This window comes from Anaerovorax sp. IOR16 (genome assembly GCF_017168145.1).
Taxonomy (GTDB): Bacteria; Bacillota; Clostridia; order Peptostreptococcales; family Anaerovoracaceae; genus IOR16.
Window position 1 is genome coordinate 576,714 of the sequence record NZ_JADQTL010000010.1, and the last position, 114,435, is coordinate 691,148.

Here is a 114,435-nt window from a genome sequence, read left to right on the forward strand (position 1 = left end):
AATATAAACCAGAGGTAAGCATATGGTAACAAAATACGATAATGATAATTTACTTGAAATATTAAATCATATTAACCCGGCAGATCTTGATTATCAAGAATGGATAAATGTAGGTATGGGGTTGAAGGAGGCGGGATATACCGCCTCTGATTGGGATAATTGGAGTTGTAGAGATGTGCACCGATACCATAAAGGAGAATGCTTTCGTAAATGGGAAAGTTTCCGAGGTACTCCAAATCCCATTACAGCAGGTACCATTGTACAGATGGCACTTGATCATGGCTGGCAACCAGAGAAAGATTCCGGTCACGAATTAGATTGGAACGATATTATAGGAACAAAAGAAGAACTTGTAGCAGTAGATAAAAATTGGATTGAAGGTAGAGATATTATTGAACCGGAAAAATGGAATCCAGTTAATGATCTCGTTCGGTATCTGGAAATCTTATTTGAAGCATCTGAAAATGTTGGTTATGTAACTGATAGCTGGGAAAAAGACGGAAAATACTTTCCATCTAAGGGGTGTTGCGACCGAACTGCTGGGCAGCTTATTGAACAATTAAATAAGTGCAATGGAGATATTGGAGCGGTTCTTGGTGATTATAAGTCAGAAGTAGGTGCATGGATAAGATTTAATCCTCTTGATGGAAAAGGCGTAAAAAATGAGAATGTAACGGATTATAGGTACGCTCTTGTGGAATCAGATAATCTTGAATTAGACAAGCAAAATGCCATAATTCGTGAATTGGAATTACCGGTGGCTTGCCTTGTCTACAGTGGAGGGAAAAGTATTCATGCAATCGTAAGAACAGACGCAGCAAATTATGATGAGTATCGTAAACGTGTAGATTACCTTTATAATGTTTGTCAAAAAAATGGGCTTAAAATTGATACACAAAATAGGAATCCTTCTCGTTTATCCAGGATGCCTGGAGTTACAAGAAATGAGCATAAGCAATTCCTTATCGATACCAACATTGGTAAGGAAACTTGGAACGAATGGTACGAATGGATTGAAGGAGTTAATGATGATTTACCGGAGCCGGAAAGTATGGAGTCGGTATGGGACAATTTACCTCAATTGTCGCCACCTCTTATCAATAATGTATTGCGCCAAGGTCACAAGATGCTGCTTGCTGGTCCATCCAAAGCGGGAAAGTCATACGCACTTATTGAGCTTACAATAGGGATTGCAGAAGGAAAGCAATGGTTAAGCTGGAAATGTACGCAAGGTAAAGTTATGTACGTAAATCTTGAATTGGATAGAGCAAGTTGTCTGCATAGATTTAAGGACGTGTATGAAGCTTTAAAATGGGAGCCTGATAACCTGTCTAACATCGATATTTGGAATCTAAGAGGTAAATCCATTCCAATGGATAAACTGGCTCCAAAACTAATAAGAAGAGCGCAGAAAAAGGACTACATAGCAATAATTATAGATCCAATTTACAAGGTTATTACCGGGGATGAGAACAGCGCTGATCAGATGGCTCATTTCTGTAATCAGTTTGATAGAGTTTGTACGGAGTTAGGCTGTGCGGTGATTTATTGCCATCATCATAGTAAAGGTACACAAGGGCAAAAAAGAAGCATGGATAGAGCTTCGGGATCCGGAGTATTTGCGCGAGATCCAGATGCCCTGCTTGACCTTATTGAACTAGATTTAACTGAGGATCTACTAAAACAGGAAGAAAATAAAGCGGTTTGTGCGGTTTGTATTGATTATCTGGACAGGTTTTCTAACACATGGGAAGAGCATGTGTCACAAGACGATATGTGCTCAGAAAAGGCAATGATTTTAGCCTGTGACAAGTATCTTGTGGGGGATCAACATAAAGGTCTTAATGATGCGATTTCACAAGCTAGAAAGACCGTCAAACAACGTACTGCATGGAGAATTGACGGGACATTAAGAGAATTTCCAAAGTTCTCTCCAGTCAACTTATGGTTTGATTATCCAGTTCATCACATTGACATTATTGGTAGCTTAAAAGATGTGGAATTAGATAGTGTAAAAGCACCTTGGCAGCGGGCGATAGAAAAGAGAAAGCCGAAGGAAGTTAAGGAAAAAGAACGCAGAATGTCACTTGAAAATGCTTATGAAGCTTGCAGTATTAATGAGCAAATTACAGTACAAGACCTTGCAGAATACATGGGAGTAACTGAAAAAACTGTAAGAAATAGGATAAAAGAGCACGGAGGATTTTGGATTGACGGGGCAGAAGTGGGAAAGAAAAAAACGTAGATTTTCCCTTTCCCACAGAGAAAAAAACATGTTATTTTCTTTCCCAACTTTTTTCCCGAGGGAAGAAAAAAACACTATATATAAATATATAAATATTTTTCTTTCCCTCGCTCTGCTCGTCATGTGGGAAAGTAGTCGTGCGACAGCTTACGCACGACGACTCCTTCCCATTAACCATGACTAAAATAATTTTTCCTTCAAGAAAATAGAAATGTAAAATTATGGGATAAATGAAAATGATAAATTGTAAACACCAGTATGACTACTGGGAAGAGGAATGTTCTAAATGTGATGGGATGAAATCTTGTCAGGTAAGTCCCAAAACGCAAACTGAGTTCTTCCTTCCGATGAAACCACCAACTAAAACTCATCAGATGAAAAAGGTGAGAGTGGTAAATGGTAAGCCTGTTTTTTATGAGCCGCCTGAACTGGCAGCAGTTAGAGCAAAACTACAAGGGCATCTTTCTAAGCATGTACCGAAGAAAAAATATACTAATGCAGTTAGGCTAATCGTAAAGTGGTGCTTTCCAAAAGGGAAACACCCAGACGGTTCTTATAAGACGACTAAACCAGATACAGATAACCTGCAAAAGATGCTTAAGGATGTTATGACTGATTTGGGCTACTGGACGGATGATGCTCTAGTGGCATCAGAGATAGTTGAAAAGTTTTGGGCGGTACTACCAGGGATTTATATAAAGATTGAAGAACTATCGGAGGTAGAAAGATGATAGATAAAAGAAATGGATTCGGCTTATTTGTTCGATGCACCGGACAACCGAATTAAGTACATAGCGGACTATTATGGCTGTGAGAAGCAATCCAATAAAGCAATAGAAGAACTTAATGAACTTGCCGTTGCGATTGCACACTATCAAAAATATTGGGGTAGTGAGAAGCGAGAAAATCTTATTGAGGAAATTGCAGACGTTGAAATTATGATCGAGCAGATTAAGTATCTGCATGGTATTAATCAATCTGACATTGATGCAGTTAAAGAGTACAAGATACAGCGTACAATTGATAAGATAGGCGGTGCAAAATGAGCCACACAGAAATAAAGTCCGCTCTTTGGAACTATCACATAAAACGGCTGAAAAGGAAGCGTTTAGAGCGAATAAAAGAAGCTAGACGTATCGAATCAGAATTTAGAAGTTATAGAAACGAACGTGATTTAAGATTTATTAGAAATCAATTACATCAACAGAAAGGAGTAAGAGGTTTGCGGCCGCATTAAAGACGTCTTTACTCCAAAATGTATTATGAAAACAGAATTAATTAATGATAATTTTCAAAATTTCAAAAGGTATGGAATACCAAAGGCACAGCTAGTAATAGCGGATATACCGTATAATCTTGGGACCAACTTTTATGGCTCAAACCCTATGTGGTACAAAGGTGGAGACAATAAAAATGGAGAAAGTAAATTTGCTAAAAAGGCAGCATTTAACACTGACTATAATTTTAACATAGCTGAATATATGCACTTTTGTAGCAGACTCCTAAAACCGGAGCCGAAAGAAAAAGGAAAAGCACCAGCCATGATTGTGTTCTGTTCCTTCCAACAAATACCGATAGTTGAGGCATACGGTAAAAAGCATGGATTTAATAAAAGTTATCCAATATTTTTTATTAAAAAGTCGTCGGGGCAAGCCTTAAAAGCCAATATGCGAATAGTCGGAGCTACAGAGTATGCAGTAGTTTTATATCGTGACAAGTTACCGAAGTTTAACAACGGCAGACAAATAGGAGTAGACGGCAAGCCAATTAGAGGAACGGGAAAAATGATTTTAAATTGGTTCGAGTGGAAAAAAGACAATCCAAAAGTATACCCTAAAATTCATCCGACACAAAAGCCGGTGACAATATTGAAAGAACTAATTGAAATATTTACAGACGAGGGCGACGTTGTAATAGATCCGTGCGCTGGCAGTGCAACAACACTAAGGGCGTGCATGGAACTGAATAGAAATAGTTATGGCTTTGAAATATCGAAAGACTTCTACAACAAGGCTAAAAACGAAATGCTGTCAAATGTAGAAACATACGAGCAGATAAGCATGATTTAGGGAGAGGTGAGAAATTGGAACTAAATAAAATTTATTGCGGTGATAGTTTAACCGTATTAAAAACATTTCCGCCTCAATCTATAAATTGTTGTGTTACATCGCCGCCATATTACTGCTTACGTGATTATGGTGTGGACGGCCAAATCGGACTCGAAGAAACACCGGAAGAATACATAGATAGATTGGTAGAGGTATTTCGGGAAGTAAAAAGAATTCTTAAAGACGACGGCACATTGTGGCTAAATATTGCGGATAGTTACGCAGGGAGTGGTAAAGGCTCTGCAAATTACCCGGAAAATGCGGCCAAATATAAACAAGGTACCAATAAAGGGATGTTAGGTAAAAGCAAAGTGGTTTTAAAAACACCGGACGGACTCAAACCAAAAGACCTTATTGGTATTCCGTGGATGCTCGCATTTGCTCTTCGTGCGGATGGTTGGTATTTGCGCCAAGATATAATTTGGCATAAACCGAACTGTATGCCGGAGAGCGTTAAGGATAGATGTACAAAAGCACACGAGTATATATTTTTACTCAGTAAATCACGTCGTTATTACCACGATGCGGAAGCAATAAAAGAGCCTTGTGTTGGCACAAACAACCAATTACCTGCAGGTAGTAAAGGAACATTTAAACCGAACTCACGGTTACGACAGAAAGGTAACCGAAAAACATTTCGGGGTGGTGGAACTTATACGCAAGGAAATAGTTTTGAAAATAGTTCGTCAAAAGAAAATGAGACGCACGGCAATAAACCGAATCATGACGGACTAAGAAACAAGCGTAGTGTATGGACAGTAGCTACGGCGCAATTTAAAGAAGCTCACTTTGCTACATTTCCACCGGATTTAATCAAACCGTGCATACTGGCCGGATGTTCTGCAGGGGGAATAGTGATTGATCCATTTATAGGTTCCGGAACTGTTGGCCAAGTGGCTCTCGAAAATAACCGGAATTTCGTCGGAATTGATTTGAATCCCGATTATGTAGGATTATCAGAACGGCGTGTATCAAATGTGCAAATGGTGTTAGGGAGGTAACCAATGGAAAGATTGAATGAGAGAATCGAAAATTTAAAAAAGGGAATTGCTCAAACGAGTGGACCCGAAGAGATAAAAGTGTGCAAGGGATTTTTAAGTAGTGTACTCACATACATGGAAGAGTTATCACAACTAAAACAAGAAATAGACTCTGGTCTTCGTCCTCTGCTGCCGTGTAAACCGGGAGAACTGATTTATTTTATCGGACCGGACTGCGAAAACTGCAATGCAGTTACAGGATTGGATTGCTTCCCAAGGTGTAAAAAAGGTGAAGTTGTGCTAAGTGAGCCATTTATACCAGTAGAACATCTTGTTGGACTTGAATCAGATGACGGGCTTTATGCAACAAAAGAAGCTGCCGAAGCGGCGTTGAAGGAGCGTGATACCCAATGAAATCACCGTGCTATAACTGTGAGAATCGGCATTTAGGATGTCATATTACATGCGGTACATACAAATTATTCAAGGACAAAGTAAACACCGAGAAAGAGATAATCAGAGCCAGTAAGGTAGGACTGAATGAGAGTAGGAGTTATTACAGAGACAAGCGTGACCGGATAGAACGGAGGTCGTGAAATGATTAAAAAATGCCCTGTATGCGGTCTAAAATTTAACACAAGGCAAAACGGAGTGATATATTGTTCCACTGAATGCAAAATAAAGAATAGGCAGAAACGGGATAGAGAGAAGTGTAGTTCTAAGAAGCAGAAATCTAATTTAGTCGAATTAAATGCTCAGGCTCGTGAAATGGGGCTTACATATGGGAAACTGCAAGCTATGAAGTATGCACAGGAGCATAGATTGGAGGTGTAGCGTATTGACAAAAAGTGATTTGGAGCAAATTAAAGGGTTGAAAAGCGAAATCAAAGTTATCCAAGAGGACTTACAGAACCTACCCATGACTAAAGATAGTGTGACGGGTTCGATGGTGGATTATCCTTACATAAAGCGGACTATGGTTATTACGGGACTCGATGAAGACAAAGGGCATAGATTAAGGCGTAAATTGGAGCGTAAACTGGGTGAGTTGCAAGATACACTTTTCGAAATGGAGGATTGGCTTGATTCGGTTAGAGATGCAGAAATGAGGACGATATTGAGGCTTAAATGTAGAAACGGTATGACAAATAAGCAAATAGCTTCCGAGCTTGGCTATGACAAATCTACCATAACCAAGAAAATAAATAAAATTCTTGAAGAGAAGTAACTTTCAACCAATTCACCTTTTATTGGTGGTAAAATGTTAATAAGTCGAATAGGCTTAAACGAAAAGATAAGTCCATGAGACATCGTAGACTTTTCTCCTTACCTCCCGAAAGGGAGGGTTATGGCAGGGTAGAGTACTGGTAACTCACAAGCCTCATAAGCTTGGTTATATCGGTTCGAATCCGATTCCTGCATCCAAGGGACTACCGTTTATATGTTTCATCCGTCCCAATAAACTACTTAGAAACATATGCGCAAGACAGTATGACGCAATATGTGAGCATGAGCCAGCGTTAAATGCAAAGCGTTGAGGACAACACCCACGGTCTGGTATCCAGGAGTGAAACCGCATCGGAATAATGCGCGTCAAATATTTCAGACAAAAGACAGCTACAGTAGAGATATTGGGGCTGTTTTTAATTATGTGCGGATTAGCTAATGTTGTATTACCCCAAATACACGTCTATCGTTTCCAGTTCGCACATGATGTTAATAATGTATCGTTTGGAGTTGGAGGTAAGTGTGAAAGTAATAAATAGATTTCTTGAGTCAATAGCTTGGCTTCTGATTTGCATATACTACGCTGCAGGAAAGGGCCGACGGAAAAGCTAACACATTGATAGAATTGTGGAATTGCTGGAAATGATACTTAGAAAGCTAGATGAAATAGAAAGTGGCATATCTAGCGTTAATAGCAATACTTCTAGTATAGCGGATAATACAAATTGGCTAGAAGATAAATTAAGTAACATAGGAAATGTAGTAGGATTCATAAATAGTAACTTAGATTAAACCTTAGAACCATCATCACGGTGGTTCTTTTCTTTTACCCAAAACAAACAATTAAGTGAGGTGAGGTGATGCCAAAGGCGAAAAATCCGAAAGCCGTCGAGGCAGAAGCCTTGTTCTTGCAAGGCATGAGATTAATAGATATTTCAAAAGAACTTGATATACCGGAAGGAACTGTCCGTCGATGGAAAAGTTCTTATAAATGGAATAGCGAACGTTCGGAAAAGAAAACGAGCGTTCGGAATAAAAGTGGTGCGCCTAAAGGTAATAAAAACGCAGTTGATGGTGGAGCTCCTCCTGAAAACAAAAACGCAGAAAAGCATGGATTCTTCTCTAAGTGGCTTCCAGCTGAAACTTTGGAAATTATAGACCAAATGCCAAAGGATCCATTGGATGTATTGTGGAATCAGATTCAGATCGCTTATGCAGCTATTGTTCGAGCACAACAGATTATGTACGTGAAAGATCAGTATGATATTACTACGACTAAAATCGGAGAAGGATACAGCGATACTGGAAGTTCTGAAAAATGGGAAGTGCAGCAAGCATGGGATAAACAGGGAAATTTCCTAAAAGCACAGGCAAGAGCCCAATCAGAGTTACGATCCATGATTAAGCAATATGATGAACTGCTACACAAGAACTGGGACCTTGCTTCCGAGGAACAGAAGCAGCGTATTGAGAACTTGAAAGCAAATACTGCAAAGATAAAGGGCGATGATTCGAAAGATGAAAAAGAAGATGATGGATTCATGAAAGCTCTTTCCGGAAAGGTTGATGAAGTATGGCAAGAATAAAACGCGCTATATTTAAGTTCAAGCCTTTTTCAAATAAGCAGCTTAAAATTCTTACATGGTGGCTTCCGAATTCACCAGTACATGATAAAGATGGAATCATAGCAGACGGAGCAATCCGTTCCGGTAAGACGGTGTCGATGGCACTGTCTTTTATTATGTGGGCAATGGATACATTTGGTGAAGAAAACTTTGCTATGTGTGGCAAGACAATTGGATCCTTCCGGAGAAATGTACTGACTGTGCTTAAGTTAATGCTTTGGTCACGAGGGTACAAATGGAAAGATCATAGAGCAGATAATCTGCTAGAAGTTACTCGCAAAGGCGCTACGAATTACTTTTATATCTTTGGTGGCAAGGATGAACGTTCACAGGACCTTATCCAGGGGATTACTCTGGCCGGGGTCTTTTTTGATGAAGTTGCATTGATGCCTGAATCATTTGTTAATCAAGCTACAGGGCGTTGCTCAGTAGAAGGTTCAAAGTTTTGGTTTAACTGCAATCCCTCTAATCCGTCTCATTGGTTTAAAAAAGAATGGATTGACAAAGCAAAGGAAAAAGCCCTGGTATATCTTCATTTCACAATGGACGATAACCTATCACTTTCCGAGAAAATCAAAGAGCGTTATAGGTCCATGTATACCGGGGTATTCTTTAAGCGGTTTATTTTGGGTTTGTGGGTTGCTGCCGAGGGGGTTATATACGGACAATTCGCAGATAAACCCGAAGCATATACACTTAAATTCAAAGATGATGCGGAAAAGAAAAAGTATTGCTCTGATATTGAATTTATTACGATCGGTATCGACTTTGGTGGCAATCGTTCATTGACTACCTTTGTTGCATCTGCTTTTCATAGGAGATTTACAAAAGTAACGGCACTGAAGGACCACAACATCAAAGGCAAAAAAGGAGATATTGATTCTGATAAAGTGAATCAGGAGTTTATTTCTTTTTATCAGATATTACAAAAGGAATATCCAAACATTCCGATTCGTTATTGTTTCGCTGACAGTGAAGCACAGTATCTTATTAATGGCCTTGTGAAAGCTTGCAGAAAAGCTGGGATTAATATTCAAATTGGAGATTCATCTAAGAATGAAATTGTTCAACGTATTTATTGTGGAAATACACTATTAAATACTGGGCGCATGATAATCCATGAGGATTGCACACGTCTTTCTGCGGGACTTCAAGGTGCTGTATGGGATGCAAAAGCAGCAGAGCAAGGAAAAGATGTGAGACTGGATAATTTCAGCAGTGATATAGATATCTTGGATGCGTGGGAATATTCTTGGGAACGCTTCATGAAAAAACTACTTCCGGAAGGGGTGAGAAATTGAACATTACTACAGTGATAAATTACTTAAATAAAGAACGTGGCTATAATATTTCTGCCGATTATTACGATAACATTATTGTCTGGTGGGATTGGTGGAAAGGGTATTATAAACCATTTCACAGCTTTAAAGAGATTGTTGGTGACGGGACTGTAATCGACCGCAAACTATACACTTTGAAAATGGCAAAGAAAGTTTGCGAGGATTGGGCTTCGATTCTTCTAAACGAAAAGACAGAGATTATCATTGATGACAAAAGCAGTTCTCTATTTGTTCTTGGCAAGGAAGAAGAAGCTGGCGGTGTTTTAAACGATAATCTATTTTGGACAAAAGCAAATGAGCTTGTGGAGAAGGCTTTTTATTCTGGCACAGGAGCGTTTGTTCTTAGGTTTAATAAAGTAAAGCTTTTAGGAAATAAAGTTACCGGGGACAGTAACTCAAGCATTAGAATAGAGTACCTTCCAGCTATCAATATTATTCCACTTACAGTAAAGCAAGGACAGATTATTGATGTTGCTTTTGTGTCTGAGGTTTTAAATCGTGGTGAGAAATTTATATACATAGAAACACATATACTTGAAAGCGATGGATATGTAATTACAAATCAATACTTTAAGGAAGATGCCTCCGGTGAATCACTTACAGAATGTTCGCTCCCGGAGGGAATGCTAAAATCTTTCAGAACCGGGGAAAATGTACCTTTGTTTTCAATTATCAAACCGAACATTGTGAACAACATTGATGAATACATAGGATTGGGGACTTCAGTATATGCAAATGCAATTGATAACCTTGAAGGCGTTGATCTTGCTTATAACAATTTTAATCGTGATTTCAAGCTTGGTGGAAAAAAAGTGTTCCTGAATGAGTCACTTACACAAAGAGATTCAGAAGGTAAAGTTATAACACCGGATGATGTAGCTCAACAACTATTTGTCCGATTTGGTGATGAATTTATCGACAAAGACGGAAAAAACAATCTAATCCATGAGTTTAACCCATCTTTAAGAGTCGCCGAAAATAAAGACGGCATCCAAGGACAATTAGATTACCTTTCGTTCAAATGCGGTCTTGGTACTAAGCATTATCAGTTTAACGCCGGAAATATCGTCACAGCCACTCAATACATGGGAGATAAGCAAGAGCTTATCCAAAACGCAAGCAAACACTATATCAATATCAAGGATGCGTTAAAATCGCTTGTATGCTCCATTTTATGGGTTGGTAAAACAATCTTAAATCAGCCAGTAAATCCCGATGCACTCGTTACAATAACCTTTGATGATTCTTATGTCATTGATAAAGAGTCGGAACGAATCCGTGATCAGCAGGAAGTTAGAGACGGCCTTAAGCAAAAATGGGAGTACCGGGTTAAGTGGTATGGCGAAGATGAAGAGAAAGCAAAGGAGATGGTTGTTCAGGAGTCTAATGACGGTTTATTTGGTGGTGGTGAGTAATGCTTACACCAAAACAATTGGACAAATTACCGGATAATCTGGTGGTGTTGTACAGCAAGGCTGAAACTGACATCATTATAGATATGGCAAGACGTATTACTACATACGATTATTTTATTCCTGCAGCTCAATGGCAGTATATTAAAGCTAGGGAGATGGGACTGCTACACGACGAGATAATCAAAAGGCTGTCATACACAACAGGGATATCCAATAGTCAAATAGAGCAGCTTATGAAAGATGCCGGAGCTGAAGCTTTAAAGACTGATGATGCGATTTACAAATCAGCCGGATTAAGTCCCAAACCATTATCAGCATCACCTAAACTTCAAACCGTATTGGCGACTGGGATTGAAAAAACACAGGGGTTATTTAGAAATCTCGCAAAAACAACAGCTAATACAGCTACAAAGCAGTTTGAAAATATGTTGGATAGAGTTTATATGCAAATTACCACGAGTGCTTTCGATTATAACAGTTCAATCCGAATGGCTATAAAGGATTTAGCATCGAAAGGTGTCGCAACAATCCAGTATCCTTCCGGGCATGTAGACTATATGGAAGTGGCTGTAAGAAGGGCAACCGTAACGGGGGTAAACCAGACGGCTGCCAAACTTCAAGAGGCTCGTGCGGATGAAATGGGGGGCGATTTAGTCGAAACAACGGCTCATGCTGGAGCAAGACCGGACCATGCTGAATGGCAAGGGAAAATATTTAGTCGTTCAGGTAAACATCCGAAATACCCTGATTTTGTTTCTTCTACTGGATATGGAACAGGGGAAGGTCTTTGTGGTTGGAACTGTCGGCACAATTTTTATCCATTCTTTGAAGGTGTATCCGAACCTGTAAATACTAAAAAAGAGTTGGAAGAAATGAACGCCCTAAAATACGAATATAATGGCAATAATATGACCGAATATGAGGCATCGCAGAAGCAGCGGCACATAGAACGTCAGATTCGTCGTTGGAAACGTGAGTATGTGGGCATGGAAGCTGCAGGACTTCCAACAGATGAAGCGGCGGCGAAGGTTTCTCAGTGGAATAGGGTGCAAAATGACTTCTTAAAACAAACTGGTCTTAAATTGCAAAATGAACGTTCGCAGATTGCTGAGTTCAGCAAGAAGCAGGCAGGGAAGGTTTCGGTAGTAACAAGAAAGATTAATTCATACCAAAGCGTTATAGGAGTTGTAACACCAACGGGTATAAAAGTTACTGCAGTATCAAAGCATTTTGGAGAAAGGTGTATAGGACGTAATGTTTCGGCGAAAGATGTTCAGGATGCGTTGATAAATCCTATGAAAGTTGGTAAAATAAAAGCAAAAGATAATGGAGTCAGTCAAGAGTTCTTCGGGGAAAAAGCAAGAGTCCAAATTAATCCCGAAACAGGAAATCTTATTACTACATGGAAAACATCCAATAAACTGAGAAATAAACTTAAAGGAGGTCATAAATAGTGAAGTTAAAATTTAATAAAGAACAGCTTGAGTTACTGAATCAGATTGGTTTTGATTTCAATGTTGAAAAAGACCTTTCTGATGATGAATATTTTAAGATTGATGAAAAGGTATCAGATTATTTTGCTTATCGTGGTATAGAAAATGACGAAGCGAATAAAATCGGACAGATATGCGAAAGCATTATGGATATCTTAGGAGAACAATAATACCGCAAGGCAATGATGCTAAGCGGTATTTTTATACTCATTTTGGGGAGGAGTAATTATGAATATACCTAAAAAAGTAAAAATTGGTGGTAGTGAATATGTTGTTGAATGGGTTAACAGGCCATGCGAAAGCAACAGTTGTGTCCAGGGTGAAATATCATACACGGATACAAAGATTCGTATAAAAAATGATGAAGGATTCTCGCAGGATTACAAAGATTATATTTTTATTCATGAGGTTCTTCATGGTCTCATGTTTCATGCTGGGCTTGATCAAGATGATGAGACCGTTATTCGTACGCTTTCGTTTGCAATTCATGCCTTTATTAAGGATAATCCTGAAATATTCAATGCAAAGCCCCAGCCAAGGAACTGACTGGGGCATGAGCGTTACTTGCCAGACTTGTTTTTTGTTGGATCAACCATGATATAAGACTGGCCAGGCTTTGTGTAGGTGGGGCTGTATGTCCTTTAGGTAAAGTTACTTCTTTACCGGTACGACCGCCTCTTGGACCGACAACTTCATATTGTCCAGATTTTGGAGCCGACTCGCCTGGTTTAATACCCATTTGTACCATCCTCCTTTTACTTTGCTTTAAGATTTAATCTGATATTAAAATTATACCACATATAAATAGAAATAGATGGTAAATACTTCTTGAACAAAAAGATATTAGAATATTGTAAAAATTTATTGTCGTAAGCACAGACATTAAACAGGCTTATTTTTTATATCAAAAATTCGCCTAACCTGTGGGCGTAACAATACAGGACGGCAGAGATGCAACCTCGTAAAACGCGTAGCCGAGAAAGGGAATAGATGAAACGAGAATTTTTAGAAACCTTATTTAAGGAATCAGGATTGGCTGATGACGTAGTGAAGAAAGCGATTGACGATATCATGGCCGAAAACGGCAAAGATATTGAAACCGAAAAGGCAAAAACAACTGCCAAAGATAGCGAACTCACTAAAGCCAATGAAACCATTACAGGACTGCAAGCGGACATTAAAAAGTTTGATGGCGTGAATGTAGAAGAGTTAAAAACAAAGGCTTCTGAGTGGGAAACCAGATACAACACGGACATTCAGGCAGAAAAGGAAAAAGCGGAATCCATAAAGAAAGAATACAAGCTGAAAGAGGCTCTCAAATCGAATGGAGCTGTAGATCCTGAATACCTAATCTTTAAGCAGGGTGGGGTTGATAAGTTTACTTTTAATAGTGAAGGTAAAGTTGTAGGACTAGATGAAATTCTTAAACCGCTCAAAGAATCTACTCCAAATTTATTTACAAACAGCAACGATTCATCCGTTATAGTCAACAGTGGTGGCGAGCATGGACAAGGTGGAGGCAAAGAGCCTACAACGCTACGTGGTGCTTTAGCGGATGCATACAAATAAAATTTAGGAGGTAATAAATTATGGCTGTAACATTAGCACAGGCAAAGGTCGGTATGGCCGACAAGGTCGATCAGATGGTGATCGATGAATTCAGAAGAGGATCTCTTTTAATGGATGCTCTTACATTTGACGATTCTGTATCACCGGGTACAGGTGGGTCAACATTAGTGTATGGTTATACACAGTTAAAAACACCAGCAACGGCTGATTTTAGAGATATTAACAGTGAATATACATCCGGTGAAGCGGACAGACAAAATAAGTCCGTTGAATTGAAAATCTTTGGTGGAGAATTCAAGATTGATAGAGTTATCGCGAATACTTCTGGTGCGGTTGATGAAGTTAATTTCCAGTTACAAGAGAAAATCAAGGCAACCATCAATCTATTCCATAATGCCGTAATCAACGGTGATAAGGCGGTAAAAGGTTTTGATGGATTAGACGTTATGCTTGCAGGATCATCCACTGAAATCAATGCGGGGGCAGAGAAAGCAATCGATTTATCTACAGCGAATGCAGTGGATACAAATTATAAAGTGGTTTTGGATTTGATGGATGAATTTCTTGCTGAACTTGATGGAATGCCTGGAATGCTCATGGGCAACAGCAAGTTAATCACAAAGCTTAAAGCATGTGCAAGACGTGCTGGGTATCTTACTCAGTCAGAGGATGCTTTCGGTAAACAAGTTGATTCTTACAACAATATTAAGTTTGTTGATTTGGATTATTATTACGATGGTACCACAACAAAACCTATCGTTCCGATTGTATCCAGAGTTCATGATACAACTACAGTAACCGGGTTAACAGACCTTTATGCTACAAGATTTGCTCTCGATGGATTCCATGCAGCTTCTCCTTTAGGTGGCAAGTTGATTAATACTACTTTACCAGACTTTAAGACTGCAGGAGCGGTTAAAGCTGGTGACGTGGAAATGGTCGCTGCAACAGCCTTGAAGAAAACAAGAGCAGCAGGTGTACTTAGAAACATCAAAGTAGTATAGGAGGGATGATATGTTTAAGATTATAGCACCCAACGAAGAATACACCCGTGAAATTGCGGGTGTCCATTTTATTGATGGAAAAGCAGAGACAGAAAACGAAACAGTGGCAAGATGGTTGGAAGGAAGAGGATTCGAAGTGATCCAAGATGAGAAAACCGACAAGAAACCAATCGGAAAAATGACCGTTGAAGAATTGGAAGCTTATGCTGCTGAAATCGGAGCAGACATTTCAGGATGCAGTAACAAAGAAGAAAAGAAAGCGGCTATCATAGCGTTTTCAGAACAGAAATAGGAGGTTTAGGGTATGGTGTATGCTGATTACACGTTTTATACAGGTACTTATAAGGGTAATTCCATACCCGAATCAGACTTTGACAGGTTTATATTAAGAGCAAGCAGCTACATTGAAAGAATGTGCGGCACTATAACTGTTGTGACCGAAAATGTCAAGATGGCTGCTTGTGCTGTAGCTGAAGCGTGGCAAATAAATGAACAAGGTGGTGACGTTGTTAGTCAATCAGTGGGGCCTTGGTCTAAGTCTTATCAAAAGACTATTAAAACGGATAGTGCGAGATTGCTTGAAGCAGCTCAATTATATTTAGGCGATCTCGTAAAGACTGTGAGGTGGTGCTGATGTTTCCTCATACAGTTACAATTTACAATCGAGACAAAGATGAACATTATCACCGAACTGTAATCGAAGGTGTAATCTGGAATTCCTCCAAAGGGGCTGTAGTTCGTAAGACTGGTGTATCATCAGCGGATGAGCTACAGCTCATTATTCCTCTTGCCTCTGATAAAGAGAAAGCCTATCTAAAACCAAGGGAATGGGAGAAATTAACGGATAAAACCGGTCATTGGACATTACAGCCTAAAGACATTGTTATCCTTGGTGAAATCGAATATGAGGTTGTCAAAAGTGGTAGTGAGTTGTCTAAGTTATACGATGATGTGCTGACAATAAACAATATTGACACCAGGAAATTTGGATCAGATATGGACCACTGGGAAGTGAGTGGCAAGTGAAAATACAAACTCCACGAGGTACGGTTATAAAAACCAAAGCTGGAACGGTTAAGCTTGTTTGGAATACAAACTTTGATTCGAAAGCTGAAAATGCGTTTAGTGTGACTCAAAAGTATATTGACAGTGAGGTTTTAAGGTTATCCGCTCCATATCTTCCGAAGCAATCTGGAATGCTTGAAAAACTTGGTATACTTGGTACTGAGATTGGAAGTGGTGAAGTCGTTTATAATGGACCGTATGCAAGGTATGATTACTATGGCAAAGTAATGGTCGGCAGAGCACCAAAGAAGCTCATAGACAGAGATTTGACCTTCCACGGGGCACCAAAACGTGGTGCATTTTGGTTTGAAAGAATGAAAGCGGATAAGAAAGACCAGATATTAAACGGTGCTGCAAAGATAGCCGGAAAGGAAATGAAATGAGTATTATAAAATCAGTTCAAGACTACTTAACAACTTATAGCGGGATGGAGCTGCAGGAGGTCAAGATTGAAGAAACCGAAACTGGACAGTCCTTGAAAGTGATCGGAAAAGTATTAACGGATAGAACTGAAGAAGAAGCTTGCAGTTATGCTTTGCAGCCTGTAGGAAATAGTCGTACAAAAACTGATATTCTTGGAAACAAGACGTATGAAAATGATTATGTTTTTTATGCAAAAGAAGCATCAGCAGACGAGGTAGATCGGCAGGATAATTATAGTTTTATGGAAAGCCTATTCGAGTGGCTAGAGGAACAGGATGAGGCTGAAAATTATCCGTTACTTCCTGCAAAATATAAGGCCGAAAATTTGTCAGTTGCTAACATAATTTTATTTGAGCTAGAAGATAATGTTAGTCTTTATCAGGTACAAATAAAGCTTAAGTATAGAAAGGAGCGATAAATATGGCAAAAATAAAACGAGAGTTGTTTAAGACGTTTATTAATTGTACACCCTCTGGCGAGGCTGCCACTTATGAAGTGCTAGGCGAAGACCTAGAAGACTTAAGCGTTGAAATGGGTGCAAATGTAAATAAAAAATCAAACATACTCGGAGAAAACAGTATCAGCATTGACCGTTATGAGAAAACCGCCAGTGTTTCACCGTATAAAGCAGATTCGGGAACGGCGCTGTTTACATTTTTAAAGGGTATTATTGATGAGGAAAAGACATTGGATGATCTGAAGACCGATGTAATCCATGTAGATGTATTTGGCACAGAAACCACCGGGGCATACCCGGCTTACAAAGAAAATGTAATTGTGGAAGTCACATCATATGGCGGTAATACCGAAGGCTTCCAGATTCCATTTAACTTGCATTTTACCGGAAGTCGTGTAAAAGGTACGTTTAATCCGGCCACAAAGGCATTTACGGCGCTATAAGGAGGATATGAATGAATATTAAATTTGAGACAGGTACAATTGAGCTTGCGATACAGGGTGACCCAAATAAAATTTTACGGTTCAATCCTACGGATGAAAACGTCGTGAGTAAATTTTTAAACCTCGTTACAACTGCCAATCAAAAGTTAGAGGAACTTTCTTCTGAATGCGATAAAATTTTGTCGTCTGAAAAAAAGAAGATGGAAAAAGTGAAATTGAAGAATAAACTTAACTTAGAACTTGATGCATTACTCAGAAATGAATTAGATACTACCTTTGGGGTTGGGGTATCAGATATGGCCTTTGGCGATATGTGTGTAACTGCAATTACAGAAAGCGGAAATTGTATTTTTGTTAACTTTTTGATGGCGTTAACACCAATTATTGAATCCGAAAATAAAAAACGCAGTCAAAAGGTTGATGATATTATCAAAAAATATAAGCCGCAGGTGAAATAGTATGTTTATGACATTACCTAAAACTTTAAATGTTGGGGGCGAGGAGCGTGAGATAAACAGCGATTTTCGCCCTTGCTTTGGTATTATGCAGGTATTTGAAAATAACGATCTTACAAGTGCCGAAAAGCTCGTTGCAATGCTTGGAATTCTGTATGTAAAAGATATACCCATCGAACATTTTGAAGAAGCCATTGATAAGGCTTTATGGTTTTTAAACGGCGGAGAATCGCAAGGTGATCTAAAAGAATCCAGCTATGGTCGCTTGTATTCATGGGAGCAAGATTCAAAATACATCATATCTGCAGTAGATAGGACGCTTAGTATATCATGTAGGAGTGTTGATTATTTGCACTGGTGGGACTTTACATCTGCTTTGATGGAATGCAAAGACTGTATGTTTTCCACTCTTATTCACCAACGCAAGCTAAAAAAACAAGGCAAGCAAAGTAAATATGATAAAGAATGGTGGAGCGAAAACATGGAGATTGCAGAGCTAAAAAATAATATCGTACTCACACCGGAAGAACAGGCAGCACTTGAAAGGTTTAATAATTTGCTTGGATGATATTGTATGTGCTGTTTTTGTGTGGTAATATTTAGTCAATATGGGAGGTAGAATATGGATAATCAAATAAATAAACCAGAAGTTGATTTCAAAAAGCTGGGCATATGTTTTTTGGCTACAGCCATATTGTTTGCATGTTTGATCTATTTTAGGTCGATACCCAAAACAGAGAATATATTTTCGTGGTCATCCGAAGATCCATATTGTTTTGCTGTTGATGCTCCATACGATGGTGATACATTTAAAGCAGGAACTTATCACTTTTATAGCAAAAATACCGTAGAGGGAAAACCAAATAAGGCATGGGAAATTTTTGTGACTAAAACATATTATAAATCAATTTATGAACTAAAGAAAAACGAAAACGGTGTTTGTATTATCGGCAGTACAGAAACACCAGAAGAGTTTACTGCGCGCATTTCACCAGGTAAATATGTATATGTTATTTATAGAGGTGCAAAAGATGGAGGATGGTACGGAACACTCTCTGCTGACATATTGCCAGAATAAATATGTAATATTTTAATAATCAAAGCACTCCTAATGGGGTGTTTTTTTAATACATAAAGGAGGTTTTGAATGGCTGGAACAATAGCAGGGTCATTGATATTTGATACAAAAACAGATACGAAGGGTTTCGAAAACGGGATGACGGATATTAATAAAGAAACCCAAAAACTAAGTAAATCATTCGGGAGATTAGGCGATGCTATTATAGCGGCATTTAGTGTTAATGTTATCAAAAATTTTGGTTTATCCATTATTGAAACTGCCGCAGAATTACAAGCTATGGATGCACAGTTTGAACAGATATTCAAGGAATCGGAAGGCGAAGCTGCAATGAAATCTATCAATCAGCAGTCTGAGGAACTTGGCATTCACGTTGATCTATTAAAAAAATCATTCAGTTCTTTCGGCGCTCAGCTTAAAGGCGCAGGATTGGATGCTCAAAAAGCGTTGGAAGGAACAAATAAAGCTACAACGCTTGCAGCAGATGCAGCAGCGTTTTATGATATGTCACTTGAAAATGCATCGGCAAGTCTATCGAGTTTTTTAAAAGGCAATTTCGAAGCTGGCGATGCTATTAAAGTTTTTACTACAGCATCTCAAATGAGCACTAAAGCAAACGAAGTATACGGTAAATCATGGGATAAACTGACGGAAGCGGAAAAGCAATGGTTATTATTGGACAAAGTCAACGAAGTTTTTGAATTAAACGGTGCCGTTGGACAAGCAAAAAGAGAATCTGATCAATGGGCAACTTCGGTTGAAAACTTAAAAGCTACTTGGGCTAGATTTCAAGAATCAGTAGGTGCGGATTTGCTCAATAACGTTACGGGTATACTTCAAGGACTTACAAATGCACTTGGAGGTTTGACTGAAATGATGCAAAAAAACCCCGAAACTACTAAAGCGTTCATGGATACATTGATAGCGTTTCTTGCATCTTTAACGACCTATCTTGCAGTAAAGAATATTTCAGGCTTGGTTGTAGGTCTTTCGGCTGCTTTAAATGGGTTCAATATCGCGATGGCTCCAGTGGCTTTAAAAGCAGCATTAGTGGCTGGAGCAATACTTTTATTAGCTAATATGTGGAGCAAATTAATGGATGTTATAAGTGGATTTGATACCATTAGTCAAGTTATTATTATATTAGAGGCTCTTACAGCAGTTGCGTTTGGAGCAGCAATTGCTATGGGCGCATTCACTACAGCATCATCTATGGGAGCAGCTGGATTAATCATTGCTGCGAGTATCGCGGCGATGATAGCATCAATAAAAATTGCAGAAGCATCAGCGAAAAAATCAAGCGAAAGTAGACCTTCTACGCGTAGTGTCCCTCGTCTTGCAACTGGTGCAGTAATACCACCAAACGGAGAGTTTTTAGCGGTCTTAGGTGATCAGAAATATGGAACAAATATCGAAGCACCACTCTCTACTATTGAGCAAGCGGTTGATAATGTACTTGCCCGAAGAGGCGGCACAGGAGGCGGTAATGCAACGGTCATCTTAGAACTGGATGGACATGAATTAGCCAGAGCCACAACACCATATAACGAAGGAGAATCATCAAGGCGCGGTGTTAGATTAATAAAGGGGCTGACTTAATGAATAGCATCTTTACAATAAATAATGTAGATTATGACGTTTCCGTTGTGTCATTGCAGCGTGAAGCGTCTATTTTATCTGGTGACAATGCTGGCAAGCTGAGAAATGGGAATGTAATACGTGATGTAACGGGTACTATATACAATTACACTCTTGAGATTGGTCAAAAACTTGAAAATGTGGCGGCATATGATGCTCTGTATGAGGTTTTAACCGCACCGGTAGAGAGTTACCCTATTAATGTACCTTTCGGACAAGGACAGCTTGAATTTGATGCGTATATTAAAAATGTCAGTGATAACATATCTCACATAGGTGGTAAAAATATATGGGATAAGCTAATGTTTTCCGTGAATTCAATTGAACCACAACGATATTGCGGTGAAAATTGGACTTTAGGTGTGGGAACTGGAAATCAAATATTTACTATTGATGGAGTTGGATTTGACTGCTCTGTGGACAAATTGGAGCGCAGAGGACAGGTCTTAGAAACAAATAATTCAGGACGGTCAAAGTCGGGTGTTATGAATCGTGAAATCATCGGTACCTATTACAATTACTCTATGCAGATTGAGCAGGAAGACATTGAACAATACGATCGATTATACTATGCCCTTACTGCTCCTGTTGATAGTCACGTATTAACGATACCATACGGACAAGGCACATTAACCTTTAATGCTTACGTCACACAAGCAAGAGATAATTTGACATTTATAAATAGTGATATTAAAAAATGGAGCGGTCTTGAAATAGAGTTCATGGCAATGGCACCAGCAAGGAGGTGAGCATTTGGCGGTATATTATAAAGGTGCGCAGTTTGTAACCGTAGATGATCTGGAATTCATTACAGCTGACGATGATAATTTTTATGTTAGATATAATGATGGATATTTTGAAGACACTGAAAATAAAAATGAAAATCTTAACTCAATCGAGTTTGGTGAATATACGTTCGGTGGTAGAAAAGTTAAATCTTTAAAATTGCACTACGAGTCGGGGCTATTAACAGATCAGCTTGCAATCGATACCATGTCTGCTGAGATTAAGAGCGATACAAAACCAACGATCACAAGATACACACCAATTATAGTTAAACGGGACACTCGCATTATGGGAGTGTTTTTTAATGGGCAAATCAAGGAAATCAGCGAAAATCGATACTTCATTAATGCAGAGTCCTATATATCCCTCCTAGATTACGATTATCACTTTGGTGGGATTTACACAGCTGCAAACTTAGGTACTGTTGTCAGTGAAATTATGGGGTCTATCCCGTATACAATTCACCCTGATGTAGCAGCATTAAAACTTTATGGATATCTGCCGTATTCAACGAAGAGAGAAAACCTTCAACAAATCTTAATTGCAACAGGTGCGGCCTTAGAGCGCAACTCAGACGGCACAATTAATATAACGGTCCTTACCAATACAAATAAAGGTACATTTACTACAGAACGAATCTTTTTGGATGGCTCTTCGACCGAAGACATTCAAATCACAGCAATACAAGTAACCGAACATGCTTATGCACCAATTGACGAAGAAGTTACTTTATTTACAGAATCTTTTACGGATATCAGAACGCCAGTGTTTGACGAACCAGCGCATGATCTTGTATGCACTAATGGAACTATTTTAGAGAGTGGAGCAAATTACGCTAAGATACAAGGTAATGGCGTTGTAACACTTATGGGTAAAAAATACCGCCATACAACTAAAATCGTGACAAAAGGTACTGTATTGGATACTCCTGACGATAAAATACTATCCGTTACCGATGCAACACTGATTACTGCAATCAACAGTTCTTCCGTTGCTGAAAGGCTGTATGCTTATGCGTCGTGTAATAAGACGACAAATCAGGATGTTCTAATTAATCAAGAGCGCACAGGTGACTTGGTTCAGGTAATGCATCCATATAGCACAGAATATCTAACATCGGCGATACGAAGTCTTGATTACAGCTTAAGTAACACTTTAAGGGCATCCTGTGAGTTTTTGGTTGGATATGTACCACGAGGCATAAGTGAAGGATATAAAAACCGTGTGTTACTATCAGAGAGCGGTACTTGGACTGTACCGGAAGATGTAACAGAAATCAGAGTTGTTTTAATTGGTGGTGGTCAAGGCGGTGCAGTTGGAAATGATGGTAAAAATGGGCAAGATGGCGGAAGAATAACGAGTGTTGAGCAACCTATCCGTGCCAATGGTGGCGATGGCGGAAAAGGTGGAACTGGTGGAACTGGTGGCAAAGTGTTTGATACAACATTAACAGTTACTCCAACTCAAATTTTTAGCGCTACAATCGGTATAGGTGGTGCTGGTGGAATAGAAGGAGAGGGTCAACTTGGCACCGATACGCAATTTGGAGATTTAAGTTCTTCGCTAGGCATTACGGGTGATTACGTCGATGTTATGACCGCTGATGTGTACGCGGCATTAGGCAGTATAGGACTTAATGGTGGTAATGGTGAAAAAACAAACGAATGGCCAATGGGATGGATCGCACAAAATGTTACAGCGCCTGACGGAACAGTGTACCAAGGCGGTAAAAGTGGAAATACCGTAGCGGAGTGGATACCCGAATATAGCAAGTCAACGGAAGCATATGGCGGTGGCGGCGCAGGAGCTGCAGTTGGGAACAATGGCAGTAATGGCCAAGATGGGCAAATTGTAGAGGATATACACGACAACATAAACGCATACGGCGGAAACGGCGGGAATGGTGCGGATGCAACTGCAAGAGAATCTGCTACGATTTACGGTGTAGGTGGACCTGGTGGTCATGGCGGTGGCGGTGCAGGAGGTGGCGGAAACGCATATCATCCGAATAGTTCTTATGCTCACGGCGGTATAGGAGGCACCGGAGGAAAAGGCGGTGCTGGCGGAAACGGTGCACCGGGATGTGTAATAATTTATTATTAAGGAGGCAACATGGCAATATATAAAAGTAAATACACAGGTTCTCAGGTTGATGAATTGCTGGGCAGCATTCCTGAAAAAGGCGATATGATTAAATCAGTCTATGACACTGATAATAATGGTATTGTAGACAATGCAGAAAAGCTAGGTGGGCAATTACCTACCTATTATGCAAAGCAAAGCGACATAGGCGATTTAACCACCCTGCAAACAACAGACAAAACAAACGTAGTAAAAGCGGTTAATGAAATGCAAAGCAAATTGTACAATCCGAACCTATTAGATAATGCATATTTTGAAATTCCAGAAGCAATAGTTAATCAAAAAGGCATAGTAAGTGGTTGGGTTACTCCTACATCTTTATATTTTATAGATAGATGGCGAAGTTACATAAATATAGCTAACAATACCACCTATACTTTTGAACCTAATGGATTAGGTGTACAAGTTTCGGAAGGGTGGGGAGGAATCGCGCAGTTGTTAGAGTTCGCCCCGACGGAAGGAATGTATACGTTTTCTGCGATAATTGACGGTGTAGTACATGCCCTAACATTTGATGCAAGTACATGGAATGCTCAAAGCGGAACGACTGTAGGTCTGACAGCATTTACTTATCTTGATAAAAAGACGGTTAGAATTCTTTTTTACGATACTGCAAAACATATTACACAAAGAGTTAAACTCGAAAAAGGCACAGTCTCAACAATACTCAATGATCCACCACAAGACTTCGGCGATACATTGCAAAAGTGTCAGAGATACTATAGGACTTACGGTTCGGGCTTGGTAGGAATTGCTTTAAATAGTACAACGATGCACGTTATGCTTAATTTCGAAAACGAAATGAGAATAACACCAAATCCAGTTTTGTTGACGACTACAATTAATTTTTTTGGAACTGCCGATGTACAAGCTACAAATGCAACTGCAACATTTTACGGAGATAAAAAAGGCGGAGCATTAGCCGTTACTGGATTTACCGGATTAGTTGCGGGTAATGTATACCGTAGCAACCAAGCTGGATGGCTTGCGTTAGATGCAAACCTATAAAGGAGTGATGATTTATGGAACAATTTTATAATAAACATTACATTGTTATTGATGATAAAAACCGTATCATAGATGGTTTTTCAGATGCATTTAAACAGCCATCGGACACAGACATTTGTATCAATGAGCAAGGAAGTTATCAGTTTCGGTTATTTGTTGACGGAATTGAAAATCCGTCGTTGTATGATAAATATGGTGTACCTAAATACAAATATGTAGACGGGGCGGTAATCGAACGTACAGCGGAAGAAATGGAAGCAGATAGACCAGTAATCACGCCACAGCCAACTGATATAGAAAAATTAGAATCAAAGGTTGCTTATATCGCAATGATGGGAGGATATAATGAAATTTTATGAGCAAGTAAAAGATTGGTATGAGAAGGGGTTATGGTCAAAACAAATGGTTGCAAATGCAGTTATTAAAGGAGCCATAACAACCGAGCAATACCAAGAGATAACAGGAGAAACATATACCGTTTAATCAACACGCAATAAGGCGTGTTTTTTTAATACAATTTTAACCGCCCAAACGGGCAGAAAGAGAGGCTATTATGGCTAACAGAAATTACGATTATACAAAGTTTGATGAAAAGTATGATTCCGTTTTAGATCGAATCGGTTTAGAAAATCCGACGGGAGAAAATCAAACGACGCAAATTAGTGTAGCGAGAGATATGTTTATTGATATGGTAGATAAGAAAGATGCTACTATTTATCGTGGCTTGCCCGCTGATTTTGATTTTGAAGAGGCTCAAAGAGATTTAGCAGCAGTTCGAGCACAGTTTAAGTAATGGGAGCCTTCGGGCTCCTTATTTCATGGAAAGAAGGTGTAAACCTTGAACATACAATTTAACAGCTTGCCAGTTGTTCCCTTGCGGATTACATCAAAGTATGGTCATCGAAACATAGGACTAAAAGGTGCTAGTACATTCCATAGGGGAATTGACCTTGGACGTGATTTTTCGAAGCAAGAGACGGAGATTTTAGCCGTTGCCGATGGCGTGATTGCGAACAACTACTGGAATAATACCCGTGGTTGGGTTGTTATTATCGACCACGGCAATTTCAAGACTCTGTATCAGCACTTGAAACGGCAATCTCCATTACCGAAAGGTTCCAGAGTAAAAGCTGGGCAGCATATCGGTATTATGGGAGCCAGTACAAAGACGATTAGAGGTATGGCAATGCACTTGCATTTCGAATTGATTTACCGAAATAAAAGTATCGATGCAGAACCGTATCTAAAAAATATAGTGGAGGTGGAAGAATTGACAGAGGAACAAGTAAGAGAAATCGTTCGCGAAGAAATTAAAGAAGCATTATCTGGAAACGGAAGCGAAGTGCAAGGTTGGGCTAAGAAAGCATGGGAAGAAGAAACTGCTGCAGGACTTACAACCGGAGAAAGACCACTTGGATATATGACAAGACAAGAAGGTATCTACTTATTGAACAAGATTAAAAAGCTGTTTGGAAAGTAGGCGCCTATGAGTACAGAATTTTGGGTTAGCTTAACCGTAAGCCTAATTGTTTATGGGGTGTCATTTGGTATTTTTTACGGAACTGTTATGACAAAATTAAATGCCCTTGAAAAAAAGCAAGACAAACATAATGGGCTTATTGAAAGAATGGTCGTGGTGGAGCAGTCAACAAAATCTGCTCATCATAGAATAGATGGATTGGAGGTACATAATGTTTAAATTTATTAACAATGATACTATTGCATTAGTATTTTTAGGTACTGTTGCACTTGTAGGGGTTGGATTTAAAAGTAATGAGATAGTTGCGACTGCAATCGGTGCGATAGGTGGCTACATAGGTGGGAAAAGTGAATCTAAGTAATTTCATGCCGTCTCGAGAGGGGCGGCTTTTTTATGCCCAAAAATAAAACATTAGAAAGGAATGATTTTATGAACAATATTATTGAAACAACAAATTTAACTCCGATTGAGGTAGCTTTAAAAATGGATAATGACGGATATGTAACGGCTTTAAACTTGTATGAGTTTTTAGAACTTAATCCTGTCAATTATGCGAGATGGTGTAAAAGTAATATTTTAGAGAATTCATTTGCCGAAGAAGGAACTGATTTCCACTCTTCGCAAAGGAAGAGTAAAGGTAAGGGTAATTTTGCAGATAATTACAGGCTAAAAGTTTCTTTCGCTAAGAAATTAGCCATGCAATCGAAAACTCCAAAAGGCGAAGCAGCACGGAGCTATTTTATTGCGTGCGAAGAAGCCTTAAAGAGAATTGCAATCGAACGCCAAAAATGGGAAATCGAACGTGCCAAAGGTGTTGTTATTCGCCACGTGCTAACAGACACCATCAAAATGAAAATACCGGAAAGTCCTCATAAGAAGTTCATGTATCCAAACTACACTAAACTAATCTATAAAATACTGTTTGGAAAAACCATGAAAGAATTAAGAGATCAGTACGGTATTAAGGGAAAGGAAAGCATAAGGGATTACATCACCGCTGATGAATTGCGAGAAGTGGAAAGTCTTGAAATGCTTGTGAGTAGTTTGATTAATCTTGGTATGGGATACGACGAAATTAAGAGTTTCGTTATGAGTAAGACTGGATTGTTAGCGGCATAAAAAGGAAAATCCAGTATGGTAAAAAAATATAAATCGCAGGAAAATTATTACATGAAAAACACTGTGCAGATAAAGTTAAAGCTTAATGCTAATACCGATCGTGAAATTTTAGATAAGCTTAATAATGTAGAAAACAAGCAAGGATACATCAAAGAATTGATACGCAAAGACATGTTGCAAAAATAATTATTGACAAATAATGTAAATTAATATATATTATAACCATACCTTTCTTAGGTTGGGGAAAATCTGCGGCAGTCTCAATGGCTGCCGTTGTTTTAGTTTTTGGGTATTTCGTGTTGTATTTCGTGTTGTATGAGTTGATATTTTATGCAACACATTGTCGGAAATCTCCTATTTTTTGTAAGATTATTCTGTTCTTAAAATCCTTACTGTCGTTGAAAAATAAAGAAGAACCGCTATTTCTAACGGTTCTCTTAATGGTCGAGGCAGCAGGATTCGAACCTGTGGCCTTTGCGTCCCGAACGCAACGCTCTACCAAGCTGAGCTATGCCTCGTTATATCAATGAGATATTATATACCTGTTTTTCTTAAAAAAAAAGGGGGTAAGCTAGATATTTATAAATAATGAGTTAAGTTTTTTTACTTATTGTGGAACTCTTGGTATGTTTTAAATATTTTAAATATTCTGTTTTGATTTTGATTTTTTTTGATGAAAAATGATTGATGAATTTTATAATACATAAAACGTTACTTTTAGAGCAACAAAAAAGCTTAAAGGAGGAAAAGAAATGGACTTATTAACAATAACTGGGAAGTTAAGCGGTTATTTGTGGGGAACGGTATTCATTGTGCTTTGTATGGGCGTCGGTATTTATTTTTCTGTTTTTATGAAATTCCCACAATTGCGGTTAATTAAGGATATGCTCAAACAGCTGTTTCAAGGGAAAAGCTCTGACAGCGGCATATCATCTTTTCAGGGCTTTGCAATGGCATTAGGTGGACGTATCGGAGTTGGGAACATCGCCGGCGTTGCAACTGCAATTTGCTTTGGTGGCCCGGGTGCTGTTTTTTGGATGTGGGTTATTGCGTTTTTAGGTGCCGGTGCTGCATTTGCGGAATCAGTACTTGGACAGATTTGGAAGGAAGAAATCGGTGGTGAGTACCGAGGTGGTCCAGCTTATTATATTCAAAAAGGAACAGGATTAAAATTCTTTGCAATCTTATTTGCAATTGCAGCAATCATTGCAAATGGATTTACAGGTCCAACGATTCAGGCATTTAACATTGCAGATTCAGTAAAGAATGCGTTTGGAATCGACCCTCTAATTACAGGTATTTGCGTAGCCGTAATCTTTGCATCCATTATATTTGGTGGAATGAAGCGTATCGGAAAATTTGCAGAATTAGTTGTTCCTTTTATGGCGGTTGTTTATATTATATTAACCATTGTTATTTTAGGAGTAAATTTCCAAAATGTACCTTCCATGTTTGCATTAATTTTTAAATGTGCCTTCAATGCAGAAGCTATATTTGGTGGTGTATTTGGCGGAACCATCATGTGGGGTGTAAAAAGAGGTGTGTATTCCAGTGAAGCCGGTATGGGAAGCGGAGCACAAGCTGCGGCTGCTGCAGAGGTTTCTCATCCTGCAAAACAAGGATTGGCACAGTCGTTCTCCGTTTACGTTGATACATTATTTGTATGTACTGCAACGGCATTGATGATTTTATCTACCGGAAGCTATAATGTGGTTGATCCGAATAATAACTTTATTATTCATAATGTTCCAAATGTAGAAGCTGGTACTGGTTATACACAAGCAGCTATTGATACCTTGATTCCAGGGTTTGGATCTGCGTTTATTGCAATTGCGATTTTCTTCTTCGCATTTACTACACTTTTATCATTTAGTTTTTATACAGAGTCAAACGTAGCCTATTTGTTTAAGGGTAATCGCTATTTAAAACACATTACATTAATAATGAAACTTGTTTTAATCGGAATGATTGTTTTCGGAAGTGTAAAGAGTGCTGCAGTTGCTTGGAATATGGCAGATATCGGTGTCGGATTAATGGCGTGGTTGAATCTAATTGCTTTGATTATGCTAAGAAAGCCTGTATTGGCTATTCTAAAGGATTATGAAAAACAAAAATCAATGGGACTTGATCCTGTTTTTAATCCAAAAGATTGTGGTATTGAGGGTGCAGATTTATGGTTAGATATCGTGAAAAAGAAATATTCACATTTGAATAACGATGTGGTAGAAAAAAAGATTGTTAACTAAAATTGTTCACCATTATTCTATTATAATAAAGCAGAAAGTCGAAGCTCAACTCCCGCGGGCTTCGACTTTTTTGCTATAAAAAATGGAAATCTACTATTGACAACATAATGGCATAAGAATTAATTAAAAAATAAAATTAAAAAAGCTTGATTAAAAAAAATGTTGTGTTATTATGTATAGGTATTCTAAATGCACAATTGAGTCACATATTTTTGTAAGTCATTTGCTCGTTGGTTAAATGGTTTACAAAAATATGTGTTTTTTATTTGTTTAAGAATATAATAATATTAAAGGAGGTACCGTAAATGAATAATGGTACTGTAAAATGGTTTAATGCAGATAAGGGTTTTGGATTTATTTCCAACGATGATGGCAGCGATGATGTATTTGTACATTTCTCTGCAATTGTTTCGGAAGGTTTTAAAACTCTAGAAGAAGGTCAGAAGGTTACTTTTGATACGGAAAGAGATTCTAGAGACAGCAGAAAAATTCGTGCAATTAACGTACGTATTGCTTAGTAATTGATAAAAAACGCCTGCTCATTTTGAGTGGGCATTTTTTATTTGCAGCGTGTTTCTTTAAAAAGGACAGAGATTATAATTATAATAGAACTTGTCTTCTTTTTCTAAATATTATAATATTATGATAAAAGTTAGTGCGAAAGAAAAAGGATTTGGTGCGTTATGAAAAGATGGAAGCAAGCCTTAATTATGGCTCTTGGCGTTTCTCTTGGCTCTCAAATTTATTTTAATTTCTTTACCGATGGATTTATTGTAGCCATGTCGCCCTTGTTGTTTTCTATTTTTCTTTACATATTTAAAGAATTGCATCCAGTAAAAGCGGGTATTCTTACGGGAATTGCATCCCCTTCTTTTCGTGGAATTATGTTATTTCTTAGTTTACATGATTTTCACTTAGTATGGTCTATGGTATGGCCGGATGTGATTTTCTTCTTCTCTTATGGAATTTTCTTTTATTTGTTTTTTTATCGTTTGTCTCATTCCTATACTCGATTTTTTATTTCAATTTTTTTGTGTGATTTTTTATCCAATGTTATGGAGTTAACTATGAGAACCGGTTTTCCGTTTTTTGGTGACGGAATTTTTAAAGGGCTGACAGTAATTGCAGGAGTACGTACTTTTATTTCATTAGCTATTGTCATTAGCGTTGATGGGTATAAGTCTTTTTTAGCCAATCAGGAGCACGAAACTCGATATAAAAAACTTATGGTTATGGCATCGGTCTTTAATGCTGAAGTATATTTTATGAAAAAAAATATGGTAGAAATTGAAGATGTTATGCAAAAAGCATTTATGCTATATCGAACGGTTGAGAAAGAGGAATATCCAGAAGAGATGCGATGCCTGAGTTTAGATATAGCTAAGGATGTTCATGAAATCAAAAAAGACTACATTCGAGTCATAAAGGGACTGCAGGATAATTTTCTTGCGGACATTGATGTGAAAGGTATGAGCATTAAAGACATTGTACGAATTTTAGATATGGACATTCATGAACAAATTCGGGAGCATAAGCTGGATATATACTTTTCCTTTCAAATTAAAGCTCATTTTTATGTCGCAGATCATTTCAGTTTAATGTCTGTATTACGTAATTTAGTTATTAATAGTATGGATGCCATTGGAAACCAAAAGAAAGGAAGGATATTTCTATTTATTCGAGAGGGTACCTCGAGAGATGGGGATTCTTCCTGTGTCGAAGATTCTTTGCAAGGAATTCCTGTTTATATCTTTGAGATCTCCGACAATGGCCCCGGTATTAATGAAGTGGATATGGACATCATTTTTGATCCGGGGTATTCTACTAAATTTGATAAACAAACAGGTGATATTAGTCGTGGGGTTGGTTTAACCCTTGTAAAAGACCTAATTCAAGATAAATTTCATGGAACTATTTTTGTACAGTCTAAAGAAGGGGTTTATACGAAGTTTCGCATTGAAATTCCCAAAGAGATGTTTATAGGAGAAGAATCATGAAGTATTATATCGTAGACGATGTACTCAGTATCGTAAAGATATTGAATCGCATCATTGAACAAAAGGATTTGGGTGAAGTGATTGGGTTTTCAACGGATGCAGAGGTTGCACTTGCAGAGATTGTAGCTTTAAATCCCGATATTGTTTTGGTGGATTTACTCATGCCTGTTAAGGATGGAATCAGTCTTGTTTCGGAAGTAAAAAAACTGCGTTCAAATATTAATTTTATTATGATTTCACAGGTTTCCAATAAAGAAATGATATCAGATTCCTATCGAGCCGGGGTGGAGTTTTTTATTCATAAGCCAATTAATATTATTGAAGTAGAAAATGTGATTAAAAAAGTAGCGGAAAAAATTCAAATGGAAACCATGTTATCTGGGATTAAGGGTCTGTTTCAGGAAAGCTCAACAGTAAAAACAAGAACCATTAAAAAAGATCCTTTAAAAGATGTTAAATATCTTTTAGGTGTTTTAGGAATGCTTGGGGAACGTGGTACAAAAGATATTTTAGCCATTTGTGAAGAATGTCTGATTATGGGTAAGCCATATGATCGTCAAACCATTGCGTTATATTGTAATGGTATTAATGAAGATGTAAAAATGGTAAAACAACGTATGCGTCGAGCAGTTAAAAAGGGACTTGCGAACATTGCCAATATGGGAATGGAAGACTATTATAGTGAAGTTTTTCAAAGCTATTCCCAATTAGTGTTTGACTTTGAAAGTATCCGTGCGGAGATGGGACATATTAGGGGTCAGAATTATAGTGGGGGAAAGGCTAATTTGGATAAATTTTTAGAAGGTCTTTTAATCTTTAGTGAAATGAATTGTTAAACAAATTAAAGCAGTATTTAGATTATTCAAACAATTCGAAATATTTTTTCGAATTGTTTTGATTTTTTTTGAAGCGTTTTGAAGCTAGGAATTATAATTAAAAATATATTAAAGCTCTATGTTTTTTCGACATGAATCAAAACTACATATGAGTAAGCAAAAGATTTTTTAGGAGGTTGAACTATGAGAAGGAAGTTAGCAGTATTCGTTAGCATCATCCTGGTGCTCATACTCACGTTCACCGGCTGCGGCGGCAGTGGTGGAGGTGCAGATTCTGGCTCTGACACGATTAAAATCGGTTGGATTGGTTCCTTAACGGGAGACCAAGCGGTATGGGGAAAATGTGAATCCCAAACACTGCAAATGCTGATTGATCAAAAGAATGAAGAAGGTGGCATTTTAGGAAAACAAATCGAGTTGATACCTTATGATACCCGTGGAGATGCAAACGAAGCAGTGAATGCAGTAAAACGTTTGGTTTCTCAGGATAAAGTAGTTGCTATTTTAGGACCAAATGCGAGCGGTCAGGCATTGGCAATTTCTGCGGCATTGGAATCTGCTAAGGTTGCTGACATTGCAACTGTAGCAACGAATCCAAAAGTAACCGTAGACGATGAAGGAAATGTAAAGCCTTATAATTATCGTATTTGCTTTATTGACCCATATCAGGGTGCCGTTTGTGCAGGCTATGCTGCAGACAAATTAGGATATACCAAGGCTGCTATCCTTTATGATGTAGCAAGTGACTATTCGCAAGGATTCTCTCAGTTCTTCGAAGAAACTTTCGAAGCAAAGGGAGGTACTATTGTAGCAAAAGAAGGATTTAAGACCGGGGACGTTGACTTCCGACCACAGCTTTCTAAAATTAAGGCTGCAGAGCCAGAAGTTATCTTAATGCCTTATTATTATAAAGAAGTAGCTCTTTCTGCAAATCAAGCAAGAGAGCTTGGCATTGAAGCTACATTAATGGGTGGCGATGGATGGCCTTCCGACCAGTTAATGGAAATGGCTGGTGACGCAATTGAAGGAAGCTATCTTGTTAACCACTTAGACTTCAATGATCCGGAAGTAAAACCGTTACAAGATGCTTATGATGAAAAATACGGAAGTGTTTTGGAGTTAAACGGATACATGGTAAATGATGCATTCTTACTTTTGACAGCTGCGATTGAAAAAGCAAACACGACTACAGATTCCGATGCTATTTCTAAAGCTTTGTGTGAAGTAGAAGTGAAGGGTGTAACTGGAAACATTAAGATTTCTCCGGAAACACATAATCCGGATGGAAAAGAAGCCGCTATCGTGAAAATTGAAAATAAAAATTATGTATTCCAAGAAAAGTATGGAGTAAACTAGTTAGGCAGATGGAGTAAGGGCGGCTAGACTGCCCTTACTTTTTCTAAAATGCGATAGGGGGTCATGTAATTGAGTAGTTTTTTACAACAAGTGATTAATGGTCTATCAATTGGAAGTGTTTATGCTCTAATGGCTGTTGGTTATTCACTCGTTTATAGTATTATGAATTTTTCAAACTTTGCACATGGTGGAGTTATTATGCTGGGTGCTTACATCGGGTTATATGCATTGTCGCTTTTATCCCTTCCTTTTGTAGCAGCTCTGGTCGTTGCAGCATTTGGAGCTGGATTGATTGCGGTTGTATTAGAGAAAATTGCATACAGCCCACTTCGTAGAAGAAATGCTCCCGGGCTTTATTTTATCATTTCAGCAATGGGCGCCTCGATTTTCTTAGAAAATTTTGTAGTAGCCACAATTGGACCTACATTTAGAACATATCCTCAGATTTTTGATAGCAAGCCATTTATGATTGGTGATATTGCACTTGGTCGAATTGATGTATTAATGTTTGTCATTTCTGCCATTAGTTTGGGAATTTTAATGTTTATTATTGAAAAGACAAAAGTAGGATTGGCCATTCGAGCGACATCCTACAGCGCTAAAGGAAGCGCATTTATGGGTGTAAATGTAGATTGGATTATTTTTGTTATTTTTATTTTAGGCGGAATGCTAGCCGGTGTAGCAGGAATGCTCTTCGGCATGAGATATACGGTATACCCGCAAATCGGAATTATAACGAATAAATCCTTTATTGCTGCAGTCTTTGGAGGTCTTGGAAGCTTGCCTGGGGCAGTCGTCGGTTCCATATTGCTGGGATTGATTGAGACCTTTGCATCTGTAGCGGGGTATTCTACTTATAGGGATTTGATTGCGTTTGCGTTACTGATTCTCATTCTTGTGGTAAGGCCTACTGGACTTATGGGCAAAGCCACAGAAGATAAAGCATAGGAGGTGGCGTAGATGTTTAGTTGGTATTACATATCAGGAATTCTGATTTTAACAGGGATCAACCTACTAACGGTTTTGGGGCTGTCGTTATTGACAGGTTTTACCGGGCTTTTCTCCTTCGGGCACGCCGGTTTTATGGCAATCGGAGCCTATACGGCAGCCACCATGACCATGCAGTTTCATATGCCCCTGCTTTTAGCATTGCTGCTAGGCGGCGTGGTTTCTATGTTAGTTAGTCTTATCATTGGTCGTTTGACCCTAAACCTTAAGGGAGACTATTTTTGTATTGCTACGTTAGGATTTGGTGAAGCAACACGTTTAATCTTAGACAATGTACAATACTTCGGTGGTTCTCGAGGGTTACCGGGGATTCCGACTTATGAAAACAACGAGTATTTAGCCATCGTAGTATTCATCAATGTTTTAGCCATTGTAGCTATGGTATTTTTAATTCGCTCGAGACATGGACGCAATATGGTAGCGATACGAGAAGAGGAATTGGCATCACAAGCAATTGGCATTAATGTATTTCGTTATAAAATAACGTCATTAGCCATTAGTGCATTATATGCCGGAGTTGCCGGCGGACTTATGGCACATTATTTAGGATACATTCAGCCAATTATGTTCCAGTTAATTAAGTCAACCGAATTGACCATTATTGTTATCTTTGGAGGACTTGGAAGCATCACAGGAAGTGTAATTGGAGCCATTGTTTTAACCTTCCTGCCGGAAGTTTTGCGTACCTTCTTCCAGTGGAGATTAGTTGTTTATGGTGCAGCAGTTATTTTAATTATGATTACCAGACCACAAGGGCTAATGGGAGGAAAAGAGTTAAATCTAAAAGCTATCTGGAGATGGGTGAAACGTAGAAGAGGAGGTGCTGAAAATGACAGCAGTGCTATCTCTTAAGAATGTGACAAAGAAGTTCGGAGGATTAACCGCCGTAGGAGATGTTAGCTTTGAAATTGAAAAAGGAGAAATATTTGGTCTGATTGGACCAAATGGTGCAGGAAAAACGACAATATTTAATCTGATTACAGCGGTTTATTCTTTGACGGAGGGTGAAATATTATTTCATGGTAATAGCCTAATAGGAAAACAGCCTTACCAGATTGCAGATTGTGGTATTACGAGAACGTTTCAAAACATTCGATTGTTTAAAAAATTATCAGCTTATGAAAATGTCTTAATTGCCTGTCATAAGCTCGCTAATTATAAGATTATTGATACGGTATTTTTTCGATATGGAAAAAACTATCAAAATCAAGAAAGAAAACTCCATGAAAAAACAGAGTCGTTATTAAAACTTATGGGTCTATGGGAAGTTCGTGATATGACTGCAGCGAATCTGCCATATGGAATGCAAAGAAAGCTTGAAATTGCAAGAGCTTTGGCCCTTGAACCACAGCTTTTACTTTTGGATGAACCCGCTGCCGGTATGAACCCGGAGGAGACCATTCATTTAATGGAACTAATCCGTCAAATTCGTGATGAATTTGATTTAACCGTTTTAATTATCGAGCATCATATGGATTTAATTATGGGGCTTTGTGATCGAATTTTTGTATTAAATTTCGGAAAAGCACTGGCCCAAGGTACTCCGGCAGAAATTCAAGAAGATAAAAGGGTAGTTGAGGCTTATCTTGGAAAGGAGGATGACGCGCATGCTTAAAGTAGAAGATCTGAATGTATATTATGGCGGCATCCATGCACTGAGAGGTGTATCCATTGACGTAGAACAAGGTCAAATTGTAACCATTATAGGCAGTAACGGTGCAGGAAAGTCTTCTTTGCTAAACGCAATCAGCGGTATGATAAAATACAATGGACTGATTGAATATGAGAATAAGACGCTTCCGCATCATGCTCATAAGGTAGTAAAATCGGGGATTTGTCAGGTTCCTGAGGGTCGTGTTATTTTTGCAAATCTAACGGTGCATGAAAATCTAAAAATGGGTGCTTATTTGCGAAATGATTTGAAAAAAATCCAAGAGGATTTCGAACGTGTATATGAACTGTTTCCTCGATTAAAGGAAAGAGAAAAGCAAATCGCCGGGACACTTTCCGGTGGCGAACAGCAGATGCTGGCTATGGGAAGAGGTTTGATGTCTGCTCCCGAATTAATTCTTCTGGATGAACCGTCTTTAGGTCTTGCCCCACTTTTAATTAATACGATTTTTGAGATTATTTTAGAAATCAAGGCGATGGGAAAAACCATTCTTTTGGTAGAACAAAATGCGTTTAAAGCATTATCCATTGCAGATAAAGCTTATGTTTTAGAACAGGGACAAATTACAGCACAGGGAAGTGCTTCGGAGCTATTAAAGGATGAAACGATTCAAGAGGCTTATCTAGGTAAGAAAAATAAGTAAAGATTTTTCCAACACCATTTCAAACAAAAACTGAATTTAGCCAAATGTTATGGCAGATTCAGTTTTTGTTTTTTTTATTTCTACGGTAAATAAATAGTTCTACCAACGATTATGGGCAGGATGGTATAATAAAAAAAATGAAAGAACGGAGAAAAGGATATGAAAAATGAGTATTATGTAAATGAAGTAGCTACCTTTTTTGGCGTTAGCAGAGATACTATACGGCTTTATGATAAGGTTGGTATCCTATCCCCTAAGAAAAATGAACGAAACAATTATCGCATATATAGCCGAGAGGATTTAATTTGTTTGGATTACGTGATGCGGCTTCGGAAGATTAATCTTTCATTAGAGGATATTCGGGTTCTTATCAATGAGAGTTCCATTGAGCGTGCAGAGGCGATGATGCAGCTGCAGGAAAAGATTCTGGAAGATAAAATTGAAGAGTTAATCAATTTAAAGATTATGGTAAGTGATTATCAGAAAAGTTTTAGCAATGTAATACAAAATATGGGCGAGATTTTTGTGAAGGAAAGTCCGACTTTACTTTATATGGATGTTGAAACATCAATGATGGATACCATGTATGAATTTTCTGGGCTTCAGAAAGCACATGTGCCGATCTTCACGTTTGTGTGTAAAAAGGAACTGTTTTTATCAAATCAATTTATAGAGTATACTTTATCAGGAAACGATCGTAATAAGCTGTTTACTTATGCGATTACAATGATTGATGATGAGGGACTGAGTAAAAGAAAGGATTTTCCTCAGAATAGATTTCGCATTATTCCTCCAAGAAAATGTGTTTATTCGGTTGCTCGTTGTTATACAAATGTAAATTATGATGATTTTTTAAAAGTACGAGACTATATTATTAAACATAATTTAAAACTAGTTGATGACGTTTTACTACGTGTTGCATCCGTTCGCAATAATCGGAAGCAAAGTGTTGACTATTATGAAATATGGGCACCCATTGCTGATTAAATATATATTTCTATCTGTTTTTGTTCCTTCTTTTATATAATTCCGTAAAAATACGATGTCATAATAGATTTCCATATAAAAAAATAAGCGTGTTGTCTAATAAGGGAAATAATTTAGAAAAGTTTGAAAAATATAATTGACATTGGAGTAAGTCAATAGTTTATTCTAAATTCAAAGCATTGATGCGATAAAAAACGACGTGCATAAATTGCAGACGTGTAAGTATGCATAAAGTAGGAATTATTTTATTAAAAGGGAGGAAGCATAATGAAAAATGTAACACAACCGAAAGTGAAAGAGCAAAAAGAATTTCCTCATATATTAGTTATTTTACTGGTAGTTCTTGCAATATCTGCAATTTGTACATGGATTGTACCAGCAGGAGCATACGATCGCATATTGGATGAAGTAACCGGAAGGATGATTATCGACCCTTCCAGTTTCCACTATTTAGATAAAACCCCAGTTGGATTGTTCCAAATGTTTGTATGTTTGGAAGAAGGTTTGATTCAAGCTGCAAACATTACCTTTCTAATTTTCTGTGCATTTTCAAGCTTATATTTATTAGAAAAAACAGGAGCAATTGATGCAGCCATTGCTTTAATGGTGAGAAAAACACAAAATCACCCAAGGTACGCATCCTCAATTATTGTAATTGTAATGATAATTTTAGCTATTTGGGCGTCAACTGGGACGATGTCCTATGAAGAAATTATAGCATTTATTCCGATTTTTGTAGCGGTAAGTATGGCGTTAGGATATGATGCCATGGTTGGTGTGGCTATTTCCGTCGTACCGGTGGGCGTTGGTTTTGCATCAGCTACGGTCAATCCATTTACGGTAGGAGTAGCACAAACGATTGCAGAGCTTCCAATGTTTTCCGGATTAGGATATCGTATTTTAATATTAGCGGTCATGACGCTATATACGATTATTTATGTTTTACTTTATGCATCAAAGGTAAAGAAGGACCCTACTAAGAGTTTAACTTATGGCATTGATTATTCCGATATGATAGTGGATGAAGAACGTCTGAATACACCAATGACAACAGCACGAAAGTTATCCCTTTTAACATTATTAATTGGGGTTGCAGTTATGGCATGGGGCTTAATTACCCAGGGTTGGTATATCAATCAAGTAGCAGCTATTTTTATGATGATTGCAATTGTTGTTGGTGTTATCAATCGATGGAAAGCCAACAAAATAGCCACTGTTTTGGTAGAAGGACTATCTAAGGGTGTACTTTCTGCGATTATCGTTGGTGTGGCAAGAGGTGTGTTGGTTATACTGACAAAGGGAAATATTATAGATACCTTGATTCACGGCTGTGTATCATTGATTGAGAATTTATCCTTATATGCAAGCTCTGTTGGTATGTTGCTATTTCAGACGTTACTGAATTTCTTGGTACCATCGGGTTCAGGGCAAGCAGCTGTTTCTATGCCGATTATGACGCCAATTGCAGATTTAATTGGTATGAATCGTCAAATAGCGGTATTGATATTCCAATTTGGAGATGGATTCTCTAATTTGCTATGGCCAACCAGCTTTATGGTAATTGCGTGTGCTATGGCAAAAATCCCATTAAACAAATACTATAAATGGGTAACACCTTTCTTATTAATTGGTTTTCTAATTCAAATCGCATTTATATATGGAGCAATTGCGATGAATTATGGTCCGATGTAAGGAGGCAAAAACTGATGAATATCGAAAAGATTGGTTGCGAATTGAGTGAAGTATTAAACAAGCAAATCCAATCCATACGAGAGGAAGTCATTGCAAATCGAAGATATTTTCATATGCATCCGGAGATTGGATTTGATACCGAAAACACTGAAAAAAAGGTAAGACATATACTCACAAAAGAAGGAATTCAGCTGATTCAAAGCAAGGTAGGAGTGTTAGGATTAATTAAAGGATCCGATAGCAGTCGTATGATTGCATTAAGAGCAGATATGGACGCTTTGTGTTTACAGGAAGACAATGAAGTTCCTTATAAGTCAATTTATCCCAATAGAATGCATGCGTGTGGTCATGATGGGCATACGGCAATGTTGTTGGGTGCTGCAAAAATATTGCAGAACAATCGAGCAAATTTGCCTGTGGATGTACTTCTAATTTTTCAACCGGCAGAAGAAGGTCCGAATTTAGGCGGTGCACGTATTATAGTGAATGATTTGGAAAAGCAGGGTTATGCTGATAAGATTCAGTATATCTTTAGCTTACATCTTTTCAATGATTTTGAAATTGGCAAGGTCGGCGTTCGATATGGAAGCTTAATGTCATCTACGGATGAATTTGACATTAAAATTATCGGAAAGGGCGGGCATGCAGGCCAACCTCATAAAACTGTAGATGCGTTATCCATAGGTACAAAATTTGTAGCTGCAATTGAAAGTTTTATGGCAAGAAGGAAAGACCCTTTTGACCCAGCTGTATGTTCCATTGGAATATTTAATTCTGGTTCAGCAAAAAACATTGTTGCGGAAACTGCAATGATTTCTGGCACCATTCGTTGTCAAACAGAAAAAACACGAGAATATATATTGGAAAACATAGAAAAAATCTTAAAAGGTATCTGTGAAGGTTTTAGTGCAAACTATCGATTGGAAGTGCTGCGAGGCATTCCTGTACTTGTAAATGATGCGGATGCAACCACTTATGCCGAGGAATTATCGTTGCAGGCGGTAGGAAAAGAAAATACATTTCGTATTCCGGAAGCAACAATGGGAGCAGAGGATTTTGCTTACTTTGCACAAAAAATTCCAGCTTCATTTTTATGGATTGGATCGGGTAACAAAGAAAAAGGATTTACTTATTTAGCACATCATCCAAAATTCGACTTTGATGAAGATGCATTGCTAATTGGTATTAAGGAATTTTGTTATCTTGCATTAGGATTAAAATAAAAAATTATTGACTATTTTTTAAAATTTAAAAGCAAAAACGAAAAAACCTACAACTGTTAAAGTTGTAGGTTTTTCTCTTGGTACACCATCACGGGCTCGAACCGTGGACACCCTGATTAAGAGTCAGGTGCTCTACCAACTGAGCTAATGATGCACATCGTTTTGTTTCCGACGCAAGAATTATTTTAGCATCATACATGGGGCTTGTCAATTGTTTTTTATTAAAAAAAATTAATTAAGCATACTTATATAAAATTTGATATAAAATTAAAAATTTTTATTTGGCTATTTTTAAAATAGTATTTCCTATAAAAAAGCAAATAATAAAAATAATAAATTAGTTTATAAACTATTTTAAAAAAAATTAGTAATTTTGTTAAATATTTTTTCTATATTCCGCAATTTCCCTGACATAGTATTATGGAGTTTGCACAAAATAATTTATGTAGAGGAGGGATTGAAAATGAGAAATGACACAAACAGATTCAATGAGAAAGATCGTATGAACGACACAAGAACTACTAATGATGTGAACAACAGAAAGTCTAGTAAATCAAAGCGTTCTAATGCTACAAGCAGAATTAATGACGCAACTGATTAGTCAATTAGTTAATCAATCTTATCTCATTGTCGGAGGGCCGACAAAAAAAGAGCGAAAAATCTTTAGGATTTTCGCTCTTTTTTTATTCATTATAAATAAAAATCAAATATTTTTTATTAATAACAAAATATTGACAAAAAAATATTTATAAGTATACTAAGGCTTAATTAAATAGTTAAAACATACGGTTCGATGATAAATCGATTAAAAGGGAAGATGGGTGAAAATCCCACACGGTCCCGCCGCTGTATGAGGTAGTTGTTTTTATTATGCCACTGGAAAACTGGGAAGGCGAAAACAATGGTAACCCTTAAGTCAGAAGATCTGCCGAAATGTTTCTTATTTTCTCTACGAGCGATAGAGAAATTGGGTGCGATTGGTAAAGATAACTCGATTTCGAATAGGTAGAAATCGAGTTTTTTATTTGAAAGTTTTAAATTAAATAATTAAAAAATACAAGAAGAAGTAAATAAGGAGTAAATGATGAAAAAACTATTAGACACTGATTTTTTTAAAAATGGAATATGGATGGCAATTCTATCTTCCCTTGTATTTAGCGTAATGAATGTGCTTGTAAAAGCTGCAGGAGCGAGTATACCATCAAATGAAATTGTTTTTTTTCGATCTTTAATTGGAACAGTTTTAATTCTCCTTTTAATGAAAAAGGATAACATAAAATTTGTTAAAGGAAAAAAAGGGATGCTTGCTTTGCGAGGCATGCTTGGCGCATTATATATGCTGGCTTATTTTTATACTATTTCGAATATGCCTTTACTGGATGCGGTTATTTTAGTAAACTTGTCGCCCGTTTTTACAATGTTTTTTGCTTATTTTTTTTTAAAAGAGTCTTAACCTAAAAAAATTTTTTTGTTTTTACCAATTATTTTCTTAGGCGCATTATTAACAATAAAGCCTTTTGGGTATTCTACCTATTCTATTGTAGCTTTATTTGGAATTTTGGCAGCAATCTTTTCTGCGGCTGCGGGTACATCAATTCGATTTCTAGGGCGTAGTGGAGAATACCATACTTATGAAATAATCTTTGCTTTTATGTTTGTTTCCACAATTGTATCCATGGGATTGATGTGGAATGAGTTTGTTTTTCCGAATGGTAAGGAACTATTTTATCTTATATGCATTGGTGTTGTTTCTTTATTGGCACAAGTTTTTCTCACAAAAGCTTTTTCACATGAAAATGCTGTGGTAGTAGAACTTGTGCGATATATTGGAGTTGTTTTTAATGCACTCTGGGGTTTATTGATTTGGTTGGAAATTCCGGATATATATACGATTATCGGGGGTATATTGATTGTCTTTGGCTGCATCATGGTATCTTTAAAAAAGCGAGAAAGTTAGATGAATAAGGATTCTAATTTTAAGTGTGCTAGAAACAAACAATTATTTTTATTATGAGGAAACTGGCAAAAAGTGCGAAAATCAATAGATTTCTCGCTCTTTTTTTATACGCAATATATGGTTTTATAATAAAATCAAAAGGAAGAATACATTGCTATTGCAAGGTTTGTGTATTATACTATGATTGTATAATTATTTTTAAAAATATTTCCCGAAATGTACTTTTCGGATTGCCATATCATTCTAATTAAATTAATAAATCGCAATTTTGGAATGGAGGAGTAAAAAGCATGTATTGTAAGATGTGCGGAACGGAAATCAATTCTACGGACTTGTTTTGCAAAGTATGTGGAACAAAAATTGAAGAAACAGAATCTCAGACGCCTTCCGATTTTTCGGAATCTAAGCATGAAGAATTTACATGGAATATTTATGAATTTCCTAAGCCTCGGAAAACAGAGGATATTAATTTTCAATGGAATTTAAATAATCTAGAAGAAAAAGAAGCAAAAAAGGAAGAAGAGACTTCAAATGAGGAAAATGCCAGCCAGTTAATTGAGAATGGTAAAGAGCAAAATCAGATTGAAGAAGAAGAGAAAATTGTATGGGAAATACCGAAGAAAGCTTCTGTGAAAGAAGAAATTATAGTATCTAGCTTTGAGGATTTACCTGGCGCGACGTTCCATGGAGAAATTTCCACACAAGACAATACAACGATATCTGAGGACAAGATCCCAACTGGTGAAGTCAGTGATATGGACAAGTTTTTTACATTCAGTAAGAAAAATGAAGAATTCCAGCAATTGTTGGATCGTGAATATGAAAAAATACAAAAAAAGAATATAGAACGACCTTCCTTGAAAGAAAGTCAGATTACAAATGTAATGAATGATTTAGAACCTGCAAAGCAAGAAGTTAAGCAATCTTTAAAGATTGAAAAAGAGGTCAAAAATGAGGAAGACACCAAGCCGATTAATCTAGAAGACATAAAAAAAGCATGTAGCAACACTTTAATAAAGAATTCAGAGTTAGAGGAAAAGGAACCAGAAGAACTTCTTAATTCAGACATTGAAGCGAAGCTAGCAGCTCATGCTAGTCATTTGGATGAGATGATGGCTGCACGTGCGAGTTTTTTTATTGAAGAGCCTGAAGATATTGATACAAAAGAAACAGAAGAAAAGAAATTGATTTCAAATCCAACCCTAAACCCAAATCCAAACTCAAATGAAACGGTAGTAGGTCCGAATACGGAAGTATTAGTAACGGTTGAGGTTAAGGCAAATGGAAAATCAGAAACGGTTACAAGGCAAACCATTTCGATGGATCCTGCATCCGTCTCAAAAGCAGTTGAAGAGAAAGTTGAAGAGAAAGTTGAAGAGAAAAATGAAGCACTTACTTCTGCTTTAAATAAGGAAGATATTATTCAAGAAAATAGCGCAAAGGAAGAAATCATTCAAGAAAATAGCGCAGAAGATATGTTAGAAAAAGAGGATGAAGCTAAAAAGGAAAATACTTCTGATTTAAATAATACATTGTCCCAAGATGATTTAACAGAATTTTGGCAGAAAAATGCCTTTGGTATGGAAGAAGAAAAGAAAGTCAACGGGCCTAAGGTTGCTTTAGGTATCATTGCAGCTGTTTTAATGATTGAAATTATAGCACTAGGCATACAGTTCTTTTTTCCGCAAACTGCAGCAGCAGAGGCAATTTATAATGTACAATCAAAAATTGTAAAAGTATTTGATGGTGCAGCTGAAGGAATAGGAGGAATTTTCAAAGCAGAGAAAAACCCAACCGATAATAAAGAAACTGAAAATGGTGATTCTACAGTGAACCAAGAAAAGGATTCATTAGAAGAAGAACCGGAAGCGCCAAATCCTGTGCCAATGAGCGATAAGACGGCGTTGATAGAAAGTCAAACCGGCCAGAATAAAAACATTCAGATTATCAGTAAAGCAGATGCTTTGGTATTTGATGCATCTCATAATTATGGAATTGATGATTTAAATAAATCTACGTTAATTGACAATAATATTTGGTATACAGATGAAAATGGTAAGACTGTTTATTACGATCAAGCTGTTGTCGGTACATTAATTGCATTTAATTCTCAGTGGATTGATTACGTTAATAAGGAAGACAAAGCGATTCTTGATTTATTAAAACCCAACAGTAAAGCTTATAAGAAGGTAAGCACTTTTTCAAAGGTTGGTAAGATTTCTGAGACTTTTGAAAGTTTCTCCATTGGAGAAATTCGAAAAGGATCCGTTGGTTTTTATGTTTTTACAGAGGAAAAAATAATCAAGAAAGAAAACGGAATTGAAAGCATTATTTCAAATGACTGGATTTATTATTTAGAACCAGTTGATAAACAAATGAAGATCGTAAATTATCTGTAGTTGGATACATTATATTATAAGTACTATGAAAAGGAGCTAAATTAAAAAACAAAATGGCAACTAACTCAAACTTTAAACGTGAGAAAATCGGCACAGGTAATGTGGCTTTTTCTCAATCAAGAACCACGATTGAAACCGCTTTTTATGGAAACAATGTAAAACGTATTTTAGATTTAAAAGAAGCTTACCAATTAGCTAAGGAAGCACCCGGGACAATTGTCACGGACATGCCTGTATATGAACCGGAAAAATTAGGGTTACCGGAAAATGCAAAGATATTGTTATTCAATGACGGGGAAACGGTAGGCAGATTCGCAGGAGCTCGAGTCATACTAGGTGAAAAAGGTATTTTGGAAGCAGATATTGCAGCTGTTTTAAGGGAAGCCGTATATAAAACCAGATATAAGACCATGCTTCATTCAAAAGCTTATATTGGATTGAACGAAGATTTTATGGTAAAAGCGAATCTATTGGTACCACAAACTTATGAAAATACTTTATATAACTGGTTATTAAATTTTCAGTATATGAATTCTTTTTACAATCAAATGTATAAGGATTCTAAAGTAATCGGCAATGAACCGGATATTTTTATATTATCCGATCCAGATTGGCAAGATGAACGTTTTCCAAATGGACTTGCTTACTTTGATCCTGAACACAATTGTGCGGCAATTTTAGGGCTTCGTTATTTTGGAGAACATAAAAAAGGAACTTTGACTTTAGCTTGGGGGATTGCAAACCGAAATGGCTATGCTGCTTGTCATGGGGGATTAAAGCGAATGATTCTTCCAGATGGCAAAACTCATGTAATGGGAGTATTCGGACTTTCGGGTTCGGGAAAATCAACATTGACCCATGCAAAGCACAAAGGAAAATATGAGGTAACCGTGTTACATGACGATGCTTATATTATATCTACAGAAAATGGATCTACTGTAGCCTTAGAACCTTCTTATTTTGATAAAACACAGGATTACCCGTTGACTTCAAAGGACAATCAATTTTTAATTACCGTTCAGAACTGCGGTGCAACGATTGATGCAGAGGATAAATTAGTCCTTGTAACAGAAGACATTCGAAATGGTAATGGCCGAGCTATTAAATCAAAACTCTGGGCATCGAATCGGGTGGATAAATTAGAGGAACCGATCAATACAATTATATGGCTGATGAAAGATAATTCGTTACCGCCGGTTCTTAAACTGGAAGATCCAACTTTGGCATCGGTAATGGGAGCTTGCTTAGCAACGAAGCGAAGTACGGCAGAAAAAGTATTGCGTGGTGTGGATCGAAATAAATTGGTATTTGAACCATACGCAAATCCTTTCCGAACTTATGCATTAAAAGAGGACTATTATAAATTTAAGGCGCTCTTTGAAAATAGAGGGGTAGAATGCTATATCCTAAACACAGGCTATTTCTTGGACAAAAAGATTCCGAAAGAGGTAACCATTAGTATTATTGAAAAAATTGTAGACCAAAACGCAGAAATGAAGCCATTTGGAAGATTTGAAGGAATGAGTACCATGGAGGTGGAAGGGTTTGAATTGAACTTTTCCAGCAGAGCCTATAAGGAGTTGCTGAGAGGCAGCATTGAAAATCGTATTAAGTATCTGGATTCGTTAAATGATTTGAAAGGAGGAAGAGATGCGCTTCCGGAGGAAGCAGTTGATTCTTTGCAGAAGCTATTATCGATGTAATAGAAAAGAATGAGGTGATTACTTGAAGAAAAACAGAATGGGAGTTGGAATCGTTGTCATCATTTTGATGGCTTTGATTGCTGGATTTGGAACATTAATCCGGTTTGCAATTGATTATTTATGGTTTAAAGAAATGGGATATACTAGTGTATTCTTTACGGAATTATTTACACAGTTAAAAATAGGTATTCCTACGTTTGTTATTTTAACAATTTTAACGTTTTTATATCTCAAATCTCTGAAAAAGGCATATTACAAGAAAGTAAAGATTGAAGGTTATTCGGCAGTTGAAGAAAAGGCCCTTAACCGTATTGTTTTGGGACTTAGTGCTTTGTTTGGTTTGTTGGTTACTTTATCCACGGTTACAAAGCTATGGTTTCAGATATTGCAGTATCAAAATAGCACTTCATTTGGTTTAGCCGATCCGATTTTTAATCGGGATATTTCCTTTTATGTATTTAAAATGGAGTTTCTTGCGCAGTTGAATCAAATTGCTTTAGGGTTAGTTGTTGCATTTTTTGTTGTTACACTGTTGTTCTACTTTATTCTGTTAGGAATGCGTAAGCCAACGATGTTTGAAGAGGAAGAGCCACAGCCTTTTACACAAGAGGATGATGGTACAAGAAGATTTACCGGAAACTTTGATAATTTTGGACCATTTGGAGACATGTTTGGTCAAGTAATAAACGGTAAATTTGGAAATAGAAAACCAAAAAAAGAATTTGATAAAAATAATTTTAATCAGCTATTATCCATTGCTTCGAAGCAAATTTCCATAATGGGTGTTGTCTTCTTTTTAATGGTAGGAACGAATTTATTTATCAAACAATTTAATTTATTGTATTCACAAACCGGATTGCTTTATGGTGCCGGATTCACGGATATTAATGTTACATTGCTGGTTTATCGTTTGCTAATGGGGTTATCAGTATTGGCGGCAATTTTCTTTGTCATAGGTTTAAAAAATCGAAATTACAAAAAGATGCTCATGATACCCGCACTTATGATTGTTATTTCCATTGGAGGTACGGCTGTGGCTGGACTGGTACAATATGCGATTGTATCTCCGGATGAAATCAGTAAGGAAAGTAAATATTTAGAAAATAATATTGCTTTTACTCAAAAGGCATATGATTTACAAGATATTGTCATAAAAGATTTCCCAGCTACAAATACCTTGACAAAGGATGATATTTTAAACAATATGGGAACAATTTCCAACATTCGTATTAATGATTTTAAGCCAGTTGAACAGTTCTATAATCAAACACAGAGCATTCGTTCTTATTATACATTTAACAATGTGGATGTAGATCGATATACGGTTAATGGAGAATATACACAAACCTTCCTATCGGCTCGTGAAATTGATGAATCTAAGATTAAAGAACAGTGGTTAACGAAACACATTAAGTATACGCATGGTTATGGTATTACGTTGTCTCGTGTTGATAAAGTAACAGCCAGCGGTCAGCCTGATATGCTAATTGACAGCATCCCACCGGTATCAGATGTGAGCGAAATCCAGATTGCGAGACCGGAAATTTATTTTGGTGAAAAGACCAACAATTATATCATTACTAATACAACGGAGGAAGAATTTGACTATCCATCCGGTAGCAGCAATAAGTATACAACTTACGAAGGAAATGCCGGAATTAAGTTAAATCTACTTAATCGTATTCTGTTTACCATTCGTGAGCAAAATCTAAAGATTTTAGTTTCCGGTAATATAGATAGTAATTCTAAAATTATTATTCATCGAAACATTAAGGAAAGAGTTCAAAAAATTGCACCATTCCTTGCATATGATAAAGACCCTTATATTGTAACTGTGGATGGAAAACTTTATTGGATTCTGGATGCATATACAGCAAGTTCTTATTATCCATATTCTGAACCGTTTTCTGATGAATCCAGAGCAAATTACATTCGAAACTCCGTTAAGGTTGTAATCGATGCATACAATGGAGATGCGAATTTCTACTTGGTGGATGATGAAGATCCGATTGCAGATACTTTGGCTAAAATCTATCCAAAACTGTTTAAGAGTTTCGATCAAATGCCGGAGGCCTTACAGTCACACATTCGTTACCCAAATTTCTTATTTAATATTCAAGCGAATGTTTATAAGAAGTATCATATGAGTGATGTAAAAGTATTCTATCAAAGTGAAGACTTATGGGCGATTGCAAATGAAGTATTTGGTACTGAAGAAACACAAATGGAACCGACTTATTATGTTATGAAGATTCCGGGTGAGGATAAGGTGGAATTTATTAATTCCATTCCTTACACACCAAACGGAAAACAAAATATGACCGGACTACTCATGGCAAGAAATGACGGGGAAAATTATGGTGATTTAATCTTATATCAATTACCAAAAGATCGCGTTATTTATGGTCCACGGCAGATTGAAGCACAAATTGACCAGGATACTACAATTTCAAAAGAATTTTCATTATGGAGTACAGCAGGTTCTACGTATAGTCGTGGAAATATGTTTGTCATTCCAATTGAAAACTCAATTATGTATGTAGAACCGGTTTATTTGGAAGCTTCCAATAATAGTTTGCCGGAAGTAAAACGTGTTATCGTATATTATGGTGACCGGATTGCTTACGAGCCAACATTGGCACAGGCTTTGAATAACATGTTTGGGGAAGGCGCTGGTGCACCTTTGGGTTCCAATACACCAAGTACAGATGGTGAGGAAATTGGAAGTGATGTTAATACCAATGAACTGTCTAACTCTGATATCGCAATTTATGCGAATGATGCATTTAATAAAGCACTTAATGCACAGAAAAATGGGGATTGGGCTGCATATGGAGAATATATAAAGGAATTGGAGAAATATTTAACTTTACTCAATCCAACCGGAGCAACAGCACAGAAGCCGGAGCAGAACGCTTCTACTGTTGATTAATTCTAAGAGTATTATAAATCAGAAGAGAAATACACAAGAGCACTGATTATCAAGCAGTGCTTTTGTCTTTTGTAAAGAAATGGGCGTTGCAATTAGTGAATTTTCATACAAAAAGCTTGGCAAAGGGTGTATTTTCAAGGTATAATAATATTTTAGAATCAAGGATTGAATAAAAGTATACAAAAAACCAATATAGGAGGGAGAGCGATTTATGGAACTGGACAAGATGTTGTTTAACATACCAGCTGCAAAGCATAGCGTGAAAGAGATTACAAATATATTAAAGGCACATCCGGAAGTACAATTTGTATCACTCGTTGGTCTGGATATCGGCGGACACGATACGGATGAGAAAATTCCGGTAGATCTATTTATTGAAGATATGGAGAAGTTTTTGGCGCAGGGTGTGCAAACAGACGGTTCCAGTGTAGTTTTACCGAAAATTGCTGCTTTGAATAATGCTAAGGTAGATATCATCCCCGATACAGAAGTCAATTGGTATGTAGATTATAACTTATATCATTTGGATAAAAAAACAGGTTTACCGGTAGGCACATTGCGTGTTCCGTCTTTTCTGATACACAATGATACTGCGGAAGTAGGTTCACGTGTTATTTTAAGAGATGCTGTTAAAACATTTAAAAAAGAGATAATGGAAATGCTCAGACAAAATCCTTATGTTTTTGAGTATTTAGAAGCAGATAGCGTTGACGACATTGATGAAATACTGCTGACTGCAGCTACAGAATTAGAATTTTGGGTGAAAACACCGGATGATAAAGCGGATCGCGAACAGCTATCCACATCACAGGTTTTAAAAGAGCAATATTGGAAACGAACCATTGGTCCGGTAAGAACGGCTTTGGAAAAATCCTTATTAATGTTGGACAAATATGGATTTGAAGTGGAAATGGGTCACAAAGAGGTTGGTGGTGTTAAAGCAAAACTCGGAAATTCTGGAGAGTTTGACCATGTTATGGAACAGCTTGAAATTGATTGGAAGTATAGCTCTGCTTTGCAGGCAGCCGATAATGAAAATCAAGTAAAATATATTGTAAAGGATGTTTTCCGTTTATATGGACTAGAGGTTACATTTATGGCAAAACCAATGGATGGTGTTGCAGGGAATGGAGAGCATACTCATATGGGTGTTGCCGCTAGATTAAAAAATGGAAAAGTAATCAACTTATTTGCACCGCTTGATATGAATAAAGATTTTATGAGCCCGATCGGGTTTGGCGGTCTTATGGGTATTTTGAAAAATTATGAGATTATGAATCCGTTTGTTACTTCAACGAACGATGCATTAAATCGTCTAAAACCAGGATTTGAAGCACCGGTTTGTATTGTAACTTCTCTTGGTCACTCTGCAAAAAATCCATCCAGAAATCGAACGGTTTTGGTTGGACTCGTTCGAGATGCAAATAATCCGCTTTCCACTCGTTTTGAGCTTCGAGCACCAAATCCTAAGAGCAATACCTATTTGGTACTGGCATCCGGATTTATGGCAATGCTTGATGGAATTAAAGAAGTTCTTTTGGCGGGGAAAACTCCGAAGGAGTTGGAAGAAACAATTTCAAAGGAACATGATGAAGAAGCATTTTATTTAGAAAAAGAGAGAGTTTATCGTAGCGAAAAAGATGTATTTGAGGACTATACAGAAGTAGAAAGAAACAAATATTTTGGAAAAGCACCAGCAACCGTTTGGGAAAATATTTGTGCTTTTGACCGTTATCCGGAAAAGTTAAAGGTTTTAATGCGAAATGGAGTTATGGAACCGCTAAGCTTAGAATCTTATAAGGAGGCTACGATTGCACAGTGGGCAACAGAACTTCACAATCGTATTATTCCAAATACTATGGATTTTGTTCGTGAATGTAAAAAATGCCATACACCGGAGGATTCCACTGATTTAGATGATAAAAACTGGCAGGAAATTCAGCTGATGCGTATTTATTTAGCAAAAGACAGCATTCGAGAAAAATCCTTGCTTACCCGTATTAAGAATGCCTTGGATGAGGGCGATTATCAGTTAGCTTCAGACTTGCAATTAGAAATGCAGGAAAAAGAAAAAGCGTTAATTGATGCTTATGTTGCTTATAAAAAGAATTTGTTTTAATACGTCATGTAACGTGATAATAATGAAAAAATAGGACAGATTTTGCCCTGAGAGGAGAACCAAAATGTTAGATATTAAACGAATCAGAGAAGATTATGAAGCTGTAAAAAAAGCAGTGGAATCTAGAGGTCATGGAGATTTTGGCTTAAGCAAGGTACTTGAACTGGACGAGAAAAGAAGAAGTGTACTTGCTGAAGTAGAAGCGATGAAAAATAAACAGAACCAGGATTCCAAACAAATTCCAAAGCTTAAAAAAGAAGGAAAAGATACTACGGAATTGATGGCAGAAATGAAAGTACTTTCCGACAATATTAAGAGTTTGGACACACAGGTGAGCGAAGTTGAAGCAGAACTGAGAAATACACTTTTAAACATTCCAAATACACCATGCGAACTTTGTCCAATCGGAGAAGATGATTCTGCAAATCTTGAGATTAAAAAATGGGGCGAACCAAGAAACTTTGATTTCGAACAAAAAGCACACTGGGACGTTGGAAGTGACCTGGATATTTTAGATTTTGAAAGAGCAGCAAAAATTTCTGGAACTCGTTTTACGGTATATAAGGGTTTGGGTGCACGTCTGGAACGTTCCGTCATTAACTTTATGTTGGATTTACACACAGGTGAACATGGCTTTACTGAAATTTTACCGCCTTTCATGGTAAATCGTGATGCAATGACGGGTACCGGACAGCTTCCAAAATTTGAAGAAGATATGTTTCACGTTCCTGCAAAGGACTTTTTCTTAATTCCAACGGCAGAAGTTCCGGTTACAAATTTACGTGCTCAGGAAATAATAGATGCAGAAGAGCTTCCGGTTTATTATACAGCATACACACCTTGCTTCCGTAAAGAAGCAGGATCTGCTGGAAGAGATACGAGAGGTTTGATTCGTCAGCATCAGTTCAATAAGGTTGAGCTTGTAAAGTTCTGTAAACCGGAAGAGTCTTATAAAGAATTGGATTCTTTACTTGCAGCAGCAGAGACTGTTCTTCAAAAGCTGGAAATTCCTTATCGTGTTGTACGTTTAGCTACTGGTGATTTGGGCTTTTCTTCTGCAGAAACTTATGACATTGAGGTTTGGATGCCAAGCTACGGAAGATATGTAGAAATTTCTTCTTGCAGTAACTTTGAAAGTTTCCAGGCAAGAAGAGCAAACATTCGTTTCCGCAGAGGTCCAAAGGAAAAACCGGAATTTGTTCATACATTGAATGGATCTGGTTTAGCTGTTGGCAGAACAGTAGCAGCAATTTTGGAAAACTACCAGCAGGCTGACGGTTCTGTCACGATTCCTGAGGCACTGCGTCACTATATGGGTATTGATAAGATTGAAAAGAAATAAAGCGTTCGCTCGATTTATGGAGGTGGAAGACAATGCCGCTAAAGATAAATGTGGGAGATCGGTTGGAGTTAAAAAAACCTCATCCTTGTGGTGGGAACACGTTTGAGGTGATGCGAGCAGGCATGGATTTTCGCTTGAAATGCCTGACTTGCCAAGCTCAAATTTGGTTGGATCGTTCTCATTTGGAAAAGAGGGTGAAAAAAATCAGTTCAGCGGCAGATCAAAGCCCTGAATAAAAAAAAGGAGTGATTTTTTTGATAACCATAGCAGTTATCTTTGCCATTTACTTAATTAGTCAGGCACTCATTGGTGTCATTTTCTATAATAAAACAAAAAATATGTCCGATTATGCTTTGGGAGGAAGAAAGCTGAATAGTTGGGTAACCGCGATGTCGGCTCAGGCATCTGATATGAGCGGATGGCTATTAATCGGCCTGCCTGGTCTTGCGTATGTAGTTTACCAAGGAACATCGGAAGCTATTTGGACGGCAATTGGATTAGCGCTGGGTACTTATTTAAACTGGCTTTTTGTTGCGAAGAAGTTAAGAAAGTATACAGAGGTTTCGAACGATTCCATTACTCTTCCTGATTTTTTTGAAAATCGTTTTCGAGATAAAAAACATATTTTACGAGCACTATCTGCTATTTTTACCGTTATATTTTTCTTAATTTATACTGCAGCCCAATTTTCAGCAGGAGCAAAGTTATTTTCTACGGTATTCGGATTACCATATACCGTTGGATTAATTATCGGGGCACTGATTATTTTATCCTACACGGCTTTTGGTGGATTTTCTGCGGTGTGTTGGGCAGATACCGTTCAAGGTACGATTATGTTTTTTGCTTTAATTATTGTACCGATTATAGCATGCTCGGATATGGGTGGGTTCTCACAGGTAATGGTTCGCCTTTCTGAGTTAACGACGGATTCATTGGGAATATTTCCGATGAACAATGGAAGCATTGATGCTTTGTTATTGGCCTCTGCGTTAGGTTGGGGTCTTGGTTATTTTGGACAGCCGCATATTCTTGTTCGTTTTATGGCAATTGAGTCTCCGGAACAAATAAAAAAATCCAGAGTGGTTGCAATGATATGGGTTATCATTACCTTAAGTGCAGCTGTATTTATTGGATTAATCGGAAAAGCATATATGCCAAATTTAGTGGATGGTGAAACCATTTACATGGATATGATTAATTTTATGTTTAGTGATGTAATCTCAGGTCTTTTATTGATTGCGATTTTAGCAGCAATTATGAGTACTGCAAGCTCACAGCTTTTGGTTACGGCATCTTCCGTGTCCTCAGACCTTTATAGTTTGATTTCCAAGAAGAAAATGGATGAAATGACGATGGTTTGGATGAGTCGATTCACGGTAATTGTAGTAGCTGCCATTGCGATTTTATTAGCATTAAATCCGAATAGTTCGGTATTTGGATTGGTGTCTTGCGCTTGGGGCGGCTTTGGAGCTGCGTTTGGGCCATTAATTCTGTTTTCATTGTTTTGGAGGCGAATGACTGTGCAGGGTGCAATTGCTGGTATGATTGCAGGAGGTATCACTGATTTGCTATGGTATTATTTAAAGAATATTGCTCAAATTGGTGGAATGTTTAACATCTACGAAATTATACCAGGATTTATCATTGCTTCTCTCTGTATCGTTGTGGTTAGCTTATGTACAACACCTAATGAAGAAGTATTGGCTGAGTTTGATAGTGTAAAATAGTTTATAGAGTAATAAAAACCATCTTTTAAATGAACCTTTTAGGAAAACATTTTACAAGATGGTTTTTTTATATATTTTAATCTTTTCCTTAAAAGTATAAAAAAGCTTTGCTTGCAAATACATAAATACGTAACAGAAAGGAAATAAAAAATGCTATTAGAAATATTTATGGTATTTTTCAAAATAGGGATGTTTACCATAGGCGGCGGATATGCGATGCTGCCAATTATACAAAAAGAAGTAGTAGATACGAAAGGATGGATGACGGATCCTGAATTTTTAGATGCGATATCTTTAACAAACAGTTTACCAGGGCCTCTAGCTACAAATTCTGCAACCTTTGTCGGTTATAGTATAAAAAAGGTACCGGGGGCGATTGCTGCGGTATTGGGAGCCATAACACCATCGGTGCTTATTATTTTACTAATTGCTATGGTATTCAATAATATTATGGACTACGCGGTTGTTCAATATATATTTGACGGAATTCGTCCTGCGGTAGTTGCATTAATTTTATATTCCGTCATTAAACTTGGAAAATCTGCAAAAGTTAAAGAAGATAGAAATTGGATTTTAGCAATAGCCTCATTCATTGCGGTGGCATTTTTAAAGATACATCCGATTATAGTGATCATATGCGCGGCAATGGTAGGTATTTTCTTTAAAAAGATAAAAACAGAAGAAGATAGAAAAGGGGGCGAATAAAAATGGAACTTTGGCTAAAGGTATGTTTGGCATTTGTCAAAATTGGTGCCTTTTCATTTGGTGGGGGATACGCGGTATTGTCTTTTATTCAACAGGAAGTTGTGGATGGAAACCAGTGGATTTTACCTGAGGATTTTGTAAATATCGTAGCAATTGCAGAGATGACGCCTGGACCGATTGCAGTAAATTCCTCTACCTTTGTAGGGTTTAATCTTTTTGGACCGATTGGTGGAGTTGTTTGTACGCTTTGTGTAATTATAGTGCCATTTCTGTTGGCATTATTGGTATCGGTATACTTTACAAAGTTTAAAAATAATTTAACTGTGAAAAATGCATTAAATGGAATTCGTCCTGCAGTAATCGGCTTAATTGCAGCATCTTGCTTTAGCATTGGAAAAATTTCTTTTGTAAATGTGTACAGCCTAATTTTCTTTGTAGTTGCTTTTTTCTTGGTTTATAAAATAAAATTGAATCCGATCATTACGTTAATGGTTTGTGGAGGGTTAGGAATCGTATTGTATCAGATTGCGTTACCATTAATCGGAGTTGCCTAAATAATAAAGATGAAATAAATATTCTTTAGATTAAAAGTATCAAAGTTATAAAAAAATTATACTATATATAAAATGAAGGGCCTTTGATTAGAATCATTTAGACAAAATGCTTCATTATCAAAGGCTTTTTATTAATCGTAAAAAATGTTTTCATTGTTTATTTAATTAAAGTATAGATTTCTTCTACGTCTTTTTTTCTTGGACTCTTTAAATTGTCTTCTGGAACACCTAACGCCATCATAGTTGTTAGATAATATCCTTCCTTTTCAAATCCGATTTCATTTTTGATTACAGTTTCTATTTCGTCCGCAGCGTAGTTTTGACTTGTCAGCCAGCAGGTACCATAGCCCAATTCATTGGCGCGAAGCGTTAAATTTTCTAATGCCGCACCGATGTTTTGCATTCCGGGATTTCTTTGAAAAAGCTTGTCAGACAGGTGTCTTGGAGCATCAATTAGATGATATTCATAAAACCCACTTGGGAAATAGTCTTTTGCATACGTCAAAATTAATACGGGCGCATTTAGATAAAATAGAGTAAAGTTCTTTGCAAATTTACGGAAACGTAACGCTTTTTCTTCATCTAGTTCGTCCATTTTCTTTGCAATCTGTTCATTCTTTTCTTTAATCACATTTGCAATTTTTTGCAGTAGCTCATGATTTTTGATTGCGACAAAATACCAGTTTTGACTATTCTTACCGGAAGGCGCAAGCCCTGCCGCTTCAATCAGTTTTTTTATGTCACTGTCAGGTACATCTTGAGATTTAAATTTTCTTACACTCTGTCGATTCTGTATCGCTTGTATTACTTCCATTGTAGTTACTCCTTTAAAAAATTATTTATTTCTATATTAACAAAGATAATGGCTTTCGTCTTTATTTTTTAGTTTGTTGTTTCCGAACTTTGTTGTAAAATTTCTGAAAATGATTTAATGGCTGAGTCCAATTCTTCGAGTGGGACCCTAGTATAATAAAAAATAAGTAAGGCATTTTCTTTTCTGTTTTGTTTTTCAATTTGGTTGGCCGAGACCGGGGTCATCGGAAGTCGTTTTTTTATTGCCTTTGCACAGAGCGTTTCTATGGTTTGATTTGATTTAAGCGGAACTTCCAAAAGCATGTGTAAGCCTGAGGTATTGCTGAGTACCTTAACTTGGTTTTTTAAATATTTTTTTAGGCTTTGTGTAGCAATTTGTATTTTTTGAGAATAAAGGTTTCTAAGTTTTTTAATGTTGGTTTGATATAACCCTTTTTCCATATAAAGTGCGAGTGTCATTTGCTCTGTTTTAGAACAAGTTTGGTTATATCCTCCGAGAACTTCTTCAAAAAGTTTAAGCATAGGCTCCGGCAGAACCATATAACTAATCTTTATGGATGGAAATAGGGTAGAAGAAAAAGATCCTAGATAAATGACTCTTCCTTCTTCATCCAAACCTTGAAGAGAAGGAACGGCTTTTCCAAAATAGCGAAGCTCACTGTTATAATCGTCTTCAATGATAATGCTATTGTTTTGCGATGCCCAATCTAAAAGTGCATAGCGGCGGCCGATGGGCATAATTGATCCGGTTGGAAACTGATTGGAAGGACTTACATAAGCAACGGACTTTATATTTGCTGGTAATTTTTCGATTTGAATACCATCCTTTAAAACCGGCACCAGTGACATTTTAAAGCCACGGGTTTGAAAAATATCTTGAATTGGGACATAACCGGGCTCTTCAAAAGCCACGTATTCAATTCCTAAACGGTTTAAAATAATGCAAAGAAGACCGGTCAATTGTTGGGTTCCGGCACCAATCACAATTTGCTCCGGTGTACAGCGCACACCCCTTGCTTGGTAAATATATTTTGAAATTTCATATCGCAAGGGAGCTTCTCCTCTCGGATCTCCTTCTAGTAAAAGAAAGTTTGAATAATCAGTGAGAATTTTATTAGTGCATTTCTTCCATTTTATAAAATCAAAAGTAGCAGAATCGTAATAAGTTCCTTCCAATGCTGTATTATCTAAGTAGGAGAGACTGCCAAAGGCTGTTTCGCAATCTTTGGGAATCAGATGCTTTGTGTTTCTGTTTTTTCCTGGTTCTGACGGAATGCTGCAAACATAGTAACCAGACTGAGGTTTGCTGATAATATAACCTTCCGTCAGCAATTGATTATAAGCCAAATCAATGGTTGTAACGCTCACTCCAAGTTGTTTTGACATTGACCTCAAAGAGAGAAGTTTTTCACCTGGAAGAATACCACCGGTTAAAATAGCATTTCTAAGGTACAAGTATAGCTGCAAATATAATGGTGTTGTATCTTCATAGTCAAAATTGGGTGCAATCAATTGCATAACAAACATTCCTTTCTAAATAAAACTGTAGTTATTTTTATTGTTTTTTTATAATTTTTCTTAGTATAACACAAACTGTATATAAATAAATAGTTGAAACTGATTATTTTCATGAATACAATGATTCGTTATGATAGAAAAAGAGCGAGGAGGTACGACATGACTGTAGATAATAAAGTAAATAAGATGATTTTAACGGGATTGATGATGGCGTTAGTTACGGTTGCAACAATGATTATTCAGGTGCCCATTCCGTTTACCAATGGATACATTCATTTGGGAGATAGTATGATTTTTCTGTCCGTGTTGATCTTAGGATGGCGTTACGGTGCGATTGCCGCTGCTGTAGGTTCGGCGCTTGGTGATCTGATACCGGGTTATATTCATTGGGTACCATGGACCTTTTGTATCAAAGGATTAATGGCTGTTTTTATGGGAATTGCAATTGAAAAATGTATGAGTAGTAAAAAAAATACTGGTATTCTAGCAATCATTACTGCTTTTGTATGGATGGGATTTCAGGCTATGGTTCAATTCGTATTAAATGGTGCAGCGACCAATAACCCTCAATCTCTTCTTGGAGAAGATGTTGAAACGTTGAGTGAACTGGGTACTTTTTTAACAGGTGTCCAGGGGAAGTTGATGCTTACAACGATTTTAATTCCGGTATTTTTAATTATCATAGCAATTTATGTACGTCAAAAAGAGCATTTAATTATTCCGGTTTATGAAATATTAGCTATGACGATAGCAGGTTTATGGATGGTCATGGGTTATTATGTGGCAGCTGGTATCATGTATGGAAACTTTGCAGTTTCAGCTTTTAGTATTCCTTGGAATGTCGTGCAGTTTGCATTAGGCTTTTTCATTGCCATGGTGATTGCGGCGGCATTGCTGAAAACGTCGGCATCTAAGTATTTTACGTATGGAATTATAAGAAAAAAATAAAATCGAACAGAATTGATTTTAAGAAAAAAAGATGGTATCGTATACATGGGTATGAGTTGATGTAAACGGTACCATTTTATTATGCAAAAATATACAATAAATAAAAAGGGAAAAAGTCATAGTGATTATGATTTTTGTGAAAAGAGGGAAAAGAGCATGAAAGCATTAATATTGAGCATTTCCACCGGGCAAGGGCATCATGCAACGGGGCAAGCGATTGAAGAACAGTTTGAGAGCATGGGGGTGGAGTGTCGTACTTTAGATGCTTATGAATACATAGAACCTTTACTGAAAAGCTTTATTTCAAAAGGTTATTTGATTTCTACAACTTACATGCCAAAGATTGCATCAAAGTTTTACGAAATTGCAGTGAAAAAAACGAAACCGGCACCTGAATTTTCTATGACAAAGCTAACAAATACATTTATGGCAACAGAGCTTCGAACTTACTTGGACGAATACCAACCGGATATTATCGTATGTACTCATGTATTGTCGTCGGCGATGATCAGCATATTAAAAGAACGAAGAGAATGTAACAGCGTTACTGTTGGAGTGGTAACGGACTTTACGGTTCATCCCCTTTGGGAAGAAACACGTTGTTTAGACTATTACGTAACGCCAAGTGAATTATTGGAATACCAAATGGCACACAAAGGGTTGGATGTAAAGAAAATACTTCCTTTTGGGATTCCAATTAAACCGGAGTTTTCGAAAAGCATAAAACAAGAGAAAGCCAGAGAACAATTGGGTCTGGATTTATACAAACCGACTATGCTTTTGATGAGCGGTAGCATGGGCTACGGAAAAATTGATGTATCACTCAAAAAGATAGATGATTTGTATTTTGATTTTCAAATTGTTGTTGTATGTGGCAATAACAAAAGGATGTATAAAAAAATATGTAAAATGCAATCACAATTAAAAAAGAAAATTCAAGTATATGGTTATGTGGATAATGTTTATTTGATGATGGATGCGGCTGATTGTATTATTACAAAACCGGGCGGGATTACTTCATCGGAAGCTTTGGCAAAAGGTTTGCCTATGATAATGGTAAATCCGATTCCCGGTCATGAACAGCGGAATGCTGAGTTTATGCTGAATAATGGATTGGCTTTATATGCTACAAAGTCTTTCCCAATTGATGAGGCACTTTTTTCTTTATTTAAGCATCCGGAAAGAGTACAGGATTTACGGCATACAATAAGTTTGTATGGAAAAAGACATGCGGCACAAAGATTGTGTGAGTTTTTACTGGAAGAAGTAGGAAGAGATGCATCCTGATCCATTGGTCTGGGATGCATTTTCGTTATAGAAAGGAACGCTATGGGAGAAGAAAAACAGATTGCAGTAATATCTTTTACAAAAAATGGTGCTTTAACTGCTAGAAAGATTGTAGAATCTTTAAAAAAAGGCGGCTATGATTCGATTGTTTATGGAAAGAAAAACTTTTCTGACGAAATGGGGCTCCTATGTTTAGAACAGAGCTTGAGTGAATGGACGAAAGAGCATTTTTCAAAGGAAGCATTAATTTTTGTTGGAGCAACCGGAATTGCAGTACGAGCCATTGCCCCGTATATAAAAGGGAAGACGGTCGACCCTGCAGTCATTGTTGTCGATGAAAAAGGAACGTACGTCATATCTTTGCTATCCGGCCATATCGGAGGTGCCAATCGCCTTTCCGAACAAATTGCTTTAGAGCTTGGAGCAATACCGGTGATTACAACGGCAACGGATATCAATGGAAAATTTGCAGTCGACCAGTGGGCAAAAGAACAAAACCTTTTTATAAGCAGTATGAAATTGGCAAAAAAGATTGCAGCAGCGTTATTGGAAGAAAAAGAGGTTGGATTTTTTAGTGAGTTTCCAATAATAGGAGAGGTACCTCCAGAGTTGGCACAAGGGAAACGGAGTGATCTTGGCATCGTTGTTACAGGCAAAGAAAAAATAGATATTTATGATGAAACCTTATATTTAGTACCTCGATGTTATGTTTTGGGAATTGGATGCCGCAAGGATACCCCTTATGAAAAACTAGAGGAATTCACCAATGAAATATTAAAAAGAGAAAATATTCGCTGGTCTGCCATTGACAGAGTTGCTACGATTGATATAAAACAAGAAGAGAAGGGATTAATTACCCTATGTGAAAGGCATGCCCTTCCGTTTGAGGTGTATAGTGCGGAAACTCTATCTTCACTAAAAGGTGACTTTACTCCGTCTAAATTTGTAAGTTCCATTACCGGAGTGGATAATGTTTGTGAACGTGCGGCGGTAAAGGCTAGCGGAGGAAAAATAATTCTAAAAAAAGAAGCAAAAGATGGGATGACCATTGCAATTGCAAGCAAAGAGATTTCTGTACAAATCTAAATTTATAACAAGGTCTTGATCGTATTCGTTATTATATAAATACTGATGGCATTAGAAAGAAAGGAACAAAACATGGATATGTTGAAAAGAGCAAGAAGATTGCGTATGGATGGCAGAGTCAGAACAATGGTACGTGAAACGAGAATGAGTAAATCCGGATTGATTTATCCGATTTTCGTAGAGGAAGGAAAGGGCATTATTAAAGAGATTACAGCTATGCCGGGACAAAACCGTTATAGCTTGGATACCTTGCCGCGTGTATTGGAAGAAGTTGCAGAGGCTGGTGTAGAGAGTGTCATGTTCTTCGGTATCCCTGAGCATAAGGATGAATGTGGAAGTCAGGCCTATGCAGAACACGGTATTGTACAGGAAGCATTTCGTGTTGCAAAAAAAGAAGTACCAGAACTTTATTATGTCGGTGATGTGTGTATGTGTGAGTATACATCCCATGGGCATTGCGGTATCATAAAAGGTGACTCCGTAGATAATGATAACACTTTGCCGTTGCTTGCCAAAACAGCGGTTTCACAGGTCGAAGCCGGAGCGGATATGGTAGCACCATCAGATATGATGGATGGCAGAGTCCGTGCCATTCGAGATGCTTTGGATGAAGCCGGATATATGGATACGCCGATTATGTCGTATGCTGCAAAATATGCTTCTGCTTTTTACGGCCCATTTCGTGAAGCGGCCGGTTCGGGTAATTTTAAAGGGAACCGAAAAACATATCAAATGGATTATCACAATCGAAGAGAAGCACTGAAGGAAGTATATACTGACTTAGAAGAAGGTGCTGACATCATTATGGTGAAGCCAGCTTTATCATATCTTGATATCATTCGAGAGATTCGGGATCGGGTTGATGTTCCAGTAGCTGCTTACAGTGTTAGTGGAGAGTATGCAATGATGAAAGCCGCTGGACAAGCTGGTATGGTAGATGAAATGGCAATTGTAGCAGAGAGCACAACAAGTATTTTCCGTGCCGGTGCAGACATTCTAATTACCTATTATGCAAAAGAAATCGCAGCGATGATAAAAGAAGGGAGAATCGGTTAATGAGTATGAATAAGACAGAACGTTCCGCAGTATTTTTTGAAGAAGCAAAAAAATACATTCCTGGTGGAGTTAATAGTCCTTGCCGTGCATTTCTTGCGGTTAAGGATACACCTCGCTTTATTGAAAAAGCAAATGGATCGTATATTTACGATGTAGATGGAAATAAGTATATTGATTATATTGGTTCTTGGGGGCCGATGATTTTAGGAAATAATAACCCTGTTGTACTGGATGCAGTAAAAGAAGTGATTGAGAATGGTTTGAGCTTTGGAGCTGCGACAGAAAAAGAAATTACTATGGCAAAACTGGTTTGTGAGCTGGTACCATCGATGGAGATGGTTCGTATGGTAAACTCAGGTACCGAAGCAACCATGAGTGCATTGCGTACGGCAAGAGGTTATACCGGAAGAAATAAATTTATTAAGTTTGAAGGTTGTTATCACGGTCACAGTGACTCCCTATTGGTAAAAGCCGGATCCGGTTTGATAGCAAATGGTGGGGCGCCAGATAGTGCAGGTGTAACCGAAGGCTGTGCAAAGGATACTTTGACGGCAATTTATAATGATTTTGACAGTGTACAGAAGTTATTTGAAGAAAATAAGGACGAGATTGCTGCAATTATAATAGAGCCGATTGCTGCTAATATGGGTGTAGTGCCTCCTAATCCAAATTTCTTAAAACAATTAAGAGAAATATGTGATGTAAACAAAACAGTATTGATTTTTGATGAAGTAATTACAGGGTTCCGTATTGCTTTAGGGGGTGCACAAGAATTCTATGGTGTACAGCCTGACATGACGACGTTTGGAAAGATTATCGGCGGCGGTATGCCGGTAGGTGCGTATGGCGGAAAACGAGAGATTATGGAAATGGTTGCACCTTGTGGATCGGTGTATCAGGCAGGAACCTTAAGCGGAAATCCGGTGGCAATGGCAGCTGGTATTACACAATTGACTTACTTAAAAGAGCATCCTGAAGTTTATACGCATATAAACAAACTTGGAACTATTTTATACGAAGGTCTCGCTGAGCTTGCAACGGATGCAAAAGTATCATGCAGAGTAAATCATATAGGTTCTATTGGTTCTTTATTCTTTACAGGAAAAGAAGTAACCGATTATACATCAGCAAAAACTGCAGACATTGCTACTTATGGAACTTATTTCCGTGAAATGCTTCTAAAGGGAATCTATTTTGCTCCAGCTCAGTTTGAAGCAATGTTTATCTCATACGCTCATACGGAAGAGCAAATCAAAGAAACCCTGAAAGCAGCCGAAGTGTGTTTGGCAAACCTGTAATTATGTAAGAAAATAAATGACGGTAAGTCAAAGGATGGAGGCCATATGAAGCAAATATATATAGTTGGAATCGGAATGGGTAATCCGGAAACCTTAACGGTTGGCGGGAAAGCATGCATAGAAAAAAGTCAGGCATTAATTGGCGCAAAACGGATGGTGGATAGTTTTTCGGTAGAAAATGTAAAGAAACATTATGCGATCGCACCCGCTGAGATTGTTGAATGGATTTGTAAACAAACGGATGTTGAAACGGTATCGGTTCTCATGTCCGGGGATGTAGGATTTTTTAGCGGCACAAAAAAATTATGCGCTCTTTTAGAAGAAAAAAATGCAGAGAAAAGGGCAGCTTCAGAACCTCCTTTTTGCAACGTAGAATGCATTGCAGGTATTAGTTCTCTTCAATATTTTTGTTCCAAGTTGAAAACCTCATGGGAAGATGCAAGGATAGTCAGCCTTCATGGACGAGAAGCCAATGTGGTTGGTACGGTACAAACAAATGAAAAAACATTTTTTTTAACTGGGAGCGATCATCCTGCGCAGGAAATTTGTAAACGGCTTACAGAGACAGGCTTGGGTCACGTTGAAGTAGCTGTTGGGGAAAGGCTTTCTTATGCAGAGGAAAGCATTTTGGTTGGAAGTGCAGAAGAATTAGCAAAACAAAATTTTGATTCACTCAGTGTTGTTTTAGTAAAGAATTATAAAATACAAAAACGCCAGCAACAGTCGTATGGTTTTTCTGATGATTTCTTTTTACGAGGCAATGTACCGATGACAAAAGAAGAAGTCCGCAGCGTCAGCTTATCTAAATTGCACATTTCTAAGAGTGATGTAATTTATGATGTAGGTGCCGGTACGGGTTCCATATCAATTGAGATGGCGCTTATGGCAGAAGAAGGACAAGTTTATGCAGTGGAAACCAATCCGGAAGCAGTGGAACTTATTCATTCTAACCGAGAAAAATTTGGTGCTTGGAATTTACATGTTCATTCAGGAAAGGCGCCGGAAGCATTGCATGATTTGCCAAAGCCAGATAAAGCCTTTCTTGGAGGGACGAAAGGAAACATGGAGGAAATCATAGCTTTACTTGTGAAAAAAAATCCTCAAATACGTATCGTGATCAATGCAATTGCCCTCGAATCGATGTGGGAATCATTACAAGTACTTAAAAAATATGAATTCAAACAAGTGGAAATTGTACAGCTATCCTTAGCAAAAGCAAAAGAGGTAGCAAACCTCCATATGATGACAGGGCAAAACCCGATTTTTATAATCAGTGCACAGAAAGGACGGTAAAATGCAACGTAGTATTCCGAGACTGATGATTGCAGCTCCATCAAGCGGAGGCGGAAAAACGACAGTTACCTGTGGTTTGTTACAGGCTTTTATAAACCGTGGTATAGAAACAATTTCGTTTAAATGTGGTCCCGATTATATTGACCCTATGTTTCATACCGAAGTACTTGGTCTGAAATCCAGAAACTTAGATTTGTTTTTTACGGATATGCAAACGACAAACAATTTGATTTGCAAGAATGCAAAAGGATTTGATTTGGCTGTAATTGAAGGCGTTATGGGCTATTATGATGGACTTGCCGGAATATCGACTGATGCTAGTTCGTATGATTTAGCCAAAAAAACGAAAACTCCAGTGGTTTTGCTTATTGATTGCAAGGGAAAATCTGTCTCTGTTTTGGCCGAGATTAAAGGGTTTTTAGAATTACGACCAGACAGTAATATTAAGGGTGTATTATTAAATCGTCTAAATGCGATGTTTTATCCAGACTTAAAAAAACTAATTGAGATGGAACTGGGAATCGAAGTTTTTGGTTATGTACCACAAAGACAGGACGTATCTTTGGAAAGCAGACATTTAGGGTTGGTTACTGCGAAAGAAATCGGCAATTTGAGAAATATACTGAACTGTTTGGCGGAACAAATGGAAGAATCAGTGGATTTAGATGGGCTTCTCAAACTTGCTAATTCAGCGAAGTCAATTGTGTGTGAAGTAAAGGAATGCATACCAGGAAATTGGAGAATTGATGAACTAACTCATATACAAGAGGATAAGGTTCGCATCGGAGTTGCGATGGATCAAGCATTTTGTTTTTATTATCAAGATAATCTGGATTTGTTTACTGAACTTGGTGCGGAAATCGTTCCATTTAGTCCGTTAGAAGATAAAACACTTCCTTCAAATTTACACGGACTTCTTTTTGGAGGAGGTTATCCGGAGCTGTATCTGGAAAAACTATCTTCCAACAAAAGCTTATTAAAAGAAATTAAACAAGCCATTTCTAACGGAATTCCGTGTCTTGCTGAATGTGGCGGCTTTATGTATTTGCATGAGTGGATACAGGACAGAGATGGCAAACAAGCTTCGATGGTCGGAAGTATAAAGGGAGTCAGCTATCCAACAGATAAATTAGGTCGATTCGGATATATTACATTAACGGCAAATAGAGACAATCTTTTCTGTAAGAAAGGTAAAATCATACGAGGACATGAATTTCACTACTGGGACAGTACTAATACCGGCGATTGCTTTCATGCACAAAAGCCGCTTCGCAAACGTCAATGGGATTGTATGATTGCAGAGGGAAATCTTGTTGCCGGCTATCCGCATTTGCATTATTATTCGAATCCTTACTTTGCTCATAATTACATAAAAGCATGTATTAAGTACAAAAAAGAAGGTGAGTACATTGCAAAATGAAGAAAAAGTGGCAGTTGGAAAAACCGGATATGCATCATAGACACATACATGAATGTTAATTAAAATAAAAATAAAAATAAAGGGACAATTCCTTGAAAATAAAAAAATCTCGTGATATAATAAACTGACAATTGAGATATTATTGGGTGTTCGGTATTTTCCTGCCGAAAGAATAGGGAAGATGGGTGAAAGTCCCACGCGGTCACGCCGCTGTAAAGGTTGAGTTGCATACAACAGCATCACTGTGGAAATGGGAAGATGGTATGTAATGATGACACCTGAGCCAGAAGACCTGCCTGATGATATGATTCTGGTTTTCAACAAGAAAATCAGTAATTACATTTTCTTACGGACGATAGGAAGGTGTAATCCAGGGGAACATGTAACATAAATGTTTCCTAGTATTACGCTATTCTGATTAGATTCGGAGTGGCGATTTTTTTTTGGAGGGGAAATAAATGACAAGAACAAAAACAGAAAGACGTATTTTTACATTAGGTGTAATCCTTTCCTTTGTGTTTGGAACCGCAACGATTTCGAATGCGATGCACATTATGGAAGGATATTTGCCATTAAACTATTGTATTATTTGGGGGGCTATCTGTATCCCATTTTTAGTGGCTGGTTTCTTTTCAATTAAAAAGACCATTTCAAAACATCGAAAAACTTTATTGATTCTAGTAATGGTAGGTGCATATGCGTTTGTATTATCCGCACTGAAAATTCCGTCTGTAACCGGAAGTAGCTCTCATCCAACCGGAACCGGTTTAGGGGCTATTTTATTTGGACCTTCTGCTATGGCAATTATTGGAATTATTGTTTTGCTATTTCAAGCAATCTTGCTTGCGCATGGTGGTTTAACAACCTTAGGTGCAAACACATTTTCTATGGCAATTGCAGGTCCATTCGTTTCTTATGCGGTATATAAAATATGCAGAAAAATGAATGTATCAAAGTCAGTCGGCGTATTCTTTGCAGCTTGCTTGGGTGATTTATTTACATATTGTGTTACTGCTGTTCAGCTCGCGATGGCTCATCCTTCCGAAGTGGGAGGCTTTACCGCTTCTTTGATTGAGTTCTTAGGGATTTTTGCAATTACTCAGATACCACTTGCTATTATTGAAGGTTTAGTTGCGGTTGTAGTAATGCTAGGCTTGGAAAGTTATGCAAAACCGGAGCTTACTGAGCTTGGATACATGGGGGTGTAAATATGACAAAGAATGCAAAAATAGTGATTGCACTGTTATTTTTAGTAGTGGTTATTGCGGTAACACCGCTTTTGTTGATTCATGATTCCGAATTTGGTGGTGCAGATGGTGCGGCTGAAGAGATCATTACGGCAATTAATCCGAATTATGTTGCCTGGGCGGATCCAATTTTAGAACCACCAGGTGGTGAAACAGAATCACTGTTATTCTGCTTACAAGCAGGATTGGGTGCAAGTGTATTTGGTTTTGGCTTTGGTTATTTGGTAGCCAGAAAAAAATATAAAAAAAAGGATGACAATTAAATTTAGGTATAATGAACTGGAGAATAAAAGACAATGATGATCATCGACAAACTAGCATATTCGTCCCAACTACGATACAAAAGTCCATTTTTAAAATCTGCCTTCGCGGTCGGAACACTTTTAATATGCGTGGCTGCACGCTCATTTGTCGTATCAGGTATTGTATTAATTTTAATGGGATGTTTGACTGTGTTTTACAGTCGGACATCTCTTTCCCATTATATTAAACTTATGACAGCACCTTTTGCTTTTCTGGCATTGGGTACAATCGCCATTGCCGTAAATTATACAAGCGCTCCCATGGACCTGATTTCTATACCCGTAGGATCGCATTATTTGGCAGTGAGCGTTACATCTCTTACTTATGCCATTCGATTGATTGTTGTTTCCATAGCTTCCATTTCCTGTTTATATTTTCTTACACTTACAACTCCGCTATTGGATTTGCTGGCTGTTTTACGACGGATGCATTGCCCGTGGATCATCATAGAATTAATGATGTTGATTTATCGATATATTTTCGTACTTCTTGATATGGCACTTGCTATAACAACTGCACAAAATTGTCGTCTGGGAAACCGCGATGCCAAGACAGCCATTCAAGCAATGGGATTGATGTTATCCGTTCTTTTAGTACGCGCACTGAATAAATCCTCTTTACTCTTTGATGCGATGGAATCTCGCTGTTATGATGGGGAGATACGTGTATTAAATGAAAGCAATCCTTCTAGCATAAAAGAAAAGACAGGAGTTATTCTATTTTTAGTCGCATTATTGGTGGTCTCAGTAGTCTGTAAATCGAATGGAGGCATTTGATGAAAAAAACGGTCGTGAAAGCAGAAAAGGTATGCTATACCTATGATGATGGAACGCAAGCCCTAAAAGGGATTGATTTAGAAATAAAACAAGGTGAAAAAATAGCAATTATGGGAGCCAATGGCTCTGGAAAGTCTACATTTTTTCTTCACTTAAACGGAGTAATGAAACCAAAATCAGGAGTTATTTACATTGATGAAAATCCAATTGATTATTCAAGAAAAGGTCTTTTGGAAGTAAGAAAAAAAGTAGGAATTGTATTTCAAGATCCGGATAATCAATTGTTTTCTGCAAATGTAACACAGGAAATATCCTTTGGCGTTTTGAATTTGGGATTTACGGAAGAAGAAGCAAAAGCAAAAGTTGAGCAGGTTATTGAAGAATTAAACATTACGGAATTTAAAGATAAGCCTACACACTTCTTAAGCGGAGGACAAAAAAAACGAGTTGCAATTGCAGATATTTTAGTGATGAATCCAGAAGTAATCATATTGGATGAACCGGCATCTGCACTGGACCCGAAGCACGCACGTATGATTGATGGAATTGTGGATCAATTAAGTGAAAAAGGTATTACAGTGATCCTCTCCACACATGATGTAGAGCGTGCACTCATTTGGGCAGACAGAGTCATTTTATTTCATGACGGGTGTGTCGTCGGTCAGGGAAGCCCGGATGAAGTATTTTCAAATGAAGAGCTTTTAGCGAGAACGAATCTTGAGAAACCGACTGTTCTTCGTATTTTTGATCGTCTTTGCGAAGTCGGTATTTTAAATAGAGAGTTACCAATTCCTCATAAGGCAGAAGAATTGGAACAATATATTATACAAAGCAGATAATTGGAGGATTTTTCATGAACCAAAAAAAAGCAATGCTTGTAGTTAGCTTTGGAACCAGCTACGAAGAAACAAGGAATAAAACAATTGGTGCAATCGAAAAAGAGATTGCCGAAGTTTACCCTGACTGGGAAATTCGCCGAGCCTTTACCAGTGGTATGATATTAAGAGTATTAAAAAAACGCGATGGCTTACATATCGATAATGTAACCGAGGCAATGGAACGATTGGTCAAGGATGGCTATGATACTGTGTTAATACAGCCAACTCACATCATTAATGGTGATGAATACGATAAGATGGTAGCAGAAATACAACCTTATAAAGAGCAATTTGAGAAGATTAAAATTGGTGCTCCTTTATTAACTTCATCACAGGATTACGAAGAAGTGATTGAAGGAGTTATGGCACAGTTCCCGCATCTTCAATCGGATGAGGCCTTAGTACTTATGGGACATGGAACCACACATCATACGGATGCCGTTTATGCTGCATTGGATTATCGTTTTAAAGCGATGGGATACACTAATGTTTTTGTAGGAACGGTGGAAGGATATCCGGATTTTGAACAGGTAAGCAATATGGTAGATGTATACCATCCGAAAAAAGTAATTTTGATGCCATTCATGGTTGTGGCTGGAGATCATGCGCAAAATGATATGGCAGGTGAAGAAGAAGATTCTTGGAAAACTCTATTCGAACAAAAAGGCTATAAAGTGGAATGTATTTTAAAAGGACTTGGAGAATTCCAACAGATCCGTGAACAATATCGTAAACATGTTGCAGATATGCTTACAGAAGAATAAAAGGGAACAACCCATCTTCAGGAAAGTGAGAATGCCAATGGATACTCAGAAAAAACACGTTGGACAAAAAAATAAGAAATTGAGACAAGGCTATACGACGGGAACCTGTGCTGCTGCTGCTGCACAGGGCGCCGTCGTTTTTGCTTTTTCCGGAAATATACCGAAAACGGCACACATTCACACGCCTAAGGGAACCGATTTAGAGCTTACACTTTTGGAAGCGGAAAGAGGTTATACGAAGGAAGGACAGGTTTATGCGACCTGCGCTGTTAAAAAAGACAGCGGTGACGATCCTGATGTGACAAATGGTGTTTTAGTATACGCTAAGGTTGTTTTGGAACCGGAAAAAGAAGAGGATGTTTGTCTTATAGGAGGACTGGGTGTAGGAACCGTAACAAAGCCTGGACTGGCTTGCGCTGTCGGACAACCTGCAATTAATCCAACCCCAAGACATATGATTGAACAACAGATGCGTCAGGCTATAGAAGAGTTTGATTATCATGGCCGTGTTACTGTGGAAATTTCTATTCCGGAAGGAATAGAAATTGCAAAACGTACTTATAATCCTAGATTGGGAATTGTAGGAGGTATTTCTGTTCTCGGTACAAGCGGGATTGTGGAGCCAATGAGTGAACAGGCATTGATTGATACCATTAAGGTAGAAATGAATATGCAAAAAGCGGCCGGCGCAGAGTATCTGCTTATTACACCGGGTAATTATGGGGAAACCTTTTTAAAGAATACAATGAAGCTGGAGAAGCTTTATACGGTAAAATGCAGTAATTTTCTAGGAGAAGCTTTGGATTATGCAGAAGAATGTGGCTTTAAAGGAATCCTTCTTGTCGGGCATATAGGAAAATTAGTAAAGGTTGCCGGAGGAATTTTTAATACGCATTCCAAATATGGTGATGCTCGCTTGGAGATTATGTCAGCACATGCAGCTCTGCAGGGGGCACAACAAAAAACCATTGAGGCATTAATGAAATGTCTTACAACGGACGATGCCATTTCGGCATTGGATCAAGTACAATTAAGAGAAAAAACGATTAAATCCATTTTGGAAAAGCTAGATTATCATATTAAAGAACGCACTCATAAATCCATGGAGATTGGTGCCGTCACCTTTTCTAACCAATATGGATATTTGGGTCAAACAAAAGATGCAGCAAAGCTCATAGAGAGGCTTTAGAAATGGAGGTCAGAATATGGCAAAGTTATATGGTCTTGGGGTAGGACCGGGGGATTCGGAATTAATGACATTAAAGGCAGTTCGACTGATACGTGAGTGTGACATTATTGTTCTTCCAAAATCAGGTCAGGAAATCAATGCGGCATACACCATCGCAAAGGGAAGCGTACCGGAAATTGATGAAAAAGAATTGATGGAAGTTTCCATGCCAATGACTCGAGATAAGGAAAAGCTGATGCAGAGTCATGATTTAGCTGCTGATCAAATTATTGAAAAATTAAAGGAAGGTAAAAATGTTGCATTTTTAACTTTAGGGGATCCTTCGATTTATTCTACATATATTTATGTCCATGAACGTGTATTGGACAAAGGTCACGAAGCAGAAATCGTACCTGGTATTACTTCCTTCTGTGCGGTCGCTGCAAGGCTGAATGAAGGCTTAACGGAAGCAGGACAGCCGCTTCATGTGATACCGGCATCCTATGAAGGTAGTGAAGAAGCATTGCAGTTAACTGGGACAAAGGTGTTGATGAAAAGTGGAAAATCCATCGGAAGAATAAAAGATCAATTATTAAAGATGGAGCCTTCTCCAAACGTTAAAATGGTAGAACGTTGTGGAATGGAGGGTGAAAGGGTCTTTCACAATACTGATGAAATCGACGAGAATGCAAGTTATTTTTCCATATTAGTCGTAAAAGACAAGAAGTAAAAGAGAAGAAATAGAAAAGAGAGGTTTTCATTATGGTACATTTTGTTGGAGCGGGTCCGGGAGCAGCAGATTTAATTACAGTAAGAGGACAGCGTCTTTTGCAAGAAGCAGACGTAATCATATATGCTGGTTCATTGGTAAACCCAGAACATTTAAAGCTAGCAAAAGAAGGTTGTAAGATTTATGACAGCGCTTCTATGACTTTAGAGGAAGTAATCACTGTAATGCAAGAAGCAGAAGCGGAAGGAAAGACAACCGTTCGTCTTCACACAGGAGATCCGAGTATTTATGGTGCAATCCGTGAGCAAATGGATCTATTAGAACCAAAAAAAATTGATTTTGATGTAACACCTGGTGTTAGTTCATTCTTTGGAGCAGCAGCTGCATTGAAAGCAGAATACACCTTGCCAAATGTTTCGCAGACCGTAATCATTACACGTATGGCCGGAAGAACACCGGTTCCGGAAAAAGAAGAAATTTCTAAGCTGGCATCACACAATGCTACAATGGCAATTTTCTTAAGTACAGGGCTTTTAGAACCATTAAGAGAACGTTTGCTTGTTGGCGGATACCGTAAAGATACCCCTGCAGCTATTGTATATAAGGCAACGTGGCCAGAAGAAAAGGTCTTCTATGGAACAGTAGAAACACTGCCTCAAATAGCGAAAGAAAATAACATAACCAAAACAGCTTTAATTTTGGTAGGTGAATTTTTGGGTGATACTTATGAACGATCTAAGTTATACGATCCTACCTTTACTCACGAATTTAGAGAGGCGACTAAATAAATGCAAATTACCATGATAGGAATTGATCACAGCAAAGCAAGCATTGCTTATCGCGAGCTCTTTTCCTTTACCAAAACCGGAGCAATGGATGCGATGAAACGCATCAAGAAAGAGTTTGAACTTTCAGGTTGTGTGTTGCTATCTACATGCAATCGTACAGAGCTTTGGGTTAGTAGCGGGAAAAAATCTCATATATCGCCCTATGATATGCTGTGTGAAGTCAAGGAAATTGATCGAACTCAATATGGAGAGTTCTTTGTTGAGAGAAAGGGCGAAGCAGCCGTTGATCACTTATTAAAATTAGCCTGTGGCTTAAATTCCAAAATATTTGGAGAGGATCAGATTATTTCTCAGGTAAGAGAAGCATTGGCACTATCCAGAAAATGTGGCTGTGAGGATATGGTTTTAGAAAAGGTATTTCAAACAGCCATTGCAGCTGCGAAGAAAGTTAAATCGACAGTAAAGTTAACTGTAGTTGACCAGTCTACTGCATACAAAGGTGTACAGCTTTTAAAAGAGCAACTGGGAAGTTTAAAGGATATTCGTTGTTTGATTATTGGAAATGGTCAAATGGGGAAATTGGTTGCCAATACTTTAACTTCACAAGGGGCAGACGTAACGATGACTTTGCGTAAGCGAATTCATGGTCAGGAAGAGCATGGTTCCATTATACCGGAACATTGTAAGATGTTACCGTACGAAGAACGATATTCTGCATTGGAACAATCACAGGTAGTAATTAGTGCAACATTAAGCCCTCACTTTACTTTGAAACGGGATGAAGTGGAAGGCCTCCTTTTCGAAGAAAAGAAACGTATTTGGCTGGATTTAGCAGTACCGAGAGATATCGATCCTTGTATCAATGGATTATGCGGAGTTTCCATTTACGACATTGATACGATGGGTCAAACGGATTGTAACAGTGCGAATGATTTGCAGGTAAAAAAAGCGGTAGATATTTTAGAAGAATATGCCCAAGGCATTGCCAGATGGTTTGCTTTTCGTAAACAAGTGCCACAGATTAAACACATAACAGAACTTGCAGCTGAGGATACAAGGTGCCGATTAGGAGATCCGATCGAATCGCTTGTACTCGATCAAAAAGAAGAGCAATCACTTACGAAAGCAATCGAAGCGGCAACAGAACGATCAGTAGGTAAGTTGTTATATGGACTTCGAGACACTTTATCTCCGGATTTATGGCAGATTTGTATGAATGCATTGGAAGAAGCTGCAGAAAAGGATACATTAAAAACAGGATCGAAAAAAGATCGATATGAAGGGAAACGAAAATGAAAGTATATGTAGTAGGATTAGGTCCGGGTGGATTTGAGCAAATGACACAAAAAGCAGTAGCCGTACTTGAAGAGAGTCAAGTGATTGCAGGTTACGATGTATACATTGATTTAATTAGAGAAAAATTTAGTCATAAAACATTATTATCTACCCCTATGAAAAAAGAAGTAGATCGTTGTCATCTTGCCATTCAAGAAGCATTAAAGGGACAGGTTGTTTCCATGGTTTGCAGTGGAGATGCTGGAGTTTATGGCATGGCAGGATTGATGTATGAGGTAGCACAGGAATATGAACCTGTGGAAATTGAAGTGGTTTCCGGAATCACAGCTGCTTGCAGCGGTGCTGCCGTTTTAGGAGCGCCATTGATTCATGACTTTGCAGTTATTAGCTTGAGCGATCTTCTTACACCATGGGAATTAATTGAAAAACGTCTGGATTGTGCGGGAGCAGCGGATTTTGTTCTATGTCTGTACAACCCATCCAGTAAGAAAAGACACGATTATTTGCAAAAGGCTTGCGATATTATATTACGTCACAGAGATCCAAATACGGTCGCTGGATTTGTGCAGAACATTGGAAGAGACGGCGAAAAAGGAACCATCGTTAGCTTACAGGAGTTACGTGACACGCAGGTAGACATGTTTACTACTGTGTATATTGGAAATTCGATGACAAAAGAGATTGCAGGGAAAATGGTAACACCAAGAGGTTATCGTCTTTAAAAAATGAGATTGGAGGATGCTATGCCGAAATTATTAATATTTGCAGGAACAACCGAAGGACGGCATTTGGTAGAAATTCTTTCTAAAAATAAGGAGCTTCAAGTTTTTGCTTCAGTCGCTACGGAATATGGAAAGGCATTGCTACCGGATGGCATTCCCAATGTCACAATAAAATCAGGGCGTATGCTACCAGAAGAAATGGAAGGCTTTCTAAAAAAAGAGTGTTTTGATTTGGTGATTGATACAACCCATCCTTATGCGGTTATCGTGACCAAAAATATTAAAGAAGCCTGTGAAAAAACAAATACAACGTATGTAAGATTATTGCGTGAATCAACGAATCTTATAAAAGAAAACAGTAATCAAATCGAAAACAGTGAGAGTCAATTAAAGGACCAGACAAAATTAATCTATGTAGAAAATACAATAAAAGCAGCAGAGTATCTGGATAAAACAGAAGGATCCGTTCTGCTAACGACGGGAAGTAAGGAGTTAGAAGCGTTTACAAAAATTAAGGATTACAAAGAAAGATTGTATCCTAGAGTACTTCCTACTCCGGAAGTTTTACAAAAATGTTTTGATTTGGGTTATGAAGGAAAGCGTTTGATTTGTATGCAGGGTCCGTTTTCTTATGAGATGAATTGCGCTTTGCTTAAAAAAACAAAAGCATCTTATATGGTTACAAAGGACTCAGGAAAAGTCGGAGGCTTTGATGAAAAGTACCAAGCAGCTATGGACATGGGAGTTCCCATTATTTTAATAGGAAGAAAAATAGAAGAGCAGGGACTTTCACTTCAAGAAGTTTTAATGCTTATAAAGAGAACTTTTAATTTAGAGTTTGAAATAGAAATTCCTGTAGTAAAGATTTCAGAAAAAGAGGTTCCGAAAAAGGTAACATTGGAAAAAGAGAAAATGAATGGATGGTTTCCTTTGTTTATGAACCTAGCAGGGAAAACCGTCACGGTAATCGGAGGAGGAGCCATAGCAAAGAGGCGTGTTAAAACGTTAGCTGCTTTTTCCTGTAATATAACTGTCATTGCAAAAGAAGCTGACTCATTTTTTCTCGAAATGCAAAAAGAGAACCGGCTGAATTTGATAATGAAAGAATTTGAGCCGGAAGATATAAAAGATGCAATGTTGGTGATTGCAGCGACAAATGATCGATCTACTAATCATAACATTGCAGAAATTTGCAAACAAAGGCATATACTTATAAATGTAGTTGATTGCAAAGAAGAATGTGATTTTTATTTTCCTGGTATCGTTCAAAAAGGAGATTTAACGATAGGCATCACTGCAGGAGGAAAAGATCATGGATTGGCTAAGTCGGCAACGGCAGCATTAAAAATGTATCTGGAGAATTGGGACCGTTCGTCGGCCAAACTGGAGGAAAACGAAAATGGAACGAAGAAAAATTAGAATCGGCAGCAGAGAAAGCAAGCTGGCGGTCATACAATCTCAAATGGTTATGGATTTGATTCATCAGCATCATCCAGAAATTGAACTGGAATTGGTGACGATGAAGACCACCGGAGACATTATATTAGATAAAACTCTGGATAAAATCGGAGGCAAAGGTCTTTTTGTGAAAGAATTGGATAAAGCTCTTTTAGAAGGAAAGATTGATTTATCCGTACATAGCTTAAAAGATATGCCTATGGAAGTTCCTGAAACGATACCACTGGTCGGTTTTTCGAAAAGAGAGAATCCTGTAGATGCATTGGTGCTTCCCAAAGGTGTAACGGAAGTAAATCCGTCAAAGCCGATTGGAAGTTCAAGCCGTAGAAGAAATTTGCAGCTTGCGGAGCTATATCCGGAACATGAAACAAAAAGTGTACGTGGAAATGTCATTACAAGGCTATCAAAATTAGACAATGGCGAATTCGGTGCATTGATTTTAGCGTATGCCGGCTTAGAGAGACTTGGACTTTCTGACCGAGTAAGTCGAGCGTTTTCCCCTGAAGAAATGATTCCGGCTGCAGGACAGGGTATTTTAGCGATTCAAGGAAGAGCGGGAGAAAACTATGATTTTTTGGATTGTGTTCGGGATGAAAATGCAGAATTTGAGGCATTAGCAGAAAGAGCTTTTGTTCGTTATTTGGATGGCGGATGCAGTTCCCCGATTGGTGCATTTGCACACGTCATAGATTCTGAAATTAAAATACGAGGTCTTTATTATAATGAAGAAAGTGGGCAGTACCGAATCGGTGAAACCGCCGGAGTGAAGGAAGACGGTGAAAAGCTAGCAGTGGCACTTGCCAAACGTTTGAAAGAAGAGGAGTCAACATGGACAAGAAAATAAATAGGCAAAATGCAATGGATAATGAAAGGATTGCTGGCGGAAAAGTCTGGCTAGTAGGTGCTGGTCCGTCCGATGCAGGTTTGTTTACTTTACGTGGGAAGGCTGTTTTGGAGCAAGCGGATGTTGTTGTGTATGATAAGCTTGTTGGGCAAGGTGTATTAGGATTGATTCCTTCCGGTGTGGAACTTATCCCGGTTGGAAAGGTTTCTGGATATCATCCCACTCCACAGTATCGAATCAACGAGATACTTTTGGAAGAAGCATTAAAAGGGAAAAAAGTAGTTCGTTTAAAGGGCGGAGACCCGTTTGTATTTGGACGCGGCGGTGAAGAGCTTGAACTATTGTGTGAGCATGACATTCCATTTGAAATTGTACCTGGAATCACATCGGCAATTTCAGTCCCTGCTTACAATGGTATCCCTGTAACGCATCGAGATTTTTGTTCCTCATTGCATATCATAACAGGGCATACGAAAAAATTGGAAGAAGCGGAAGTGGATTATGAAGCATTGGTGAAAGTAGGGGGAACGATGATTTTCCTTATGGGTGTCAGTGCTATGCCGAAAATATGCAAAGGCCTTTTAGATGCAGGAATGCGGAAGAATATGCCGGCAGCCATTTTAGAGAGAGGGACTACAGCTCATCAGAGACGTGTTGTATCTGATTTAACCAACTTACCGAAAGATGCGGAAAAAGCAGGAATCCAAACACCTGCAATCATTGTTGTTGGTGAAGTTTGCAGTTTGGCAGATCAATTTCATTGGGCAGAGGATCGTCCATTGGGAGGCTTGAAGATTGCTGTCACAAGGCCAAAGGATCGCAATTCCACTTTGGCATCCATGCTGTCCAACTTAGGGGCGGAGGTTGTACTTTTACCAACCATTGAAACGGAAGCAATATTAGAAAATACAGCTCTAAGAGAAAACTTAGAAAAAATACATCAATACAAATGGGTCGCTTTTACAAGTCCTGCCGGAGTTAAAGTGTTTTATGATGAAATGCGAAAAATGCACATGGACATTCGTAGCTTAAGCGGTTTAAAATTTGCAGTAATTGGTGCAGGAACCAGAAAAGCTGTTGAGGAAAAAGGTATCATTGTAGATTTAATGCCTGATGTATACAGTGGTGAAGCATTGGGACAAGCTTTAGCAATACAATTAAAAAAAGAAGAAAAAGAAGGTAAAAAACCATCCTTATTATTGCCAAGAGCGAGAATTGGTACAGAGGAAGTAACGCGTCCTATGGATGAGGCAGGTATTTCTTATACAGACCTTCCGATTTATGAAACCATAGACATGGAATCAAATGGTATGGTTACTTATGACGATTCCGTAGATTATGTGGCATTTACCAGTGCTTCAACTGTACGTGGCTTTGTAAAAATGCATCCTGATATTGATTATACTAAGGTGGAGGCTGTTTGCATCGGTGAACAGACTGCAGCTCAGGCAGAATCATTTAATATGAAAATAACAATAGCCGAAAAAGCAACAATGGAAAGCATGGTTGAATGCTTCTTACGCAGAAAGGAAGGAATGAAATCATGATTCCCTTTCTCACACAATCTATGATTGCCTTGGGTGTGGGATTCTTGTTGGATTTAGTCTTTGGTGACCCGTATTTTATGCCTCATCCGATTCGGTTGATTGGAAAAGCCATTGAGGTTGGAGAAAAAATAACGCGTAGTTGTTTTAATGAAACGCCGCAAGGACAAATGGCGGCAGGTACGGTGCTTGCACTTTGCATGATGATCCTTTCATTTGGAATTCCTTTTGGGATTCTATGGATTTGTACACAAGTTAACGCTTTGCTTTCTCTTGCTGTTCAAAGCTTTATGTGTTATCAAATACTGGCAATTAAGTCTTTAAAAACAGAGAGTACAAAGGTATATGCAAAATTAGCGGACAACGATTTAAAGGGGGCAAGGTATCAGGTTTCGATGATTGTCGGAAGAGATACCGAAAATTTAAGTATGCAGCAGGTGGCGAAAGCTACGGTAGAAACCATTGCGGAAAATACCTCAGACGGAACCGTTGCACCTTTGATATTCTTAGCAGTCGGAGGTGCGCCACTTGGCTTTTTATATAAATCCATTAATACTATGGATTCGATGATTGGTTATAAAAACGATCGGTATTTATACTTTGGGCGTTTTGCCGCAAAACTGGATGATGTGGCAAATTATATACCGGCAAGAGTTTCCGCCCTTATAATGATTTTGGCATCACTCGTTTTAGGAATGGATTATAAAAATGCATTTCATATTTTTTTAAGAGATCGTTATAACCATGCCAGCCCGAATAGTGCACAGACAGAAGCTGTATGCGCAGGCGCATTGCAAATACAGTTGGCAGGAGATGCTTATTATTTTGGAAAGCTTTATAAAAAGAAGAGCATTGGCGATGCGATTCGTCCCATTGAATATGAGGACATTGCCAGAGCCAACCGCCTTTTGTATGGTACGGCATGGATCAGTACAGTGCTATGTTTATTAGGAATGGGAGTAATACAATGGCTGATTTAATTCACGGTGGTGATATATATTCCGTAAAGGAAAAGGGAAATGGCGGTGCTCTTTTAGACTTTTCCGCCAATATTAATCCGCTTGGCTTACCGCCTGCGGTAAAAAATGCGGTTGCTTTGGGTTTGGAAAACTGCGTTCATTATCCAGATCCTCTTTGTAGAGAATTGATTCGAGATTTAGCTCGTTATGAGAACGTAAAGGAAGAGAACATTATCTGTGGAAACGGTGCAGCTGATTTAATTTTTCGTTTAGTTGTTGCAAAGATGCCATATAAGGCTATGGTACTTGCACCTACCTTTGCAGAATATGAAAAATCGTTAGAATCGGTTGGATGCATTGTAAAGCATCACTATTTAAAGGAAGAAGACCATTTCCGTTTAAGAGAAGATATATTGTTTGCATTAAATGAATCCATCGAGATGTTGTTTTTATGCAATCCGAATAACCCAACCGGACAACTTATGGATCCTTCATTGCTTCGTCAGATATTAGTAAGATGTAAGGAAAATAATATCTTCTTAGTGCTGGATGAATGCTTCGTTGATTTCTTAGAGGAACCGGGAAAAAATACATTAAAAGATTTTATTGAGGACTATAATAATTTATTTATATTAAAAGCATTCACGAAAAATTTTGCAATGCCTGGATTACGTCTTGGGTATGGAATGTGCAGCAATCGAGAACTATTGGATACTCTTTTTGAAACGGGACAACCTTGGTCTGTTTCACTTCCGGCGCAGTTAGCCGGAGTACAGGCATTAAAGGAAAATGCGTATTTAGAGGAAGCCAGAGCACTAATTTTTAAAGAGAAAGTATATTTGCAAAAAGAATTGGAACGACTTGGATTTACGGCCTTTCCAGCTGCTGCAAATTATATCTTTTTCCGACTTCCAAAAACAAAGGATGTATATGATAGCCAAGATTTTAAAACATTGCTCCAAGAGAAAAATATTATGGTGCGAAGCTGTGGAAATTATAAGGGATTGACGCAAGACTATTTTCGAATTGCAGTCAAGCTTCATGAAGAAAATAAACAATTGATTACTGCCCTGGAAGAGATAAGAAAGGGTACTTCAAACGAAGCGGAATAGGAGGAAATCAGGATGGCAAAGGCAATCATGGTACAGGGCACAATGTCCAATGCAGGCAAAAGCTTGTTGGTAGCTGGATTATGTCGTATTTTTAAGCAGGATGGCTATAAAGTAGCACCTTTTAAGTCGCAAAATATGGCTTTGAATTCTTTTATTACAAAAGAAGGACTTGAGATGGGAAGAGCGCAGGTTGTACAAGCAGAAGCAGCCGGTATTGAACCTTCGGTACTAATGAATCCAATTTTGCTGAAGCCGACTAATGATACAAGCTCACAAGTCATTATTAATGGTGAAGTTTCCAGCAATATGAGCGCAACAGAATACTATAAACGTAAGAGAGAGATTGTACCTGAAATTGAAAAGGCATATGAAACATTGGCGAATGAATATGATATCATAGTGATTGAAGGAGCAGGTAGTCCTGCAGAAATCAATTTGCAGGAAAATGATATTGTAAATATGTTCATGGCAAAATTGGCAAAGGCTCCTGTACTTTTGGCAGGCGATATTGACCGTGGCGGTGTTTTTGCATCGATTGTAGGAACGATGATGCTCTTTTCGGAAGAAGATCGTGCGAGAGTAAAAGGTACGATTATTAATAAATTTAGAGGGGATCGTAAAATTCTACAGCCGGGGCTTGATATGCTAGAGGAAAAAGTAAATGTACCTACGGTAGGAGTGGTTCCTTATTTAGATGTCGATATTGACGATGAAGATAGCTTAACAGAGCGTTTTGATCGTAAAGAGAGTGTTGGTTTGATTGATATTGCAGTTATCCGTGTTCCACGCATTTCAAATTTCACGGATTTTAATGTTTTAGAGTATGCTCCTGGTGTGACTCTCCGTTATGTTGGCAGTGTCGGAGAGATTGGAAATCCAGATATGATTATTTTACCGGGAACGAAAAATACAATGGAAGATTTGCTTTGGATGCGGCAGTGTGGATTAGAAGCAGCGGTACTGAAGCATGCTGCAGCAGGAAAAGCAATTTTCGGCATTTGCGGAGGTTTCCAAATGATGGGAGAAATATTATCCGATCCATATGGTGTAGAAGCTGGTGGTACTATTTCAGGTATGGGTTTGCTTCCGTCAGAAACGATATTCGAAAAGGAAAAAACAAGAACGCAGGCAAAAGGAAGTTTTACCGATCAGGTAAAAGGTATTTTTTCTGATTTGTGTGGTGTTGAACTGGAAGGTTATGAAATTCATATGGGCCAGACTGAATTACGAAAGGAAGCTTCGAATGCAGAATCTGTAGGACTTCTCACCCATATTACGGAGCTTTCCGGAAAACCTTGTGATAAAATCGTAGGTATGTGCAAAGGAAATGTTTATGGATCCTATATACATGGCATTTTTGATAAAGAGGGTGTAACAAAAACAATCATTTCCGCTTTGTATCGAAGTAAGGGTCTTGATGAAAGTGCAGTATCAAGTTTAAATGTTGCAGAATATAAAGAGATGCAATATGACAAACTTGCAGAACAGATGAGAGCAAATATGGATATGGATTCCATTTATCGTATATTGGAAGAAGGTATTTGATTATAAGGAGGGAACATGAAGGTAAAATTACAAAATGTATTACCGACTGAGATTGAAAAGCGCAGCTTTGAGATGATTACAGAAGAACTTGGTGATCGAAAAATAGATCCAATCAATGAACCGGTTGTAAAGCGTGTCATTCATACCTCAGCGGATTTTGACTACTATGAGAATTTAAAATTTTCAACAGATGCAGTGAAAAAAGGAATTGAAGCTATAAAGAAGGGTGCTTGTATCGTAACGGACACAAAGATGGCTTACTCCGGTGTTAATAAATCAGTTCTGGAATCTTTTGGAGGAGAAGCATTTTGCTTTATGTCTGATGAGGACGTTGCTAAAATTGCAAAACAAAATGGATCAACAAGAGCAACTGCAAGTATGGATAAGGCAGCGGATCTTGCGGCAAATGGAAAACCAATAATTTTTGCAATCGGAAATGCACCGACGGCTTTGGTACGTTTATATGAATTAATTGAAGAGGGTAAGCTTTCACCGGAATTAATTATTGGTGTTCCGGTAGGGTTTGTGAATGTAGTGGAATCTAAGGAATTGATTATGGAAACGGACGTTCCTTATATTGTTGCAAAAGGAAGAAAAGGCGGCAGCAATGTAGCGGCTGCAATTTGTAATGCAATGCTTTACATGGCAAGAGATCAACGGGATCAATCTAAGTAAGGCAAAGCTAGTAAGTTCGAACAAGAAAAGAGGCGTAAGCATGAAGAGCTATTTGGAAGTAATCAAAGGAATCAAACCAGCTGACGAAAAAGCCATTCAAGAGGCGAAGGCACATAATGACTGTCTGATCAAACCGCTTGGAAGTCTAGGAAAGTTAGAAACCATTGCCATTAAGATGGCAGGGATTACAGGAAAGATGAAAAACAATCCGGCAAAGCGTTGCAGTATTGTTATGGTAGCAGATAATGGCATTTGTGAAGAAGGAGTTGCTGGAACGCCACAAGACATTACCTTGATACAGGGTATGAATATGACCAAAGGGATTTGCGGAATGGGCGTGTTGTCTGGTTATGCCGGTGCGGATATTAAGGTTGTCGACGTTGGTATTATGTCGGATTACAACAACGATAAGGTATATAACCGTAAAATAAAATACGGTACCGATAACTTTGCAAAAGGGCCTGCAATGAGCAGAGAAGAAGCTATTCGCGGGATTGAGACTGGTATTGATATGGTTCGTATTGCGGTAGAAGAAGGTTATGAAATTTTAGGAATCGGCGAAATGGGTATTGGAAATACAAGCAGCACAAGTGCGGTATTAATGGCATTCACACGAGTATCCGCAGAAATTGCAGTCGGAAAGGGCGGCGGTTTGACTGATGAGGCTTTACTACATAAAAAAGGAGTCATTACAAAAGCCTTAGAGCTAAATAAACCAAACGCGGAAGATCCGATTGATGTCATTTCCAAAGTTGGAGGTCTTGATATTGCCGGTATGGCAGGATGCTTCTTAGGTGCGGCATATTACCGAGTACCGATTGTCATTGATGGAGTCATTTCTGCTTTGTCTGCTTTAGCAGCTTACAAGCTAAATCCAAATGTTAAGGATTTTATATTTACCTCTCATCGTTCGAAGGAACCGGCTTATGATATTATTTCCAAAGAGCTTGGTATGGAGGCTATGCTCGATATGGATATGAGACTGGGAGAAGGGACAGGCTGTACTTTAGCATTTCCGATTATAGGTGCGGCTTGTGCGATGCTTAGCAATATGGCTACTTTTGAAGACATTGCTTACGATCATTCCTATCGCATTGACATACGTGAAGAAGAGAAGTAGGCGGAGGAAGTAGAAATGGCAGAAGTTATTTTAATGACCGGAGGTGCAAGAAGCGGAAAAAGCTTATATGGGGAACGCTTTGCAAAGGAGCTAGGTAAGGATAAGGTTCTTTACATTGCAACGGCCTCTGTCTGTGATGAAGAAATGCAAGAACGAGTAAAAAAACATCGTGCCCAGCGTCCGTCTGAATGGGTAACGCTGGAACAGTTCTGGAGATTTGATAAATTAGCTGAGAATCAAGATTTTTTAGATGCAGACGCAGTATTAATTGATTGCTTAGGCTTTATGTTGAACAATATCATGTACTATTGTGATATTGATTGGGATCGTTGTCCTCCGGAAGATATGGAACGTGTTGAAGAACGAATGCTTTCTGAGGTAAGAAGTTTAATTGCAGTTTGTCGGGAGCATGGTAAAAGTTTAATTGGTGTTACGAATGAAGTGGGGATGGGTCTGGTACCGGCCGAGCGTTCAAGCCGTTATTATCGAGATATTTTGGGGAGAGCCAACCGTTGCTTTGCTGAACTGGCGGATAAGGTCATCTTTATGGTTTCCGGCATTCCAATGCAGGTGAAGCCATATTAATAAAATAAACATTGGAAAACAAATCCGTTTGAAGAAGCGACTTCGAAGTCTATGAATGTACCTTATTTAAAATCAGTATATTTACGGACGGAGCAGAGTCGACGAAAACTGATTTGTTTTCCTTTCTAATAAAAGAAACGAGGCTTATTATGAAAACAATTTGGTTAATGATGGCATTCTTTACGAGACTTCCGGTTCCTTATGTTGAATATACCGAAGAAAGATATTTAAAAGGTTTAGAACTGATTCCATTGCTTGGAATTTTAATGGGCGGTATTTTATATGGCTTGTCCTTTTTTCATCTAATCTTTGATCCGCAAGTCGTATCTATGATTTTATTGGGTGGATACATTGTTCTTACTGGAGGTCTTCATTTGGATGGACTGGCAGATACTTGTGATGGAATTTTCAGTGGAAGAGAGCGAGATCGTATGCTTGAAATCATGAAAGACAGTCATGTAGGATCTTTTGGGGTACTTTCTATGATATTCTTTGTAGCCTTTTATATGGTAATGTACGGTCGAATTCCTTATGAATCCTTGCTGGTTTTGCCGGTTGTAGGAAAAAGTGCGCCGTTAATCTCTGCCTCTTTTGCTGAGTATGTACGACCTTCGGGAATGGGGAAATTACTTGTAGATAATTGTGGGAAAGTAGAATTATTTATGGCTATTTTTGTACCAACAGTGGTAGCAGCTTTGTTGAATCCTTGGTATTTAATTGCTGTAGGCGTTGCAATTGTTTCTGTAATACTCTCTACAAATCATTTAAAAAAGGTCTTAGGGGGTATAACCGGAGATACAATGGGAATGGTATGCGAACTTTCACAAATGGTTTTTGTATTTGTCATTTATGCAACACAGAGTTTCCTCTCTTAAAGATCCAGATCCCTAAGTCCATCAATTAATTGAGTAGATTGTATTGACTTTTGATCTTTTTCTTTTACAATACGTGCCGGAACTCCGGCAACTACCATATTTGGTGGAACATCTTTTATAACCACTGAGCCGGCAGCGACGATTGCACCTTTGCCGACTCGTACTCCTTCGATTACAACGGCATTAGCACCGATTAAGACATCATCCTCTATAATGACGGGTGAAGTGCTTGGAGGTTCTATAACTCCGGCTAGAACGGCACCTGCACCAATATGGCAGTGCTTTCCGACAATCACACGGCCACCGATTATGGTTCCCATATCAACCATGGTTCCTTCTCCGATCTCTGCTCCAATATTGATAATAGCCCCCATCATAATAATAGCATGATCACCTATTGTTACTTGTTCACGGATGATTGCTCCAGGCTCAATACGAGCGTGGAGATTTTTTTTGTCCATAAGGGGCACTGCACTATTGCGTGCGTCATTTTCAATAATTATGTCAATAATTTTACTTTTGTTAGCCATTAAAATAGGACTAATTTGCTTCCAATCACCAAATATAATTTTGGTATCGCTGCCGGTAGGAAAGATTTGTGCATCGGGAAAATCAATAGTAGAGGCAGCACGCAAATATACCTTTACGGGTGTTTTTTTCTCAGATTTACGAATGTATTCAATGATTTCATATGCGTTCATATTGATTCTCCTTATCATAACTTTTCCTTGAATAGAATTCTTTTCATGATTATTTTGTATCAGTAAATAAAATTTGATCTAATCTATAAAATCCTTTGCTTTTTTGGACTAAAGCAGTTGCTGCTTTTAATGCTCCTTTTGCAAAGATTTGTCGGCTTGTAGCAGAGTGGGTGATGGATAAAACTTCATCTTCCCCAAAATAATAAACCGTATGCTCTCCGGCTACCGTGCCTCCACGAAGTGCGAAGACCCCGATTTCCTGTTTTCGACGTTCTCCACATTCTCCATTTCTTCCATTGATTATTGTGCTTTGATGATCTGGGTCAATAGCATCTAATAGTAATTTTGCAGTTCCGCTTGGCGCATCGACTTTTTTATTATGATGTGTTTCTACAATTTCAATATCAAAATCCTCTTTTAAAATAGGGGAAATTTGCTGTAGTATTTGATGAAATACTGCAATGCCAAGACTGTAGTTAGCACTGTAAAGTACAGGTGCATAGTCTCCTAGTGACTTTAGTGTGTCTTTATCTTCAGATTGAAATCCTGTGGTACCACAGCAAAGTGCTGTGCCAGTACGATGTACATATTCTGTTAAGTGTGGCAGCATGGCGGGATGAGAAAAATCAATGACAACATCAGCTTTTGGCATTTGTGATAGAATATGAGGGTTGGTAATGTCAGCATAACCCATGACTTCATGCCCTGCCTTCATTGCAAGTTCTTCAATGCGTGCTCCCATTCGTCCGTGACCGGAAAGTAAAACCTTCATAGCAATCCTTCCTTCTATGTAATATTTAAAAAACGAGTTCTTTTCTATGATATGATTGAATATGTAGGTAAATTCAAAATTAATGAGAAAACAAGAAAAAGCGTTGTGAAATGACTATATCTTTGATCTTTTAGATAAGAGAAACTATAGTTGAAATAAGAAGAATTACAAAAAAAAATCTCTTCAGATTTCTGAAGGGATTTTTTTGAAAATATCATGATTGATATAAATAATTTCTTGTCATAGGTAAGCTATTATTAACGCCTTTCGTAAAAACAAGTTGATGTATATCTACTACACCATTGTTAAATCCGGCTGCACAGCCACAAAGGTATAACTGCCACATTCTAATAAAGGAATCGCTGAATTTTCCTTTTAGTTTATCCTTATTTTTCTGAAAGTTTTCATTCCAACATAAAAGAGTTTTATTATAATGGCGACGAAGACTTTCAATATCTACAGTATAATAGTTAAAATCACTGCAAATGCTTATAATTTCTCTTAAACTTGGAATAACACCACCCGGGAAAATATATTTTTTAATCCAAGGATCTCCGTCATTTTCGATTCTTCCGCTGATATAATGGAGAAGAAATATTCCACTTGGATTTAAAACGGAATTCACATTTTTAATAAAAAGATTATAATTTTTACGACCAACGTGCTCTAGCATTCCTATGCTGACAATTCGATCGAATTTTACGTCTAATTTATGTAACTCTCGATAATCCATTAGTTTAACTTCAAGATAGTTTTCAAGATTTTCTTCTTTTATACGTTCTTCAAATTTTTTTGCTTGTTCTTGGCTTAATGTAATACCAACACCATGAATTTTATATTTTTTTGCAGCTTCGATTAGTAGAAATCCCCATCCGCACCCGATATCGAGCAGAGTCATATTTTCTTGTAGATTTAATTTAGAAAGAGTCAGGTGCACTTTATTAAGCTGAGCCTGATACAGAGAATCATTTTCTGTCTTAAAGTAACCGCAGGAATAACTCATTGTATCATCAAGCCAAAGGCTATAAAAATCATTCCCAATATCATAATGATACTGTACTTCTTTTTTTTGTTCTCTTGCAGAAGTAGGAGGATGAATCAGATTCTTTAGAATCTTATTGTCTACATAAAATTGAGTCATTTGTCCTAAGAAGTAATTCAGAGTCTTGTAGAGATCACCCTTTATCTCTAAATCTCCACGCATATATGCTTCCCCTAAAGCAAGAGAAGTACTGGCTAAAAGATCACATTTGGGGATGGGATTGTTCAGTAGAATTTCGAATTTTGGCTCTCCATCTCCGATAACAAAGCTCTCGTCATCTTTAAAATTCACCAAGAAAGGATTTTGGTCGAATTTACTAAGATATTTTTTTAAAAAATCAAGTTCTATATTCTTCAAAATATCGCCTCCATATAATTTTTACCTAAAATATAAGTTAAATTATAATTGTCATCATTTGAAGTTAGGCAAAATCATTTTTGCAAGATTCGTCTGATGACAAAAAAAGATCCTGCTTTATGTTTTCGATAGTATCCGGTTGTTTTTCAATGATTGAGGAATAGCACATCGCACCTACAAGCTCGATGATCATAAACATAATGTGGTAAGACTGGGATGGTGAATAGGAGCTCATATGAGGATGATTGATCCATCTATCAGTTAGTATCTGTAAACGCGAATTTTCTTCCTGTTCGATCTTCTCACGAAAAATACTCCATGAGAGCTTTTTTTCAACAATAGTTAACATTTCTGTATTTTGTTTGAAAAATTCTATAATATAATCGGTAATCAATATTATTTCATTAATAAAATCATCGGTATTTTGTTTGTGTGCATATTCAATCGATTGCTCAAGAAGAGTAACCGTGCGTTTTATTACGATACAACTGAGTAAATCATTTTTATCTTTGAAATATAGATAGAAAGTTCCTTTTGCGATATCTGCTAATTTAACAATCTCATCAACAGTTGTATTAGATACACCTTTTTCCATAAATAATTTACAACCCGCATCTTCAATCCGAATTCTTTTTGCTAGTTTTTTATTGTTTTTTTCCATTCAATCCTCCAGATTGCTTATGATTGTAAATTATGACTGACGGTCAGTCTTTATTATTACTATAGCATACATATTAATTAAAAATCAAATAATTATTGGAAAAGATATGAAATAATAATTTTTTAACTTTTTATCCGTCTGTTATTGTAGTAGTAAGAAAAGAATAGTAATATTATCTTGGAAAAAAATTAAGGATGGATTTATAGTGTTAAAAAAATCTTTGTTTAAATTAGCTTTCGTAATCATTATTATTTTTGTTGTTTTTATTGGATATTCCGCGTATAGTATATGGTCTTTTAGCAGTGAAGATCAGTTGGTAAAAACAGATGTAGCGGTGGTATTGGGGGCTGCTGTTTGGGAGGATGAACCTTCCCCTGTTTTCCGAGAACGAATCAATCATGCGATTTGGTTGTATGAGAATGATTATGTAGATAAAATTATATTTACAGGTGGGAAGGGAAAGGGGACTCAATTTGCAGAATCTGAAGTGGGTAGAAATTATGCGATAGAAAATAACGTTAATATAGAAGATATTTTCATTGAAACAAAATCAAAAATTACTGAGGAAAATATCCGATATGCATATGAAATTATACAAGATCAGAACTTTAGAACATGTACGATTGTCAGTGATCCCTTGCATATGAAACGAGCTATGCTAATGGCAGAAAATACAGGAATAGACGCGTATTCATCACCAACGCGCAGTTCAGCATATAAAACATTAACAAGTCAAATTCCGTTTTTTTTCAGAGAGTTGTTTTATTATACGGGTTATATTATTAGTTTACCATTTCGGTAATGATTGAATGATGAATCAAAAATAACGGGTAAATATTACCCGTTATTTCAGACTGTAGACAAAATACCTTGCTAAATTTATATTCTTATAATTTCTGCAAGGTATTTTCTATTTTTTCTATAAAGCTTTTAAAAAAAGAAAAAATAAAAGGATATCTCTATGCCATTTGATTCCTTCTTTCAGATTTATGAATCCATGTTGCTAGTTTTTTTAGATTCATGGACGCAAAAAGAAGATTCAGTTCCATTTCTATCTTCTGAATCCCTCGATATTGTGTATAACGCATATTATGTTTTTCTTTTGCATCGGCAAAGACTCGCTCAATGGTTTGACTCCGTAGTTTGTAAAGATCTCGATACTTTGGAGTATGACGAATGTCCTCACATTGCTCTATGTAGTTTTCCCATATATGACGTGTGACTACTTTTACATGGTCTTTACTTGCTGTGCATTCTGATAAGGAAGGGCAACTCTTGCAAATTTCTCCTTTACTCTTATATTCCCGATACCCTTCTCTATTTGTTGTAGTATAGTTTAACACTTGGTTTTCTGGGCATACAAAGCAATCATAGTATTCATCATAAGCATATTCGTGTTTTTTAAAATAACCATTTTTTGTCATAGGTCGTTTGTATGGTAGGATAGGAATTCGTTTATCTTTGAGTATTTCTCTAGCAATTGCAGGTGTTTTATATCCGGAATCCATTACAATATTTTTTACACCTTTATATCTTTTTACTTTTTCATAAATCTTTGGGAATGCAACTGAGTCATGTACATTTCCTGGATTTGTATGAAAAGCAAGTATGTAATTGTTTCGATCGCAAGCTACATTTGCAGCATAAGCAAATACTACCTTATGCTTTCCTTTATGAAATACACCGCAATCCGGATCTACGGTACTTTTCTTGATTACTTTTGTCTTTTCTTTGGCTTCCGTTTTTTTTTACAAGCTTGTTTTCCTCGTTCAATGCGATCTTCGTTAATTTCTTTCATTAGTTCTTTTTCATAGTATTTAACGGATTCCAAAACGGTTTCTTTTTCACTGTTATGGTTATTTGCACTTGCTTTAATATGTGTACCGTCAATGAAAATGCTTTCTGAATTAATGAATTCATATTCCATAATTTCAGCAATGACTCTTTGAAAGATTTGTTCGAATAAGTCAGTATTTTGAAACCGACGAGAGTAGTTTTTACCAAAGGTAGAAAAGTGAGGAATTTCTTCCTCTAAACTATAACCAAGATACCATCGATAAGCTACATTCGTTTGAATTTCTTTAATGGTCTGCCTCATGGATCGAATACCAAAGGTATATTGAATGAGGGTAATTTTAATTAAGACGACAGGGTCGATGCTTTCTTTTCCCACATCAGAATACAAATCTTTTACAAGGTCATAAATGAAAGAGAGATTAATCGCAGTATCTATCTTACGAATAATATGATCTTGTGGAACAAGAGAATTCAAGGTTACCATTTGAAATTGATCACGACCTAATAAATCTTTCTTACCCATCATAAAGCAAATACCTCCATGTATTTATACATATATTTTACCATAAATACAATAAAATGTATTACATTATGTAAAAAAAACTGTAGGCAAAGATAGAGATATCCTTGTCTACAGTCTGAAATAACGTAAGCAGCATTTTCTTTATTTCCATACCTCCACCGTAGCCGACTAAGTTTCCATTGCTTCCGATGACTCTATGGCAAGGGATAAGGATTGGTAGAGGGTTTTTGTTGTTTGCCATTCCAACAGCGCGGCAGGCTTTCGGTTTTCCGATTTGAACAGCAATTTGAAGATAGCTTCGTGTTTCTCCGTAGGGAATGTTTTTTAGGGCATCCCAAACAGAATGCTGAAAAGGTGTGCCTGTTGCATCATAAGGCAAATCAAACCATTTTCTTTTACCATCAAGATATTCGTTCAACTGTTTGGCTGCTTCTTTAAGCAAAGGTGTCTCTTTCTGCTCATAATTTTCTGTATGAAAGTCACTTCCAAAGATGACGTGTGTAATTGCTTTTCCGTTTTCAGCAAAACCGACGGTACCTAATTTTGTTTCATAGAAAAATAAATGTTTCATTTTTTACCTTTCATCTCTCATAAATTCTATACTATCTTTTAGGATTAAACTTTTTAAAAAAATAAGAAACTGAATTTGTTATTTAAAAATCAGTTCCTTATTCTTGTTTCAAGATTCTTTAATAGGACATATCGATTCCTATTTTATAAAAATAGAGTATATAAAAGTGGCTAAGTTACTTTTTTAATATTGTATGGATGTTAAAAGATCAATCAGATCATCCGATATCCATGACATCACATATTCTTCTTTTTCAGTATCTTTATTGATTTTTGTCTCATCAATGATAAAATCATTATTTTCATAAAATGCTACGGATTTTTTGTTTTCAGAATAAACATGGAGATTTAATTGATCATAATTTTCCTTACAATAATTTAAAAGTGCTTTTCCAATGCCTTTTCCTTGTTTTTCTCCTGTTACAAAAAGTGCTCCTATATATTCACTTTCAAGTACACTGATAAATCCTAGAATTTCGCCATTTTCTTCGTATACATATGTGGTGGACTGCGGCAAAACCTGTTTTTTTACCAAAAGAAAATTTCTTGCCCAATAAGAGGATGGGATAAACGGGTGTGCGGTTGTTGTTGTATCGAGCCATATGCTCATGACTGCATCGCAATCAGTTATCTTGTAATCTCTGATCATAGCTTTTCCCTACACTTTTCCATTAATTATCATTTTTAAATGTGTATTTTGTATATCGTGGAAATTATTTAATTTATTTGACATATACCTTTGGAAGTCTTTGTCCAAATGCACAAGCGATTTCATAATTGATGGTTCCGGTTGCAGTGGCAATGTCATCCGCTAGAATGGTGTTAGTGCCATCTGTTCCCATAATAATACATTCGTCACCTAATTTAACATTTGGAACGTCAGTCACATCAACCATGCACTGATCCATACAAATGTTTCCTGCAATTGGAGCAAATACACCGTTTACAATTACCTTTGCATCCTTGGAATATGGTCTTGGATAACCATCAGCATAACCCAATGCTAAAGTAGCAATAAGACTTTCGCGCGCAGATACAAAACGTCTACCATAGCCTACAGAGAAATCAGTAGCAACTTTTTTCAAATGAATAATATTTGCTTTTACAGACATAACCGGCTTAATGGAAAGCTCGTTACGATCCACTTCATCTGAAGGGTATAATCCATATAAAATAATGCCGGGTCTTACGGCGTCATAATGAGCAGTCGGCACTTCCATGATAGCAGCGCTGTTTGCTAATGTGCGGAATGGAATATTTACTCCGGCTTTTGTTAGTGCTTCATAAAAGTCTGCATACTTCTTTTCCTGTGATTTTGCATAGGTCTTGTCCAAAGCATCAGCAGTTGAAAAATGCGAAAAAATGCCTTTGATTTTAAAGTTGGATAGCTGATTGATTTTTACTACATCAGCAATGGCTTCTTCGTCATATGGTTGATAACCGATTCGCCCCATTCCGGTATCAACGGCAATTAACCCTTCGACTGTTTTCCCCTTAGCAGCTGCGGCATCTGAAATTGCCTTTGCATTTTCAAAAGAACAGGTTACTGGGGTAATGTCATACGCAATGATTGTATCGGCATACATATCCGGTGTCAAACCAAGCATGATAATTGCTTCTTTAAATCCTGCTTCACGTAAGGTGATGGCTTCTTGCAAGGTAGCAATGGCAAATGTACCTACTCCGTTGCTTTGAAGAACCTTTGCAACTTCTACGGAACCATGACCGTAAGCATCGGCTTTGATCACTCCGATGAGATCTCGATTTCCTGCTTTTGCTTTGATTTGTTTGATATTATAATCCAAGTTACTTAAATTGATTTCTGCCCAAGCTGGTCTTAGAGCTTCCTTAAACATGATACATACGTCCTTTCTTTTATAGAGCTTACACAATGACTCAATTATATACCTCTCATACTTGAAATTCAACCCTGCAAGTGCACTGCAAATGTGATATACTAAAGCAGAAAATTCATGTGGAATGAAATCAAAAAAGTAGGGACAAATTATATAAAAAGTATATAAAAAAGTAAATAATTTGTTCATAGAAAAGAATTCAGATCTATGACGGAACAAAGCGGAAAGAAGAGGAATAATTCATGTGCAATCTTAAAAAAACGGTATTAATTACAGGTGCAAGCCGTGGCATTGGAAAGGCTTGTGCGGAGATATTTGCAAAGAGAGGTTGGCAAGTTGTCCTTGGCTATAATAAAAGTGAATCCGAAGTAAAACAATTGGAAGTTTCTCTTTCTTTAAAAGGATTTTCCGTATTGGCATTGCAAGCTGATGTAACAAATCAAGAGCAGGTAAAGCAGATGTTTATTGAAGCAAGACGCGTATATGGGAGCATTGATGTGTTAGTAAACAATGCAGGGATTTCACAGTTTCGTCTTTTTACAGATATTACAGAGCAAGAGTGGGATTTGATGTTTGATACACATTGCAAGGCTGCCTTTTTTTGTACGCAATGTGCTTTGGAAGATATGATTTCAAACAAAAAAGGGAGTATTGTCAACGTTTCTTCGATGTGGGGACAGGTAGGTGCAAGCTGTGAAGTACATTATTCGGCAAGCAAAGCTGCAATCATCGGGCTGACGAAAGCATTAGCAAAAGAGCTTGGACCAAGTAATATTCGTGTTAACTGTGTGGCCCCTGGTGTAATTGAAACGGACATGATGAAAGCGGTTTCAGAAGAAATAAAGGATTCTCTTTGCGATGAAACACCATTAATGCGTTTGGGAAGTGCTGAAGAAATTGCAAAGGCTGTTTTCTTTTTAGCTTCGAATGAATCCTCTTTTATTACCGGTCAGATTTTGGGAGTAAATGGAGGATTTGTGATTTAATAGATAATATGATAAGTAATATCTTTGATTTTGTTTAATACCACTTTTTTAATATTTTTCTACCACAAAAACCCTGCATTTTTTTTAGAGATGCAGGGTTTTCTATTGCAAAAATAACAAAGAATAAGATTAAAATCGAATTAAAATTTTTAATAAGGAGAGTGGATAAAATGAAAAAACAAATGCAATATGGAATTTTATTTTTTATTGGAGCAATTGGGTATAGTACTCTAGAAATTGCTTTTCGAGGCTATACGCATTGGACGATGGTTTTAACGGGAGGTCTTTGTTTTTGTTTTCTATATATGATTAATGAACATTTCCAAAAAATTGCACTTTGGAAAAGATGCTTGTTAGGTGCAGCCGTAATAACAGGAGTTGAATTTATTGTAGGATGCATTGTTAATCTTTGGTTCCGTTGGAATGTTTGGGATTATTCTGCATTACCTTTGCATCTTTTTGGACAAATATGCATTTTGTTTTCTATATTATGGTTTTTTTTATGTATACCAATTTTCTTCATAACTCGAAAAATTAAAAACAATATACATTAATTTTTGGTTGTAAAACAGAAATTAAAAGTCTCTGCTAAGTCTTCATGCTCAATTTGAGTTGTTTCAAAGGAGAATAGATGAAATACAATTTGGATGCATATTCCAACCCCGAAAGCCGTAACAATCGTACCTAAGCCTAATGGTCCACCTAAAAAATATCCACCCATAGCTGCAGAAAATTCGAGAATGCCTCGGCTTACTCCAACCGGTAATCCTGTGTATCGTCGGATTGAAACCATGAGAGAATCTCGTGGACCAGCACCAAATCCCGAGCCAATATAAAAATAGCTTCCAAAAGCGATTGTAAAAAGACCAGAAATTAATAAAACAATTTTCATAATAATAGTGGTCGCCAATGGAATGAGACTAGAGAATAATATCCAATCCATAAAAAAACCAATCAGAAGCATATTTAATAAAGTTCCAATTCCAATTTTTTCTTTTAAAAAGAGATCGAGTAGTACAATAATAATACTTACCAGAATTGTAGCTTGACCAATGGTAAGAGGAAGTACGTTTGTCAGCCCAGATTGGAATACTTCCCAAGGTCCATAACCTAAATCAGCTTGCATAATAAGTACAGTACCAAGCGAAAATAAAAATAGACCGAAAATAAGTCTCAAAATTCTTTTTAATTTTAATTTATTCATAATAATTGTCCCCTATATACTAGAAGTAATAAAAAAATAATCCTTAAAAAATAGAATCTCGGCAGAATGTAAACTTTATCATTCTGTAGAGATTCTTTATTATTGGTATCCCCGAGTGGAGTCGAACCACCGCACATGCTTTAGGAGAGCACTGCTCTATCCACTGAGCTACGGAGACGCATTCGGACTTATTCTATTATAATCCGAATGATGAATTAAGGCAACTATTTCACATAATTTCCTTTTGTTTTCGCTTCTATAATTACAAGTTATTGAAAGCGGTTTAGCATTAAAAACAGCGGATTACTATCATATAATACTTTGGCAAAACGCGATTCGTTAAGCGTATCTTGCAAAAAATCACTTGAAGTAAGATTCATAATTGGAATGAGTAATGCTAAAAGGATTAAAACAAGAACAAGGCCTTTCAGGCCACCGAAAGCGGCACCAAAAACACCATCAAAAAAGCCAGTCAGCCCATCGTTTGATCTCTTACTGAAAAGTGAAGTTAAAAATAAGAATATTATTTTTATTCCGATTGCAACTATAAGAAAACTAATAATACTGAACAATACATCAGCTAAGCCGTTTGCTAAGGATTCTGCAAGAGCGTTAGTCGCTGCAGTAACGGCTTCTTTTAACACTTCAGGGATTCCGCTTAAAATCTGGCTAGCAGTGTCAGAGCCTTCTGTTGCAACACGTTCTGTAAGCTTTGTCTGCATCATATCATAAAAACCTGTTTTTTCTTTTAAAAAGGCTGATACCTTTGGATACCATACAAAAGATAAGACTAGTGATAAAATCCAGCCTGCTGTATGAAGAAACGTATTCATGAAACCTCGGACATAACCTAGTATAAAAGAAATTAAAATAATTACTCCAATCGCAATATCCATCCACATGGTCTATCCCTCCTAATTTTTGCATATATCTTATATTACCAATTTGTACGAGTAAATACAAGAAACTCCGAAAGGAATGGGGGAGAGTTACTATGAATTATATGAGATATCACCGAGATGTGTTAATGCTGGAAGAACAAACCTCAGACTTCTGTGCAAAAGCGGGTGCTGTTCGTGGACATCTAAAAATAGAAACCGGAAGTAACAAAGGAGCTTTACGTTGCCAAGTACAAAATTTACGTTATTATCCTAGGGGCGATTACGTTTATAAATTAATCTTTTTTGGAAAAAAGAATGAGAGAACCATTCATGCCATTATCGGGACGCTTATGATAAATAAAAATGGCACCGGTGAGACATATTTTCGTTTTCACCCAAGGGATGTTGACGGGAAGGGCAACGAATATGCAGATTTTTCGACTGCGATTGTAGCGGCTGTTTCTTCCTTTGATGAGAAAGAACCATTGCATCCGATATTAAAAGGGGAGACCGGGAATTTGCCCGCACCCAGTATTCAAAAGGAGGACTCGCTTGTAAGAGTAGCAAATACACAAATAGATGAAAAAGAATCCAGCAAAGCAGAAAACAAAATGGAAGGGAAAGAAAGGGTAAATACTGAAAAAAAGTCAGAAGAAAAATCTAAGGAAGTTAATGTAGAAAATAGTATAGAATTTGCAGAAAACCAGATTGCAGAGGGAACAAAGAAAGAAGAAACAGTACAAAAAGAAATAGCACCCCCTAATTTCAATCGATTCTACAATGAATACCTATTATATGCTTGCGGACATATGTGCAGAGTTTCAGAGTTTTATGAGGAGGTAAATCCGTTTTCCGAAGATTTAACAGGTGCAAGATGGAAGAAGATAAAAAATGTAGGAAGCCTTCCTCTTGTTTCACCGGGTGCACAATATTTTTCAACGCAATACCGACATTATCTGTTTGGTGCAAAAGGAAATTCGCAAGGATTTGCAGAGCGTTACTTCTTTGCTATTCCAGGTAGGTTTACTGAAGTGGAAAAACCGGATGGTGGAAAGTCGGGATTTACTTATTGGCAACCAATGTATGGTGCAAGTAGAGAAAAAAATGAATATGGATACTGGATTGTAGAAATTAATGCAGAGAATGGAGATGTTTTAGAAATTAAAAATAAATAAGGTACGGAATAAAAAGAGTAATTTAGAAAGTGGAACCATTGATAAAATTTAAAAAGTATGGTATGCTTGTAAAGATAGTCTGATAAATAAAAAGGTAGGTTAGAGAACGCCGTGCAAGAGTTGGATTTTATGAAAGAGGCATTGGTCGAAGCGAAAAAAGCTTTTGCTTTGCAAGAGGTACCCATTGGTGCTATCATTGAAAAAGACGGGAAAATTGTAGGGCGTGGTCATAATTTGACGGAAACCATGAAAGACCCAACGGCGCATGCTGAAATATTGGCGATTCGTCAAGCAGCACAAACCCTGGGAGGATGGCGATTGTTGGATTGTAATATGTATGTAACAACAGAGCCTTGCTCAATGTGTGCAGGTGCAATCGTGCTTGCTCGAATAAAAAAGCTTTTTATTGGCACGCAGAACCCGAAAGCAGGAGCGTGTGGTTCGATATTTAATATCGTTCAAGAGAAGCGTTTAAACCATTTTGTAGAAATAGAAATTGGACTGTTACAAAAAGAATGCGAACAAATGATGAAATCATTTTTCAAAGTATTAAAGACAAAATGATAATAACACGGAGGAAAAAGAAGTATGAAAAGAATAGGTGCTATTTTAAGCTTAGCTGTATTATTAGTTATGCTTGCGTGTCCTTTTAGCTATGCATCGGGATTGGAGCTTGTAAATATTTCACCAAAGGATGGTCAGACTGGATTACAGCCAATGGGTGTTGCAATTAAGATGACCTTTAACGAAAACATGACGGAAAAAGTAACACAGGAAGCAAATAAGGACTGCTTTACCGTTACGGATACTTCTGGAAAGAACATAAAATTAATGCCAGTCTATGATGCGAAAAAATATCCAAATGATGTTTGGCTGATTTTAAAAGATGATTTAATTTCAAATAATGAATATAAACTTGTAATTTCCGAAGATTTAATTTCCTCCGAAGGAAATCGTCTTGGTGAAGATCTTGTAAGTGAATTTAAAATTAGAAATACAAGTACTGATACAACAGTAAATATGGTTATGATGGTAGGAATGATGGGAGGAATGGTATTTTTCTCCTCAATGGATGCAAAGCGAAAGATGAAAAAGGAAGCGGAAGAGCATCTAGAAGAAGAACCATTAAATCCATATAAAATTGCAAAAGAAAAAGGTATTTCTGTTGAAGAAGCGGTAAAGCAGGTTGAAAAAGAAAAAGCGAAAGCAGCTAAGAAACGTGCTAAGCAGCAGGCAGAAGAGGCAAAACGTAATCAGATTCAAGACGATGTGAAATGTGTATCTCAAAGAAGACCAATTGCGGCTATAGGTGGGAAGACACCAGAATCTGTACTAAAACGCAATCAGCTCAAGAGAGAATTAGAAGAGAAGGCTAAGGCTGAGAGACTTGCAAAAGAATTGGCAAGACAAGAAAAAAATAAGAAAAAATAAAATTGAAATAAAAAAACAGCGTTTCTTAAGAAAACGCTGTTCAGACTGTAGACAAAATACCTTGCTAAATTTATATTCTTATAATTTCTGCAAGGTATTTTCTATTTTTTCTATAAAGCTTTTAAAAAAAGAAAAAATAAAAGGATATCTCTATGCCATTTGATTCCTTCTTTCAGATTTATGAATCCATGTTGCTAGTTTTTTTAGATTCATGGACGCAAAAAGAAGATTCAGTTCCATTTCTATCTTCTGAATCCCTCGATATTGTGTATAACGCATATTATGTTTTTCTTTTGCATCTGCAAAGACTCGCTCAATGGTTTGACTCCGTAGTTTGTAAAGATCTCGATACTTTGGAGTATGACGAATGTCCTCACATTGCTCTATGTAGTTTTCCCATATATGACGTGTGACTACTTTTACATGGTCCTTACTTGCTGTGCATTCTGATAAGGAAGGGCAACTCTTGCAAATTTCTCCTTTACTCTTATATTCCCGATACCCTTCTCTATTTGTTGTAGTATAGTTTAACACTTGGTTTTCTGGGCATACAAAGCAATCATAGTATTCATCATAAGCATATTCGTGTTTTTTAAAATAACCATTTTTTGTCATAGGTCGTTTGTATGGTAGGATAGGAATTCGTTTATCTTTGAGTATTTCTCTAGCAATTGCAGGTGTTTTATATCCGGAATCCATTACAATATTTTTTACACCTTTATATCTTTTTACTTTTTCATAAATCTTTGGGAATGCAACTGAGTCATGTACATTTCCTGGATTTGTATGAAAAGCAAGTATGTAATTGTTTCGATCGCAAGCTACATTTGCAGCATAAGCAAATACTACCTTATGCTTTCCTTTATGAAATACACCGCAATCCGGATCTACGGTACTTTTCTTGATTACTTTTGTCTTTTCTTTGGCTTCCGTTTTTTTTTACAAGCTTGTTTTCCTCGTTCAATGCGATCTTCGTTAATTTCTTTCATTAGTTCTTTTTCATAGTATTTAACGGATTCCAAAACGGTTTCTTTTTCACTGTTATGGTTATTTGCACTTGCTTTAATATGTGTACCGTCAATGAAAATGCTTTCTGAATTAATGAATTCATATTCCATAATTTCAGCAATGACTCTTTGAAAGATTTGTTCGAATAAGTCAGTATTTTGAAACCGACGAGAGTAGTTTTTACCAAAGGTAGAAAAGTGAGGAATTTCTTCCTCTAAACTATAACCAAGATACCATCGATAAGCTACATTCGTTTGAATTTCTTTAATGGTCTGCCTCATGGATCGAATACCAAAGGTATATTGAATGAGGGTAATTTTAATTAAGACGACAGGGTCGATGCTTTCTTTTCCCACATCAGAATACAAATCTTTTACAAGGTCATAAATGAAAGAGAGATTAATCGCAGTATCTATCTTACGAATAATATGATCTTGTGGAACAAGAGAATTCAAGGTTACCATTTGAAATTGATCACGACCTAATAAATCTTTCTTACCCATCATAAAGCAAATACCTCCATGTATTTATACATATATTTTACCATAAATACAATAAAATGTATTACATTATGTAAAAAAAACTGTAGGCAAAGATAGAGATATCCTTGTCTACAGTCTGAACAGCGTTTCTTAAGAAAACGCTGTTTTTTTTAAAATTATTTACCTGTACAAGGAGAAACGCTGTACATATGTTTTACACTTGATAAGATCACATTAGTTTGTGTCCGTTTAATGCCTGAAATACCTTTGATTCGATTCATGATACTTTCTAATGTGACAGTGTTTCTAGTTGTAATTTTTAATACATAATCGTATTCGCCAGTCACATAATGACATTCTAAAATTTCATCTTCTGCTCGTACAAAATCTAAGAAGTCACTTGTATGATGAGGATTCTCTAAACTAATGTTCATAATTACCGATAATTCTTTATCTAAAGAATGAGAATTTAGAATTACCGTATATTTTTCAATAACATTTGAACTTTCTAGTTTTTTCAGTCTTTCACTCACTGCTGATAATGATAAATTTACTTTTTTACTTAATTCCGATATGGAAACTCTAGAGTTTCCTTGCAGGACTTCTAGAATTTTAACGTCAATAATATCCATTCATTCACCGCCTTATATTTTTTTGAGAAAATTCGTTGACTCGATAAGAATATAAACACTTATTGTAATAATACCAAAATAATTCGAATAAATCAATAGAATTCGTTAACAATATCAAAAAATATAAGATTTTTTTATGTGAAAGATTTGCCTTAAAACATGGATAATGGTATACTATTGCATGGAAAGCAATAAAATAAGAGACACAAAATAGATAAAATAAGGAGGAAGAAAAAGTGGCGGAGCTAAATGAAAATGCATCCAACTTTATTCATAATATAATTGATAAGGATTTGGAAGATCAGGTTTATGGGACAAGGGTACATACTCGTTTTCCTCCAGAACCGAATGGTTATCTGCATATTGGACATGCAAAGTCTATTTGCCTGAATTTTTCTACCGCAAAAAAGTATAGCGGCAAGTGCAATTTGCGCTTTGACGATACAAACCCTGTAAAAGAGGATACAGAATATGTGGATTCCATACAAGCTGATGTAAAATGGCTTGGGTTTGAATGGGATCAATTATTATATGCTTCGGATTATTTTGATCGCATGTATGAATGTGCCATTGATCTAATTAAAAAGGGAAAGGCATATGTTTGCGATTTGAATGCAGAAGAAATGAAAGCGTACCGGGGAACATTAAAAGAACCTGGCAAGGAAAGCCCTTATAGAAGTCGCACAATTGAAGATAATTTACAGATATTTGAAGAGATGCGACAAGGTAAATATGGTGATGGTGAAAAAGTGTTACGTGCAAAAATTGACATGGCTTCACCGAATATTAATATGAGAGATCCTGTTATTTACCGAATTGCACATACGATACATCATAATACAGGAGACAAATGGTGCATTTATCCAATGTATGATTTTGCACATCCAATTGAGGATGCCATTGAAGGGATTACACATTCAATTTGTACTTTGGAATTTGAAGACCACCGTCCACTGTATGATTGGGTATTGCGTGAATTAGAATGGGTAAATCCGCCAAAACAAATTGAATTTGCTCGATTAAATTTAACAAATACTGTAATGAGCAAACGTTACTTAAAAGCTCTTGTAGATAATGGGGATGTAGAAGATTGGGATGATCCTCGTATGCCTACCATTGCAGGTTTACGTAGAAGAGGATTCACACCAGAGTCCATTCGAGATTTTTGTGAACGAATTGGTGTTGCGAAAGCAAATAGTACGGTTGAAATATCTTTGTTGGAGCATTGCATCCGAGAAGATTTAAAAACAAAAGTGGAAAGCCGAATGGTTGTTATGGATCCATTAAAGGTGGTAATCACAAATTATCCGGAAGATTTAACTGAAGAAATGGTCATTGAAAATAGCAGAGAGGATGAGTCTAAAGGCGTACGCAAAGTTCCGTTTTCCAGAGAACTTTATGTAGAACGGGATGACTTTATGGAAGTTCCTGCTAAGAAGTACTTCCGGCTGTTTCCGGGAAATGAAGTTCGATTTAAAGGGGCTTACTTCTTAACTTGCAATGAGGTGATTAAAGATAATAACGGAAATGTCATTGAGCTTCGCTGCACGTATGATCCGGAAACAAAGAGTGGAAGCGGATTTGAGGGACGCAAGGTAAAGGGAACCATTCATTGGGTAGATGCTAAGACTGCTGAAAAAATTCAGGTACGTGTATACAGCTATCTAATGGTTGAAGATGAAAATGGCGAGAACGTCATGAATCCTAATTCTTTAACCGTGAAAGAAGCCTATGCAGAACCTGCAATAAAGCAGACACAACCAGGAGAAAGATTCCAATTTTTCCGTCACGGCTATTATATTGCAGATGAAAAGTTAACAACAAACGATCAAAAAGTATTTAATCAAATTGTTGATTTAAAGAGTTCTTGGAAAAAATAAGAAACATCGAAGACCTATTTTTATAATAGGTTTTCTTTTTTTTTCTTGACTTTTATTGTTTACAGTTGTAAACTTAACTTAAGGTTTACAACTGTAAACAATGTATTATAAAGGAGGTGTATTTAATGGATTTGCCTAAAATTACAGATTCAGAGAGGGAGGTTATGAAGTTATTATGGGAAGAAAGTCCTCAGACTGCAAATGAAATTATTGCGGTACTTTCAGAAAAAATGCAATGGTCAGAGCAAACGATTAAGACTTTTTTGAATCGGCTGCATAATAAAAAAGCAATTCGATTTGAAAAAGATTCGAGGAGCTATCTTTATTACCCTTTAATAACAGAGGATAGTTATTATTGTGCTGAAAATAAGTCATTTTTAAATCGAGTATATGACGGAGCAATTGGTATGCTTTTTTCTCGCTTTCTAGAAGATGAAATGCTTACAGATGAAGAAATTGAAGATCTAAGAAAATTGCTTGAGAAGAAAAGAAAACAAACTTTAGAAAAGAAGGATTAAAGATTGATGCAATTTTATAGTAAAAAGAAAAAAGCTACTCTGAATCCTATAAAATAGGTTGTTTTGATAGAACAAACCTTAGGCTTCAGAATAGCAGTTTAAAAATGTTCATTATTATTGTATCAAAAGAATTTGAGTACATCAAGTGTACAAAGGTAGATCTATTCCAACTTACAATAATATTAGAAAGGAAAAGTGTTTACTGATGATTTACGTCATATTTCACTCTTTTATAACTACTTCGTGGATTACATCAATCGTTATCATGTTCGTAATATTATTTCGTAAGGTATTTGGGACTTATATGGGAACGAAATTACGTCAAATATTATGGGGGATAATATTGCTTCGTTTGCTATTTCCAGTATTGCCAGAAAGCTCGATGAGTTTGATGAATTGGATTCCAACACCACAACAAATCATTCAGAGCGTCGTAGAAGGAATTGCAGATAATTCTATAGGACAACCGAACCATAATGAGGAAACAGAGCAAATACAAAGTGAAGAAACTGAGTTTCAAATAGAACAAAATCAACCTGTATTTTTAATGAATCGTAGTTATAACGATAAGGATGTTGCAGGTGGGAAAGAAGCGATAAGCGGTTTTGTTTCTTTATCGCTAGAGGAGATGTTGTTTTTTATTTGGGCAACGGGAGTAGTATTATTTTTAGGAATAGGTATTACGTCTATAATGATTTTTCAACGAACAAATTACAAAACAGAGCAAGATGTGAGCCCACAGATTTTAGAGGAATTTTTAAACTGTAAACGGATATTAAAAATAAAAAAGAATATCTTACTGAGGCAGTTGCCAAAAATAAAGAGCCCTATTATAACAGGAGTCTTTAAGCCTAAAATCTATTTGCCACAAGAATTAATAGAACATATAGGTCCGGAGCAACGGATATCTATCTTACTCCACGAGCTTTTACATTGGAAAAGAAAAGATACCATTTGGAATTTTGTATTATTTCTAGTAATCTCGCTGCACTGGTTTAATCCACTTGTATGGTTAGCATCACAGAAAATGAAAGAAGATTGGGAAATGAGCTGTGATGCAGCGGTACTTGAAGTGCTAGGAGAAGATGAAGTGATATCTTACGGTAATGCAATTCTTCAAGTGGCACAATTTCAAAATGGACGGTTGAAAGGATTCTTGTATCAAACCGCCTTTTACGGAAACAAAAAACAAATAAAAAGGAGAATTTTGATGATTAATAAATTTCATATAGGAATGGCAAATAAAATTACAAGTATAGCATTGATTGCTTGTATCGGGTTAGGAATTGTTACTCTAACGGATTCAACTAGTTATGCAGATAGAGCAAAATTAAATGAGAATAATGTAAAGACAACAACCAACCATTTTGATCCATATGCAACTCCTTCAAAGTTTCAGTTGTACAATCCTAGTTATCAATATTTCGATGAATTAGAACAATTCTGCCGTTATGCTGACTTTTCATTTCAGATTCCAAATGATTTGCCTAAAATTTTTGAAGTCAATGATTATAGAATTCATCGTGATGAAAAAAATAAATCTGTGATTGAGGTAAATTATTGGTACAACACTATGAACGGGGCTATGGTGGAAGAAGCGGAAGAAGAACATTTTCAACTAAAAATATCTGAGAATAATTTGTTGCAGACGATGATTCCGAATTTAACGGAAGAAGAAAAGAAAGAAAGCCGCTTTACATATCATCATGAAATCAAGCACAAAGTATTTGCAGGGATATCAGGAACCCAGCTAACCATTACGAGAAAAGATAAAGAAGGATATCCTTCTGGGGGAAACAATGAGTCCATAGAGGAGCAAACAGAGCATTTTATTTGGAAAAAAGACGGTGTTTGGTATGCAATGGAATATTTAACAGAGGTAAAATTAAAAGAGAAATCTTATTACTCATTATATTTATCTGATAAAGAAGTTGAGAGTGTAATTGCTTCTTTTACGGACCCGAAAGAGATTACGCATCCAGGGTATAGTCCCCAAAAAGAAATGACGTCTTTTGCTGTTTATGATGAGAATGATTTAAAAAGAGTTTCTAGGGATTGGGGTTTTTCACCGAAGTTACCTATGGAGCTGCCTGGTTTAAAAGCAAAATCAGCTAACATGAGTGATGTTCTTTTTAATGATGATGAGTATGGTATTTTTAGTGTACGCTATGTTTCTAGCAAGAATCCTTCATCGAAGTACATTGCAGAATATGAACAGGCGACCTTACCAGCTGAATATAAGAGCCTGGAAAAACTCTATCAGGAACAGCAGAAAAGAGAGCTTAAATCTGCTGAAACTGCATGCATATTACAGATAATCAAAGGAGAAAAGGTATATGCCTTAGAAGAGAAAAATAAAACGACTCAGAGAATGCATTATTATTGGAAGAACGGATCTTTAAGCATTGATGGTCAATTAGGAGACCATATAGAAGTATTAAAAATTTTAATTCTTAATACGAAGTAAAATTAAAAAAAGCTGTCTCATGATTTAGAGACAGTTCAGACTGTAGACAAGGATATCTCTATCTTTGCCTACAGTTTTTTTTACATAATGTAATACATAAAATATATGTATAAATACATGGAGGTATTTGCTTTATGATGGGTAAGAAAGATTTATTAGGTCGTGATCAATTTCAAATGGTAACCTTGAATTCTCTTGTTCCACAAGATCATATTATTCGTAAGATAGATACTGCGATTAATCTCTCTTTCATTTATGACCTTGTAAAAGATTTGTATTCTGGATGTGGGAAAAGAAAGCATCGATCCTGTTGTCTTAATTAAAATTACCCTCATTCAATATACCTTTGGTATTCGATCCATGAGACAGACCATTAAAGAAATTCAAACGAATGTAGCTTATCGATGGTATCTTGGTTATAGTTTAGAGGAAGAAATTCCTCACTTTTCTACCTTTGGTAAAAACTACTCTCGTCGGTTTCAAAATACTGACTTATTCGAACAAATCTTTCAAAGAGTCATTGCTGAAATCATGGAATATGAATTCATTAATTCAGAAAGCATTTTCATTGACGGTACACATATTAAAGCAAGTGCAAATAACCATAACAGTGAAAAAGAAACCGTTTTGGAATCCGTTAAATACTATGAAAAAGAACTAATGAAAGAAATTAACGAAGATCGCATTGAACGAGGAAAACAAGCTTGTAAAAAAAAACGGAAGCCAAAGAAAAGACAAAAGTAATCAAGAAAAGTACCGTAGATCCGGATTGCGGTGTATTTCATAAAGGAAAGCATAAGGTAGTATTTGCTTATGCTGCAAATGTAGCTTGCGATCGAAACAATTACATACTTGCTTTTCATACAAATCCAGGAAATGTACATGACTCAGTTGCATTCCCAAAGATTTATGAAAAAGTAAAAAGATATAAAGGTGTAAAAAATATTGTAATGGATTCCGGATATAAAACACCTGCAATTGCTAGAGAAATACTCAAAGATAAACGAATTCCTATCCTACCATACAAACGACCTATGACAAAAAATGGTTATTTTAAAAAACACGAATATGCTTATGATGAATACTATGATTGCTTTGTATGCCCAGAAAACCAAGTGTTAAACTATACTACAACAAATAGAGAAGGGTATCGGGAATATAAGAGTAAAGGAGAAATTTGCAAGAGTTGCCCTTCCTTATCAGAATGCACAGCAAGTAAGGACCATGTAAAAGTAGTCACACGTCATATATGGGAAAACTACATAGAGCAATGTGAGGACATTCGTCATACTCCAAAGTATCGAGATCTTTACAAACTACGGAGTCAAACCATTGAGCGAGTCTTTGCAGATGCAAAAGAAAAACATAATATGCGTTATACACAATATCGAGGGATTCAGAAGATAGAAATGGAACTGAATCTTCTTTTTGCGTCCATGAATCTAAAAAAACTAGCAACATGGATTCATAAATCTGAAAGAAGGAATCAAATGGCATAGAGATATCCTTTTATTTTTTCTTTTTTTAAAAGCTTTATAGAAAAAATAGAAAATACCTTGCAGAAATTATAAGAATATAAATTTAGCAAGGTATTTTGTCTACAGTCTGAGCTGTCTCATGATTTAGAGACAGTTTTTTTATATTTTTTGGTATTGTTTTTTCGTTTAGATTTTACCTTTATGAATGGTAATACTTGGATATTTATACGTAATAGTATAGACACTAAAAGTATAACAAGCTAAAATTTAGAAAAGATATGTCGAAAATAGTCTAAAAATGAAAAATTTTGACTTGTATATTTCATATAATATCATTTGATTATTTAAAAATCAAATAATTTTGATTTTTAAGTATTATTTTATGGTTATAAGTGGTAATTATTTTGGTCAAATTTTTATGCATCAGGAGGAAATGACAATGCCAAGAAAAGGTGAGAATATTTATAAGCGTTCAGATGGTCGGTGGGAAGGTCGATATGCTATAATTATAGACAATACAACGGGTAAAAAAAAATATCATTCTTTATATGGTAAAACATATTCGGAAGTGAAAAAGAAATTAATAGTTGCAAAACAAGGAGTTGCTACAAATCGATTATTAGAAACATCGAAAACAAAGTATAAATTAGCTGAATGGCTTCAATTATGGCTAAGCCAATATGCTAAGTTTAATGTAAAGGATTCAACATTTTCAAATTATTATTATTGTATCCATAATCATATAATTCCTAAATTAGGATATGTGAATTTAAAACAATTAAATACTTTTAACTTACAGGTTTTTTTTAACGAAAAGTTAGCAAATGGAAGGATAGATGGAAAAGGAGGCTTATCTTCTAAAAGCGTTAAGGATATACACACAATTTTATCCGCAGCGTTAAAACAAGCTTTAGATAATAATTTAATTGATAAAAATCCTTGCATGAAAATAAAACTTCCTACAGACAAATACAGTAGTATCCGTGTTTTGAGTGTTGATGAACAAAAAATACTTGAAGATGCAGCTCTGAATTCGGAACATTATTTGTCAATCGCCATTATACTTGCACTTTATACAGGTTTAAGACTTGGTGAAGTATGTGCATTGCAATGGAAAGATATAGATTTATCAAATGGAATTTTAAGAGTCACTTCTAATTTGCAAAGAATAAAACTTGTTTCTCAAGAAGAAAACAAAAAAACTAAAATAGTAATAGGGACTCCCAAAAGCAGTTCTTCTATAAGAGATATTCCGTTTTCTAGGGGGTTATGTCGTTACTTAGCGATAAAGAAAAAGTCAAACAATCTTAAATTTGTTGTTTGTAATCATGAAGAAAATTTTGTTGATCCTCGGACAGTACAAAGTTATTTTAAGAAACTAACCAATCAAATGGGAATTGAGTCTGCAAGCTTTCATACTCTTAGACATACTTTTGCTACTAGGGCAATTGAAGTCGGTATGGATATAAAATCTGTAAGTGAGATTTTGGGTCATGCAGATGTTTCGATTACTCTAAAAAAGTATGTCCATTCTCTTACGGAACACAAGAGAAGTCAAATGCAGAAAATTGATACACTTTGGAGCAATAACCGTCAAATTTTTAGTCAAAATTAGAGGAATGCTTTAAAACCAATATAAAAACAGAAGGATTCATAAAGGTAAAATCTTTATGAATCCTTCTGTTTTATATAATTATTTTGTGCAGATATACTACTTCTATACAATTCATGTTAATTTATTGATTTGAATGATAAAGGAACTTGCGTATGAAACATAACTATGAAAGTAATGAATTAATTCATGAAATGAATTTATTAAAAAATACATTTGATGTAGTAAGGCTTATTGATGTAAAAAGACATAAGCAATGCACTTTTTTATTGAAACAAACTGACATACAGTATGGTAATTATGAATGTTATTCTATGTGCAAAGAAAATCATTATATCTCAAATTGTATATTAATTAAAGCATTTCAAAATAAAACAATATATACAAAGTTTGAATTCTTTCATAACGATATCTATTATTTTGTTGCAAAATATGTACAAGTAAACGGGCTTGATTATGTCTTAGAATTAATTAGTAAAATGAACAAAAATAAAATGTTTGATTATAGGCAATACAATTCGTTAGACATTCCAAAAGAATATCCGTCCAGTAAAAAAGTAAAAATTGGACGGAAACTCCCTAGAATGAAGAATTCGATGATTTCTTTTGATCAGTTATTAGAGAGCATAAATAATAATGAATTTTACTTGCTTTATCAACCTAAAATTGAAAATCTAACAGGCAGAGTAATTGGATTGGAAGCATTAATTCGATGGACTAAAATGGATAGCCTTTTGAATTCTTCAGAAAGTTTTATTATAGATTTTGAGAAAAATAAGTTAATTCATTTAATTGATTACTATGTTTTACGTAAAATAATTGAACTAATGAGAAACTGGAAAGAGCATAGGAAAAAAATAATACCGATATCGATAAACATGTGCTGTTCAACATTACTTCGCGATGACTTTTTTCTTACAATTGAAGTGATGATGGGAAATGATACTTTTGCAAGTGAAATAGAAATAGAAATAACCGAAAGAAATATACCGTTAAATAAGATAAAAGAACTGACAGATGTAGTAGAAAGATTAAAAAAAATAGGCTTTCATATTGCGTTGGATGATTTTGGAGCATACTCAGCGAATTACCCTTTGGTCCTTGAGCTTAATATAGACACCCTAAAAATAGACAAGTCTATGATAGCTAATATAAAACATAATATGAAAATACAAAAAATTTTAGAAAATACTTTTTCCATATGCAAAGCATTTGATATTCGTGTCATTGTTGAAGGTGTAGAGGAAAAAGAACAGCTTCAAATATTAACAAGCATAGGGAGTGAGTTTTCACAAGGATACTATTTTTCAGAACCTGTTCCACTTTCTTCAATAAAGCAGATATATTAATTAAAGTTTTCCAGAAACCTAACTTACAGATTTATAACAAACAACAACAATAGAAACTTAGGAGGATTTAATAACATGAAATCATTAAAAATGCGGTTGGTACTAATATTTACAACAGTAATATTTTTTTTGACGACAGTACTGGGTTTTGTCTCTACGCAGGTGGTAAGTCAAAATTTAATCAAACGTACACACAGTGATCTAATAGAAATAGCTGAAGAAGAAGCCAAATACATTCAAGCTACGAGAGATACGGAGCTAAGGTATATTGATGCCCTTGCACAGAATGCATTGATTGCAGATCAAACAGTTAGTTTGGAGGAGAAAATTTCTTTTTGTGAAACAGAGGCAAAAAGAACTGGCTATCAGGCATTTGCCTTTGCTGATAAAAACGGAAACAGTACTGTTTATAATTCAAAAAGAGAAAAAACAAATGTTGCAGACCGAGACTATTTTAAAACCGCAATGACAGGTGAAATGGCTGCTTCTGATTTAATTGTAAGCAGTGCGACCGATGAGCTTGTTATTATATTCGCTGCTCCAGTTTATAAAAATGGTCAGCAAATCGGTGTGTTTTATGGAAGAAAAGATGGGCAAATTCTATCAGATATTGTGAGTAAAGTGAATTATCGTAAGAGCGGTTATGCCTATATGGTAAACAATCAAGGAACTACAATTGGACATAAAAATAAAGATATCGTTTTAAAACAAGATAACGATATTGAAAATGCTAAAAAGGACAGTACTCTTAAAGAGTTAGGAAAACTTACGGAATCTATGATAACTCGTGAATCTGGAAGTGGAGATTATACTTTTAATGGTATAAATAAAATTGTTGCATTTACTCCAATCGAAGGAAGCCCATGGATTATTGCATTAGGAGTCGAATCTAGTGAAATTCTAGAAGAGGTTAATGCAATAAAATTTATACTTATAGTTTTATCATTAGCTGCAATTATAATCGGTGCGATTGTGACTATTTTTGCAAGCAATAAAATTGCAAAACCAATTCAAAAAATAACAGGAGCTGCTCAGGAGATTGCAGACGGAAATTTTGATGTTACTCTTTCGGTAGATTCTCATGATGAGGTGGGGCAGCTTGCTGAGGCGTTTAATTTAACAATAAAGAGGTTGATTAATTATCAGGAATACATAGATAAAATATCCGATGCTTTAATGAAGATATCGGATGGAGATTTAACCATTAAATTACAAAAAGAGTATGCTGGACAGTTTAAAAAGCTTAAGGAAAATATGAAAGCTCTCATTGAAAATTTAAATTTCACATTCCTCGAAATCAACCAATCGGAAGAGCAAGTAAATAGTGGTGCCGCACAGGTAGCAAATGGAGCGCAAGCTTTGTCGCAGGGTACAACGGAACAAGCAAGCTCTATTGAAGAATTATCTGCATCCATAAGCGAAATTAATGAACAGGTTAGGGCTAGTGCAGAAAATGCAAAATCAGCAAGTGGAAAGGCGAAATTAGCGGGGACAGAGCTTGACAGCAGTAATGAATACATGAAAAATATGGTTTCTGCCATGGGTCAAATCAGTCTGAAATCCTCTGAGATTTCAAAAATTATTAAAGTAATTGAGGATATTGCTTTTCAAACTAACATTTTAGCTCTAAATGCAGCTGTTGAAGCTGCAAGAGCAGGAGCTGCAGGAAAGGGCTTTGCAGTAGTAGCCGATGAGGTGAGAAATCTTGCAGGAAAATCAGCAGAAGCGGCAATGAGTACAACCAGTTTGATTGAAGAAACTCTGTCTGCCGTTGAAAATGGATCCAACATTGCCGAACAAACAGAAAGTTCTTTAGGTAAGAGTGCGCTTCTAACAAAGGAGGCAGTCTCATTGATTCATGATATTGCAGAAGTTTCTAATGAGCAGGCAATGTTAATTGCACAGGTTAATTTAGGTGTAGAACAAATTTCAGCAGTCGTTCAAACCAATGCAGCTACCGCAGAAGAAAGTGCAGCGGCAAGTGAGGAATTAGCAAGTCAATCAACCCTTCTAAAAGAACTGATTTCAAAGTTTAAATTGAAACAAACGGAAGACATAAATAAGAGAGAAGGTTTTATACAAGATATGAGCGATAGGGAAAGACAAGAAATATTTGTTGAGGAATCAGATTTAAAATACTAAAAAATTAAGAGGGGGACAGTTTCAAGTTTTGTGTAAACTCAAAAATCTGATATAAGATATGTGAATAGTTACTTAAGGGCAGAGTCAATTTTGGGATTCTACCCTTGTTTGCATTATACAATGATTTTTTTGCATGTCAATAAAACTTGCCGAACAAGTTGTTTTTTAGAAGTTGAGATTTTTTAGTCTTTCCTCAAAATAAATCTCTAACTGGGAATATATCCGTCCCCAGTCCCTACGATATCCTGTCCACTTTTTTGTGATATCTATCGTTGCCAGATATAGCATTTTTAAAAGGCTATCGTCAGAAGGAAAAATTGTCTTGCTTTTTGTTACTTTACGAAGTTGACGATTAAATCCCTCAATGGCATTTGTGGTATAAATAAGCCGCCTAACAGCTTCAGGATATTTAAAATAGGTTGCTAAAGTTGACCAATTATCATGCCAAGATTTATAGATTTTCGGATATTTTACATCCCATTTTTCTTGAAACAACTCCAATTCATTTAGGGCTAATTCTTCTGTTGGGGCAGTATAGACTCGCTTCAAATCAGCCATCAGAGCTTTCAAATCTTTGTAGGATACAAATTTAGTGGAGTTACGGA

Annotated in this window: 113 protein-coding genes, 4 tRNA genes, 3 pseudogenes and 2 riboswitches (1 of these 122 cut by a window edge); of the genes and pseudogenes, 102 read left to right on the forward strand and 18 right to left on the reverse strand. The window is 36.9% G+C overall.

Going from position 1 to position 114,435, the window contains the following annotated elements:
* From I2490_RS13190 to I2490_RS13380, 39 genes are all read left to right on the forward strand, one after another.
* A protein-coding gene (locus I2490_RS13190) for a DEAD/DEAH box helicase (protein ID WP_206460219.1) crosses the window boundary here: on the forward strand, positions 1-29 show its end. The gene continues 1,561 nt to the left of window position 1, outside the view; the window shows 29 of its 1,590 coding nt (coding positions 1,562-1,590); its start codon lies beyond the left edge, outside the window; it ends in the stop codon at positions 27-29.
* Positions 23-2,245, forward strand: coding sequence for an AAA family ATPase (locus I2490_RS13195; protein WP_206460220.1), 2,223 nt, complete (start codon positions 23-25; stop codon positions 2,243-2,245). The genes I2490_RS13190 and I2490_RS13195 overlap by 7 nt, the downstream gene beginning before the upstream one ends.
* Positions 2,246-2,481: 236 nt before the next feature.
* Complete coding sequence (locus I2490_RS13200; RefSeq protein WP_330634655.1) at positions 2,482-2,976, forward strand: RusA family crossover junction endodeoxyribonuclease; 495 nt, start codon at positions 2,482-2,484, stop codon at positions 2,974-2,976.
* A 12-nt stretch (positions 2,977-2,988) separates the two neighbouring features.
* On the forward strand, positions 2,989-3,291 hold the full coding sequence (locus I2490_RS13205; RefSeq protein WP_206460221.1) for a hypothetical protein: 303 nt from the start codon (positions 2,989-2,991) through the stop codon (positions 3,289-3,291).
* Between the two features lie 216 nt (positions 3,292-3,507).
* Positions 3,508-4,314 carry a DNA-methyltransferase gene (locus tag I2490_RS13210; RefSeq protein ID WP_206460222.1) on the forward strand — a complete coding sequence of 269 codons (807 nt, stop codon included), beginning with the start codon at positions 3,508-3,510 and terminating at the stop codon, positions 4,312-4,314.
* Between the two features lie 14 nt (positions 4,315-4,328).
* A complete protein-coding gene (locus I2490_RS13215) occupies positions 4,329-5,354 on the forward strand; it encodes a DNA-methyltransferase (RefSeq protein ID WP_209010616.1) in 1,026 nt (341 codons plus the stop codon).
* A 3-nt stretch (positions 5,355-5,357) separates the two neighbouring features.
* A complete protein-coding gene (locus tag I2490_RS13220; RefSeq protein WP_206460223.1) occupies positions 5,358-5,747 on the forward strand; it encodes a hypothetical protein in 390 nt (129 codons plus the stop codon).
* A gap of 183 nt (positions 5,748-5,930) precedes the next feature.
* On the forward strand, positions 5,931-6,167 hold the full coding sequence (locus tag I2490_RS13225; RefSeq protein ID WP_206460224.1) for a hypothetical protein: 237 nt from the start codon (positions 5,931-5,933) through the stop codon (positions 6,165-6,167).
* 4 nt (positions 6,168-6,171) lie between these two features.
* Positions 6,172-6,561: a hypothetical protein gene (locus I2490_RS13230; protein WP_206460225.1), complete on the forward strand. Its 390-nt coding sequence runs from the start codon at positions 6,172-6,174 to the stop codon at positions 6,559-6,561.
* A 121-nt stretch (positions 6,562-6,682) separates the two neighbouring features.
* Positions 6,683-6,758 (forward strand) — tRNA-Met (locus tag I2490_RS13235).
* 662 nt (positions 6,759-7,420) lie between these two features.
* On the forward strand, positions 7,421-8,146 hold the full coding sequence (terS, locus tag I2490_RS13240; protein WP_206460226.1) for a phage terminase small subunit: 726 nt from the start codon (positions 7,421-7,423) through the stop codon (positions 8,144-8,146).
* A complete protein-coding gene (locus tag I2490_RS13245; protein ID WP_206460227.1) occupies positions 8,134-9,486 on the forward strand; it encodes a PBSX family phage terminase large subunit in 1,353 nt (450 codons plus the stop codon). Before terS ends, I2490_RS13245 begins: the two co-directional genes overlap by 13 nt.
* A complete protein-coding gene (locus I2490_RS13250) occupies positions 9,483-10,940 on the forward strand; it encodes a hypothetical protein (protein ID WP_206460228.1) in 1,458 nt (485 codons plus the stop codon). The genes I2490_RS13245 and I2490_RS13250 overlap by 4 nt, the downstream gene beginning before the upstream one ends.
* Positions 10,940-12,394, forward strand: coding sequence for a phage minor capsid protein (locus I2490_RS13255; RefSeq protein ID WP_280634211.1), 1,455 nt, complete (start codon positions 10,940-10,942; stop codon positions 12,392-12,394). Before I2490_RS13250 ends, I2490_RS13255 begins: the two co-directional genes overlap by 1 nt.
* Entirely contained in the window at positions 12,394-12,603 is a 210-nt protein-coding gene (locus I2490_RS13260; RefSeq protein ID WP_206460230.1) for a hypothetical protein, read from the forward strand. Before I2490_RS13255 ends, I2490_RS13260 begins: the two co-directional genes overlap by 1 nt.
* A gap of 58 nt (positions 12,604-12,661) precedes the next feature.
* The gene (locus tag I2490_RS13265; protein ID WP_206460231.1) at positions 12,662-12,979 is read left to right on the forward strand and encodes a hypothetical protein; all 318 of its coding nucleotides are present in this window, start codon (positions 12,662-12,664) and stop codon (positions 12,977-12,979) included.
* A gap of 444 nt (positions 12,980-13,423) precedes the next feature.
* Entirely contained in the window at positions 13,424-14,002 is a 579-nt protein-coding gene (locus I2490_RS13270) for a phage scaffolding protein (RefSeq protein WP_245157185.1), read from the forward strand.
* A gap of 20 nt (positions 14,003-14,022) precedes the next feature.
* Positions 14,023-15,006: a major capsid protein gene (locus I2490_RS13275; RefSeq protein WP_206460232.1), complete on the forward strand. Its 984-nt coding sequence runs from the start codon at positions 14,023-14,025 to the stop codon at positions 15,004-15,006.
* Positions 15,007-15,016: 10 nt separating this feature from the next.
* Positions 15,017-15,298 carry a hypothetical protein gene (locus I2490_RS13280; RefSeq protein WP_206460233.1) on the forward strand — a complete coding sequence of 94 codons (282 nt, stop codon included), beginning with the start codon at positions 15,017-15,019 and terminating at the stop codon, positions 15,296-15,298.
* 12 nt (positions 15,299-15,310) lie between these two features.
* Positions 15,311-15,640, forward strand: a complete 330-nt coding sequence (locus I2490_RS13285; RefSeq protein ID WP_206460234.1) for a hypothetical protein — start codon at positions 15,311-15,313, stop codon at positions 15,638-15,640.
* Positions 15,640-16,032 carry a hypothetical protein gene (locus I2490_RS13290; protein WP_206460235.1) on the forward strand — a complete coding sequence of 131 codons (393 nt, stop codon included), beginning with the start codon at positions 15,640-15,642 and terminating at the stop codon, positions 16,030-16,032. The genes I2490_RS13285 and I2490_RS13290 overlap by 1 nt, the downstream gene beginning before the upstream one ends.
* Positions 16,029-16,454, forward strand: coding sequence for a minor capsid protein (locus I2490_RS13295; protein WP_330634656.1), 426 nt, complete (start codon positions 16,029-16,031; stop codon positions 16,452-16,454). The genes I2490_RS13290 and I2490_RS13295 overlap by 4 nt, the downstream gene beginning before the upstream one ends.
* Positions 16,451-16,912 carry a hypothetical protein gene (locus I2490_RS13300; RefSeq protein WP_206460236.1) on the forward strand — a complete coding sequence of 154 codons (462 nt, stop codon included), beginning with the start codon at positions 16,451-16,453 and terminating at the stop codon, positions 16,910-16,912. Before I2490_RS13295 ends, I2490_RS13300 begins: the two co-directional genes overlap by 4 nt.
* Before the next feature lie 2 nt (positions 16,913-16,914).
* Positions 16,915-17,394, forward strand: coding sequence for a hypothetical protein (locus tag I2490_RS13305; RefSeq protein ID WP_245157186.1), 480 nt, complete (start codon positions 16,915-16,917; stop codon positions 17,392-17,394).
* Positions 17,395-17,405: 11 nt separating this feature from the next.
* Positions 17,406-17,852, forward strand: coding sequence for a hypothetical protein (locus tag I2490_RS13310; RefSeq protein ID WP_206460237.1), 447 nt, complete (start codon positions 17,406-17,408; stop codon positions 17,850-17,852).
* Between the two features lies 1 nt (position 17,853).
* Positions 17,854-18,417: a Gp15 family bacteriophage protein gene (locus I2490_RS13315; RefSeq protein WP_206460238.1), complete on the forward strand. Its 564-nt coding sequence runs from the start codon at positions 17,854-17,856 to the stop codon at positions 18,415-18,417.
* Positions 18,418-18,471: 54 nt separating this feature from the next.
* The gene (locus I2490_RS13320; protein ID WP_206460239.1) at positions 18,472-18,927 is read left to right on the forward strand and encodes a hypothetical protein; all 456 of its coding nucleotides are present in this window, start codon (positions 18,472-18,474) and stop codon (positions 18,925-18,927) included.
* A gap of 69 nt (positions 18,928-18,996) precedes the next feature.
* Positions 18,997-20,526: a hypothetical protein gene (locus I2490_RS13325; RefSeq protein ID WP_206460240.1), complete on the forward strand. Its 1,530-nt coding sequence runs from the start codon at positions 18,997-18,999 to the stop codon at positions 20,524-20,526.
* On the forward strand, positions 20,526-21,314 hold the full coding sequence (locus I2490_RS13330; protein WP_206460241.1) for a hypothetical protein: 789 nt from the start codon (positions 20,526-20,528) through the stop codon (positions 21,312-21,314). The genes I2490_RS13325 and I2490_RS13330 overlap by 1 nt, the downstream gene beginning before the upstream one ends.
* Positions 21,315-21,318: 4 nt before the next feature.
* A complete protein-coding gene (locus tag I2490_RS16910; protein ID WP_280634212.1) occupies positions 21,319-23,454 on the forward strand; it encodes a glycine-rich domain-containing protein in 2,136 nt (711 codons plus the stop codon).
* 54 nt (positions 23,455-23,508) lie between these two features.
* Positions 23,509-24,501: a hypothetical protein gene (locus tag I2490_RS13340; protein ID WP_206460242.1), complete on the forward strand. Its 993-nt coding sequence runs from the start codon at positions 23,509-23,511 to the stop codon at positions 24,499-24,501.
* A gap of 14 nt (positions 24,502-24,515) precedes the next feature.
* Entirely contained in the window at positions 24,516-24,860 is a 345-nt protein-coding gene (locus I2490_RS13345; RefSeq protein ID WP_206460243.1) for a hypothetical protein, read from the forward strand.
* Positions 24,847-24,984, forward strand: coding sequence for an XkdX family protein (locus I2490_RS13350; protein ID WP_206460244.1), 138 nt, complete (start codon positions 24,847-24,849; stop codon positions 24,982-24,984). The genes I2490_RS13345 and I2490_RS13350 overlap by 14 nt, the downstream gene beginning before the upstream one ends.
* A 70-nt stretch (positions 24,985-25,054) precedes the next feature.
* A complete protein-coding gene (locus I2490_RS13355; RefSeq protein WP_206460245.1) occupies positions 25,055-25,294 on the forward strand; it encodes a hypothetical protein in 240 nt (79 codons plus the stop codon).
* A gap of 45 nt (positions 25,295-25,339) precedes the next feature.
* Entirely contained in the window at positions 25,340-25,981 is a 642-nt protein-coding gene (locus tag I2490_RS13360) for a M23 family metallopeptidase (protein ID WP_206460246.1), read from the forward strand.
* Between the two features lie 6 nt (positions 25,982-25,987).
* Positions 25,988-26,200 carry a hypothetical protein gene (locus I2490_RS13365; protein ID WP_206460247.1) on the forward strand — a complete coding sequence of 71 codons (213 nt, stop codon included), beginning with the start codon at positions 25,988-25,990 and terminating at the stop codon, positions 26,198-26,200.
* Positions 26,193-26,342 (forward strand): hypothetical protein, encoded by a 150-nt coding sequence (locus tag I2490_RS13370; protein ID WP_206460248.1) that lies wholly within the window; start codon positions 26,193-26,195, stop codon positions 26,340-26,342. Before I2490_RS13365 ends, I2490_RS13370 begins: the two co-directional genes overlap by 8 nt.
* A 32-nt stretch (positions 26,343-26,374) precedes the next feature.
* Positions 26,375-27,100, forward strand: coding sequence for an antA/AntB antirepressor family protein (locus I2490_RS13375; protein ID WP_206460249.1), 726 nt, complete (start codon positions 26,375-26,377; stop codon positions 27,098-27,100).
* A gap of 15 nt (positions 27,101-27,115) precedes the next feature.
* Positions 27,116-27,286, forward strand: a complete 171-nt coding sequence (locus tag I2490_RS13380) for a hypothetical protein (RefSeq protein WP_206460250.1) — start codon at positions 27,116-27,118, stop codon at positions 27,284-27,286.
* Between the two features lie 255 nt (positions 27,287-27,541).
* Here I2490_RS13380 and I2490_RS13385 read toward each other — a convergent pair.
* A tRNA-Pro gene (locus tag I2490_RS13385) sits at positions 27,542-27,618 on the reverse strand.
* A 234-nt stretch (positions 27,619-27,852) separates the two neighbouring features.
* Between I2490_RS13385 and I2490_RS13390 the strand changes: the two genes are divergently transcribed.
* The 12 genes from I2490_RS13390 to I2490_RS13445 all read left to right on the forward strand — a co-directional run bounded on the left by I2490_RS13390 (position 27,853) and on the right by I2490_RS13445 (position 40,760).
* Positions 27,853-29,346: an alanine/glycine:cation symporter family protein gene (locus tag I2490_RS13390; protein ID WP_206460251.1), complete on the forward strand. Its 1,494-nt coding sequence runs from the start codon at positions 27,853-27,855 to the stop codon at positions 29,344-29,346.
* Between the two features lie 305 nt (positions 29,347-29,651).
* Positions 29,652-29,864 carry a cold-shock protein gene (locus I2490_RS13395; protein ID WP_206460252.1) on the forward strand — a complete coding sequence of 71 codons (213 nt, stop codon included), beginning with the start codon at positions 29,652-29,654 and terminating at the stop codon, positions 29,862-29,864.
* 165 nt (positions 29,865-30,029) lie between these two features.
* Entirely contained in the window at positions 30,030-31,343 is a 1,314-nt protein-coding gene (locus I2490_RS13400) for an ATP-binding protein (RefSeq protein ID WP_206460253.1), read from the forward strand.
* Positions 31,340-32,179, forward strand: a complete 840-nt coding sequence (locus I2490_RS13405) for a DNA-binding domain-containing protein (RefSeq protein ID WP_206460254.1) — start codon at positions 31,340-31,342, stop codon at positions 32,177-32,179. Before I2490_RS13400 ends, I2490_RS13405 begins: the two co-directional genes overlap by 4 nt.
* A gap of 183 nt (positions 32,180-32,362) precedes the next feature.
* Positions 32,363-33,535 carry an ABC transporter substrate-binding protein gene (locus tag I2490_RS13410; RefSeq protein ID WP_206460255.1) on the forward strand — a complete coding sequence of 391 codons (1,173 nt, stop codon included), beginning with the start codon at positions 32,363-32,365 and terminating at the stop codon, positions 33,533-33,535.
* Between the two features lie 69 nt (positions 33,536-33,604).
* On the forward strand, positions 33,605-34,483 hold the full coding sequence (locus I2490_RS13415; RefSeq protein ID WP_206460256.1) for a branched-chain amino acid ABC transporter permease: 879 nt from the start codon (positions 33,605-33,607) through the stop codon (positions 34,481-34,483).
* A 12-nt stretch (positions 34,484-34,495) separates the two neighbouring features.
* The gene (locus I2490_RS13420) at positions 34,496-35,395 is read left to right on the forward strand and encodes a branched-chain amino acid ABC transporter permease (RefSeq protein ID WP_206460257.1); all 900 of its coding nucleotides are present in this window, start codon (positions 34,496-34,498) and stop codon (positions 35,393-35,395) included.
* A complete protein-coding gene (locus tag I2490_RS13425; RefSeq protein WP_206460258.1) occupies positions 35,373-36,158 on the forward strand; it encodes an ABC transporter ATP-binding protein in 786 nt (261 codons plus the stop codon). Before I2490_RS13420 ends, I2490_RS13425 begins: the two co-directional genes overlap by 23 nt.
* Positions 36,151-36,858, forward strand: a complete 708-nt coding sequence (locus I2490_RS13430; protein ID WP_206460259.1) for an ABC transporter ATP-binding protein — start codon at positions 36,151-36,153, stop codon at positions 36,856-36,858. The genes I2490_RS13425 and I2490_RS13430 overlap by 8 nt, the downstream gene beginning before the upstream one ends.
* Before the next feature lie 159 nt (positions 36,859-37,017).
* The gene (locus tag I2490_RS13435) at positions 37,018-37,845 is read left to right on the forward strand and encodes a MerR family transcriptional regulator (protein WP_206460260.1); all 828 of its coding nucleotides are present in this window, start codon (positions 37,018-37,020) and stop codon (positions 37,843-37,845) included.
* A 267-nt stretch (positions 37,846-38,112) separates the two neighbouring features.
* Positions 38,113-39,537 (forward strand): YfcC family protein, encoded by a 1,425-nt coding sequence (locus tag I2490_RS13440; protein WP_206460261.1) that lies wholly within the window; start codon positions 38,113-38,115, stop codon positions 39,535-39,537.
* Between the two features lie 14 nt (positions 39,538-39,551).
* Positions 39,552-40,760 (forward strand): M20 metallopeptidase family protein, encoded by a 1,209-nt coding sequence (locus tag I2490_RS13445; protein WP_206460262.1) that lies wholly within the window; start codon positions 39,552-39,554, stop codon positions 40,758-40,760.
* A gap of 78 nt (positions 40,761-40,838) precedes the next feature.
* Here the strand turns inward: I2490_RS13445 and I2490_RS13450 are convergent.
* Positions 40,839-40,914 (reverse strand) — tRNA-Lys (locus I2490_RS13450).
* Between the two features lie 615 nt (positions 40,915-41,529).
* A riboswitch (cobalamin riboswitch) is annotated at positions 41,530-41,707 on the forward strand.
* A 137-nt stretch (positions 41,708-41,844) separates the two neighbouring features.
* Here I2490_RS13450 and I2490_RS16735 point away from each other — a divergent pair.
* The 11 genes from I2490_RS16735 to I2490_RS13500 all read left to right on the forward strand — a co-directional run bounded on the left by I2490_RS16735 (position 41,845) and on the right by I2490_RS13500 (position 56,198).
* Positions 41,845-42,213 (forward strand): DMT family transporter, encoded by a 369-nt coding sequence (locus I2490_RS16735; RefSeq protein WP_245157187.1) that lies wholly within the window; start codon positions 41,845-41,847, stop codon positions 42,211-42,213.
* A gap of 15 nt (positions 42,214-42,228) precedes the next feature.
* The gene (locus I2490_RS16740) at positions 42,229-42,717 is read left to right on the forward strand and encodes a DMT family transporter (protein ID WP_245157188.1); all 489 of its coding nucleotides are present in this window, start codon (positions 42,229-42,231) and stop codon (positions 42,715-42,717) included.
* Positions 42,718-43,007: 290 nt separating this feature from the next.
* Positions 43,008-45,116, forward strand: coding sequence for a zinc ribbon domain-containing protein (locus I2490_RS13460; RefSeq protein WP_206460263.1), 2,109 nt, complete (start codon positions 43,008-43,010; stop codon positions 45,114-45,116).
* Between the two features lie 53 nt (positions 45,117-45,169).
* Positions 45,170-46,819 carry a phosphoenolpyruvate carboxykinase (ATP) gene (locus I2490_RS13465; RefSeq protein ID WP_206460264.1) on the forward strand — a complete coding sequence of 550 codons (1,650 nt, stop codon included), beginning with the start codon at positions 45,170-45,172 and terminating at the stop codon, positions 46,817-46,819.
* A 22-nt stretch (positions 46,820-46,841) separates the two neighbouring features.
* Positions 46,842-49,751, forward strand: coding sequence for a UPF0182 family membrane protein (locus I2490_RS13470; protein ID WP_245157189.1), 2,910 nt, complete (start codon positions 46,842-46,844; stop codon positions 49,749-49,751).
* Positions 49,752-49,962: 211 nt separating this feature from the next.
* Positions 49,963-51,870: a glutamine synthetase gene (locus I2490_RS13475; RefSeq protein WP_206460265.1), complete on the forward strand. Its 1,908-nt coding sequence runs from the start codon at positions 49,963-49,965 to the stop codon at positions 51,868-51,870.
* 64 nt (positions 51,871-51,934) lie between these two features.
* Positions 51,935-53,212: a serine--tRNA ligase gene (serS, locus tag I2490_RS13480; RefSeq protein ID WP_206460266.1), complete on the forward strand. Its 1,278-nt coding sequence runs from the start codon at positions 51,935-51,937 to the stop codon at positions 53,210-53,212.
* A 32-nt stretch (positions 53,213-53,244) separates the two neighbouring features.
* A complete protein-coding gene (locus I2490_RS13485) occupies positions 53,245-53,448 on the forward strand; it encodes a DUF951 domain-containing protein (RefSeq protein WP_206460267.1) in 204 nt (67 codons plus the stop codon).
* Between the two features lie 18 nt (positions 53,449-53,466).
* Positions 53,467-54,939, forward strand: a complete 1,473-nt coding sequence (gene putP, locus I2490_RS13490) for a sodium/proline symporter PutP (RefSeq protein WP_209010617.1) — start codon at positions 53,467-53,469, stop codon at positions 54,937-54,939.
* Positions 54,940-55,089: 150 nt separating this feature from the next.
* Positions 55,090-55,644: a chromate transporter gene (locus I2490_RS13495; protein WP_206460269.1), complete on the forward strand. Its 555-nt coding sequence runs from the start codon at positions 55,090-55,092 to the stop codon at positions 55,642-55,644.
* Between the two features lie 2 nt (positions 55,645-55,646).
* Positions 55,647-56,198, forward strand: coding sequence for a chromate transporter (locus I2490_RS13500; RefSeq protein ID WP_206460270.1), 552 nt, complete (start codon positions 55,647-55,649; stop codon positions 56,196-56,198).
* 157 nt (positions 56,199-56,355) lie between these two features.
* On the opposite strand, the gene I2490_RS13505 is transcribed toward I2490_RS13500, so the two are convergent.
* Positions 56,356-57,012, reverse strand: a complete 657-nt coding sequence (locus I2490_RS13505; RefSeq protein WP_206460271.1) for a nitroreductase family protein — start codon at positions 57,010-57,012, stop codon at positions 56,356-56,358.
* Between the two features lie 68 nt (positions 57,013-57,080).
* A complete protein-coding gene (gene pdxR / locus I2490_RS13510) occupies positions 57,081-58,529 on the reverse strand; it encodes a MocR-like pyridoxine biosynthesis transcription factor PdxR (RefSeq protein ID WP_206460272.1) in 1,449 nt (482 codons plus the stop codon).
* Between the two features lie 159 nt (positions 58,530-58,688).
* On the opposite strand from pdxR, the gene I2490_RS13515 reads away from it, so the two are divergent.
* The 27 genes from I2490_RS13515 (at position 58,689) to cobS (ending at position 86,306) form a co-directional block, all read left to right on the forward strand.
* On the forward strand, positions 58,689-59,477 hold the full coding sequence (locus tag I2490_RS13515; protein WP_206460273.1) for an ECF transporter S component: 789 nt from the start codon (positions 58,689-58,691) through the stop codon (positions 59,475-59,477).
* Positions 59,478-59,633: 156 nt separating this feature from the next.
* The gene (locus I2490_RS13520) at positions 59,634-60,764 is read left to right on the forward strand and encodes an MGDG synthase family glycosyltransferase (protein ID WP_206460274.1); all 1,131 of its coding nucleotides are present in this window, start codon (positions 59,634-59,636) and stop codon (positions 60,762-60,764) included.
* Between the two features lie 42 nt (positions 60,765-60,806).
* On the forward strand, positions 60,807-61,850 hold the full coding sequence (locus I2490_RS13525; RefSeq protein WP_206460275.1) for a cobalt-precorrin 5A hydrolase: 1,044 nt from the start codon (positions 60,807-60,809) through the stop codon (positions 61,848-61,850).
* 78 nt (positions 61,851-61,928) lie between these two features.
* On the forward strand, positions 61,929-62,906 hold the full coding sequence (hemB, locus tag I2490_RS13530; protein ID WP_334300414.1) for a porphobilinogen synthase: 978 nt from the start codon (positions 61,929-61,931) through the stop codon (positions 62,904-62,906).
* Positions 62,906-64,204, forward strand: a complete 1,299-nt coding sequence (gene hemL / locus I2490_RS13535; RefSeq protein ID WP_330634659.1) for a glutamate-1-semialdehyde 2,1-aminomutase — start codon at positions 62,906-62,908, stop codon at positions 64,202-64,204. The genes hemB and hemL overlap by 1 nt, the downstream gene beginning before the upstream one ends.
* Before the next feature lie 45 nt (positions 64,205-64,249).
* A complete protein-coding gene (gene cbiE, locus I2490_RS13540; protein ID WP_206460277.1) occupies positions 64,250-65,497 on the forward strand; it encodes a precorrin-6y C5,15-methyltransferase (decarboxylating) subunit CbiE in 1,248 nt (415 codons plus the stop codon).
* A gap of 1 nt (position 65,498) precedes the next feature.
* On the forward strand, positions 65,499-66,917 hold the full coding sequence (locus tag I2490_RS13545; RefSeq protein ID WP_206460278.1) for a cobyrinate a,c-diamide synthase: 1,419 nt from the start codon (positions 65,499-65,501) through the stop codon (positions 66,915-66,917).
* Positions 66,918-67,044: 127 nt separating this feature from the next.
* A riboswitch (cobalamin riboswitch) is annotated at positions 67,045-67,231 on the forward strand.
* 144 nt (positions 67,232-67,375) lie between these two features.
* The gene (locus tag I2490_RS13550; protein ID WP_206460279.1) at positions 67,376-68,125 is read left to right on the forward strand and encodes an energy-coupling factor ABC transporter permease; all 750 of its coding nucleotides are present in this window, start codon (positions 67,376-67,378) and stop codon (positions 68,123-68,125) included.
* Between the two features lie 2 nt (positions 68,126-68,127).
* Entirely contained in the window at positions 68,128-68,427 is a 300-nt protein-coding gene (locus tag I2490_RS13555; protein WP_206460280.1) for an energy-coupling factor ABC transporter substrate-binding protein, read from the forward strand.
* Positions 68,428-68,460: 33 nt separating this feature from the next.
* A complete protein-coding gene (gene cbiQ, locus I2490_RS13560) occupies positions 68,461-69,243 on the forward strand; it encodes a cobalt ECF transporter T component CbiQ (protein WP_206460281.1) in 783 nt (260 codons plus the stop codon).
* Positions 69,243-70,082 (forward strand): energy-coupling factor ABC transporter ATP-binding protein, encoded by an 840-nt coding sequence (locus tag I2490_RS13565; protein ID WP_206460282.1) that lies wholly within the window; start codon positions 69,243-69,245, stop codon positions 70,080-70,082. Before cbiQ ends, I2490_RS13565 begins: the two co-directional genes overlap by 1 nt.
* A 14-nt stretch (positions 70,083-70,096) precedes the next feature.
* Positions 70,097-70,885, forward strand: coding sequence for a sirohydrochlorin cobaltochelatase (locus tag I2490_RS13570; protein WP_206460283.1), 789 nt, complete (start codon positions 70,097-70,099; stop codon positions 70,883-70,885).
* Positions 70,886-70,922: 37 nt separating this feature from the next.
* Positions 70,923-72,074: a cobalt-precorrin-5B (C(1))-methyltransferase CbiD gene (gene cbiD / locus I2490_RS13575; RefSeq protein WP_245157190.1), complete on the forward strand. Its 1,152-nt coding sequence runs from the start codon at positions 70,923-70,925 to the stop codon at positions 72,072-72,074.
* Between the two features lie 16 nt (positions 72,075-72,090).
* The gene (cobI, locus tag I2490_RS13580; protein WP_206460285.1) at positions 72,091-72,783 is read left to right on the forward strand and encodes a precorrin-2 C(20)-methyltransferase; all 693 of its coding nucleotides are present in this window, start codon (positions 72,091-72,093) and stop codon (positions 72,781-72,783) included.
* A 32-nt stretch (positions 72,784-72,815) separates the two neighbouring features.
* Positions 72,816-73,571 (forward strand): precorrin-4 C(11)-methyltransferase, encoded by a 756-nt coding sequence (gene cobM, locus I2490_RS13585; RefSeq protein ID WP_206460286.1) that lies wholly within the window; start codon positions 72,816-72,818, stop codon positions 73,569-73,571.
* Positions 73,572-74,867 (forward strand): glutamyl-tRNA reductase, encoded by a 1,296-nt coding sequence (gene hemA, locus I2490_RS13590; RefSeq protein WP_206460287.1) that lies wholly within the window; start codon positions 73,572-73,574, stop codon positions 74,865-74,867. It abuts the gene before it with no gap.
* A complete protein-coding gene (cobJ, locus tag I2490_RS13595) occupies positions 74,864-75,589 on the forward strand; it encodes a precorrin-3B C(17)-methyltransferase (protein ID WP_206460288.1) in 726 nt (241 codons plus the stop codon). The genes hemA and cobJ overlap by 4 nt, the downstream gene beginning before the upstream one ends.
* Before the next feature lie 21 nt (positions 75,590-75,610).
* Positions 75,611-77,008, forward strand: coding sequence for a precorrin-6A reductase (gene cobK / locus I2490_RS13600; protein WP_206460289.1), 1,398 nt, complete (start codon positions 75,611-75,613; stop codon positions 77,006-77,008).
* Positions 76,989-77,891, forward strand: coding sequence for a hydroxymethylbilane synthase (gene hemC / locus I2490_RS13605; protein ID WP_206460290.1), 903 nt, complete (start codon positions 76,989-76,991; stop codon positions 77,889-77,891). Before cobK ends, hemC begins: the two co-directional genes overlap by 20 nt.
* Complete coding sequence (cobA, locus tag I2490_RS13610) at positions 77,876-79,438, forward strand: uroporphyrinogen-III C-methyltransferase (protein ID WP_245157191.1); 1,563 nt, start codon at positions 77,876-77,878, stop codon at positions 79,436-79,438. The genes hemC and cobA overlap by 16 nt, the downstream gene beginning before the upstream one ends.
* Positions 79,435-80,415: an adenosylcobinamide-phosphate synthase CbiB gene (gene cbiB, locus I2490_RS13615; protein ID WP_206460291.1), complete on the forward strand. Its 981-nt coding sequence runs from the start codon at positions 79,435-79,437 to the stop codon at positions 80,413-80,415. The genes cobA and cbiB overlap by 4 nt, the downstream gene beginning before the upstream one ends.
* Positions 80,403-81,506: a pyridoxal phosphate-dependent aminotransferase gene (locus I2490_RS13620; protein WP_206460292.1), complete on the forward strand. Its 1,104-nt coding sequence runs from the start codon at positions 80,403-80,405 to the stop codon at positions 81,504-81,506. The genes cbiB and I2490_RS13620 overlap by 13 nt, the downstream gene beginning before the upstream one ends.
* 12 nt (positions 81,507-81,518) lie before the next feature.
* A complete protein-coding gene (locus I2490_RS13625; protein WP_206460293.1) occupies positions 81,519-83,051 on the forward strand; it encodes a cobyric acid synthase in 1,533 nt (510 codons plus the stop codon).
* A 15-nt stretch (positions 83,052-83,066) separates the two neighbouring features.
* Positions 83,067-83,726: a precorrin-8X methylmutase gene (locus tag I2490_RS13630; protein WP_206460294.1), complete on the forward strand. Its 660-nt coding sequence runs from the start codon at positions 83,067-83,069 to the stop codon at positions 83,724-83,726.
* A 40-nt stretch (positions 83,727-83,766) separates the two neighbouring features.
* On the forward strand, positions 83,767-84,846 hold the full coding sequence (gene cobT / locus I2490_RS13635; protein ID WP_206460295.1) for a nicotinate-nucleotide--dimethylbenzimidazole phosphoribosyltransferase: 1,080 nt from the start codon (positions 83,767-83,769) through the stop codon (positions 84,844-84,846).
* 15 nt (positions 84,847-84,861) lie between these two features.
* Positions 84,862-85,431: a bifunctional adenosylcobinamide kinase/adenosylcobinamide-phosphate guanylyltransferase gene (gene cobU / locus I2490_RS13640; RefSeq protein ID WP_206460296.1), complete on the forward strand. Its 570-nt coding sequence runs from the start codon at positions 84,862-84,864 to the stop codon at positions 85,429-85,431.
* A 149-nt stretch (positions 85,432-85,580) separates the two neighbouring features.
* On the forward strand, positions 85,581-86,306 hold the full coding sequence (gene cobS, locus I2490_RS13645) for an adenosylcobinamide-GDP ribazoletransferase (protein WP_206460297.1): 726 nt from the start codon (positions 85,581-85,583) through the stop codon (positions 86,304-86,306).
* On the opposite strand, the gene dapD is transcribed toward cobS, so the two are convergent.
* From dapD to I2490_RS13665, 4 genes are all read right to left on the reverse strand, one after another.
* A complete protein-coding gene (gene dapD / locus I2490_RS13650) occupies positions 86,303-87,007 on the reverse strand; it encodes a 2,3,4,5-tetrahydropyridine-2,6-dicarboxylate N-acetyltransferase (RefSeq protein ID WP_206460298.1) in 705 nt (234 codons plus the stop codon). The two genes, cobS and dapD, sit on opposite strands and share 4 nt — an antisense overlap.
* A 49-nt stretch (positions 87,008-87,056) precedes the next feature.
* The gene (gene dapB, locus I2490_RS13655) at positions 87,057-87,779 is read right to left on the reverse strand and encodes a 4-hydroxy-tetrahydrodipicolinate reductase (RefSeq protein ID WP_206460299.1); all 723 of its coding nucleotides are present in this window, start codon (positions 87,777-87,779) and stop codon (positions 87,057-87,059) included.
* A 214-nt stretch (positions 87,780-87,993) separates the two neighbouring features.
* Complete coding sequence (locus I2490_RS13660) at positions 87,994-89,178, reverse strand: SAM-dependent methyltransferase (protein WP_206460300.1); 1,185 nt, start codon at positions 89,176-89,178, stop codon at positions 87,994-87,996.
* Positions 89,179-89,242: 64 nt separating this feature from the next.
* On the reverse strand, positions 89,243-89,839 hold the full coding sequence (locus I2490_RS13665; protein WP_206460301.1) for a TetR/AcrR family transcriptional regulator: 597 nt from the start codon (positions 89,837-89,839) through the stop codon (positions 89,243-89,245).
* A 205-nt stretch (positions 89,840-90,044) separates the two neighbouring features.
* Between I2490_RS13665 and I2490_RS13670 the strand changes: the two genes are divergently transcribed.
* A complete protein-coding gene (locus I2490_RS13670; RefSeq protein WP_206460302.1) occupies positions 90,045-90,641 on the forward strand; it encodes a YdcF family protein in 597 nt (198 codons plus the stop codon).
* Between the two features lie 157 nt (positions 90,642-90,798).
* Here I2490_RS13670 and I2490_RS13675 read toward each other — a convergent pair.
* The 4 genes and pseudogenes from I2490_RS13675 to alr all read right to left on the reverse strand — a co-directional run bounded on the left by I2490_RS13675 (position 90,799) and on the right by alr (position 94,585).
* Positions 90,799-92,162 (reverse strand): annotated as a pseudogene (locus I2490_RS13675) (IS1182 family transposase).
* Between the two features lie 58 nt (positions 92,163-92,220).
* Positions 92,221-92,730, reverse strand: coding sequence for a methylated-DNA--[protein]-cysteine S-methyltransferase (locus I2490_RS13680; RefSeq protein WP_206460303.1), 510 nt, complete (start codon positions 92,728-92,730; stop codon positions 92,221-92,223).
* A 183-nt stretch (positions 92,731-92,913) separates the two neighbouring features.
* Complete coding sequence (locus I2490_RS13685) at positions 92,914-93,378, reverse strand: N-acetyltransferase (RefSeq protein WP_206460304.1); 465 nt, start codon at positions 93,376-93,378, stop codon at positions 92,914-92,916.
* Between the two features lie 73 nt (positions 93,379-93,451).
* The gene (gene alr / locus I2490_RS13690) at positions 93,452-94,585 is read right to left on the reverse strand and encodes an alanine racemase (protein ID WP_206460305.1); all 1,134 of its coding nucleotides are present in this window, start codon (positions 94,583-94,585) and stop codon (positions 93,452-93,454) included.
* Between the two features lie 242 nt (positions 94,586-94,827).
* Between alr and ymfI the strand changes: the two genes are divergently transcribed.
* Both ymfI and I2490_RS13700 read left to right on the forward strand, forming a co-directional pair.
* Positions 94,828-95,571, forward strand: a complete 744-nt coding sequence (ymfI, locus tag I2490_RS13695; RefSeq protein WP_206460306.1) for an elongation factor P 5-aminopentanone reductase — start codon at positions 94,828-94,830, stop codon at positions 95,569-95,571.
* Between the two features lie 170 nt (positions 95,572-95,741).
* Positions 95,742-96,125 (forward strand): putative ABC transporter permease, encoded by a 384-nt coding sequence (locus tag I2490_RS13700; RefSeq protein ID WP_206460307.1) that lies wholly within the window; start codon positions 95,742-95,744, stop codon positions 96,123-96,125.
* On the opposite strand, the gene I2490_RS13705 is transcribed toward I2490_RS13700, so the two are convergent.
* From I2490_RS13705 to I2490_RS13715, 3 genes are all read right to left on the reverse strand, one after another.
* Positions 96,122-96,775, reverse strand: coding sequence for a YczE/YyaS/YitT family protein (locus I2490_RS13705; protein ID WP_206460308.1), 654 nt, complete (start codon positions 96,773-96,775; stop codon positions 96,122-96,124). The genes I2490_RS13700 and I2490_RS13705 overlap by 4 nt on opposite strands.
* 103 nt (positions 96,776-96,878) lie before the next feature.
* A tRNA-Arg gene (locus tag I2490_RS13710) sits at positions 96,879-96,953 on the reverse strand.
* A 91-nt stretch (positions 96,954-97,044) separates the two neighbouring features.
* Positions 97,045-97,677 (reverse strand): CvpA family protein, encoded by a 633-nt coding sequence (locus I2490_RS13715; RefSeq protein ID WP_206460309.1) that lies wholly within the window; start codon positions 97,675-97,677, stop codon positions 97,045-97,047.
* 92 nt (positions 97,678-97,769) lie between these two features.
* Between I2490_RS13715 and I2490_RS13720 the strand changes: the two genes are divergently transcribed.
* The 3 genes from I2490_RS13720 to I2490_RS13730 all read left to right on the forward strand — a co-directional run bounded on the left by I2490_RS13720 (position 97,770) and on the right by I2490_RS13730 (position 100,262).
* Positions 97,770-98,831, forward strand: coding sequence for a hypothetical protein (locus I2490_RS13720; protein WP_206460310.1), 1,062 nt, complete (start codon positions 97,770-97,772; stop codon positions 98,829-98,831).
* Positions 98,832-98,960: 129 nt separating this feature from the next.
* Positions 98,961-99,395, forward strand: coding sequence for a tRNA adenosine(34) deaminase TadA (tadA, locus tag I2490_RS13725; protein WP_206460311.1), 435 nt, complete (start codon positions 98,961-98,963; stop codon positions 99,393-99,395).
* A 24-nt stretch (positions 99,396-99,419) separates the two neighbouring features.
* On the forward strand, positions 99,420-100,262 hold the full coding sequence (locus I2490_RS13730; protein WP_206460312.1) for an Ig-like domain-containing protein: 843 nt from the start codon (positions 99,420-99,422) through the stop codon (positions 100,260-100,262).
* A 150-nt stretch (positions 100,263-100,412) separates the two neighbouring features.
* Here I2490_RS13730 and I2490_RS13735 read toward each other — a convergent pair.
* Positions 100,413-101,776 (reverse strand): annotated as a pseudogene (locus tag I2490_RS13735) (IS1182 family transposase).
* 152 nt (positions 101,777-101,928) lie between these two features.
* The gene (locus I2490_RS13740) at positions 101,929-102,384 is read right to left on the reverse strand and encodes an Lrp/AsnC family transcriptional regulator (RefSeq protein WP_206460313.1); all 456 of its coding nucleotides are present in this window, start codon (positions 102,382-102,384) and stop codon (positions 101,929-101,931) included.
* Between the two features lie 236 nt (positions 102,385-102,620).
* On the opposite strand from I2490_RS13740, the gene I2490_RS13745 reads away from it, so the two are divergent.
* From I2490_RS13745 to I2490_RS13775, 7 genes and pseudogenes are all read left to right on the forward strand, one after another.
* Positions 102,621-104,264, forward strand: a complete 1,644-nt coding sequence (locus I2490_RS13745; protein ID WP_206460314.1) for a glutamine--tRNA ligase/YqeY domain fusion protein — start codon at positions 102,621-102,623, stop codon at positions 104,262-104,264.
* A 125-nt stretch (positions 104,265-104,389) separates the two neighbouring features.
* Complete coding sequence (locus tag I2490_RS13750; RefSeq protein WP_206460315.1) at positions 104,390-104,782, forward strand: BlaI/MecI/CopY family transcriptional regulator; 393 nt, start codon at positions 104,390-104,392, stop codon at positions 104,780-104,782.
* A gap of 205 nt (positions 104,783-104,987) precedes the next feature.
* Positions 104,988-107,249, forward strand: coding sequence for a M56 family metallopeptidase (locus tag I2490_RS13755; protein WP_206460316.1), 2,262 nt, complete (start codon positions 104,988-104,990; stop codon positions 107,247-107,249).
* 134 nt (positions 107,250-107,383) lie between these two features.
* Positions 107,384-108,748 (forward strand): annotated as a pseudogene (locus I2490_RS13760) (IS1182 family transposase).
* Between the two features lie 418 nt (positions 108,749-109,166).
* A complete protein-coding gene (locus I2490_RS13765; RefSeq protein WP_206460317.1) occupies positions 109,167-110,342 on the forward strand; it encodes a tyrosine-type recombinase/integrase in 1,176 nt (391 codons plus the stop codon).
* 152 nt (positions 110,343-110,494) lie between these two features.
* Positions 110,495-111,688 (forward strand): EAL domain-containing protein, encoded by a 1,194-nt coding sequence (locus I2490_RS13770; protein WP_206458029.1) that lies wholly within the window; start codon positions 110,495-110,497, stop codon positions 111,686-111,688.
* 75 nt (positions 111,689-111,763) lie between these two features.
* Positions 111,764-113,830 (forward strand): methyl-accepting chemotaxis protein, encoded by a 2,067-nt coding sequence (locus tag I2490_RS13775; RefSeq protein ID WP_206460318.1) that lies wholly within the window; start codon positions 111,764-111,766, stop codon positions 113,828-113,830.
* A gap of 165 nt (positions 113,831-113,995) precedes the next feature.
* Here the strand turns inward: I2490_RS13775 and I2490_RS13780 are convergent.
* A partial coding sequence (locus tag I2490_RS13780; RefSeq protein ID WP_206460319.1) for a transposase occupies positions 113,996-114,435 on the reverse strand: 440 nt, incomplete at its 5' end.

Bases quoted from the DNA above. Each gene is read 5' to 3' on its own strand.
- I2490_RS13195 (WP_206460220.1), top strand. From the start codon at position 23: ATGGTAACAAAATACGATAATGATAATTTACTTGAAATATTAAATCAT.
- I2490_RS13200 (WP_330634655.1), top strand. From the start codon at position 2,482: ATGATAAATTGTAAACACCAGTATGACTACTGGGAAGAGGAATGTTCT.
- I2490_RS13205 (WP_206460221.1), top strand. From the start codon at position 2,989: ATGGATTCGGCTTATTTGTTCGATGCACCGGACAACCGAATTAAGTAC.
- I2490_RS13210 (WP_206460222.1), top strand. From the start codon at position 3,508: ATGAAAACAGAATTAATTAATGATAATTTTCAAAATTTCAAAAGGTAT.
- I2490_RS13220 (WP_206460223.1), top strand. From the start codon at position 5,358: ATGGAAAGATTGAATGAGAGAATCGAAAATTTAAAAAAGGGAATTGCT.
- I2490_RS13225 (WP_206460224.1), top strand. From the start codon at position 5,931: ATGATTAAAAAATGCCCTGTATGCGGTCTAAAATTTAACACAAGGCAA.
- terS (WP_206460226.1), top strand. From the start codon at position 7,421: ATGCCAAAGGCGAAAAATCCGAAAGCCGTCGAGGCAGAAGCCTTGTTC.
- I2490_RS13245 (WP_206460227.1), top strand. From the start codon at position 8,134: ATGGCAAGAATAAAACGCGCTATATTTAAGTTCAAGCCTTTTTCAAAT.
- I2490_RS13255 (WP_280634211.1), top strand. From the start codon at position 10,940: ATGCTTACACCAAAACAATTGGACAAATTACCGGATAATCTGGTGGTG.
- I2490_RS13265 (WP_206460231.1), top strand. From the start codon at position 12,662: ATGAATATACCTAAAAAAGTAAAAATTGGTGGTAGTGAATATGTTGTT.
- I2490_RS13270 (WP_245157185.1), top strand. From the start codon at position 13,424: ATGAAACGAGAATTTTTAGAAACCTTATTTAAGGAATCAGGATTGGCT.
- I2490_RS13275 (WP_206460232.1), top strand. From the start codon at position 14,023: ATGGCTGTAACATTAGCACAGGCAAAGGTCGGTATGGCCGACAAGGTC.
- I2490_RS13280 (WP_206460233.1), top strand. From the start codon at position 15,017: ATGTTTAAGATTATAGCACCCAACGAAGAATACACCCGTGAAATTGCG.
- I2490_RS13285 (WP_206460234.1), top strand. From the start codon at position 15,311: ATGGTGTATGCTGATTACACGTTTTATACAGGTACTTATAAGGGTAAT.
- I2490_RS13290 (WP_206460235.1), top strand. From the start codon at position 15,640: ATGTTTCCTCATACAGTTACAATTTACAATCGAGACAAAGATGAACAT.
- I2490_RS13300 (WP_206460236.1), top strand. From the start codon at position 16,451: ATGAGTATTATAAAATCAGTTCAAGACTACTTAACAACTTATAGCGGG.
- I2490_RS13305 (WP_245157186.1), top strand. From the start codon at position 16,915: ATGGCAAAAATAAAACGAGAGTTGTTTAAGACGTTTATTAATTGTACA.
- I2490_RS13310 (WP_206460237.1), top strand. From the start codon at position 17,406: ATGAATATTAAATTTGAGACAGGTACAATTGAGCTTGCGATACAGGGT.
- I2490_RS13315 (WP_206460238.1), top strand. From the start codon at position 17,854: ATGTTTATGACATTACCTAAAACTTTAAATGTTGGGGGCGAGGAGCGT.
- I2490_RS13320 (WP_206460239.1), top strand. From the start codon at position 18,472: ATGGATAATCAAATAAATAAACCAGAAGTTGATTTCAAAAAGCTGGGC.
- I2490_RS13325 (WP_206460240.1), top strand. From the start codon at position 18,997: ATGGCTGGAACAATAGCAGGGTCATTGATATTTGATACAAAAACAGAT.
- I2490_RS13330 (WP_206460241.1), top strand. From the start codon at position 20,526: ATGAATAGCATCTTTACAATAAATAATGTAGATTATGACGTTTCCGTT.
- I2490_RS13345 (WP_206460243.1), top strand. From the start codon at position 24,516: ATGGAACAATTTTATAATAAACATTACATTGTTATTGATGATAAAAAC.
- I2490_RS13350 (WP_206460244.1), top strand. From the start codon at position 24,847: ATGAAATTTTATGAGCAAGTAAAAGATTGGTATGAGAAGGGGTTATGG.
- I2490_RS13355 (WP_206460245.1), top strand. From the start codon at position 25,055: ATGGCTAACAGAAATTACGATTATACAAAGTTTGATGAAAAGTATGAT.
- I2490_RS13365 (WP_206460247.1), top strand. From the start codon at position 25,988: ATGAGTACAGAATTTTGGGTTAGCTTAACCGTAAGCCTAATTGTTTAT.
- I2490_RS13370 (WP_206460248.1), top strand. From the start codon at position 26,193: ATGTTTAAATTTATTAACAATGATACTATTGCATTAGTATTTTTAGGT.
- I2490_RS13375 (WP_206460249.1), top strand. From the start codon at position 26,375: ATGCCCAAAAATAAAACATTAGAAAGGAATGATTTTATGAACAATATT.
- I2490_RS13380 (WP_206460250.1), top strand. From the start codon at position 27,116: ATGGTAAAAAAATATAAATCGCAGGAAAATTATTACATGAAAAACACT.
- I2490_RS13390 (WP_206460251.1), top strand. From the start codon at position 27,853: ATGGACTTATTAACAATAACTGGGAAGTTAAGCGGTTATTTGTGGGGA.
- I2490_RS13395 (WP_206460252.1), top strand. From the start codon at position 29,652: ATGAATAATGGTACTGTAAAATGGTTTAATGCAGATAAGGGTTTTGGA.
- I2490_RS13400 (WP_206460253.1), top strand. From the start codon at position 30,030: ATGAAAAGATGGAAGCAAGCCTTAATTATGGCTCTTGGCGTTTCTCTT.
- I2490_RS13405 (WP_206460254.1), top strand. From the start codon at position 31,340: ATGAAGTATTATATCGTAGACGATGTACTCAGTATCGTAAAGATATTG.
- I2490_RS13410 (WP_206460255.1), top strand. From the start codon at position 32,363: ATGAGAAGGAAGTTAGCAGTATTCGTTAGCATCATCCTGGTGCTCATA.
- I2490_RS13420 (WP_206460257.1), top strand. From the start codon at position 34,496: ATGTTTAGTTGGTATTACATATCAGGAATTCTGATTTTAACAGGGATC.
- I2490_RS13425 (WP_206460258.1), top strand. From the start codon at position 35,373: ATGACAGCAGTGCTATCTCTTAAGAATGTGACAAAGAAGTTCGGAGGA.
- I2490_RS13430 (WP_206460259.1), top strand. From the start codon at position 36,151: ATGCTTAAAGTAGAAGATCTGAATGTATATTATGGCGGCATCCATGCA.
- I2490_RS13435 (WP_206460260.1), top strand. From the start codon at position 37,018: ATGAAAAATGAGTATTATGTAAATGAAGTAGCTACCTTTTTTGGCGTT.
- I2490_RS13440 (WP_206460261.1), top strand. From the start codon at position 38,113: ATGAAAAATGTAACACAACCGAAAGTGAAAGAGCAAAAAGAATTTCCT.
- I2490_RS13445 (WP_206460262.1), top strand. From the start codon at position 39,552: ATGAATATCGAAAAGATTGGTTGCGAATTGAGTGAAGTATTAAACAAG.
- I2490_RS16735 (WP_245157187.1), top strand. From the start codon at position 41,845: ATGAAAAAACTATTAGACACTGATTTTTTTAAAAATGGAATATGGATG.
- I2490_RS13460 (WP_206460263.1), top strand. From the start codon at position 43,008: ATGTATTGTAAGATGTGCGGAACGGAAATCAATTCTACGGACTTGTTT.
- I2490_RS13465 (WP_206460264.1), top strand. From the start codon at position 45,170: ATGGCAACTAACTCAAACTTTAAACGTGAGAAAATCGGCACAGGTAAT.
- I2490_RS13475 (WP_206460265.1), top strand. From the start codon at position 49,963: ATGGAACTGGACAAGATGTTGTTTAACATACCAGCTGCAAAGCATAGC.
- serS (WP_206460266.1), top strand. From the start codon at position 51,935: ATGTTAGATATTAAACGAATCAGAGAAGATTATGAAGCTGTAAAAAAA.
- I2490_RS13485 (WP_206460267.1), top strand. From the start codon at position 53,245: ATGCCGCTAAAGATAAATGTGGGAGATCGGTTGGAGTTAAAAAAACCT.
- I2490_RS13495 (WP_206460269.1), top strand. From the start codon at position 55,090: ATGCTATTAGAAATATTTATGGTATTTTTCAAAATAGGGATGTTTACC.
- I2490_RS13500 (WP_206460270.1), top strand. From the start codon at position 55,647: ATGGAACTTTGGCTAAAGGTATGTTTGGCATTTGTCAAAATTGGTGCC.
- I2490_RS13505 (WP_206460271.1), bottom strand. From the start codon at position 57,012: ATGGAAGTAATACAAGCGATACAGAATCGACAGAGTGTAAGAAAATTT.
- pdxR (WP_206460272.1), bottom strand. From the start codon at position 58,529: ATGCAATTGATTGCACCCAATTTTGACTATGAAGATACAACACCATTA.
- I2490_RS13515 (WP_206460273.1), top strand. From the start codon at position 58,689: ATGACTGTAGATAATAAAGTAAATAAGATGATTTTAACGGGATTGATG.
- I2490_RS13520 (WP_206460274.1), top strand. From the start codon at position 59,634: ATGAAAGCATTAATATTGAGCATTTCCACCGGGCAAGGGCATCATGCA.
- I2490_RS13525 (WP_206460275.1), top strand. From the start codon at position 60,807: ATGGGAGAAGAAAAACAGATTGCAGTAATATCTTTTACAAAAAATGGT.
- hemB (WP_334300414.1), top strand. From the start codon at position 61,929: ATGTTGAAAAGAGCAAGAAGATTGCGTATGGATGGCAGAGTCAGAACA.
- hemL (WP_330634659.1), top strand. From the start codon at position 62,906: ATGAGTATGAATAAGACAGAACGTTCCGCAGTATTTTTTGAAGAAGCA.
- cbiE (WP_206460277.1), top strand. From the start codon at position 64,250: ATGAAGCAAATATATATAGTTGGAATCGGAATGGGTAATCCGGAAACC.
- I2490_RS13545 (WP_206460278.1), top strand. From the start codon at position 65,499: ATGCAACGTAGTATTCCGAGACTGATGATTGCAGCTCCATCAAGCGGA.
- I2490_RS13550 (WP_206460279.1), top strand. From the start codon at position 67,376: ATGACAAGAACAAAAACAGAAAGACGTATTTTTACATTAGGTGTAATC.
- I2490_RS13555 (WP_206460280.1), top strand. From the start codon at position 68,128: ATGACAAAGAATGCAAAAATAGTGATTGCACTGTTATTTTTAGTAGTG.
- cbiQ (WP_206460281.1), top strand. From the start codon at position 68,461: ATGATGATCATCGACAAACTAGCATATTCGTCCCAACTACGATACAAA.
- I2490_RS13565 (WP_206460282.1), top strand. From the start codon at position 69,243: ATGAAAAAAACGGTCGTGAAAGCAGAAAAGGTATGCTATACCTATGAT.
- I2490_RS13570 (WP_206460283.1), top strand. From the start codon at position 70,097: ATGAACCAAAAAAAAGCAATGCTTGTAGTTAGCTTTGGAACCAGCTAC.
- cbiD (WP_245157190.1), top strand. From the start codon at position 70,923: ATGGATACTCAGAAAAAACACGTTGGACAAAAAAATAAGAAATTGAGA.
- cobI (WP_206460285.1), top strand. From the start codon at position 72,091: ATGGCAAAGTTATATGGTCTTGGGGTAGGACCGGGGGATTCGGAATTA.
- cobM (WP_206460286.1), top strand. From the start codon at position 72,816: ATGGTACATTTTGTTGGAGCGGGTCCGGGAGCAGCAGATTTAATTACA.
- hemA (WP_206460287.1), top strand. From the start codon at position 73,572: ATGCAAATTACCATGATAGGAATTGATCACAGCAAAGCAAGCATTGCT.
- cobJ (WP_206460288.1), top strand. From the start codon at position 74,864: ATGAAAGTATATGTAGTAGGATTAGGTCCGGGTGGATTTGAGCAAATG.
- cobK (WP_206460289.1), top strand. From the start codon at position 75,611: ATGCCGAAATTATTAATATTTGCAGGAACAACCGAAGGACGGCATTTG.
- hemC (WP_206460290.1), top strand. From the start codon at position 76,989: ATGGAACGAAGAAAAATTAGAATCGGCAGCAGAGAAAGCAAGCTGGCG.
- cobA (WP_245157191.1), top strand. From the start codon at position 77,876: ATGGACAAGAAAATAAATAGGCAAAATGCAATGGATAATGAAAGGATT.
- cbiB (WP_206460291.1), top strand. From the start codon at position 79,435: ATGATTCCCTTTCTCACACAATCTATGATTGCCTTGGGTGTGGGATTC.
- I2490_RS13620 (WP_206460292.1), top strand. From the start codon at position 80,403: ATGGCTGATTTAATTCACGGTGGTGATATATATTCCGTAAAGGAAAAG.
- I2490_RS13625 (WP_206460293.1), top strand. From the start codon at position 81,519: ATGGCAAAGGCAATCATGGTACAGGGCACAATGTCCAATGCAGGCAAA.
- I2490_RS13630 (WP_206460294.1), top strand. From the start codon at position 83,067: ATGAAGGTAAAATTACAAAATGTATTACCGACTGAGATTGAAAAGCGC.
- cobT (WP_206460295.1), top strand. From the start codon at position 83,767: ATGAAGAGCTATTTGGAAGTAATCAAAGGAATCAAACCAGCTGACGAA.
- cobU (WP_206460296.1), top strand. From the start codon at position 84,862: ATGGCAGAAGTTATTTTAATGACCGGAGGTGCAAGAAGCGGAAAAAGC.
- cobS (WP_206460297.1), top strand. From the start codon at position 85,581: ATGAAAACAATTTGGTTAATGATGGCATTCTTTACGAGACTTCCGGTT.
- dapD (WP_206460298.1), bottom strand. From the start codon at position 87,007: ATGAACGCATATGAAATCATTGAATACATTCGTAAATCTGAGAAAAAA.
- dapB (WP_206460299.1), bottom strand. From the start codon at position 87,779: ATGAAGGTTTTACTTTCCGGTCACGGACGAATGGGAGCACGCATTGAA.
- I2490_RS13665 (WP_206460301.1), bottom strand. From the start codon at position 89,839: ATGGAAAAAAACAATAAAAAACTAGCAAAAAGAATTCGGATTGAAGAT.
- I2490_RS13680 (WP_206460303.1), bottom strand. From the start codon at position 92,730: ATGAAACATTTATTTTTCTATGAAACAAAATTAGGTACCGTCGGTTTT.
- I2490_RS13685 (WP_206460304.1), bottom strand. From the start codon at position 93,378: ATGATCAGAGATTACAAGATAACTGATTGCGATGCAGTCATGAGCATA.
- alr (WP_206460305.1), bottom strand. From the start codon at position 94,585: ATGTTTAAGGAAGCTCTAAGACCAGCTTGGGCAGAAATCAATTTAAGT.
- ymfI (WP_206460306.1), top strand. From the start codon at position 94,828: ATGTGCAATCTTAAAAAAACGGTATTAATTACAGGTGCAAGCCGTGGC.
- I2490_RS13700 (WP_206460307.1), top strand. From the start codon at position 95,742: ATGAAAAAACAAATGCAATATGGAATTTTATTTTTTATTGGAGCAATT.
- I2490_RS13705 (WP_206460308.1), bottom strand. From the start codon at position 96,775: ATGAATAAATTAAAATTAAAAAGAATTTTGAGACTTATTTTCGGTCTA.
- I2490_RS13715 (WP_206460309.1), bottom strand. From the start codon at position 97,677: ATGTGGATGGATATTGCGATTGGAGTAATTATTTTAATTTCTTTTATA.
- I2490_RS13720 (WP_206460310.1), top strand. From the start codon at position 97,770: ATGAATTATATGAGATATCACCGAGATGTGTTAATGCTGGAAGAACAA.
- tadA (WP_206460311.1), top strand. From the start codon at position 98,961: ATGAAAGAGGCATTGGTCGAAGCGAAAAAAGCTTTTGCTTTGCAAGAG.
- I2490_RS13730 (WP_206460312.1), top strand. From the start codon at position 99,420: ATGAAAAGAATAGGTGCTATTTTAAGCTTAGCTGTATTATTAGTTATG.
- I2490_RS13740 (WP_206460313.1), bottom strand. From the start codon at position 102,384: ATGGATATTATTGACGTTAAAATTCTAGAAGTCCTGCAAGGAAACTCT.
- I2490_RS13750 (WP_206460315.1), top strand. From the start codon at position 104,390: ATGGATTTGCCTAAAATTACAGATTCAGAGAGGGAGGTTATGAAGTTA.
- I2490_RS13755 (WP_206460316.1), top strand. From the start codon at position 104,988: ATGATTTACGTCATATTTCACTCTTTTATAACTACTTCGTGGATTACA.
- I2490_RS13765 (WP_206460317.1), top strand. From the start codon at position 109,167: ATGCCAAGAAAAGGTGAGAATATTTATAAGCGTTCAGATGGTCGGTGG.
- I2490_RS13770 (WP_206458029.1), top strand. From the start codon at position 110,495: ATGAAACATAACTATGAAAGTAATGAATTAATTCATGAAATGAATTTA.
- I2490_RS13775 (WP_206460318.1), top strand. From the start codon at position 111,764: ATGAAATCATTAAAAATGCGGTTGGTACTAATATTTACAACAGTAATA.